Source organism: Robertkochia solimangrovi (assembly GCF_007279655.1).
Taxonomy (GTDB): Bacteria; Bacteroidota; Bacteroidia; order Flavobacteriales; family Flavobacteriaceae; genus Robertkochia; species Robertkochia solimangrovi.
In genome coordinates this window covers 461,372-576,714 of record NZ_QKWN01000002.1, presented here as the reverse complement: position 1 = coordinate 576,714, position 115,343 = coordinate 461,372, and the positions used below count along the sequence as shown (strand labels likewise).

The following is a 115,343-nucleotide window of genomic DNA, read 5'->3' as shown; positions in this document are numbered from 1 at the left end:
TCACGGTATCGATTTCCTGAACACCGGCTACTCCATTGTAGAGTGTTTCAACGGCTTCGTTGATCATCGGCATTAAAATTCGGTTGGCAACAAAACCGGGATAATCATTAACCGCTACAGGAATCTTATCAAGGGACTTTGATAGTTCCATCACTGTAGCCATAACTTCGTCTGATGTGTTATATCCTCTGATAACCTCAACCAGTTTCATGATCGGTACCGGGTTCATGAAATGCATTCCGATGACCTTATCCTGTCTTTTCACTGCGGTAGCGATCTTAGTGATAGATATTGAGGAAGTATTGGTCGCCAGTATGGAGTCCGGATCGCAATATTCATCCAGTTGCTGAAATATCTTTAATTTAAGCGATTCATTTTCTGTTGCGGCCTCTACCACGAGTTCAGCACCAGAAACACCGGAACGTAGCTCTGTAAAGGTTTTAATGTTGCTTAATACGGTTTGTTTTTCCGCTTCATCGATACTTCCTTTTTTGATCATCCTGTCCAGATTGATCTGTATGGTTTGAATACCTTTTTCCAGCGATGTCTCAGAAATATCAATCAGGCGTACCGAGAAACCAAACTGAGCGAAAGTATGTGCTATACCGTTACCCATAGTTCCCGCACCGATAACTGCGATATTTTTCATGTGATTATTTTTTTTCTACCTGTTCGACGATCATAAGGGCCACCCGTAAGGCTTCGGTTCCTTGTTCAAGTGAAACGGCAGGTGTTGTATTGTTTTCGATTGCTGCGGCAAAACTCTCCAGTTCATCAAGAATGGCATTGTTCTGTACTACTTTTGGATTTTCGAAATAGATCTGTTTTTTAATTCCTTCAGCATTTTGAAGAATCAGCGCATACTCGTCCGGTTTTTTGGGAGCATCCTTCATCTTGACCACTTCTACCATTTTCTCCAGGAAATCGACTGAAATATAGGCGTCCTTTTGAAAGAACCTGGATTTACGCATATTCTTTAACGATATTCGGCTTGCGGTAAGGTTGGCTACACATCCGTTCTCGAATTCGATCCTTGCGTTCGCGATGTCGGGTGAATTACTGATCACAGCCACCCCGCTTGCATTGACACTTTTAACTTTTGAAGGAACAACACTAAGGATGATATCGATATCATGGATCATCAGGTCGAGAATGACCGGCACATCGGTACCGCGTGGGTTGAATTCAGCCAAACGGTGGGTTTCGATGAACATTGGATTCTCCACTTTCTCACGAATCGACATAAAGGCAGGATTAAAGCGTTCTACGTGTCCTACCTGTCCTTTGATTCCTTTTTCAGTGGCAGATCGAATAATCGCTTCTGCTTCTTCTACCGTATTGGTAATCGGTTTTTCCAGAAAGATATGCTTCCCTTTTTGGATCGCAGCCATGGCGCAATCATAATGCGAAAGAGTAGGAGTTACGATATCGACGACATCAACAGCATCGATCAATTCTTCAATGGTTTGAAAATATTTATAACCGAATTCCTTGGCTACTTTTTTGGCATTCTTCTCATCGGGATCAAAGAATCCGACGAGTTCATATTTATCAGATTGATTGAGTAGTCTCAAATGGATCTTGCCGAGATGGCCTGCACCCAAAACTCCTGCTTTTAGCATAAAATAAGTGTTTTTAACAAAAATAGGTTTATAATGCCATTCTTTCAACTGATAGCGGATAGTTTTTTTCCGGAGTCACTATTCTGCACGATTTAGTGGAAGTTATTTGTTATATTTTTTAATTTTACACCTCCTAAATGACCACCAGTTGAAAGATAGTTTTAAACATCAGGGCATGCGAAACAAGCTCGCAGAGACCGTTGCCGCTAAAGGTATAGCAGACAAGGGTGTTCTGGATGCCATCCGAAAGATTCCGCGCCATTTATTCATGGATAGTAGTTTTGAAGACCATGCCTATCAGGACAAAGCGTTTCCGATTGCTGCCGGACAGACCATTTCACAACCGTATACCGTAGCATTTCAAACCGAACTTTTAGAAGTTAAAAAGGGAGATAAAATACTGGAAATCGGTACTGGAAGCGGTTATCAGACTGCGATGTTGATCGAAAAGGGAGCTTTGGTATATAGCATTGAACGCCAAAAGGAATTGTTCAAAAGAACCAACCTTTTTCTTCCGAAACTAGGTTATAAACCTAAAAAGATGATCTTTGGTGATGGGTATAAAGGGTTGCCTGAGGAAGCTCCATTTGATGGTATTATCGTAACTGCCGGCGCTCCTTTCGTACCTAAACCATTACTGGCGCAGCTGAAAATAGGAGGAAAGCTGGTTATTCCGGTCGGAGACGATGTACAGGTTATGACCCTTTTTACCAGAACTTCAGGGAAATCCTTTGAAAGAAAGGAATTCGGTGATTTCAGATTTGTTCCGTTACTGGAAGATAAGAACTAAGAAGTCTGTTAGTTATTAAAGGCTTTTTTTACCCGATCCAGGTCACGTTTATTGTCGCGATCCTTTAGGGTATCCCGTTTGTCATAGAGCTTTTTACCTTTGGCCAGTGCAACCTCCATTTTCGCGAGACCCCGATCATTGATGAATAAACGTAGGGGTACGATTGTGTTTCCTGAATTTTTAACCGCTTTATGCCACTTTCTTAACTCCTGTTTGTTTAACAGCAATTTTCGTTCACTCTTAGGTCTGTGGTTAAAGTGAGATGCATGTGTATATTCCTCGATGGTCATGTTGATAACGAACAATTCTCCTTTTTCATTAAACTCACAAAAGCTCTCAGCAATAGAGGCTTTGCTGTTTCGTAAGGATTTTATTTCGGTACCGGCTAATACAATTCCAGCGATATATGTATCGAGGATCTCATATTCAAAGCGGGCACGTTTGTTTTTTATGTTAACATTGTTCTTCATAAGGAGCACAAAATTAATAACATTTATTGAATTGCAATTATATCTTTGTATTTCCCGAAATGGAATTTTAAAATGAATATATAGTATTGGTCCTAAGAATCTATGAAAAAATTTATTAAATACCCCGGATTTAGCAGTTTACTTTTTCTTCTTGTAATCTTTACATCTTGTGAACAAAATGCAGCTGAAATACTTGAAAACAGTATTGTAGCTACTGGAAGTAATGAACTTAATGGTAAAACGATAACTTTTGATTTTAGGGATAAATCGTATACTGCGACCAGAAAGGACGGGTTGTATACCCTGGAGCGATTTCAAACCGACACCTCAGGAACTGTTATAAGGGATGTATTATATAATGACGGATTTTTCAGAGAGATCGATGGGAAAAAGGTTGTTTTGCCGGATTCGATGGTAGTGAAGTATAGCAATTCGGTGAATTCAGTTCATTATTTTGCTGTATTGCCCTATGGTCTCCAGGATAAAGCTGTAAATAAAAGCCTGATCGGTGAGGTTACTATTGCAGAAATTCCTTATTATAAAATTAAGGTTTGGTTTGATCAGGATGGCGGTGGAAAGGATTTTGAAGATACTTTCGTTTATTGGGTGAACAAGAATAATAATAAGATAGATTATCTTGCTTACGGTTATAATACCGACGGGGGTGGACTGCGATTCCGTGAGGCTTACAACCGAAGAAATGTAGGTGGTGTTGATTTTGTTGACTATCTGAACTACAAAACAGATGATCTTTCCATTCCGGTCAGCAGTCTGGACAGCCTGTATGAAAAACAGGAATTAAAGCTTTTGTCTAAGATTGAGCTTCAGGACGTACAAGTGTCCCCTTGCAGTGGGTGTTAATCGATTGATAGCACGGTAACAGCAGATTTACCATCTAGTATTGTTACGATATACAACCTCGAATTATCATGATCAGGTATTTCCGGGAAATTTGAATTTCCGATAAGTTGATTTACCATTTCAGGAGTCGTATTGCTGTGTCCTACGACCAAAACGTTTAACCCTTTGTTTTCTTCAAGAAAGTTTTCCTTGCTCCAGTTTGACGGATCTATTTTTTTAATGTCCAACCCTTTGGCCATTGCAGTAGGAGACGCGGTAGCCTGCGTTCTCTTGTATTCGGTACTGAACACCTTATCCAAGGCTATGTGTTCGAACACATCTTTCCATTTCTGAGCGCGTAATTTTCCTTCTTCGGTAAGTTCCGGATCACGGTTATCGGAATCGGAACGATCCTTTTCGGCATGACGGATCATATATATAATAGTGGTGTTCTCAGAATTTGTTTTTTCAGAGGTAGCATTTCTTTCCGAACAGGAAAGTAAAATGGTAAAGAGGAGTAAAGTACCGAGGGTGATGATGTTTTTCATAATCTCAAATCTAACGATTTCGTGAAATTGTTGTACTACAAGTTTACAATTATTGTTGTAGGAAGTGTATATGCTTGAAATTTAGCTATTACCAGTATTTTTATAAGTTATTTCTGATGGTTAATAGTAAAAATACAAATATTTTAAGTGTATTTCGTCGAAAAAATAAGGATTTAAACGATATGTTAAAATTCATTCGCTATATTCGATATCGACTAAATGCCCTAAATAACCGATAAAAGGTAATTTTAAAAAAGATTAAAATCAACTAAGTGCCACCAAATCTGCATCCTATGAAATCACTAAAAATTAATACGACCGTGTTGTTTTTATTGCTGACAAGCCTGACTTTCGGACAGCAAATAGGAAAACCTCAACTTGCCTACACTTATGCATGTGTTAATGATGGCTTTAATAGTTTTAAAGCTGAATTCAGTTTTACAGAGAAGCCATTCAATTCTGATAATGAATTTTATATAGAGTTATCGGATAAGAACGGAAGTTTTGATAATGCAGTGCGTTTAAAAACGATCACCAACGAAAACTATTCGTTTACATTTACCAGTCAATTCAGTATGCCTGAGGACATCTCGGGAGATAATTACAGTATACGACTTCGGTCAACTTCACCGGCAATGACCAGTGAAGCATCCACAAGCTTTGCAGGTTATTTTGTTCCGAATGTTGAAATGGTACTCAATAACTATGAGAATTATACCCTTTGTTCCAATGCAGAAACCCTGATCAGTTTAGATATGGATGTTTCGGATTCCTATATCTGGTATAAGAATGGTGTGGAGTTCACTACCACACAGGAACCTGAATTAACAGTGTCTGAAGGGGGGGAATACTACGCAGAAGCCTATCTTGGTGCTTGTACCGGTGCGGTTTACTCGAATATTGTAGAAGTGGAGACTTCAGGTTCTTTTGAAATAGGTATATTGGGAGAAAACAGTATTTCTGCCTGTGCCGATACAACGGTTATACTGGAAGCGTCAGAGGATGATGCAACTTATAAATATCAATGGTATAAAAATGGTACCTTAATAGCTGGATTAGCAGATTATACACCTGCTTTGGAACTGAATGCAAAGACAGGTACCTACGGAGAATTTTATGTGAAAGTTACCAATGTTGGAGGTTGTTCCACTAAATCAGAAACGGTTACGGTATCTCAGAATAAAACGGTGGCTGTACAAACCACAACAGCTCTGAATACTGTCATTCTGGGTGAAAATACCGCTACTTTGGGAATCAGTGTTGACGATCAGAATGCTGAGGTGCTTTGGTATAAAAATGATCAGCCGATCTCAAATACCAATACCCGGTCGCTGGAAGTAGCAGAAAGTGGTTCTTATTATGCTGAGGTTTATACATCCGATGCATGTTCCGGAACCCTGAAGTCTCAAGTATTTAATGTTTACGAGCCGGTAAGCTTTGAAGTGGCTGTAAATTCTAATAGTAGCTATACTGACTGTGAAACAACCTCAACCGAATTGGTGACGAAGTATCTCAAAGCTACCTTGTCTAATGGAGATAAGATTAATGTTGAAAAAGAACTTTTTCATAATTTCACCTTCAACTGGTACAAGGATGCCGCCTCATTAGGAACACATACATCTTCCCTGAATCTTCAGGATTATAAGGCTAATGGACTTTACTGGCTGGAAGTAGTGTACAAGGAAAACACCTACGATTCCAATTCTGTTGATGTAATGCTCGGACTACCGATGGTATCTTTGGAGATTACCAGTGAGCTGTCATGTCAGCAAAGCGCGGTGTTAACAGCAACTCCAATTGAAAATGCTATATATAACTGGTATGCAGATGGAGAATTGTTAGAATCTTCTCTTGAAAATACACTGCTTACTTCCGTTGAAGGGAATTATGAAGTGGTTGCTGAATTAGTTGGGTGTCAAAGATCCTCAGAACCAGTAGCACTGGAACCTGCATCTAATGATCTGATTAGCATCTATCCCGGTAATTTTATCACCTTCGCAGAAGGTAGTGTCATTGAAGCAAGGGCTTCCGGCGGAGATTCATATGAATGGACCGATGCAGAAGGAAATGTTTTGAGTACTTCCGAGATCCTGATGATCGATACTGAAGGGGTTTATACCTTAACCGCAGGAGTAGGAGAGTGTAAGGTGGTGAAAACGGTGGAAGCTCAATTGAATAATGTAACGAGCATTCCGAACATAATCAGTCCGAATAACGATTCAATCAATGATAAATGGAAATTACCTCAGAAATTTCTTAACGATCCTGAGCTGGAAGTTGTGATCTGTGATGCATATGGTTCAACTGTTTTGAAGACAAATAGTTATGATAACACATGGCCTTCCCAATCGATGGGAACCCAGGGTAATTCACCGATTTTCTATTATTTTATCAATAAAGGCGGTAAGAATATTAAAAAAGGTTCTATAACTTTGATCAATTGAAACCTGAACTAAACTATTCTTTATGGCTAAGAACTACCTACTGGCTATACTATTCGTGTGGCTTGCCCAAATCGTTGCCGCACAGGTTGAAAACACCGGTCCGATTGTCGATTGGCGTCAGCATAACCTGACCAGATATAATAAGTTTCTGGTGAATCCGGCTTACAGTTATGTAAGGGAGGATTCGAAATCAGTGAGTTTCTGGAGCCGTGTGCAATGGACAGGAGTGGATAATTCCCCCCAGACCTTCCTGTTGAATTATTCAGGTAAAGTAAGTGAAAACTCTGGAGCAGGACTTGGTCTTTATCAACAGAATTTAGGTTTGCTCGTAGATTCCGGGTTGATCCTTAACTATGCATATAGCGTTCAGTTAGGACTTGATTCCAGGCTGACATTTGGATTGAATACGACACTTTTCCGCAGAGGGATTGACAAAAATGCGATCAATCCTACTGAACCAGATCCCTTGATTCTGGAAAATCAGGATGATTTCCTTTTCCTTTTAATGCCGGGTATGAATCTTACTTTGGGGAGTTTTGATCTGGGAGTTTATGCGGAAAACCTTATCGATTACAATTTTAATGATGGGAATAAGGTCACCGATTTTTCCGACAAGATCTATTCCTCACAACTGGCCTATACCAAACCTTTTAAATGGGCAGGCGGTATGCTTGAAGATGGATACTGGAGAACGCTGACTTATGTGAAGTCTTTACCTGAACAGGATATGCAGTATGGGATCAATTCCATGGTGGATATGCCTTATTATGGATGGATCATGGCTGGTTATAATAATGTTTATGGTATCAGTGGAGGTATTGGCGTAAAACTTGGTGATGGTATCAGTATCGGAATCAATTATGAGAACGGAAGCTCTCAAACAAATAAAGCCTTTGGGTCTACCTGGGAAGCGATTGCTACCATCGATCTCGGACCTCGTAAAATGAGAAAGAATGCTATTCCGACCAATGGTAAGGTCGTTAAGGCTAAAAATAAAGAAGAGGAAGTAAATAATGCCGTTGCAGAGAACGATACAGATGACAGTGCAGATATGGCTGATACCTCAAATGATTCCTATTCGATTGTCGGAGGATCGGAAAAGACGAGTACAACCAGTTATACTGTAGCTGGCGGAGGCGGCAATAGCTCAGATTCTAAGAGTCAGACTGCTGTGAACAACGATGGAACTGCAGCAAATACGAATAATACCACTACAGTTGTGGTTGATGCGGCAAATGAGGGAGTATCAGGAGCTAAAGAAAAGCAAGCTACAGACGATAAACATGCTATGGCATCTTCAGAAGAAACAGGGGTGACAACGACTACTACAGGCACGACGATTACACCTGAGCAAAAACAAGTGCTCACAGAAGAGGAAGCCGCCGCAGCCTTTGTTAAGGAAACGGATTCTATAATAAAGTCATTGAGTGGAAAAACAGGAGATAAGAATTCAGTAACTCTTGAAGTCTTCGGAGAAGACAGTAGTTATAAGACCATTCCTGCTGCGGAAGGCATCGAAAAAGGTTTTTATCTCATCGTTAATGTTTTTTCTCAGGAAAGCTATTTCACAGAATTCATGACGGATCTTGATCACCGGGGCTTTACTCCGGAATATTTCATAAATCCGGCAAATGATTATTATTACGTATACCTTCGCAAATCTACCAGCTACGTAGCGATCAAAAATGAACAGCGCTCAAACCTGAGTGGAAGTTATACGGCCGATAAATGGGTATTGTGGGTTAAATAGACAAGCCCACTAAGGAAGTTGATCTATCGAGATTAACATTTTTTCAGCAAGAAAAAGGCCGACATTATGTCGGCCTTTTTTTTACTTGTATCGGTTTAGATCTTCTTTCCGGCTATATATACATCTTCTATATTGAGGTTACCAAAATCATAGGGAAGGTACCCATAGGAAGGAATTTCTTTGGTGATGATGAAACTGGCGGATTTACCTTTGGTGATACTTCCGTGCGTTCTGGAGATCCCCATGGCATAAGCGGCGTTGATAGTAGCTGCATTTATCGCTTCCTCCGGAGTCATTTTCATTTTTATACAGGCGGTGGCTACCACCAGATTCATGTTTCCACTGGGAGCGGTTCCAGGATTGAAATCTGTTGCCAGTGCCAGTGGTAGACCAGCTTCAATGATCTTTCGCGCTGGCGTATAAGGAATCGAGATGAAGAATGAGCATAGTGGTAATGCAACCGGCATGGTTTCCGATTCTGATAAAGCGCTGATATCTGCATCATCGAGAACTTCAAGGTGATCAACACTTAAAGCTTTGTGTGTTACAGCTGAGGAAATGGCACCTATAATATTGAATTGGTTGACATGAACCTTTCCCTGTAAACCGAATTCGGATGCGGCTGAGAGCAATTTTTCCATATTCTCCACAGTGAAATATCCTTTTTCACAAAAAATATCGACGTAATCGGCCAGCTTTTCATCAGCGATGGCAGGTAGCATTTCCCGGATGATATGATCGATATATCCTTCCCGGTTATTTTTAAACGCATCTGGTACTGCATGAGCTCCGAGAAAGGTTGCTTTAACCGTTACAGGAAATTCTTCTTTCAGGCGTTTTATGACCCTTAGTATTTTCAACTCAGCTTCCAGGGTGAGACCGTACCCGCTTTTTATCTCTATAGCTCCGGTTCCCATTTTCATCACATTTGTCAATCGCAGGCGAGCCTGTTCATATAAGTCGTATTCAGAGGTTTCCTGGAGCTTTCTCGCTGAATTAAGGATTCCACCACCTTTACTGGCTATTTCTTCGTAGGAGAGTCCGTTGATGCGATCTACAAATTCCTGTTCCCGGTTGCCGGCATATACCAGGTGTGTGTGGCTGTCACACCAAGTGGGTAATACGGTTCGTCCACTTAGGTCGATCACGGTATCGGCAACTGAAAGATCCGCATAGCGCATTTCTCCGAAATCGATGATCATTTCATCCTCGGTAAGCAGAAATGCATTTTCAAGTACAGGCAGGATAGACATCTCGTCACCCTTTAATTTAACGGTTCCCGGTTCTCGTATTTGAAGCAGTTCTTTTATGTTGACGAATATGGTTTTCATGTGGTAAATTTTGAGGATAAAGTTATCAAAACATTTAGGATTACTCTTGTTTTATCGGTAAATTTGAGGGAACAGAACTCCCACATATTACATTATGAATAAAGGTATATATCTCTCAACCCTGGAGGCCGATAGCGGTAAATCTTTGGTTACTCTGGGACTCATGCGAGCATTATTAGGTAAGACTACAAAAGTTGGATTTTTCAGGCCTGTTATTGAAGATATTCCACAAGGTCAACAAGACAATCACATCAAGACCATCACCACTTATTTCGATCTGGACATCCCTTATGAGGACTGTTATGTTTTCACGCGATCGGAATTGATGCATATGAGCAATAAGGGGCTCACGGGTGAGGCACTTGACGAGATCATTAAAAAATATAAGGCACTGGAAGAAAGATGTGACCTCGTACTGGTGGAGGGAACCGACTTTTCCGGGGAAGGAGCTATCTTCGAATTCGAAACAAATGTACTTATCGCCAGAAATCTCGGGATTCCGGTGATCATTATTGGTAACGGAGGTGATAAGACCCGCGAAGAGTTGATGAGCAGTATGGAAATGGCATACAATACGTTCACCAATAAGGACGTGGAAGTCATGGCATTGATCGCTAACAAGATCAATCAGAGCAACCTGAAAATAGCGACTGATGGAATGCGGGAATTCCTTCCGGAAGATGTGCAGGTTTTTGCCATTCCCGTTGTGGAGACCCTATCGAATCCAACCATTAAAGAGATTACAGAAGCACTGGACGGGCAAGTATTGTTCGGGAAGGATTTTCTGGATAATCAGACCGGAAGTTTTGGAGTAGGGGCAATGCAGCTTCGAAATTACCTGACTCACTTAAAGGATGATAGTTTGGTGATCACTCCCGGAGACAGGGCTGATATTATACTCGGAGCCCTTCAGGCCAATATTTCAAGTAATTATCCCAGGATTTCCGGTATTTTTCTGACCGGTGGACTCTTACCGGAAGAACCCATACTTAAACTTATCGATGGTTTGTCTCAGGTGGTCCCGATCATATCCGTACAGGATGGTACTTTCAGCGTCACCAATAAAATCGGAAGTATTAAGTCTAATATTTATCCGGATAGTGTGCAGAAGATCGAGACTTCGATGGATACCTTCGAGAAATACGTTTCTTTCGATGCGGTAAACGACAGGCTGATCAATTTAAAGGCCAGGGGAATGACACCTAGAATGTTCCAGTATGGCCTCATTAAACGCGCACAGAAATCTAAAAAACGTATCGTCCTACCGGAAGGTACCGATGATCGCATATTGATGGCAGCTTCACGATTATTTGTGATGGACATCGTTGATATTACCTTATTGGGTAATGAGGATAAGATTCGTGAGAAGATTAGTAGTCTGGGTCTGACCATCGATCCCGCTAAAATAGATATTATCAATCCGCAAACCTCTGAGAAGTTTGATGATTATGCCAAAACTTTCTATGAATTAAGAAAGCATAAGAACGTAAATATGGATATTGCCCGCGATAGTATGTCTGATGTGTCCTATTATGGTACGATGATGATTTACAAGGGTGATGCTGATGGTATGGTTTCAGGGGCAGTTCATACCACGCAACATACCATCAGACCGGCCTTGCAGTTCATCAAGACCAAACCAGGGGTTTCTGTCGTCTCTTCTGTATTCTTTATGTGTCTTGAAGACAGAGTTTCTGTTTTCGGGGACTGTGCTATTAATCCAAACCCTACAGCAGAAGAACTGGCAGAGATCGCGATCTCTTCAGCAGAAAGCAGTTTGGCCTTCGGAATTGAACCGAAGATCGCCATGCTGTCCTACTCATCCGGAAGTTCGGGTAAAGGAGAGGATGTAGATCGGGTCAGAGAAGCTACTGCCATAGTAAAAGCAAAACGTCCGGATCTGAAGATCGAAGGGCCTATTCAATATGATGCCGCGGTTGATATCACTGTGGGTAAAAGTAAAATGCCGGATTCGGAAGTGGCCGGGAATGCAAGCGTACTTATTTTTCCTGATCTCAACACGGGTAATAATACCTATAAAGCCGTTCAGCGGGAAACCGGTGCTCTGGCAATAGGGCCTATGCTACAGGGACTCAACAAACCTGTGAACGATCTGAGCAGAGGGTGTACTGTTGACGATGTGTTCAACACCGTAATAATTACAGCCATTCAGGCACAGGGACTTTAAGTCGCTGTTAATTTTAAATTATAACTATTCTATGAGAAAGATCCTGGTAATCAACTCCGGAAGTTCTTCCATTAAACTCAAGTTATTCTTAATGCCTTCGGAAAATGTGGAGGCAAGTGCATTAATCGAGCGAATCGGTCAGGAAATGGGTAAGATAACTTTCAAGACCGACAAGCATGAAATTGAAAAGGAAATTCCGATACCGGACCACGAGACCGGTTTAAAAGCAGTGGCAGAAATGTTGCTGGACAAAAAGAAGGGAGTAATCTCCCATGAAGATGAAATTTTAGCTGTAGGACACAGAGTGGTACACGGTGGAAGCCGCTATTCCGGATCACTGGAGATCGATGAAGGGGTTAAGAAAAAGATCAAAGACCTTTTTGATCTTGCTCCTTTACACAATCCTCCCAGCTACAAAGGTATCGTCGTTTCGGAAATGATCTTTCCGAAAGCGAAGCAGATCGCTGTATTTGATACCGCTTTTCATCAATCGATTCCAACGAAAGCTCATAAATATGCCATTCCTAACAAGCTTTTGGAAAAAGACAACATACAGGTCTATGGTTTTCACGGGATCAGTCATAAATATGTAGCCGATCGCGCCATCGAATTCCTGAAAAAACAATCGTCTAAAATCATTACGATTCACTTAGGAAATGGTTGTAGTATGACGGCGGTTCAGGATGGAAGAAGCTATGATACTTCAATGGGTTTCAGTCCTGCTTCCGGGCTTATCATGGGAACTCGTAGTGGTGACCTGGATTATGCGGTGATCTTCCATATGATCGAAAATATAGGATATACCCCTGCCGAAGTGAATGAGATTCTTCAAAAACAAAGTGGAATGCTGGGTCTTACCGGTTACAGCGACCTTAGGGACATCGAAAAGGAAGCGATGAATGGAAATCATGAATGCAAGCTGGCTCTTGAGATGAATGCTTACCGTATCAAGAAGTATATAGGAGCTTATATAGCGGCCATGAATGGTGTTGATGCCATTGTATTTACCGCAGGGATTGGTGAGAATAGTGATCTGTTACGAGAGATGGTTTGTAGTAATATGAGCTATTTAGGTATACAGCTCGAACCTTATAAGAATAAAGTTAGATCGAACCAATTACGTGTGATCAGTAAAGAGGATTCACGCGTGACGGTTTTAGTAATTCCGACGAATGAAGAGTTGGAAATCGCCAACCAGGCTTTTGATCTGTTATAAGCTACGTTTTACTCATATGTATTTAAAAAGGCTTTCAGTTTTCTGAAAGCCTTTTTAATGGTGTTATTTTTGAAGTTGGATCGTTTAATCTTATTTTAAACTTCCTACCATATCTTCGGGTTTCACCCATTCATCGAATTCTTCTGCAGTAAGATAACCAAGATCCAAAGCAGCGGTTTTCAGGGTGGTACCTTCAACGTGTGCTTTGTTAGCGATTTCAGCAGCTTTATAATAACCGATCTTCGTATTTAATGCGGTTACCAGCATCAGGGAATTGTTTACCAGTTCTTCAATTCTTGCGGTATTTGGTTCGATACCCTGAGCGCAGTGCTCATCAAAACTAACACATGCATCTCCGATCAGTCGGGCAGACTCTAGAACATTGGCAGCCATAATAGGTTTAAACACATTCAGCTCATAATGGCCCTGGGTTCCTCCAACGCTTACAGCAACATCGTTTCCGATTACCTGAGCGCAAACCATGGTCATTGCCTCACACTGCGTTGGATTTACTTTTCCAGGCATGATAGAGCTTCCCGGTTCATTCGCAGGAATAATGAGTTCACCGATTCCACTACGTGGTCCGGAGGCCATCATTCGTATATCATTCGCTATTTTATTCAGTGAAACGGCAAGTTGTTTCAACGCTCCGTGAGTTTCGACTAAGGCGTCATGTGCTGCCAGAGCCTCGAATTTATTTTCGGCAGTCTTAAACGGAAGACCGGTAAATTTAGCGATGAATTCAGCAACGCGTTTAGCGTAACCTTTCGGGGTATTGATTCCCGTACCTACGGCAGTTCCACCAAGAGCCAGTTCTGAAAGATGGTCAAGAGTGTTGTTTAAGGCTTTAAGTCCGTGGTCAAGTTGAGAAACATAACCCGAAAACTCTTGCCCGAGTGTAAGGGGAGTAGCGTCCATAAGGTGCGTACGTCCGATCTTTACTACGTTTCGGTAGGTTTCAGATTTCTTCTTTAATGTATTTCTTAATTGTGTTACTCCCGGGATGGTGTTTTCTACTACCATTTTATAGATAGCGATATGCATTCCGGTAGGGAAGGTGTCGTTGGATGACTGAGATTTATTTACGTCATCGTTTGGTTGTAAGGTCTTTTCACCTTCTCCGATAACTTTTCCGGCGATCTGATGAGCTCGGTTTGCAACCACTTCGTTCACATTCATATTGCTCTGTGTCCCGGACCCGGTCTGCCAGATGACCAGAGGAAACTGATCGTCATGTTTACCTTCTAAAATCTCATCACATACCTGTGCGATAAGGTCTCTTTTTTCAATGGTTAAGGCGCCTAATTCGCAGTTGGTGTATGCAGCTGCTTTCTTTAAATAGGCAAATCCATAAATGATCTCCAGCGGCATGGAAGCCGAAGGGCCAATTTTAAAATTATTTCTGGAACGTTCTGTCTGTGCACCCCATAGTTTATCTGAAGGAACCTGCACTTCCCCCATGGTGTCTTTTTCTATTCTGTATTCCATAATGAATTGAAGTATATTAGAGTCTTGCAAATTTACAATTTTAACGACAGATTGCGCGATATTAGCCACGTGTTTTCATGATATTTTTAAGAGTTTTTGTGATGAATCTGTAATAATGATTTTCTTGTATAAACGTTCACAGAATACAGCTGATCCTGAACTGGTAAGCTTTCCGGGCGGAATAAAAGATTAAAAAAAAATCGAAATCTCTCAAATAGTCCGGAAATGTGGTTATCTTTGGAACGAATTCAGAAAATTTCCGGAAACTATGTTTGAATTTGACCAATATCTTGGTTTTTTAGCGTTCCTCACCATATTATCCATCGGATTCTGGTTGATGATCTTTTTATTAACTTTCGTAATTCCTTACTGGGTAGGCGGTTCACTGATCGAATTGATCAAAGAAAAAAGAGAAGCTAAAAAAGCTAAAAGAGAAGAAGTTTAAAAAAAAGCTGTCAAGAGTGACAGCTTTTTTTTGTGATATACTTTTCAAACGGACAAAAAAAAATGGCAGTATTCACTGCCATTTTTTATAGGTATATATTTTTCAGGTCTTATCCTTTTCCAAATCCACCTTCTTCTTCAAAGTCGTCATTGTTCGGTCTGCCATTGCGGTTTCTGTCACGTTTTGACTGGTTGAAGCGATATACGAAAGAAAGGTTCACCTGACGAACTCTCCACTGGAACTCGCTGTCAGATGACGAATTAGGATTCTGTGTAAATGATTGACGCTTTCTGCTGTTGAAAAGGTCACTTACATTAAGGGTAATGGTGGCATTATCCTTTAAGATATCCTTTGCAAAAGCCATGTCCACACTGAACATCCCTTCTGTTTTGGTTTGAGAGTTTTCCTGAGGACCCATATAGAAAGAGTTTACCTGCCACTCGATCTTTGCTGGTAAAGTAAGTTTTGAACTGAATCTGGAAAACCACGAGGTGTTCTCAGCCCCGAAATCTCTTCCTTCGTATTCTCCATCTTTGATGAACTTAAAGAAGTTGAAACTTCCGTTCAGCCTCCACCATTTAAACGGATTGTACATTAAACCAACTTCAGCTCCATATCGTTGATTGGTGGCCAGGTTGATCGGCATGGACTCAAAAATTATCAATCCATCATCTGTGGGCTTAGGTGATTCCTGTTGGATCCACTCAAAAGAATTAGTTTCTCGTTGGTAATACACAGAACTGGTGAGGGTAAGTTTCTCCCATCTTTTCAGATATCCCAGATCGAAGGCGTCCGCATAGGCAGGAGCAAGGGCAGGATTCCCCTGACGTATATTGGTACGGCTGTCTCTGGAAGGGAAAGGGTTGAGGAACCAGCTACGAGGCCTGTTGATCCTTCGGTTATATCCTAAGGAGATATTTTCTCTTTCATTAAGTTCGTAAGTAACATTGACGGTAGGGAATAATCCGATATAATCATTATCAAATTCTTCAATAAGTGTTTCATCATCTTCAGAAGGCTCGAATTGTGAATCCAATTCCCCTTTAATATTTGTGGTTTCTAAACGTAAACCCAGTAAAGCTGAGAATTTACCAAATTTGTTCCCGTATTGGGTGTAGAATGCATTGACATTTTGAGTATACTTAAAAATATTAGTCACACCTCTATCGGTATCAAATTCACCTGTGTCATAGTTCAGTGTGTCTAGCTGGTAATCAGTCGGTTCACTCTGATAGTTACCTCGGTATCCGGCTTCAAATTGCGCTTCTCCCATGGGAAGTACATAATCGACCTGAAACAACCACTCGCGTTGTTTTTCCTTGGAATAAATATGGTCCGTTGGAACTATAGCGCTTTCCGGGAAAATCGAGTTTTCGGTAATTTCAGAATATTCATCCTGATTATCTCTGGAATATTGAATATCTGCCGTCAATTTTTGTCCATCCTCATCCAGATTATTGACATAGTTCAACGCAAATTGATAATTATGTTGCGTTTCATCCTGAATCTCTCTTCTCAGGGATTGAATCACCAGATCAGTACCGTTGTAGCGACTGTTCAGGTTGTCGGTTTGATCTTTACCATCTCCAAGTCGGGTAAAGAAACTACCGGTGATGGAAGATTTGTCCGTCAGAAAATATTCAATACCGATGTTTCCGTTGAAGTTGTTATTTCTGCGGTTAATATCCCGGTCTTCTATGATGCGGGTGTAATCACCGATGTTGTAGTTGTTATCAAAATAACCGGATCCCGGACCCTCTCTGTAGGTGTAACCCAGGGTAGTGAAGATATTGAATTTCTTGGTTCTGAAGTTCAGGTTGGTAGAAACCTGTGCGCGATCCGGATTACCGATGGTCGTATTTACCGAACCGTTAAATCCAAGTGCTTTATCTTTTTTCAGAACAATATTAAGGATACCGGCAGTACCTTCAGCATCATAACGTGCAGAAGGACTGGTGATCACTTCTACTTTTTCGATGGCATCTGCAGGGAGCTGCATTAGTGCGTCGGTAGAACCAAAACCGGCAAGGGCAGATGGCTTTCCATTGATAAGGATACGAACGTTCTCATTTCCTCTCAGGGAAACGGCACCTTCCACATCCACCGAAACAGAAGGAACATTGGCCAACGCATCAGTTACGGTAGCTCCACTGGTGGTAAGGTCTTTTCCGATGTTGTAGATTTTCTTGTCTAATCGTACTTCTACAGTCGTTTTTTCACCGGTAACTTCCACTGCGTCAAGCTGTGCAACATCAAGGGAAAGTTTAATGGTACCAAAATTACGGTCATTAGACAGATCCTGGCTTTTTAATTCGAAAGATTTATAGGAGATGTATTCAACCTTAACATTATAATTACCTGCGGGAGCATCTACTTCGAACTTTCCATCTGCATCGGTAATTCCTCCGGTTACTACGGAAGGGTTGTCGGTACTCTCTAATACCAGGGTTGCAAATTCAAGGGGAAAGTTCTCATCGGCATCTACAACAGTACCTTTTAGTGTTACCGTTCGCTGTCCGCCTCCTTCAACACTCTGTGCTCCAACCTGCAGCACAGTAAAAAAAATTGCCATAAGGCAAATAAATTTAGATCTCATTTTGATTTTTGATTTATGTCTTGTTACTCGTGTAACTTCGACGCCAAAAATATCAGAAGGTTTAACCGGATTCGGTTAAAGGTTTGTTAAATAAAAAACCGCTGTCACTGACAACGGTTAAGGAAATCATAAAATTGAATTTATATTCTCTGGTGGCCGACCGATGACCGCCTTGTTGTTTTTAACAACGATGGGTCTTTCGATCAGTACCGGATCTGCGAGCATTGCTTTGACGACCTCACCATCGGTCATGTCTTTGCCTTTATCATACTTCTCTTTCCAAACCTTTTCATTTTTTCGTACAAGATGAATAGGTTTAATATCCAGGCAATCGATCACGGTTCTTAATTCCTTTTCACTGGGTATATCCTCAAGATATTTGATAACTTCGAATTGTTCTCCGGACTCTTCCAGAATCTGGAGGCCTTCTCGGGATTTTCTACATCTCGGATTATGATAGATCTTAATCATTGCACTGTTGATTTTAGATTATTATTCTTCGACTTTTTGTCCCATCATCATCAGATAGGCTTTTAGGAATTCGTCAAGGTTACCGTCCATGACTGAGTCGACATTCCCTGTCTCATGAGTTGTTCTGACATCTTTGATAAGTTTGTAAGGATGCATTACATAGTTTCTTATCTGAGAACCCCATTCGATCTTCATCTTACCGGCTTCTATCTCATCCTTAGCGGCTTGTCTTTTCTTCAATTCGATCTCGTATAGCTGAGATTTCAGCATTTGCATAGCCTTTTCCCGGTTTTCTAACTGAGAACGGGTCTCAGAGTTATGAATTACGATTCCTGTAGGGTGGTGGGTTAATATCGCCTTTGTCTCTACCTTGTTAACGTTCTGTCCACCGGCACCGCTTGAACGAGCAAAGTCCCACGAAATATCTGCCGGATTGATCTCTATCTGGATAGAATCATCCGCAAGAGGATAGACATAGACAGAAGCAAAAGAAGTATGTCTTTTGGCATTACTATCGAAAGGAGAGATACGCACCAGTCGATGTACCCCATTTTCTCCTTTCAACCAGCCGAATGCAAAATCTCCTTCAAATTCCAGTGTTACGGTCTTGATCCCGGCTACATCACCTTCCTGATGGTTGAGTTCCTTGATTTTATAACCATGCTTTTCTCCCCACATCAGGTACATACGCATGAGCATGGAAGCCCAGTCACAACTTTCTGTTCCTCCTGCACCTGCCGTGATCTGTAGTACCGCACTCATATCATCTCCTTCATCAGAAAGCATATTTCTGAACTCGAGACTTTCGATTTGTTCTTTGGCTTTTTGGTATTGGTTCACAACTTCTTCCTCCGAAGCGTCACCTTCCTTATGGAATTCCAGCAAGACCTCGAGGTCACCGGTCAGGGTTTTGGCAGTATTATAATCTTCAACCCATTTCTTTTCTGTTCGCAAAGCTTTCATGATCTCTTCAGCTTGTTTAGCATTGTCCCAGAAATCAGGTGCGAATGTCTTTTCTTCCTCATTTTGAATTTCAATGAGCTTAGCCTCGATATCCAGATATTTCTTCAAGGCTTCAACTCTTTGAACAAGTCCTTTTACCTGTTCGGTGGTAACCATAATAACTCAATTTTTGTCAAAAGTAAAATACTTTTTTCAATTCGATGTAGAATGTGACAGCTATTATTGTTGCGTAATGACCTGAACGTTGTAGGATGTGGAGTTTGTTCCGGAAGTATAGACCACGCCTTTAATAGGAGCGCAATCTCTGTAATCACGGCCATGGCAAACCTTTACATGATGATGATTGGTAAGGATGTTATTGGTGGGGTCAAATCCGATCCATCCCGTACCTGGAATCAGAGCTTCGGCCCATGCATGCATTTGGAGTTCGCCGGTAAAACCAACTCCCTGATGCAAATATCCGGAGACATATCGGCAAGGGATGGCATTACCTCTGGCCAGGGCACAGAACAAATGTGTGAAATCCTGGCATACACCTTTCTTCTGATGTAAAATCATATCCAGTGTGGTATTGACATCGGTTACCATGGTTTGGAATTCCAACAGATCATGTACGTGTTTATTCAGTGCGATAAGGTTATCCAGGATGTTAGCTGCACGATCAAATTTGAAACCGAGTTCCTGATGTGACGGATAATGCGTTAAAGAGGTACTTCGTATGTAGGAGAGATGATCGACTTTAAATTCATGCGAATTGATGATCTGATATTGTGAATCGGTATCCTTCATCGGAAGATCGAACGGATTGAGTTCTTCCTTTAAAATGTCAAAAGTGCAACGAAGGGAAAATTCAGTAAAACTATGCCGACTGCTCACCATTAATGTTTCAAAACCAAAAGCATTGATGCCGGTATAGATAACACAAGGCACTGAGGTTACCGTTGTGTTCTTCAAAAGTTGTTGCTCCGGTAAATGCTGCGGAACCAAAAGGAATTGCCATTTAGCACCTTCCGCTTCGTTTTCATAAATATTCGTCGTGGAATATTCTATCTGATATCGCAAAGACATAATTCGAAAATAAGTAATTGCTCTTTAATAATTTCTAATAATTAAAATATTCTTCCTCAATTTTTTGACTGATGATCGTAAGCTTGTTCAACAGGTCATCAATATTTTCCTGAATATCATCTTCGATCTCTGTAGCTATTTTAAATTCATACTCCGATCGTATCTTTCCGATATAGAATTTTACCGTACTCTTATCGTTGATCAGGCTGGAATCTAAAACCAGGATGTGGTTATAGACCTGATTAAGACAGTTCATTACCGATTTAGGGTTCTGAGCATTTAACAACATAAAATTCAGGGTGCTAATGCTATTCGGGGCTTTTTTGTTCAATCTTCTGTGCATGTCATAAGATTCCCCACATTTCAATAGAGTTGTCCACTCATAACTATTTCGAAAGGCATCACCATAACTGCCTTTGGCGAGTTTAGCATCATTGTATTTGGCGTTGATGATGCGAACGATCTGTGTGGCTCTTTCCAGATTGATGCCCAGCATAATAATCGCATAGATCTCATCATGAAGAATGGTTCCTCTTATTTTTCCCCGTAGTACTGCAGTCATCTCAGTGACATAGACCGTAAAGTCATAGAGTCCCTTTTTCTTGAAGAATTCTACCGGATAGTTTTGTACGGCATGGTAGAATTTATTGATACTTTCGTACAGTTCCGTAGACATCTGATCTCTGGAACTGTTCGCATTATCTCTGGCATAATTGACGTTGTTGATCAGAGAGAACGGATTTTCCTCATTAAAGGTAATATCAAAGAAAACTTCTTCTTCATCCAGTTCCAGATCAGGATCGCTCACAGGTTGTCCCATCATAAAAAGCATAGATCTTAAAACGAATTGTCGTGATTGGGAAAGGGGGTGAGGTGCATCCAGAGATGAGAAATAATTTACATTCAGGTATCTTGCTATATATTCAGAACGTTCGATATAACGTCCCATCCAAAAAAGATTATTGGCTACTCTTGCTAACATAGGGAGGAAATTATTTTTTTAGAACCCAGGTATCTTTTGATCCACCACCCTGGGAGGAATTTACAATCAGGTTTCCTTTTTGTAAGGCTACACGGGTCAGGCCGCCTTTTAAAACGAATTCTTTGTCTTTACCCAATAGCGTGAAAGTGCGAAGATCGATATGACGCTGTTCAAACGAATGAGAATCTTCAATGTAGGTGGCATGTACCGATAGCGACATGATCGGTTGTGCAATGTATTTTCGGGGATTGGCTTTGATTTGATCTTTGACTTCCTGTATCTGTTGTTTGGTCAGGCGATTTCCTATTGAAATACCATAACCTCCGGCTTCATCCACGGGTTTTACAACAAGATCAGGTATGTTTTCAAGAACGTATTGTAATTGATCGGGTTTACTGCAATGATAGGTCTGAACATTATTCAATATGGGCTCTTCTCCCAAATAATACTTGATGATCTCCGGCATAAAGGTGTAGATCGCTTTATCATCAGCGGCTCCGGTGCCAGGAGCATTCACAATGCAAACATTTCCTTGTCTGTATACCGAAAAGAGACCGGGGACACCCAATGAAGAATCCGGCATGAATTCAAACGGATCCAGAAAATGATCATCGATACGCCTGTAAATAACATCCACTCTTTCCGGACCTTTAATAGTTTTCATGTATACAAAATTGTTTTCCACATACAGATCCCGTCCTTCTACCAGTTCCACACCCATTGATTTAGCCAAATAGGAATGTTCATAATATGCCGAATTATACATTCCGGGTGTAAGTACCACACAGGTTGGCTGATCGACTCCATGAGGTTTTACACTTTCGAGGATATCCAGTAAATTCTCTGCATAATCGGTTACGGAATGTGTTCGGTAATGGTTAAATACGCCGAAAAGAGCTCTTTTTAATGCTGTGCGATTACTGATGACATAACTTACTCCAGACGGACAGCGGATATTATCTTCCAGTACATAATACTTACCATCTGAATGTTTGATAAGATCAGTTCCAGATACATGATTGTAAATACCTCCCGGAGGATCGAGGTCCATCATCTGATCCAGGTAATTTACCGAGGAGCTGAGCAGGCTTACCGGCACGATGCCTTGTTTCAGGATCTTTTTGTCATGATAGATGTCCCACAGGAAAAGATTGAGTGCTTTACTTCGTTGAATAGCTCCTTTTTCGATCGTTTGCCATTCATCAGGAGCAATTATTCTCGGAAACAGATCAAAGGGAAAGATCTTTTCTTTCTGTTTAGCCTCTGAATATACCTGGAAGGTGATTCCCTGATTGAAGAAGGAAGCTTTTGCCTTATCGTTGAGATTGACAAAATCCTCCACCGAAAGCCCGCCATAAAGTTCGAACAGTTTGGTGTAGATCTGCTTTACTTCACCGTTCTTATTAAAAATTTCATCAAAGAGCTTAGGATTTTTCTTATAAGCTGAAAAAATGGGATGTGAAGTGTTCAATTTCATAAAACCGATTTATGAAAAAATAACCATTATTTTGATGAATTTGAATGATAAATCATTAATAATTAAAAGATTAAATGTTGAAAGTCAAAAAAAACACAGGGATTTATAGGAATTTGATACCTGAAATGGCGGGGTTTTATAGTTAAAAGGCTACATTTTTTATATAAATTTATCGACACTTTAAAATTTCTAAGAATATCCGTGATTTGAATATTTTACCAACTAAATACCAACTTCATAAATGAAACAATTAGTACAAATCTTGATCATTCTGTTTTCAGGTACTGCAGTATTCGGTCAGTTTCTGGAAAAGAAAAAAAACCTGGATAAGCGAGAAGGCTATTTTAACTTCTATTATAATGAGGATGAAGGAGAAATTTACCTTGAAGTCAAAGAGACTGAAAAGGAATTTCTATACGTGAGTTCGCTTAGCAGCGGCGTTGGAAGTAATGATATAGGTCTTGATCGCGGACAGCTTGGAGGTGAACGGGTCGTTTATTTTAAGCGTTCAGGAGATAAGTTATTGCTTATTCAGCCCAACCTTGAATATCGGGCAAATTCCGATAATAAACTGGAAAGAAATGCAGTAGAGCAGGCTTTTGCCAAATCCGTATTATATGGTTTTGATATTAAAGAGAAAAAGGACGATGGGACTTTTATCATCGATCTTACACCCTTTATTATGCAGGATGCACATGGTGTGGCTCAAAAGTTAAAATCGACAGATCAGGGGACTTATAAGCTGGATAAGTCTAAAAGTGCCTTATGGATGGATCGTACCAAAGCATTCCCTAAGAATGTAGAATTTGAAGCACTTCTAACCTTTGAAGGTGAGCCAAAAGGACGTTATATCCGTTCTGTGACTCCTGATGCCTCTTTGGTTTCGGTAGTCGAACATCATTCCTTTATCGAATTGCCGGATGATATATTTGAAATGCGGAAGTATGACCCGAGGAGTGGTCTTTTCCAGTTTTCGTTCATGGATTATGCAACCCCTGTAAATGAGCAGATCGTCAAGCGTTTTATCAGCAGACATCGCCTCGAGAAAAAAGATCCTGATGCAGCTGTCAGTGAAGCGGTAGCGCCTATCATTTATTATCTGGATAACGGTACCCCGGAGCCGATTCGTTCTGCGCTTCTGGATGGAGCAAGATGGTGGAATCAGGCTTTTGAGGCGATCGGGTATAAGGATGCATTTCAGGTTAAAATGTTGCCGGATGATGCGGATCCGATGGATGTGCGCTATAATGTGATTCAATGGGTGCACCGTTCAACCCGTGGCTGGAGCTATGGTTCGAGTGTAGCAGATCCACGAACCGGGGAGATTATCAAAGGTCATGTGTCTTTAGGTAGTCTTAGAATCAGACAGGATTATCTGATCGCACAGGCTTTAATGAACCGGCCGTTTAATGAAAAGAACCAGGAAAATGATCCGATGCTTGAGATCGCTCTTGCCAGAATTCGACAGTTGGCGGCTCATGAAGTAGGGCATACCCTTGGTTTCTCACATAATTTTGCAGCCAGTACCAATAACAGGGCCTCTGTGATGGATTATCCGCATCCTTTATATACATTATCGGGAAATTCGATTGATTTTTCAGAAGTTTATGACACCAAGATCGGTGAGTGGGATAAATTTATCGTAGCCTATGCCTATGGTGATATGAAAACAGGGCAGGATGAAGATACCTACCTGAATGAAGTTTTAGAAAATGCCGCCAAGAAGGGACTTAGATTTATTTCCGACCGTGATGCCAGGGCTGCCGGAGGAGCACATCCTTATGCACATCTATGGGATAATGGTTCGAATGCAGCGGATGAACTTGAAGATGTTTTGGAAGTCAGGGCTAAAGCCATTATAAACTTTTCAGAAGATAATATAAAAGATGGTGAGCCATATTCTGTTTTGGAAGATGTATTTGTACCGTTGTATTATTATCATCGTTACCAGACGGAAGCGACCATAAAAGTGGTTGGAGGACTCGATTACTCCTATGCGGTTAAAGGAGGAACTTCAGTGGTACCGAACCCGGTTTCGCCAAAAGAACAAAAAAGAGCATTGGAAGTGGTTTTGAAGACCTTAGATCCGGAAGTGCTCGCAATTCCTAAAGAAAAATTAGCTCTTTTTCCACCGAGAGCACTGGGGTACAACCGAAGCAGGGAATCATTTCAAAGCAAGCTCGATGTAGCCTTCGATCCTTTAAGTGCTGCGGAGACTGCGGCAGATCTAACGCTTTCTTTTCTATTTAATCCTTCCAGAGCTTCCAGAATGGTTTCGCAACAAAGTCTGGATAATAAGCAAATGGGATTTGATGGTATGATCGATGCAGTGATCGGGCAAACTTTCAAGAATATACCAAAAGACAGCTACGATAATGAGATCCAGCAATTGGTAAATTACAGAGTGCTTTTTCATTTGATGAATCTTAGTAAGAGTACAGAAGTTTACCCAACGGTAAACGCAATTGCAAATGAAAAACTGGACGAGATCAAGGCCTGGCTAAGAGGTAAGGGGGCGTCTGTAGCACATAGCAATGAATACATTCGAAAGATCGATCAGTTCCGGGAAAAACCTGAGAACTTCAAAGTTGTTCCGGTTTCTAAGATTGCGGATGGTTCACCGATCGGTACTGATTGCAGTATATTGAATTAATTAAATAAAAAACTTTCTATGACCATTAATCTCATCAGTGATACGGTTACCAAACCGGATGAAGGAATGCTGCAGGCGATGATGCAGGCAGAAGTAGGGGATGATGTTTTTAAAGGAGACCCTACCATGAATGCGCTTGAGGAGCGTGTTGCTAAAATGTTTGGGAAAGAGGCGGCTCTGTTCTTTCCTAGTGGTACTATGGCAAATCAGACCGCGATAAAGATACATACCCAGCCGGGAGAACAATTGATCGCTGATAAATATGCCCATATCTTCAATTATGAAGGAGGTGGGGTAAGTTTCAACAGTGGTGTGTCCTGCCGTTTACTCGATGGAGATCGCGGTATGATCACTGCTACACAGGTTGAAGCAGCGATCAATCCGCCCGATTTCTATCATAGTCCGCTTACCACCCTGGTTTGTTTGGAGAATACAACGAATAAGGGGGGTGGGGCCTGTTATGATTTCGAAGAGATCATTAAGATCCGAGAAGTTTGTGACAGACACGGACTTGGTTTTCATCTCGATGGGGCGCGATTGTGGAATGCTATGGTTAAAACCGGGTATTCTCCGGAGCAATATGGTAAGGTTTTCGATACCATTTCGGTATGTTTCAGTAAAGGATTGGGATGCCCGGTAGGTTCTATGCTGGTTGGTAGTAAGGAAATGATGGATAAGGCCTTGCGAATCAGAAAGATATTCGGAGGGGGTATGCGTCAGGTAGGATATCTGGCGGCTGCCGTTCACTATGCGCTGGATCATAACCGTCAGCGACTTGCAGAGGATCATCGAAGAGCCGCTGAAATTGCCGAAGTTTTAAAGGATTGTGATTTTGTAAAGTCAATCGCACCCTTTGAAACAAACATATTGATCTTTAGTGTAAAAGATCATATCGACGAAGCACTGTTCATGAGTTCTTTAAAGGAGGCTGATATTCATATCAGTAGTCTGGGGAAAGGAAGTCTTCGAATTGTAACCCATAAGGATTACACCGAGGAGATGCATCGTTTGTTGTTGCAGAAACTAAAACAGGTAGCTATATAAAAAAAAAGCGGTCATACGACCGCTTTTTTTATTCCGTTCTTTTGCGATTAAACGGTTGAGTCTTTAATATCGGCTTCGGGAGCATGTTTTTTAACAGATTCGATTCCGTTTTCCATACCTGCTTCTGAAGCATACATTTGACTTGTGCCGACGATCTGACCATTTCCGGACTTTAAGTTGAAATGAAATTTTCCGTTCGAAGCGGTTTTTCTTTCAAATTTTCCGTCCTCTGCACAATTTTCTTTCACAGAGTTGATACCATTACTGGCACCTGCCTTACTTTCGTAGGCCTGGCTCGCTAAGATCACCTGACCATTGTTCGCTTTTAGATTAAAGTAGAACTTGTCGTTTTTATCGCTTTTAAATAACTCAAACATGAATAAGTATTTTTTATTAATACTTAAAAATAGGTATAATCTATTTAATTTCAATTACTTGCTTATGCTAAACGATAAAAAACATTTTAATCCCTCTTATTTAAAGAGATCAAGTCCTGGAATATCAGGCATGCCTTCCTTCGCCACAGCCCCTAATTCGGCTTCATTCACCTGGGTGGCTTTCTCGATAAGTTTATTGAGATTTAATATGAGATAGTCCTCCAATTGTTCTTTATCTTCCAGTAATGAATCATCGATTTCAACTGTCTTAAGCGTTCTGTTGGCTGTCATGGTCAACTTCAGTAAACCGTCGGAACTTTCCTGATTTACTTCAATATGATCCAGTCTCTTTTTTGTTTCCTCTATTTTTTTCTGGGTTTCTTTGATTTTCCCCATCATTCCCATCAGGTCTCCAAACATTCTTTTAGATTTTAATGAAATTTTCACCAAAATTACTAAATTGAGCATTTTAATCAACGAATTAAATGAAATTTAAACCCGGCATTTTTCTCTTATACCTTACTTTTGCAGCAGCTTGTAATACTGACCCCGAAGTAAGAAATATGGAAAACATAATACCTCCTAAGGTAGAGAAAAAGCCCGTTACTCTTGAAAAGCATGGTGATATACGTACAGACGAATTTTACTGGCTTAATGAAAGAGAGAATCCTGAGGTAATCGATTATCTGGAAAGAGAGAACGAATACTACAATAAAATGACCGCTCATACAGACGGCCTTAAAAATTCTTTATTTGAAGAGATGAAGGCACGTATCAAAGAAGATGATGAGTCGGTTCCCTATAAATTCAATGGATATTGGTACTATACCCGATATGAGAAAGGAAAGGATTACCCTATCTATCTTCGTAAGATCGATTCGGTAAATGCCGAAGAAGAGGTGATGTTCAATTGTAACGAACTTGCTGAATCCTATTCTTATTTTAATCTGAGAGGTATCAACATCAGCCCGGATAATAAATTTGCGGCATATGCCATCGATACACTTGGGCGCAGAAAATATGAAATTCGTATTAAGAACCTTGAAACCGGAGCGGAATTTCCGGAGGTAATCGATAATACGACCGGTAGCAGTACCTGGGCTAATGATAATAAAACGCTTTTTTACACGAGAAAGGATGAGCAGACACTAAGGTCTGCGATGATCTATCGTCATAAGCTGGAGACCGATGTTTCTGAGGATAGCCTGGTGTATCATGAAGAGGATGAAACCTTCAATGCTTTTGTGTATAAATCCAAATCTCAGCAATATATCATTTTTGGTTCCGGAAGTACTTTAACTTCAGAATATAGTATTCTGGATGCTGATGATCCTGAAGGAACACCAAAGGTTTTTCAGCCGAGAATCCGAGGGCTCGAATATGGAATTGCACATTTTGAGGATAACTTTTATGTAATCACCAATGCCGATAATGCGGTGAATTTCAAATTGATGAAAACACCGGTTAAGGAAACCACCAAAGAGCATTGGACAGAGGTGATTCCCCATCGCAAGGATGTTCTACTGGAAGATATAGATATCTTTAAAAAATACCTGGTAGTAAGTGAACGGGAAAATGGTCTGAATAAAATAAAGGTGATCAACTGGAAGGATGAATCAGAATATTTTATTCCTTTTGATGATGAAACTTATACTGCCTTTACATCGACCAATCTTGATTTTGATACAGTTACCTTAAGGTATGTTTACAATTCGCTAACCACGCCTGCCAGTACTATCGATTATAATATGGATACCCATGACCGATTGGTCATGAAAGAACAGGAGGTGCTCGGAGGTAAATTCCAAAAAGGAAATTATACTTCTGAGCGTGTGTGGGCAACAGCTGAAGATGGCACGAAGATTCCGATCTCTCTGGTCTATCGAAAAGGGATGGTTAAAAAGAACGGAAAATCTCCGTTGTTGCTTTATGGTTATGGTTCCTACGGTTCGACCATAGATCCTTATTTTTCTACGGTTCGATTATCACTTCTTGACAGAGGTTTTATCTATGCGATCGCTCACATAAGAGGAGGGGAGTATCTTGGAAGAGAATGGTATGAAGATGGGAAATTACTGCATAAGAAGAATACCTTTACTGATTTTATCGATTGTGGTAAATATTTGATTTCGGAAAAATATACTTCTTCCAAACATCTGTATGGAATGGGAGGTTCAGCCGGAGGATTGCTCATCGGAACAGTTGTGAACCTGGCACCAGAGTTATTTAACGGAGTTGTAACGCAAGTTCCTTTCGTAGATGTGGTTACTACCATGCTTGATGAAAGTATTCCGTTAACGACCGGAGAATATGATGAATGGGGAAATCCAAACAAGAGAAAATATTACGATTATATGAAATCTTATTCGCCGTATGATAATGTGTCGGATTTGAATTATCCGAATATGTTGATCACTACGGGATTACATGATTCACAGGTTCAGTATTGGGAGCCGGCTAAATGGGTAGCGCGTTTAAGAGACCGAAAAAAAGGTTATGGAATTATTTTATTTCAAACGAACATGGATGCGGGTCACAGTGGCGCCTCGGGCCGATTTGAGGCCTTAAAGGAGGTCGCGATGGAGTATGCTTTTCTGCTGGATCTTGAAGGGATAAGGAAGTAATTAAAAAAAATAATTAAATTTGCATGGTTTTGAATAATTCAAAACCTTTTTGTACCTAACTACAAATTTATGGAACAAAAGATAAAAGCCTACAACAATGTCTTGGAACTGATCGGTAATACCCCACTGATCAAACTGAGCAAAATTACCAAATCGCTTGCCGGTAACTTTTATGCAAAAGTGGAAGCCTTTAATCCTGGACACTCAACCAAAGACAGAATTGCTCTGTATATTATTGAGGAAGCCGAAAAGAAAGGTATTCTTAAACCAGGGGATACTATTATAGAGACTACTTCCGGGAACACCGGATTCAGTATTGCCATGGTGAGCATCATCAAAGGATACGAATGTATTCTGGCGGTGAGTTCAAAATCATCAAAAGATAAAATCGATATGTTGCGTTCCATGGGAGCTAAGGTCTATGTTTGTCCTGCTCATGTTAGCGCTGATGACCCAAGGTCTTATTACAGTGTTGCAAAGCGTATGCACGAAGAGATCAAAGGATCGGTTTATATCAATCAGTATTTCAATGAACTGAACGTAGAAGCGCATTATCAGTCTACCGGTCCTGAAATTTGGGAACAAACAGGTGGGCAGATCACGCATTTTATCGCATGTAGCGGAACCGGAGGTACTATTTCAGGGACATCCCGTTTTCTTAAGGAACAGAATCCTAATATTCGTGTGATCGGTGTGGATGCTTATGGATCCGTTTTGAAAAAATATCATGAAACCAGAGAATTTGATACGAATGAGATCTACCCGTATCGTATTGAAGGACTTGGTAAAAATTTGATTCCAACAGCGACAGATTTCGATATAATTGATAAATTCGTAAAAGTAACAGACGAAGACAGTGCTCATACCGCTCGTGAGATCTCAAAAACCGAAGGGTGTTTTGTGGGATATACCAGTGGAGCTGTTATGCAGGCTGTCAAACAACTGGCCGAGGAAGGGGAATTTGATGAGAATAGTAATATCGTCATGATCTTCCCGGATCACGGTTCCAGATATATGAGTAAGATTTACAGTGACGAATGGATGAGTGAACAAGGGTTCTTCGATGCTGTGAATAATAAGGAAGTTCAGAAGATAGAATACATTAAATAAAGAATTCGGAAACTTAATGAATGTTCGCCTTGTTGATAAAGTTTCAAATATCAGCAAAAGGGAATTTCATGAAAAGTATCTTTCAGCCAACAGACCGGTTATTCTAAAAGATCTGGCAAAAGATTGGAAGGCGACGAATAAATGGACATTCGATTTTTTTAGAAAAACCTACGGTCACTGGGAAATTCCCATGTATGATAAGTCCTATCATAACCCGGGTAACGGGTATATGAAACCCGTTACCTATAAGAAATTTTCGGACTATCTGGACATTATTGAAAACGAGCCCTGCAAGCTGAGGTTTCATAACTTTCAGATTATGAAAAGGGCTCCGGAGTTATCCCAGGATTATTCTACTCCGGAAATAATGGATGGATTCTTTAAATTCGCTCTTATGTTTTTTGGCGGTAAAGGTTCCGCTCTCAATCTTCACTATGATATAGATTGTTCCAATGTCTTCCTGACACATTTTCAGACGATCAAGGAAGTCTATTTGTTTCCGCCGGAAGAGGCGAAATATCTTTACCAATTACCCTTCACTAATCATGCACATGTAGATGTGTTAAAACCCGACTGGGAGGAATTTCCTGCGTTTAAATACACTCATTGCTATAAAGCCGAAATTCATCATGGGGAAACTCTGTTTATACCTCGTCTTTGGTGGCATTACGTTTATTACTCAGAAGGCGGGTTTTCACTGGCTCTCAGAGCAAATGAGTCTTTGAGTAGCAGAGCCAGGGGGTTATGGAACATCGTCCGGTTATTCACAGTGGATACCGGAATGAACTTTTTGGCAGGGCATCGCTGGAAGGATTATAAAGATAATAAGGCACGTGCGAATGCAGTGCTGGCAATGCAAAAGATAAAAAGCGTTTGATGAAATCAGTTTTAATTACCGGAGTCTCTTCGGGAATTGGATTTGCTTCCGCGCGATACTTCCTGGAGCAAGGTTATCAGGTTTTTGGAAGTGTTCGGAAATCCAAGGATGCAATTCGACTCGAGAATGAATTTAAGGATCGTTTTACTACGATAGTATTTGATATCACGGATCGTGAATCTGTAGAAAAAGCATTTTCTCAGATCGCTGCCCATCTTAATGGGAAAGGACTGGATGTACTTGTAAATAATGCAGGGATATCGGGTAGTGCTCCTATGGCCTATATCGATATCAAGGATTTTGAGAAACAACTCAATGTAAATGTTTTGGGTGTTCTCAATGTAATTCAGGTGTTTTTACCACTGCTCGGATTCGCAAATAAAAAAGCGAAAGGACAAATTATTAACATTAGTTCCGGAGCAGGGAGAGTGACCAGACCTTTTATGGGATCCTATTCTGCAAGTAAGCATGCATTGGAAGCGATGTCGGATGCATTGAGAAGAGAGCTCATCAGTGAAAGGATCAGAGTTACTGTGGTGGAGCCAGGTCCGATAAAATCAGAAATATGGAGTAAAGCGCGTAATGGGGGTGACCCTGAAAAGTACGTGAATACGCCGTATGAGAACATTTATAAAAAAATGGATAAGGTGATTGATAGTATGGAATCCAATGCTTTGGCTGCTGAGGAAGTGGCGAAAGTTATCTACCAGGTCGCTGAAGGTAAAAGAAGAAATACCCGGTATCTGGTGGCTCCGAAAAAATGGATGTTCTGGCTTGCTATCCATTTATTCCCTGATAAATTACTGGACCGACTCTTTGAAAAACAATTTGTCAGACTCGTGCGAGGTTAATAAATAATTTATGATAAGAGATTTAAATTAATTATTTTTGCCTGCTGTAAAATCAAGAAATTTAAAAACTCCATATAGATGAGAGATTTATTTGACAGGATAATTGAAAATAAGGGACCCCTTGGTAAATGGGCCTCACAAGCTGAAGGGTATTTTGTATTTCCAAAACTGGAGGGTCAGATATCCAACCGAATGAAATTTAATGGCAAGGAAGTTATTACATGGAGTATTAATGATTATCTCGGATTAGCCAACCACCCCGAAGTTCGTAAAGTTGATGCGGAAGCTGCTGCTGATCATGGAGCTGCTTACCCTATGGGTGCCCGAATGATGAGTGGTCATACCGATCTTCATGAACAACTTCAGAACGAACTGGCATCTTTCGTTAAGAAGGAGGCTGCTTATCTTTTAAATTTCGGATATCAAGGGATCATGTCTGCTATAGACGCCCTGGTAACCAAAGATGATATTATCGTTTACGATGTGGATTCACATGCATGTATCATTGACGGTGTACGTCTCCATATGGGGAAACGTTTCACCTATCAGCATAATGATATGGATAGCCTCGAGAAAAACCTGGAACGCGCTACTAAAATGGCTGAACAGACCGGGGGGGGAATCCTGGTGATCTCTGAAGGTGTTTTCGGAATGAGAGGAGAGCAAGGACGATTGAAAGAGATCGTTGAACTCAAAAAGAAATTTAAATTCAGACTGCTTGTTGATGATGCTCATGGATTTGGTACTTTGGGTAAAACCGGTGCCGGAGCAGGTGAGGAACAGGGAGTTCAGGAAGATATCGATGTGTACTTTGCTACTTTTGCTAAATCTATGGCGAGTATCGGAGCATTCCTTGCGGGTGATAAAGAGGTGATCGATTATCTGAAATATAACCTGAGATCTCAGATGTTCGCAAAGTCGCTTCCGATGATTTTTGTAAAAGGAGCGCTGAAAAGACTGGATATGCTTCGCACTATGCCAGAGCTTAAAAATAAGCTTTGGGAAAATGTAAATGCACTTCAGAACGGTCTTAAAGAACGTGGTTTTGATATCGGAACCACTCAAAGCTGTGTGACTCCGGTATATCTTAACGGAAGTATTCCTGAAGCTATGGCTTTGGTGAAGGATCTTCGTGAAAACTATGGTATCTTCTGTTCGATCGTTGTATATCCGGTAATTCCTAAAGGACTTATATTATTGCGTATGATCCCGACTGCAACGCATACGTTGGAAGATATTCAGGTGACACTGGAAGCCTTCTCAGCGATAAGAAGTCGACTTGAAAATGGTACGTATAAAAGATTGTCCCAGGCAGTTGCTGTCGCTATGGGTGAATAATCTATTCAACAATACATAAAAAAAGCTGTCCATTCGGACAGCTTTTTTTATAGCATAGATGTAAAGTAAATCTTTATATAGTTTTTCTGAAGGTTCTCCATTTCTTGATCAATTGCGGATCATAATCCTTCCATAAGGCTTGTACCTGAGTATTCGTTTCAAGTTCTGGATTGGTTTCCACATAAGTGATTTCACGACGGGTAAAAAGGTCGTAAACCTCCTTAAAAATGATAGCGGTAAGTCCTTTTCTCAAGTATTCCGGATCAATACCGATCAATAACATCGTCGCTTTGTCATTCTTTCGTTGGGCTTGTAATAAATGATAAAAACCGAAAGGGAATAATTTGCCATTTGCCTTCTGTAAAGCAAGTGAAAAGGAGGGGATGATCACTGAAAAGGCAACGATCTTATTATTCTCGTCTGCGATAAGGTTGATGAAATCCGGATGAATGAATTTCAGAAATTTATTTTTATAGTGTTCTACCTGATAGGGTTTAATGGGCGTGAAGGATTCCAGACTGCTGTAACTTCTGTTCATAAGATCAAAGATCTGATCTGCATATGGAAGCAGTTCTTTGTTCGATTTGAATCTTAAAACCTTAAGATTGAACTTTTGTAAGAGTAAAGCAGAGAATTTATGAATTTTATCCGGAATCACTTTTGGAACGTTGATCCCATATTCCTTCCAGTCAACTTCCTTTTCAAATCCTGCGAGTTCCATCAGCTTCGGATAGTATGCATAATTGTAATTCGTTGGCATACTGCCGATGCGATCAAACCCTTCTATCAGCATTCCAGCCTTATCCATGTTGCTGAAACCGGCAGGACCTTCGATATATTCCAGATTATGAGTCTTACCTACTTCCGCTACTTTGTCGAGAAGAGCCCTGGCAACTGCTTCGTCATCAATACAATCAAACCATCCGAAACGCATCTTAGGCTTACCGAGATCCTTGACTTCACTCCAATTGATGATCGCTGCTACTCTTCCGGCTATCTTTCCGTTTTTGGTTGCCAGATAAAACCAGGCTTCAGCTTCTTTGTATGCAGGGTTCTTCTCCCGGTCAAAATTTTCAAGTTCCTCTTTGATAATAGGAGGTACCCATTGTTTTGAATTCTTGTATAGTTGAAAAGGAAACTTAACAAACTCCAGCATTTCGTTCTTAGACTGAACTTCCCTGATACTAATTGACTGCATATTTATTCTTTAGTTTTCGTCGATCTCAAAAATACCCTTTTTGTTCTTTCTGTTACGTTTTTTAATGGCTCTTTTCTCCTGGTTAGAGATATTGTCAACGTCTACGGCCTTATCCTTATGTTTGTCCCATCTCCAGGATAGGCCTATCGAACCGAAATACCGTTTAGGGGTGTCTTTTATGTTCGTCCCTAAAGCAGCGTCTACTTGCAGGTCGGTTCCGATTAAACGTGCTGCTCCCACACGAAACACTCCATCACCATAAAGATCACTCTTATAACCCTGATGTTCCGCAAATACCGTGTATCTTCTGTCATTGAGCGCATGGGTAAGGGTGATGATGTAGTTAAAAAGCGGATCGTCTCCGGTGAATTTATCATAGATCAGGTTGGTGACCAACACCCATTTTGGTGTAAGGTGATGCTGAGTGGCTAACATAACCTTCGGACTTACCGTAGGATCTTCCGGGTGAAACGGGTTATCTCCGAAATTGAAATTTGCACCCGCATATACCGCTATTGCAGGGATAAGGTTTTTCCATTGGAAAGTATTATTAGCCTTCCAGCTGTAAAGGTTGGGAGTATTATTCTTTTTGAAGGGATCATAGATCAGATATTTTGCTCCGATCGTGTTGCTTTGAAAATCACTTTGATTATAGGAATACTCGGGTAGTGTCGAATGATCCTTTACTTTTTCGTAAGCATAAGAACCATCCAGAATAATCTCCAGCTGTTCGAAAAATAATCCGTATCGAACCACATAATTTAAACCGAATTGGTTTGCGGTAGTGTTAAGTCCGCTGTGATCCCGGTGATCATAGAATAGCCCGCCTTCAACCTGAAGTACATTCGTGCCTACGGCATAGGCACTATAAGAACTTCCGGGGCGATTAGAGTTTATAACGTCGGTATATTGCGCATAACCGGTAGAAGCGATCAGGAATATCGCCAGACCAAGAAATAAGCTAGGTTTCATAATTGATTTGGGTTTATGATTGGACGAAAATAGGATTTTTTGCATCAATTTTTTGGTATTAGTTCAATTTAATGATGGTTTTACTTACTAATTAACAGATTATCAATTAACGAAATAAACAGTAAAACCACTATTTTATTATTTTTTTAAGTGAGTAAATCTGCGATTCCCATGAATCTATCGTATTTTTGACTATTCATAAATATACAAATGATGCAGATTTTAATAACGATTTTAATCATTTTACTGATCTATTACGGGGTTAAAATACTCGCCAGACTCTTCGGTCCGATGCTTTTGAAATATGCTTCGAAGAAGATGGAAACTAAAGTAAGGCAGAAATTCGAACAATATCAGCAATATCAACAACAGTCCGCCAGCGGGGCACAGCAGGGGGAGACCGTTATAGACCATGCTCCACAAAATGACAGCCGTAAAAATTCTTCAGGAAAAGTTGGAGAATATATCGAATTTGAAGAAATTGACTAACTAAACCGAACAATACTTTTTTAATGACTGACCAACTTAAAAAGGCAGTACCCCATCTATTGGTGTTACTGTTATTTACCGTTATATCCTTACTTTATTTTTCCCCGGTACTTCAGGGGAAACAGATTCTTCAAAGTGATATAGTTCAATATATCGGAATGTCGAAGGAAAGGAATGACCTAAAGGAAAGTACAGGGCATGAGTCATACTGGACTAATAGTGCTTTTGCCGGTATGCCAACCTATCAGCTGGGGGCGAATTACCCTAATAATTATATCAAGAAGCTCGATAAGTCCATACGGTTTTTGCCAAGACCGGCAGATTATCTTTTTCTTTACTTCGTTGGTTTTTATTTGCTTATGCTCGTGCTCAAAGTAGATTGGAAATTATCTCTAATCGGGGCGCTGGCTTTTGGATTTTCATCATATCTGATAATTATTCTTGGCGTAGGGCATAATGCTAAGGCACATGCCGTCGGGTACTTTGCATGGGTACTTGCCGGGATCATTTTATGTTACCGTAAACGTTATCTCGCCGGATTCCTGCTCACTGCATTTGCCATGGCACTCGAGATCAATGCGAATCACTTTCAAATGACCTATTACCTCTTACTGTTAGTACTGGTATTGGGGGTAGCCTATCTTGTAGATGCTTATAGAAAGAAAGAATTATCGCATTTTTTCAAGGCTACCGGAATACTCGCGGCAGCTGTAGTTATTTCAATAGGAACAAATGCGACCAATATCATGGCGACCCGCGAATATGCCGATTGGAGTACGAGGGGTCAAAGTGATCTTACACTAAATCCCGATGGCAGCTTAAAGGAATCGACCAGCGGTCTTGATAAAGATTATATCACTACCTATAGCTACGGAATTACCGAATCTCTGAACTTGTTTATTCCAAGGCTTTTTGGAGGAAGTGATCAGGAAAATCTGGGTAAAGGATCCAAAACCTATACCTTTCTTACGAATCGGGGAGTAGATCCGGCTCAGGCCCTTGATTTTAGTAAATCATTACCGATGTACTGGGGTGATCAGCCAGGAGTGGCAGGTCCGGCCTATGTGGGGGTGGTTATATTCTTTTTGTTTCTTACCGGACTTTTCCTAGTTAAAGGACGATTGAAATGGTGGCTCCTGGGTGGAAGTGTATTATCCTTATTATTGTCGTGGGGACATAATTTCAGCATCCTTACTGATCTGATGATCGACTATTTTCCTATGTATAACAAATTCAGAGCGATAACTTCGATTCAGGTGATTTTGGAATTGTGTTTTCCGGTACTCGCTATCGTGACGTTATCAAAATTAATGGATACCAATATCGATAAAGCACTTAAGATGCAAAGTCTTTTATACGGAGGAGGAATTCTTGGAGGTTGTATTGTATTGTTATTCCTCTTAAAAGGAAGCTTTGGTTTCAATGGTCCGCATGATGCGATATATGCACAGAACTATGGCCAGGAATTCATCGATGTGATCCGAAGTGATCGAAAAGCCATTTATAATGAAGACCTCTTCCGAAGCTTACTATTACTGGCAATTGCTTTTGGTACTCTCTGGTTTTATTTAAAAGATAAACTGAAGGTAAATCTGGTACTACTATGTATCGGAGTGCTGATCGTGTACGATCTGGCAGGAGTAGACCGTCGTTATGTCAACGGAGATGACTTTGTGAGTTCAAGAGTTTATCAGAAGCCATTTCAGGAAGATTTTGCAGATAAAGAGATCACAAAGGATACAGGGTACTTCAGAGTATTTGATCCTCAGGAAGGCCTGAACGGAGCCAGAACCTCTTATTTTCATAATTCGATCGGAGGTTATCATGCTGCAAAACCTAAGCGTTTACAAGAGCTTTTTGAATATCAGGTAGCTAATAATAATATGGCTGTTCTGAATATGTTGAATGTACGATACATCAAAACCAAGAACGATAAAGGTCAGGTTTATCCGGCGCGCAATCCTTATGCGTTTGGAAATGCCTGGTTTGTCGATCGATTGATTAAAGCGCCTAATGCCGATGCAGGAATGCAGTTAATGGATAGTGTTGATCTAAGTTCCTCAGCAATACTGAATACCGCTGCCTTTCCTGATCTTGCTGGTTTAAAGGATTCTTATAATGTTGATTCAACGGCGACAATATCACTTAAAACCTATGAACCGGATAAATTGGTATATACTTCAAAAAATTCAAATACAGGACTTGCAGTCTTTTCGGAAATGTATTATCCGCATGGGTGGAAAGTAACCATCGATGGGGAGGAAGCTACCGAGTTTCGTGTAAATCATGCACTTCGCGCCCTGGAAATTCCTGCAGGTTCGCATGAGATTACCTTTACCTTCGATCCTGATGTGGTTACATCCGGTAGTAGAATCGCTTTAGGTAGTACGGTTGTCTTGTTTCTATTGCTGATCTTTGGAATTTACCGGGGAATAGGTAAAAAGGAGGATGCGACCGTTTAACCCTTATGAAGAAGGTACTGATCATAACATATTATTGGCCACCTGCTGGAGGGCCAGGAGTACAACGATGGCTTAAATTCGTTAAATATCTTCCGGAATTTCAAATACATCCGGTAGTTTATATTCCTGAGAACCCAACCTATCCGATCCTTGATGAAACTTTTATAAAGGAGGTGCCTACGAAGGATATTACAATGATCAGTCAGCCGATCAGGGAGCCTTATAGATTGGCTTCTTTTTTTTCAAATAAAAAGACGCGTTCCATAAGTAAAGGCATGATCAGTCAAAAGAAACAATCACTGCCTGAGAAATTTTTGTTGTGGGTACGCGGAAATATTTTTATACCCGATGCAAGGGTGTTATGGGTGAAGCCTTCGGTACATTTTCTAAAAGATTATATCGAAAAGGAAGGGATTGATACGATCATAACCACAGGTCCGCCCCATAGCCTCCATTTGATCGGATTACGGTTAAAGTCTCTAATGGAATTGCGTTGGATCGCTGATTTTCGGGATCCCTGGACCAATATCGGATATCATGATAAGCTCAGGTTAGGTGGAAGAGCTGCTGCCAGGCATGAAAGGCTGGAAAAGGAAGTTTTAACCAAGGCAGACAAAGTGATAACGACTTCAAATACCACTGCAAGGGAGTTCAATGAAATTGCCCCTGCAGATATCACTGTGATCACTAATGGTTTTGAGCCATTGAATAATTTGAAGAAGCCCGCATTAAAATTCCAAATAGGTCATATTGGATCCTTACTTACAGGAAGAGATCCACAGCTCTTGTGGAATGCCCTCAGTTTGCTGATATCGGAAGACCCTGAATTCGCAAATGCATTTAATTTGGTTTTAGCGGGAGCGGTTAGTGATGACGTAAGATCTTCAATCGGCAAAGCCGGATTAGAGGGGTATACTACTTATATGGGATATGTTTCTCATGAAAAGGCATTGGAACTTCAGCAAACGTCTCGCGTATTATTGCTGCTTGAGATCGATTCGCCGCAAACTAAAGGTATCATTCCTGGTAAGGTTTTCGAATATATGTCTGCCAGGAGGCCTGTATTGGCTATTGGTCCTGATGGGTGGGAAGTAAAGCAACTTATTCAGGAATCAGGTATAGGAGCTTGTTTTACGTATACTGATGAAGCATCTATATTAAAATTTATTAAAACGAACTTTGAGCGTTATAAAAGTGGACTTAATGCAGAAATTTCCGGAGATATCGAAGGTTATACACGCAGATCGTTAACCTCGAAATTAGCTGAATTAATAAAAGGCTCATGGGAATAGTAATTAAACAATCTTTAAAGAATTTGATCATCACCTATGCAGGTTTTGTGGTGGGCGCTGTGAATACTCTGTTTCTGTATACGCATTTCTTAAGTGATGAATATTACGGTCTTGTTGGTTACCTTTTCTCTGCAGCAAACATTATGATGCCTTTGATGGCTTTTGGTGTACATAATACCATGGTAAAGTTCTTTTCTTATTATAAGAATGAGGAGGAACGACAGAAGTTTGTAACTACTGTCGTCTTCCTGCCATTGCTGGTAATAATTCCTATTGGACTTATCGGACTTTTTGGTTACCAAATGATCACGGAATTGCTGTCGGAGAAAAATCCTATTGTGGATGGGTATGTATGGACCATTTTCGTAATTGCTTTTACCTTGGCGTATTTCGAGATATTTTATTCCTGGACCCGTGTACATATGAAGACGGTTTATGGAAATTTTCTTAAGGAAGTATATCCACGAGTGATCGCTTCCATCCTGCTAATTCTTGTATATTTTAAAATACTGGATTTCGATGGTTTCGTGGTAGCTTTTACACTCTCCTATGTGCTGCGATTGTTCCTGATGATGATAAGTGCAGTACTCATTAAAAGACCTCGATTTAACCTGGGATTACCTTCCAATTTCAATAGTGTTTTTCGTTATGGGATCGTAATGATATTGGCTGGATCGGTTTCTGTGATACTGTTGGATATCGATAAGGTGATGATCGGAAATTATAAGGAGATAGAGAATGTAGCCTACTATTCGGTAGCGGTTTATATCGCGATCGTGATTGCGGTTCCTTCCAGAGCTTTACTTCAGATAACCACACCTATGACCTCCGAATTGATGAACAATCGGAATTACAAGGAACTGTTGGATCTCTATCGAAAAAGTTCCCTGAATCTTTTTATCGTGGGAGGATTGATTTTTTTATTGATCATGCTGAATATTCATGAACTTTATGAGATGATCCCGGAATCTTACAAGGGAGGATTGCTGGTAGTCTTCTTAATTGCAGTCGCTAAACTGTCTGATAACCTAACCGGTATTAATAATGCGATACTGTTCAATTCAGATTTTTACAGAATGGTACTCATGTTTGGGATTTTCCTTGCAGTGATCACCGTGGTACTGAATATGATCTTTATTCCGATATGGGGAATTTATGGAGCGGCTTTCGCAACGATGCTTTCGTTTTTAAGTTATAATGCTTTAAAATTATGGTATGTTCATTTTAAAATGAAGATGCAACCTTTTACCAGAGCGACCTTATGGATAGGTTTACTGATATGCGGCATGTTCCCCTTATTCTATTTTTGGGATTTTCCATGGCACCCCTTGTTGAATATCATTCTGAAGTCAGCACTGATTTCCCTAATATATATATTCGTTGTCTACTATTTTGGAATATCAGAGGAGTTAAAAGGACTCGCTGACAGGTATCTTCAAAAAAAAGGTCCGCGATAGCATCGCGGACCCGATATAAATCAAATTCTGAACAGTAATTGGGAATTATCCTCTTCCACCTCCTCTTCTGGAGGAAGTGCTTCCCGAACTGTTTCTTGAAGCGGAAGCTTCTCTTGCTCCTGAGGAACGTTTTGTCGTTTCTCTTCTTGAAGGCGTAGAAACAGATTTTCTTTGTGGTGTTACCGTTTTTGATTTTTTTACCGTAGTGGTAGTAGTACGTGTAACAACTCGGTTGTTTTGGGGTGCTTTTGCACGTACATTACCTGAATTTCTGTTATTGTTACTTCTTACGGTTTGAGAATTTCTGTTGGTTACGTGGTTGTTGTTTGAACTCGTTGAAACAGATCTTCTGGAATCATTTCTGGTAATAACCGTTCTGTTATTGTTACGGTTGTCTGCTTTACCAACAGTATTGCTGCTTCGTCTTCTGGTGTCATAGGCACTTTCCTTACGGAAGCTGGCATCTCTTCGGTTCACCACACGCTTGTCATTTACATAAATAGGTCTTCTTGTGTTATTCGTTTTGTATTTGTAGGTTTTACCTACATGAGCATAACTATTTCTGTGGTTATTCATGTATGGTCTGTAATACGTATATCGAACCGGACGATAATATCTTCTGTAGGGGCTGTAATTCACCATACACAGGTTAACAGCTGGTCTGCAGAAATAGTTATAATAGGGTCTGTAATTAAATCCACGGTTATAAACATTGATGTATCCGTTGAATCTGGCAAATCCACCATAAGCGTTATAATAGATATTCAGACCCCCAACTCTGTAAAGTCGGTTATTTCTGTAATTGATCGCAACAGATCCGATTCGTGCTACTCTTCCGTAGTAATCATAATAGATCGGAGTATTCTCGACCTGGATAACTGCTCCATAGTCATCGTACTGCACATAAGCATTATAATTATAACCGGAATTAAAGCTGATATTTACGTTACCGGTTGAGAAGGAGGCTCCAACATAAGCGGGATTGTCGATAAAAAAATCGAATTCTCCATCCGGATACACTGAAAAGGTAACACCAGCTTCCGTAAAGATGATAGAATTGTTATAGCCGTAGGTAAGCATTTCTGCTGTATGGGAATTTGTATTTGCCATACCGGTACTTCCGGTAAGTAATACGGTTATCAGAGTGATGATTATTTGTTTCATAGTTGCGGGCTTTTAAATGTTCTACAATCTAAAGATCGATCTGTCAACTAAGAATCAAACAGCGTGCCAAAATATAAAATGTCACATAAATGATTGATTATCAATTATTTAAAATAACATATTTTAAAAAAGGAGTCAGAAGTGTAGGAATGAATGCAGGATCGGTAAATTAATTTCATAAAAAAAGTGCTGTGAATTTAGCAATCCACAGCACTTTCAAACTAACTAACCAACCAAAATAATCAACTAATATTTTTTAGATCTTGCGTATACTTTAACGGGTTTCAAAACTCGTTTTGGTTTATTGATAAATATTCCAGTCACCAATAAAAATAAAATTGTCGGGATCAGTATTTCCATAATGCTTTGTTATTTTATTAAGTTCATAATCTATTTTTCGGGGACCTATCTGAACAGGTGCTCCTGTGATCTGATCGTAATATACTTTTAAAATTCCAATTCTCTTTACTTTTCCGTCAGGTTGATACTCAATTCCGATATTATTTATCCGGGTAATTCTTCCGGTGGTGTCGTATTCGAGTTCATTTCCTGTTCTACCGATGTATTTCCAATTGAAGTAATGCAGCTGGGCATTAAAGGGTAGGGCATAATTGATTTGGCCATCCTGATTCAATTGAAACTCAATTTCATCTATGGTAAAAATAATAGGTAATCCCTTAAAAAAATGGTAATCACGGGTTAATGTTTTCCCAAAAGGTTCGGTAGTTGATGTTTCGGCTGAAATCGGCTGAAATAAAGCGATACAGAAGAGACAGCATAAGAATTTAATTGGCATATTCAATGTATGATTTGTCGGATTATTCTCAACAAATAATATGCCATTTATTCCTCAAAAATGAATTTAATCAGGATTAATATCTTAATTTTTCGATTAAATAGTGTCCGGTAAAACTATCTTTATGGTTGGCTACTTCTTCAGGAGTGCCCTGAGCGATTAATCTACCTCCTTTTTCACCTCCTTCAGGTCCCAGATCGATAATGTGATCAGCACATTTAATTAGATCTATGTTATGTTCGATTACTATGATTGAATGCCCTTTTTCGATCAAAGCTTCAAAGGATTTCAATAATTTTTTGATATCATGAAAATGAAGTCCTGTGGTAGGTTCATCAAAGATAAAGAGCGCTTTTTCGCTGGTATTTCCCTTGACGAGGAAAGAAGCCAGTTTAATCCGCTGAGCTTCACCTCCGGAAAGAGTAGAGGAGGACTGTCCTAAAGTGACATAGCCAAGGCCGACATCCTGCAACGGTTTAAGTTTTTTCATGATTTTCTTTTCACTGTTCGCGGTAAAGAAATCCACAGCATCATCGATCGTTAGTTCGAGGATATCAAAGATGTTCTTATCGTTGAATTTAACTTCCAGAATATCCTTTTTGAATCGTTTTCCGTTACAGGTTTCACAAGGAAGGTGAACATCTGCCATGAACTGCATTTCGATCGTCACTTCACCTTCACCTTTACAGGTTTCACACCTTCCGCCTTCGACATTGAATGAGAAGTGTTTCGGCTGGTAACCTCTTAATTTGGCTAGTTTTTGAGAAGCGAAAAGCGATCGAATTTCATCATAAGCTTTGATGTAAGTTACAGGATTCGACCTTGATGATCGTCCGATGGGATTTTGATCAACGAATTCCACCAGCTTCAGCTCTTTATAGCTTCCTGAGATCGCAGTAAATTGTCCTGCCTTTTCACCATATCCGCCGATTTCCTTGAGAATAGCCGGATAAAGGATCTTTTTTACCAGTGTACTTTTACCACTTCCTGAAACTCCTGTGACCACTGTAAGACAGTTCAGGGGAAAATCAACATCAATATTGTCCAGATTGTTCTGACGGGCACCTTCGATCAAAATATGATTTTTGGATTCTCTTCTGCGAGTAGGTATTTCGATTTGATCTTTCCCGTTCAAATATCGTGCTGTCAGGGTATCCATTTTAAGGATCTCCTCGTAAGTTCCGGCTGCGACAACCTCTCCGCCTAATGTTCCGGCTTCAGGACCGATATCGATGATCTCATCAGCAGCTTTCATGATCTCCTCGTCATGTTCGACTACGATAACCGTATTTCCAAGATCTCTTAAGGATTTAAGTACCTTTATCAGTTTGGTAGTATCCTTTGGGTGGAGGCCGATACTGGGTTCGTCTAAAATATACATGGAGCCAACCAGGCTGCTTCCCAGTGAAGTGGCGAGATTGATACGTTGCGATTCACCACCGGACAGGGTATTGGATTTTCTGTTCAGTGTAAGATATTCCAATCCGACGTCCATCAGGAATCCTATACGGTTTCTGATCTCTTTTAAAAGTCGCTTGGCGACATGTTCTTCATATTCATTGAGTTGGAGCTCGGTAAAGAATTTTTCGAGGTGATGGAGTGGGAGTTCTACCAATTTTGTGATCGTTTCACCGCCAACCTTTACGTAAGAAGCTTCCTCACGTAGACGACTACCGTTACAAAGATCACATTTTGTTTTTCCCCGGTATCTCGAGAGCATTACCCGATTCTGTATCTTATAACTTTTTTCTTCTAACTCTTTAAAAAAGTCATTCAGCCCGGTGAAATATTTATTTCCTTTCCAGACTAGGGCCCTTTGAGCATCGGTAAGCTGATACCAGGGCTTGTGAATGGGAAAATCAAATTTATAGGCATTGTTCACCAATTGATCACGGTACCAGCTCATACTTTCACCACGCCAGGCAAAGATCGCATTCTCATATATCGAGAGTCCTGTGTTAGGGATTACAAGATCTTCATCTAATCCGATCACATCTCCATAACCCTCACATTTTGGACAGGCACCATAAGGATTATTGAAGCTGAACAGGTGGACATTGGGTTCCAGAAATTGTAGGCCATCGCGTTCAAACTTATTGCTGAAATGGTGTTTCTTTCCACCGTCAACTTCCTCGATGATACATTCACCTTTTCCTTCGAAAAATGCAGTACCTATGGAATCAGCAATACGATTATGGTAATCTTCATCATCCTTGAGTACGATACGGTCGATCACGAGCAGGAAATCGTTATCCAGTTCTCCTTCGATTTCATCGATACGGATTACCTTGTCATTATGTTTGATCCGTGCATACCCTTGTTGGGCCAGTATTCCCAGTGTTTTCGCTACATCCCGGTCTTTTGGAATATGAACCGGAGCCATCAGTAAAAGACGAGTAGCCTCCGGAAAACCTTTGATAAAGTTTAAAACATCCGTAACTGAATGTTTCTTAACTTCTTTACCTGATACGGGAGAATAGGTTCTTCCGATACGTGCAAATAACAGTTTCAGATAATCATAGATCTCAGTACTTGTACCAACGGTAGATCGTGGATTGGTAGAATTCACCTTCTGTTCAATCGCGATTGCTGGAGCTATACCATGGATATAGTCAACCTTGGGTTTATTGAGTCTGCCAAGGAATTGACGTGCATAGGAGGAGAGACTTTCCACATATCTGCGCTGGCCTTCTGCATAGAGTGTGTCAAATGCCAGACTCGATTTTCCGCTTCCGGAAAGACCGGTAATTACTACCAGTTTATTTCGCGGGATGGCAACATCGATATTTTTAAGGTTGTGTAAACGGGCACCCTTTATCAATATGTTCTCTTTCGGATTTAATGTGGAAATCGAGGTCATAAGCAATTAACAAAACACAAAGATAGCAATCTAATACATCTGATTTCATTAGGATTGTAAAAGAAGTATTATAAAAAAATCCTAAAAAAATTTTGCGAATGTCTGAAGAATAATGTTATATTTGGTTGACCAAAACTTAAAATTAAGAACGCCTATACCGTAAAATTACTTTTAAACATTTAAAGAAAACCAACCTGCTTACTCAAAGTATGCAGCCTTTATTAAAAGTAATTTTATGGATCAAAATCTTCAAGACTCGGCCCTTGTGACGCTTTATCTTAAAGGCGAAGAAAAAGCATTAGAACTCCTTATCGACAGACATTCACAAAGAATATATAGTTTTATCTATTCCAAAGTTTACGACAAAGATGTCGCGGAGGATATTTTTCAGGACACCTTTATTAAAGTGATTCGTACGCTCAAACGCGGTGCGTATAACGAGGAAGGTAAATTTTTACCATGGGTGATGCGAATATCACATAATCTGATCATTGACTATTTCCGAAGGAATTCCAGGATGCCGAAATTTCAAGGCAGTGATGATTTCAATATCTTTTCGGTGTTAGGAGATCCTTCTCCGAATGCGGAACGACAGCTGATCAAGGATCAGGTGGAATTGGACGTGCAAAAGCTTATCGAAGTTTTACCGGAGGAGCAACGGGAAGTTCTTATCATGCGAATGTATAAGGATATGAGTTTTAAGGAAATCGCCGACAAGACAGGTGTGAGTATTAATACAGCCTTAGGCAGGATGCGTTATGCGATCATCAATCTCAGAAAATTAGTAGAAAAAAATAATATTATTTTAACTAATTAGCACAATATCAGGGGGGATATCACGTTATGCTTTTAATTAATACTAATCACAAAAGCATGGCACATTATTACACTGAGAATTTTTCTAAAGAAACATCGTTAAAACCAAAAAAAGAAACAATTGATTTCTTGCTTAATTATTCTAAAGCCTTAAGTGTTATTAACTACAAGAAGTTGCAGTTTGAATCTATCAACAACTAATCTTGTCATAAGGTCCCGGTAAAATTTTATCGGGACTTTTTGCTTTTATAATATTCGCTGATTACACTTTTACGGCCGATCGTTTTGGTGATGATGTCTTTCTCGAGATCCCATCCTCTTGCAGGAGAATATTCTCTTCCGTAAAAAATGATCTGTAAATGTAATTTATTCCACTTGTCTTCCGGAAATAATCTTTTAGCATCTCTTTCGGTCTGGACCACGTTCTTTCCATTTGAAAGATTCCAACGATACATCAGTCGGTGTATATGAGTGTCTACCGGGAAAGCCGGAATGCCGAAAGCCTGAGCCATCACGACACTAGCCGTTTTATGACCGACACCTGGTAATGCCTCCAAAGCTTCCATGTCTACCGGTACTTCACCGTTATATTTATCGATGAGAATATGTGATAGTTCATAGATACCTTTTGATTTCATCGGCGATAAACCAACAGGCTTGATGATGTCCCGGATTTCATCTACTGAAAGTTTTGCCATTTGCCAGGGATTTGAAGCTCTGTCGAATAACATTGGAGTGATCTGATTCACTTTAACATCGGTACTTTGTGCAGACATAAGCACTGCAATAAGCAACGTGTATGGGTCGGTATGGTCTAAAGGGATGGGAACTTCAGGATATAGTCTTTCGAGTGTATCTATTGTGAACTGAACCTTTTCTGCTTTGGTCATTAATGATTACTTTTAGACAAAAATAGCATAATAATCAAAAAAGAAACAGTATATGAGCCTATTAAAAGCAGGAGATAAGGTACCCGATTTTAGTGTGAATGATCAGGATGGTAACCGGATCTCTTTAAAGGATTACAGAGGAAAAAAACTGATCGTATTTTTCTATCCCAAGGCGAGTACACCCGGATGTACTGCGGAAGCCTGTAATCTTAGAGATAACTATACGGAACTCACCGAAGCCGGTTATTCTTTGCTCGGAGTAAGTGCAGATTCTGAAAAGAGACAAGCTAATTTTAAGTCTAAATATGAATTTCCATTTCCTTTGCTGGCGGATGAAGATAAGGAGGTGATCAATGCTTTTGGTGTCTGGGGACCCAAAAAATTCATGGGTAAGACCTATGACGGGATACATCGTACAACTTTTGTGATCGATGAGAATGGAGTAGTGGAAAGGGTTATTGAAAAGGTGAAGACCAAAGATCATGCAGCGCAATTGCTGGAGCAGGATTGAAATAAATCATAAAAAAAGCCGGATTTGATTCCGGCTTTTTTTTTATTTTTTCTCTGCTAATTTCTTAGGCTTATAGTCGAACAGATTCTTTTGTTTGATCAGATCGGCGATACCTTTAGGGAGCATTTCTTCCCATCCGTCTTCTCCATTGGCGATCAATTTCAGCACTTCTCTTGAGAAGATACTCAGGATATCCTGTTCAAAGTCGAAGATATCCACGACCTTACCATTATACTTGAAGAATTTATACAATTCCTTCATTCTGGGGTGAACTTTCAGGTTGTTGCTTGTGATAACAAGTCCGGTGTCCGGATCGATCATCGGATACAGGTAAACTTTAAGGTCTTTATAGAACAGTTTACCGAACGCTTCCAGAATACCGCCACTAAGGTGTCGGTAATATTTTTCATCAAAGATGTCGATCAGGTTGTTTACCCCCATTGTTAACGCCATGCGCTCTTTGGTGTAATTGGAGAAATACTCAACCAGTTTGTAATACTCCTGGAAATTTGAGATCATTACGGTTTGTCCGAGCGAACAAAGCAGTCGTGCACGATCCATGAAATCCTCTTCGTCGATCTCACCCTCAGCCCGGAGGTTGGATAAAGTGATTTCAAAGACTACCACGGTTTTATCGACTTCCACCTTATTCTCTCTTATAAAGATCTCATAAGACTTCTTATACATGTCCATATTTACCTTGGTAACTGGTCTGAAGCTACCGCGTAAGGCGAGAATGTTCTTTTTATAAAGGATGGCTGCCGGCAGTATATTGTTACCGTCAGGGCCGAACATAACCGCTTCGGTCATATTGTTCTTCACCAGCTGCAAACTCATAAGACGGTTATCTACATCTTTGAATCGGGGCCCGGAGAAATTGATCGTATCGATCTCGATCGTATCAATATCGATATGATCATAGAGATACTTCAATAACTTCTTAGGTTTGTGATTCTTGTAGAAGGCACCGTAAATAAGGTTAACACCGACGATCCCCAGGGTTTCCTGTTGAAGACGTGCTTCGGTTTGTTTGAAACGTATATGAAGAATGATCTCATTATAATCTTCTTCAGGATCCAATTGAAATTTAATACCTACCCAACCGTGACCTTTAAACTTTTTTGCAAAGTCAATGGTAGCTACCGTATTGGCATAGGAGAAAAATATCTTATTGGGATTTTCTTTACGTGAAATTCGCTGTTCCATGAGTTTCATCTCATGGGTAAGCATTTTTTTGAGGCGCATTTCGGTCACATACCGACCATCTTCTTCCGCACCGTAGATCGCATCACTGAACGATTTGTCATAAGCACTCATGGCTTTGGCTATGGTACCCGAAGCACCACCGGCCCTGAAAAAGTGACGCACGGTTTCCTGACCGGCTCCAATTTCAGCAAAAGTACCATAAATAGTTTCATTCAGATTGATCCTTAAAGCTTTGGCTTTGAGAGAAGGGATGTTTTCAAAGTTTTTATCTCCTTTTAAAACTATCGGCATAGCAACTTTTATTTACGGCAAAGTTAAAAAAGTTTCATGAAGCTATTCTGATAATAAATAATAAATTTGGGAAAAATATCATTTTGAAGATTACTTTCTTAGGTACAGGAACATCACAGGGTATACCGGTTATCGGTAGTGATCATCCGGTTTGCAAGAGTAATGATCCCAAAGACAAACGTTTACGGGTTTCGGTGATGGTGGAGTGGGAGAAGTATTGTTATGTGATCGATTGCGGCCCGGATTTCAGGCAACAAATGCTGGCCAATGATGTAAAAAGAATCGACGGTATTCTGTTCACTCATGAGCATGCCGATCATATTATGGGACTTGACGATATTCGACCTTTCTTTTTCAGACAAGGAGATATTCCCATTTACGGACATAAAAGAGTTATCGATTCTCTTCGGATCAAGTTTGATTATATCTTTGCCTCCAAAGATCGTTACCCCGGCGCACCGGCTGTAAGTGAAAATGAGGTGGTTAATAATGTACCGGTTAATCTTCATGGTCTTGAAGTGATCCCGGTGAACGTATTACACAATCGCCTGCAGGTTTTCGGGTACAGGTTTGGTGATTTTGCCTATCTTACAGATGTTAAATCGGTGGCTGATGAAGAAACGGCGAAATTGAAAGGTGTAAAGGTGCTCGTTGTGAATGCACTCAGAAAAGAGGCGCACCATTCGCATTTTAACCTGGAGGAAGCTATAGCGTTTGCCAGAGAAGTCAATGCAGACCGTACCTATTTTACACATATCAGTGCCCTTTTGGGATTCCATGAACAAGTGGAAAGGGAATTACCTGAAGGAATGCATCTGGCCTATGACAATCTTATCATCAATATTTAATCCTAATTGAACTATGAAACAAAAGATCTTCATGTATCTGTTTTTCTTCGCCTTGCTTTTCATCATTTATCAGTATGTGAGTTCCAGCAGGTATTTTGAAAATGAACAACATAAAATGGAAGTACTCTCTGAACGGAATACCAAACTCGAAGATAGTATTCAACAACTTATTCTGAAGAATATAAGTCAGCAGTATTTTTCACTAGATAACAATGACGATGCACTAGCTTATTATGACGGCAGGAATATTGAAAATCCTTCGAGATATATAGCAGATAAATTATTGGAGACGAATGAAACAAAAGGGAATAACCCATTGGTTCCTTATGACGGAATGAGTGGATCTCCGATGAAGATCAATAAGATCAAATTGCTAAACCACAAATGGATTATTTGTGATTTTTCGGATGGGAAATATTGGGGGGAGTTACTGATCGAGTATCAGTTACAGGATAATATGGATGTAACTTTTACACCTCTAGCACATCTTTTATATTCAAGAAGTTAAATGATAGTTTGGTCGGCCTTCATAGTACTTATCATCGTCTTTCTGGCGTTGGATCTGGGTGTCTTCAACAGCAAGGCTCACGAGATCACCAATAAGGAGGCTACTATATGGACTATCGTCTGGGTGTCGGTAGCGATGTTGTTTTCCCTGGCCGTCTATGCCATTTATAAAAATGACTGGTTGCCACACCCCACATCTTTGACACCGAATCAGGCTCTTATAAAATATATTACCGGTTATCTGGTGGAATTATCACTCAGTGTTGATAATATATTTGTGATCGCGGTTATATTTACGTCTTTTCGTGTACCTAAGATCTATCAGCATAGAGTGCTTTTCTGGGGTATTCTGGGAGCAGTTATCTTCCGTTCTATAATGATCTTTTTCGGTGTGTTTCTGATAAGGAAATTCAGTTGGGCTACTTACGTATTCGGTGCCTTTCTTATCATTACCGCCATAAGAATGTTATTTCAACATCAGGAGGAGACCAAGAACTTTAAAAATTCCAACATGTATAAGTTTATCAGGAACTTCATTCCGATAACCAAAGATATGTATGGACAGAAATTTATTATAAAACGGAAAGGAGTAGTGGCAGCTACACCTTTGTTCGCCGCACTGCTGATCATCGAATTTACCGATATTCTTTTTGCAGTAGACAGTATTCCTGCGATTCTGGCGATCACTCCGGAACCATTCATCGTATTCACTTCAAATATTATGGCGGTTCTGGGATTAAGATCTATGTACTTCTTTTTAGCGAATATGCTGGGTAAATTCCATTACCTTAAATACAGTCTGGTAGTGATACTCGCTTTTGTAGGTATTAAAATGATCATATCCCATAAAGTGGAAATTGGAGAGATCATTTCTCTCGGTGTTATCATCGCATCACTAGCCGGAGGGATTCTTTTCTCCAAATGGAAGCAGCATTAATACCTAAGAATCTCTTTCCTCATTTGATTTTATTGATCGGCTTCTTTTTAATCATTCCTCCTTCAGTATCCTTCACAGTGGTAGTCACCATAAAAGCATTCCGATCGACCTTGTCGATCTCCGTCTTAAAGTTGGAATATTCCAATCGTGTAATTACGGTATAAACGATATTAGTATCCCTGAGCGGCATCCCATTCGGGGCATATCCATTCTGACCTTTAAAGATGGTACAGCCTCTCCCCATTTTTTCGATGATGACCTTTCGGATCTCATCACTCTTTTCCGAGATGATGGTAATACCCATAAATTCTTCCACCCCGTCGATTACGAAATCTACGGTTTTTGAAGCAGAGAAATAAGTAAGGATCGCATAAAGGGCAGTTTCAGTAGATAGAAAGTATGCTGCGCTTAAAAAGATAAAGAGGTTAAAGATCAAAATTACACTCCCAACAGATAAAACAGATTTTCTACTAATGTAGATCGCCAAAACTTCTGTTCCATCGATGATCGCACCTCCACGAATCGCCATACCGATGCCCAGGCCTAAAAACAATCCGCCAAAGGCAGCGATGAGAATCTTGTCTTCAGTGATGGGGGGGAAGGGTATAAAATGAACGGCAAGAGAAAGCAGGAGGATGCCCAGAATGCTTTTTATGGCAAAACGTTTGCTGATCGCAAAATAGGCAAGACCAATGAATGGGAGATTGAACAGGAAGATCAGTAATGATAAGGAAGCGTTGCTGAGAGCGCTTACAATAAGTGAAATCCCTGTGACGCCTCCATCGATAAAATTACTAGGCAATAAAAATCCCTTCAGCCCGAATGAAGCTGCCGTTACCCCGATAAAAATATAGAGGAAATCAGTTAACTCATGACTTACTTCTATAAATCTGTCATCGACTTGTTTTCGTAAAGAACGCTGATCCTTTTTACCCGTTTCCTGCTGTTTCTTATAATTCTTGATAACACGGTCAACAATAAATTGCTTAAAGAATGGATTCATATAATTCCTTTGATTTCTATAAAGATATTAATTATCAGAAAGGGGAGATGAGGATGGATGGTAAAGGACATACAAATTAAACGGCAATGACCGCAAAAAAGTAAGAGTTAAGAATTGAAAGTTGAGAATTGAATAAATTAATCCTTAATCCTTAATCCCTCATATTTACGAATACTTCTTATTCAGGCTAACTATTATTTTTGCCTAACCCACAACAAATGGTCATGATCCAAAGTATTTAGTATTACTGTGCAGTGAAGTGAGCATTAAAAAAGCCTGTTTGCCTTTTGGCAAACAGGCCCCAACCTAACTAATAAACCGGAAATAAACCAACTAAATAATTTCCGAGAATTACCTACTGACTTAAATTAATTATTGTTAAATAATTTGTGATTGATTTTCAATCTGAATGTTCAAGCTTTTGGTTTACTCAAATATACTGCTAGCATTTTAGATGAATGTTGAACGATACTCTTAATTTATTGAACAATTCTACTATGTGATCGATAAAAACTATAAACTTGTTGCATTTAATCGTAAATGATTATATTTCAGTTATTTAAATTGATTCCTGATACCGATATAACGAAATGAACTATATTTAAGTGATATAAAAGCCAGGCATGAAATTACCCACGAACTATCTTCGATTCAGAAAAGTTACCGATATGATAGATAATAAGACTTCATTTAATATGGATGAAGCGTCTTTACATATTTTTGAAACTTTTGAAGAAGCCGATAATTTTCATTTTCAATTTGATGAGATGGTTATCGGAACTATGGTGACCGGACAGAAGGTGATCAATATGGATTCGGGTAGTTCCTTCGAATTTAATCCGGGAGAATCGGTTATTATACCTGCCGGTCATGAATTGTTGATTGATTTTCCTATGGCCAGTATGGAAAATCCAACGCAATGTCTGGCCTATGCAATATCAAAGGAAAAGATAGATAAGGTCGTGGAAAAAATGAATTATTTCCTACCTAAGGAAGGGTATAAGGAATGGAAATTTGTTGAGCAAACCTTTCATTTCACCAATGATATTGCTGTCAATGATATCCTGCACCGATTGATGTACCTGTTTATGGAGGAGCATCCGCATAAGGATATTTTTATAGATAATATGCTTAGTGAGCTTATCATGCGTATACTTCAAAATAATAACCGTCATGAGATGCTTTCAAACGGTAATTTTAGCAATAATCGTATGGCATATTGCATAAATCATATCCGGCAGAATCTTCATCGTGGAATTAAAGTTGAAGAACTCAGTAATATAGCCTGTATGAGTGAATCCAATTTTCACCGCGTTTTCAAGAATGAGTTTGGTATTTCCCCTGTCGATTTTATTATAAATGAACGTATAAAACTGGCATCCCGATTATTGAGGGACCCTGAAATTAGTATCAAAGAAGTTTACCTTCGTTGTGGTTTTGAAAACAGATCTTATTTTAATCGAGTCTTTAAGCGTATTCAGAATCTGTCTCCTTCAGAATTCCAAAACCGATACTTCATGGACCGATAAATTAAATGCAAAAGTAGATCAGTTGCTTTCGAATAAGATACAAACCGGACTTGAGAGCTCTATAGCGCTTATATAAGATAAAGTGCCATCTTCTGAATCTCGCTTGAAGCTACAAATGTTTCCTGAATATTGATTGGCTACTACCAGAAAGGCTTCGTCAGGCGTAAGGCTGAAATTTCTTGGCCAATTCCCTTTTACATCTTCATATCCAACGGTAGTGAGTTGTCCGTTTTCAGGGTTCACAGCAAAAATTGTGATGCTGTTGTGTCCACGATTACTGGCATACAAAAATTTACCATCTTTAGTAATATGAAGATCTGCGCAGTAGCTTTCTTCTTCAAATTCCTCCGGTAAGGTGCTAATATTTTGCAGCATATCCCAGGTTTCCATGGAAAAGAGGTTTACTGTAGAATTCAATTCATTGATAACATACAGCCATTTTCCGTTGGGATGAAAGCTCAGATGGCGTGGTCCTGCTCCATCCATAAGTAATACCTTGCGTTCAGATACGAGAACGGGCTTTCCTTCTTTTTCTTCCAAAGTTGAGATCCAAAGTTCATTGGTGCCCAGGTCTGTGGCTATTACGGTTCTGGTTCCTTTGACAAATCGTGCCGTGTGTGCATGTGGTCCCTCTTGTCTCGCTGTTGTACCCTGTCCGGTATGTTGTTGGATATCGGTTAGGTCAGATAGATAACCTTTATCATCTAGTTGATGTACTCCCAAATTCCCACCTGTATAATTTGCGGTAAGTACAACACCTTCCTCATTTATAGCGATATAACAGGGGTGCGCCCCGCCGGAAGGTTTGGTGTTGTTGAATTTCAGGGAATCGCCCTGAATGGTGAAGGCAGTGACCGATCCCATATGATCTTCTCCATCCGTTTCATTAACGGCTAGTAAATAGTTCTGGTCTTTACTGAATGTGATAAAGGATGGGTTTTCAGTAACGCCCTTAAGTACGGGATTGGTAAATGTACCATCGTGTCTTAAGGTGGCATGATAAATACCTTCGCTTTCCTGATCGGTATATGTTCCTATATAAAATGGCATTTCTCCGTTTAAATTTTCAGAAGTTTCCTTAGGCTGCTTTTGTTCATTACAGGATAAGGTAATCAGAATAGTTATAAGAAATAATGGATGGTATCTCATATTTTAAAATTTATGTGACTAGTCCTCTTTTAAGCGGTTCCTGAGCCATTTATTGAACGAATAGAAATTCTGGGGTGCCACACCATGACCCACCGGAAATTCTTCATAGATATAATCGATATTCAAATCCTTAAGGATTTCCGGGGTTTTTCGGGCCCATTCAACCGGAATGACTTGATCTGCACTTCCATGAGAAGCATAAATATGGAGATTTTGGAAATTTCCCTGTTTAAGATTTTCAGACTTAATCAAGTTAAGGTTCATATACCCACTTAGCGCAATGACATTACGAATCTTACCCGGGTAGCTTAAGGCGACTGCATAACTGAGTATGCTTCCCTGACTGAATCCCAGCAAACTGATCTTTTCTTTATCGAGTTGATAAGCTTCACAGGCTTCATCGATAAAAGAAACGATGCTGTCTCTTGAGACGATTGCTTGTTTCTCATCACTCCATTTTCCGTCTGTTGCATCAAAATGAATTGCATACCAGGCGTAACCATAAGGCATCAGATCATAGGGAGCCTGAACAGAGATAATGAATAATTCCTCGGGAAGTTCACCAGCAAAGGAAAACAGATCTTCTTCATTACTACCATATCCATGAAACAAAAACAGTACCGGTGGATTTTCAATCTCGATTTCCGGTTCTCTGATCAAATGGGTAAGGCTTAGTGACTGGGTCTTCAAGGATATATTATTTAGATTATTGAATGAATTGAAACCATCGTTGGAAATATGGGCCTAAAACTGGGATCTCGGTCATTTTATTCTGAACGGCCCCTGTGAAGGCGTATACCCATAAAACAAAAAAACAGGTGAAAAATGCCCAGAAGATCATGATATTTTGAAAATATCCAACAAAATATCCGAAGAAAAGATAAAGTACATTTATACCAAATGCTTGTCTGATGTGAAATCTGGCAAATGGATTCTTAGGGTCCAGATTCATGAAAATAGCGATCAGTGTCCCTACAATTGAAAAATAACTAACCAGGGCTGTGGTTTTACCTTCTCTGATCGTGTGTTGATCCATGAGACTAATCGTTTAAAAGTATTTTTCCTTCATTGAAAACTCCGTAAGCTTTCCCTTCAAGTTCAGAGCCCAGGAATGCGCTATTCGCAGATGTCGAATGAATATCCGATTTATTGAACGTATACGTATGCGAGGGGTTGAATAAGGTCAGGTCTGCTGCTTCACCGGTTTTAATATCGGCTTCAGAAACATCAAATCTTGATTTCCCTGAGGTTAGTATTTCAATGACCTTTTCAAGACTGAACATTTTTAACAGAGCACCGAAAGCACTTTCAAGGCCTATAGTACCATACATTGCATGATCAAATTCTACTTTCTTATGTTCGATATCGATCGGGTTATGGTCGCTGGTTATAAAATCAATGGTCCCGTCTTCAAGTCCGGCTTTTAGCGCAACGATATCCTCCTGTGTGCGTAACGGGGGGAGTACTTTAAAACGCGTGTCAAATTCGTTCAGGGCTCCGCTGTCGAACATCAGATTATGGATGGCTACACTACAGGTAACGTCCAGAGATTTTTCTTTTGCAGCTCGCACTAATGCAACTGATCTTGAGGTACTGATGGTAGGAATATGCAGCTTACCGCCGGTGTATTCTAGTATATAAAGATCACGGGCGATCTGTAATTCTTCAGCAAGGGCGGGAATTCCTTTTAATCCTAGTTTAATGGTCGATTCATCTTCATTAACAACCCCTTTTCCGGCAATCTTATCCTCCTGTGGAAATGACATTACGAGTCCGTTGAAACTCTGACAATACTGAAGTGCCAGTTTCATGAGGTTTGGGTTGCTCACGGAATGCTGATAATCTCCGAAGGCAACCGCTCCGGCAGATCTCATATCATAAAGTTCCGCAAGATCCACTCCTTCACTATTGACAGTAAGACTTCCAACCGGATAAATATTTACCGGATGTCCGTTGGCTTTATTTTTTAAGAAATTGATATTGGAATGTCCGTCGGTAACGGGATTGGTATTCGGATTTAAAACCACACCGGTATATCCGCTTTTACCGGCTGTATTAAGACCATTTGCGATGGTTTCACGCTCTTCATATCCGGGTTCTCCAAAACAAATACTGGTATCGAACCAGCCTCGTGAGACATGAAGGTTTTCTTTTTCGATCACCGTGATCTCCGGATCGGATCCGATGGAATCTTCTATGGCGGTGATAATACCATCGGTGATCAGAATGTCCTTTTGCTGGTTGTGATATTGACCCCTGGGATCAATTATTGTAGCGGATTTAATGAGAAATTTCATTTAACGTATTTTAAAATGAGCATTTCGGCAAAGAGGCATGCCAATGCAAAAATAACAAACCATTTCCAAAGCTCATTCACCATGTTTTTACTTTTTAATTCCAACAAAGCAGCTTTTACCTGATCAGATATCTGAACTCCCTCAATCTGTGATAAATCGCGGTAGAAGAGATTGCTTTCTTTTCTGGAATAATTATAGCTTACTGCACCGATCTCAGAGCTCTTTTGCATTAAATCATAATGTCCGGCTGTTTCCGGCATGTCAGTAGTCATAAGTGTCACCCGGTCATTAAATCGTTGTTGTAGCGGGATAAAATGTTCATTGTTTCCTGAAATTTCTATAATCTCATCCTGACCGATCGAAATAGCAAGATCAAAGATATTTTCCTGTCCAATCGTATAGTAGGGGCGTGAAGGGCGTAAACTTTGAATAGCCATATTATAGATCACCGGTACGATGAGGGGAGAATTCTGGAAGTTACTGTTATCCGTGTCGATAGCTGCGGTGAAAAAATAATTTCCTTTATTGCCTGCCAGAAACAGATCATTTCCTGCAAAACGGATAATTCCTTCTCCGCCTGAACCTGTTTTAAAGAACTTTTTGGTTCGTGGGTATTCAAAGTTCTCAACAGCACGTTCAAAAACGCCTTTAAATAAGGGATGTTCAAAGTTTATCGTAGTTATCAAGCCTTCCTGATCTGAAATCGAAGAAGCCTCCGGGAAATTAAAGGGTAGCGCTATCGAATTATAGTCAGCAAGAATCCAGTTTGAATCCGGTATGACCAGTAACTTACTTCCTTTACTTACCGCCTCCTGTAATGCTGAAATTAAAGTGACAGGTATGTCTCCGGGTTCGTTAAGAATTATGAAATTTTGTACTCCCAAAGTATTGTAATCAGTTCTTTCGGGAGATTCTGAACTCACGATAAAATCATTTTCTTTGAAGATACGTTGAAGAAATCTGTCATCAGCATTTCCAATGATCCGGACTTTTACGGGTTGTTTATTCTGAATATTAAAGTATAATCTATTATCAAAGCGTAAGCCATTGTCTTCAACTTCCACACTTCCTGACATTCCGGGTTTGTAAGGGATACTGATTTCAATGTTGTTTACGGAGTTGCCGGATTCAAAATTAAGATTTGATCGGGATAATAAGGTACCGTCACCATATACCGATACCGGTACATTATCTGCGATAGTTCCGCTTTTGCTGAAATAGATCTGTAAAATCAGTTCAGTTTGGTTTTCAGATCTGAAATTCAAACTATCGACTGAGATATTTTGGACCTGAGTAGGCTTCAAGGTAATGAATTCAGTATTGAGGTTTTCCGGGATGATGATAGGATCCTCATTCGGGAATTCCTGAAAATCTGAGATGACCACTAAATTTGCCTTTTCTCCGCTCAGCTTTTGTTGGGCTTTCAATAGTACCTCGCTTAAAGGCGTTTGGATGGAAGAGTAACCTTCTGAAAGCAATTCGTTCTGTATACTGCTAACCGTACCAGGGCCAAAGGTGTTTGTATTGGTAAATAAGGTGAAATTGGTATTTCTGTCAAAATTACCAATCAGTTCATTGACTGCCCTTTTGTAGAGTTCTCCATCAGGTCCTTTAAGTTGCATACTGAATGAATTGTCCAGGTAAACCAATGTTTCCGATGGTTTTTCATCAATTTCCTTATTTGCGGTATACGGTTGTGTAAAAGCTATGATAATCGCAGCTAAAGCCAGTAATCTGGTGCAAAGAACGAGCCATTTCTTCAGCCTTGAGCTTTTGCGGGTTTCCCTGATGACCGTCTGTAGGAATCGTACATTGGTGAAATATTCCTTTCTGAATTTGCGCAACCTGAACAGGTGGACAAAAACGGGGATAAGCAGCAGGAAAAGTGCCCAGAGAATTTCAGGATGTTTTAAATGCATTCCGGTTAAACTGTATATTCAAATATAGAATTTTATTAGCTGCCTGCTAAATAATTATTCACTTTTAAAGAAGTTGCCTAGCTTTGACCAGAGATTCTGTTTTTCAAAGAGGTCTATCTCTAAAGCTGCGGTATAATTATAGCCGATCTGATAAAGTTCATCAGCTCTGGATGAATCCAGGATTGGGAAATTAGCAAGTCCTTCCGGTTCGATGTAGAGATCACAGCTGTCACGGGCTAGAAGGTTCGAGGCATTTACGCTTAATTGGAAGGTGCGCGCAGCAATATCACGGATATTTCCCGGTGTTTCAATACTGTCGAGAGGACTGATATTGATCACAATGATTTTTTCACAAAGACCCAACAACGGGGCGATAGGTGTATTGCTAAAGACTCCCCCGTCAACATAGTAAGAATCTTCCAATTTAACCGGAGAGAATAACACCGGGATTGAGGCCGAAGCCTGGATTATATCAGCCAGATTCCCTTTTTTGAAGTAACGAACCTTTCCCTTCAAAAGGTCGGTTGTTGTGACTATAAAGGGTATTGGGGTATCTTCCAGGTTCATATCTCCAAGATGCTTCCTGAGGTGTGCACTAAGCTTATCGAAATTGAGAAGTCCTGTCTTGGGTAGCTGAAATGTGGTAAAATCAAAAAGGCGATGTGACTTCATGATGTTCAGGGTATCTTCGGGTGAAATGCCATTAGCAATAAAAGCGCCGGCAATTGCGCCGGCGCTTACTCCTGAAATGATATCAGGTTTTATTCCTTTTTCTTCAAGGGCCTTTAATACCCCTAAATGAGCAAATCCCCTGGTGCCGCCTCCTCCGAGGACGATCCCACAGCGATATGGTTTATCTTCAGCCATTTAGTATTTCGCAGATTCACCTTTGGTAAGGGTGCTGTTTATAAAGTTTCTCAGATCATCGTTAGCAGTTTGCAGGTCTTCATTACGAAGATACATCATATGTCCGCTACGATATCCTTTAAAACTCATGCGATCTTGTAAAGTGCCAGACGGATCCAATTGCCACATCGTCATTTTAGCGCTGAAATACGTGGTGGCTCCATCGAAGTACCCGGATTGGAACATCACATTCAGGTATGGGTTCTGTGCCATGGCCTGACGAAGATCTTCACGGGTATTTTCGTTATCCATATCCCATGGATGTACGGGGCCGAACATGAAATATTTAAGATCGGTCTTGAATTTTAGTTCCTCCTGCAGATAATAGTTGATCGCAGGGGTGAAAGAATGTAACCAGGAGGTAAGTTCAGCATTATAATCTGGTCTTGTTCCTGCATTCTGGCGATCGATTCCCAGATAACGGGAATCAAGTCTGCCTATGGTTTTACCTTCTTGTCTCAATAATTCTTTCCAGAAGAATGAGGTGGGTACTGAAAGATTATGGTCCAGAATGGATTTTTCACTGATCCCTGAGTAATAGGCCATTTTAGAAGCCACCTGATTTCGTTCCTGATCACTGATGTTGCCTCCTTTGGTTAAGGCAGGTACTAGCGAATTTACAGCAAAGCTTTCAGCCTCCGGCAATATGTCAGTAAGATCCCGGGCCTGTAATTCGGGAGAAAGTTTTTTATGGTACCAGGCAGCTGCGGTGAAATATGGCAGATTCGATGCATCACCTACAGGGCCGGCACTGTTATAAACGGTATAATCTGCAGGTGAAACCATGATCACTCCGTTCAAATACATCCATTGTCTTTCCTGAAGCGCCAAAGCAAGTCCGGCAACACGTGTACCACCATAGCTTTCACCGATAATATATTTAGGCGAACGCCAACGGTTATTTCTGGTTACGAAAGTAGTGATCCAGTCAGCGAGATAACTGATGTCCTGACGGATTCCAAAGAATTGCTTTCTATCAGGCATCTTTCCATCTTTACCGGCTAACATTCTGGAATACCCGGTGTTGACTGGATTTACATAAACGATATCTGCAATGTCCAGAATCGAATTAGGGTTGTCTTTAACACCGTAGGGCTGAACTGGATATCCTTCATCGTCGATATTAAGAACCTTCGGACCAGTATACGCGATATGCATCCATACCGAAGCAGATCCAGGTCCGCCATTAAAAGAGATGAGTAGAGGTCTGTCGACATTATTAGATACATCTGTACGATAATAATACGTGTGATAGAGTGCAGCGATTGGATTACCATCTTTGTCCCATACAGGAATAGTTCCCGTGTCTGTATTATAGGATACTTTTTTTCCTTTTATCACGACCTGATGAGCGGTAGTAACAATTGAATCGGCAGGTAAGACGACCTGTTTCTGTGCAGATACCAAACAGGTAACAGACAGGCACATCATTACAAACAAGGTAGAGAGTTTTGTCATTGGTTAGTTTTTTTTTAAATGTAGGTATTTAATGGAATTTGTCAAAAATACATTCCGGGTCGAATATTACGCACAAAAGAAGAAAGAATTGGTGCGTAAAGTCTTAAAATTTAATTAAAAAAAACGGTAATGCAAATCGATGGTTTCGAATTAACAGTTACTTAATATAATAACATTCAGTTGTTTATTTGATAATGATCACTTGAAAAACGGATAACTTTTATCAAAGGGTGCAGCGATAAATTAGCGTTAAATCTTAAAACTAAATTAAATGACAACCTTAAAGAAAACTTTCATGTACCTTTTTCTGTTCCTGAATCTGGGAATTGTATTCGTTTCCTGTGATCCGGAAGACGGTGTAGACGGAATCGACGGAGTGGATGGTAAAGACGGTGTTGATGGTGAAGATGGTGAAGATGGAGCTGATTATCAACCCGAACAAACGATCTTCGAAAATAAATCAACGGTGGCACCATTGGTTGCTTTGGATCCTCAATTTAACTTTGTAAATGCCTATTCGCTGATCAGCTCTCCTGATCAATTGGAGAACGGGTTCCAGTTAGCAGGTTCTGCTGATGGTGCAGGTTTTCTGAAGGATGGAGACGGATATATGTATATCGTGAATTGTGAAGATAGCTATGCAGTCGCACGTATTCATCTTGATGCATATCTGAATCCTGTTTCCGGTGATTATCTTTTGAATTCCGGGGTTTCGGATTATGCCAGACAATGTTCCGGAACTATGTGGGAAGCTGCTATTCATGGAGGAGCATCTGATTTGTTTCTTTCAGCTTCTGAAAGTATCAATTATGATGTAAAAGGAATCGATCCATGGGTGGAAACACCGACTCCCGATGCAGATTTCGGTCTGGATGCTCTTGGAGAATTTTCATGGGAAAATGCTGTGCCACTCCCAAAGAATGCATATTCCGGTAAGACGGTTGTTATCGGAGGAGATGATGATTCCAGTGGGTCTGAGGGACAAGTGATCCTGTATTATTCAGAAAACGGAGATGATGATCTTCAAAATGGTGAAGTTTACGTACTGCGCTTCAAACAGGTTTCCGATGGAGCCGGAGGGGTAGCCGAAGTGACTGCAAATACAACTTACAATGAGGGAGATCTCGATTTTAAAAAGACTTATGATGTAGAGTTCGTTAAGATTGAAGGAGGTAAAGACTTAACCAAAAATGAAATGGAAGCTGCATGTGAAAGCGTTTTTGCTTCTCATTTCATGCGTGTAGAAGATGTGGATTATCAAAAAGGTACCGATGAAAAGGGGCGCAATGTTTTCTTTGCGGTCACAGGACGCGGACCAGGAGCTGGTACTTACAATGATTGGGGTACGATCTATAAACTGGAACTCGATGAAAATTCACCATTGACTGGTAAATTAACTCAGGTGATCAGTGGAAATACAGATACTAATAATATGGATGGAAATCTTTCAACGCTTCAGAGTCCTGATAATATCTGTGTAACCGATAATTTCATCTATTTTCAGGAAGATCCGAACTCTTTTGACAGAGGACATGCTTCTTATATCTATCAATCGGATATCAATGGAAATAATTCCAGAAAAGTTTTAGAATTGGTAGTACGTCAGGATCTTTCGGAAAACTTCAGTACAGGATTTTCAGGAGAGTTCGGTTCTTTGATCGATGTGTCTGACAAAGTTGGGGTAGAAGGAACTTTTATTCTGGCTTTACAGCCTCACTATTGGAAGAATGAAGCATTCAAAAGTCTGGATGGTCATGATCATTCCGCTGTTTTTGAAGATAGCCAGGCTTCTCAGATCGTAGTTCTTCAAGGATTACCGAGATAAAATTATTAGAAAACAATTACGTAAAGGCGATCTCCGTTTTACAACGGAGATCCTTTTAGTTTATAAAATATTCTAAAGATGTTCCGTATAATAACGCTACTCTTCATCCTGTTAATAATGAATTCCTGCTCCGGTCCTAAGATCATGGATGGGGTTGACTGGAACGTGGCAGGTAATTACTATTTATCTTCGCTGGATACAGCAATAGAAGGTCTTGAATCCCTTAAAAACACTGCTAAAAGCAACGACAGCTTAAAGTATAACTTTAAGTTAATTCGTCAGTATTTTAAAAAGGCGGAACCGTATGCCAGTTACCTTAATCCACCGGTCGGACATCAGGTGAATGGTCCGGCTTTGCCGGTTTTTCTGGAAGATAACTCCAGGATCATGCCTCCAATTGGTTTACAGAAGATCGAAGAAAGCATCTTTGAAGGAGATTGGAGTGAGAATGACTTTTATCGTGAGATCGATGTGACTATTGGTCTTATGAAGAATCTGCGCAAAAATCTGCAGAAAAGGGAATTGAATGCGAATCGATTTTTTATAGCGACTCATCAACAATTATTCAGGATCGTAAGTTTTGGGATTTCGGGGTTTGATACTCCTGTAAGTCATTTTGGGATAGAAGAATCGGCCGTGTCACTTGAATCGCTTTATGAGGTATATTCGTTGAGTTTGCAGCCACTTATCAGAAAACAAAATAAACCTTTGGATGAACAATTCCATAAAAGAATAATCAGTGCGGTGACTTTCCTTAGGAGTTCCGTTCCCTTTGAGGAGTTTGATCGCTTTATCTTTTTAAGAGATTATATGAATCCGATAACCCGTACCTGGGTTTCGATAAGAAAGGAGAGTAAGATGTGTGATCAGATCGATGGAACCCCGTTTAACTTCGATGCACCTACTTTCTTTGAAAGGAATAGCTTTAATACAGCATTTTTCACGCCTGCAGTGAACCGAAATGCAGGTCCCGAAATGATAGCGTTAGGGAAGCGACTTTTTAATGAGCCCAAACTCTCTTCAAAAGAAAATTTGGCCTGTATCTCCTGTCATAAACCTGAAATGGCTTATGCTGATGGATTACAGCAAAGCCAGGATAATAAGGGAGGATTGCTCATGAGAAATACACCTACACTGATCAACAGTGTCTTTCAGCAAAAATTCTTTTGGGATGGACGCTCGCAGGATCTTATCGAGCAGATCAGTGCAGTTTTTACAAATGAGGATGAATTCAACACCCAGGTTCATCAGTTGTCTGATGCGATCCTGGAGGATCCAGACTATAAAGAAGAACTACAGTCTATATTTGGATCTAATCCAAAGAATTCGGATATGGTAAAGGCCATCGCATCATATATCACTGAATTGAATGGATTCAATTCTAAATTTGACCGTAATATTAGAGGAGAGGAAGATAATTTTACGGATGCAGAGCGTTTGGGATTTAATGTCTTTATGGGTAAAGGCTTATGCGCAACCTGTCATTTCATACCGTTGACGAACGGAACCGTACCTCCATTTTTCCAGGAATCCGAAAAGGAAGTGATCGGTGTTCCTGAATCCGCTGAAAATTTGAAGATTGATGACGACAATGGTTTTTATCATATGTATCGAAGTGAGTTGCATAAAGGAATGTTTAAGACTCCAACCGTAAGAAATAGTAGCCTGACCGCTCCATACATGCATAATGGAGTATATCAGACGCTTGAAGAGGTAATCGAATTTTATGATCTTGGCGGGGGAGGCGGACTGGGTTTCGATCTTGAATATCTAACCCTGCCTTTTGATAAGCTGGAACTCAGTGAGGAAGAGAAGTCAGCGCTTGTCGCATTTCTGAAAACCCTTGAGGATACTGCGGTAGACAAGGGAAATTATAGTTTAACGGTGAATAATTCAGAACTTCTCAAAAACTCCGAGTCCAAATAAGGCAAAATCATATTTTACCGGATCGGAGGGGTCCAGGGCTCTGAGAGAATCATCGAGTTCTTTCAGGGCTTTGGCATCATTTTGCTTTCTTTTCAAAATGCCGAGTTTTCTGGCCACACCTCCGGAATGAACATCCAGTGGGCAGGAAAGGTGAGCCGGATCTATAGTTTTCCAAATACCCAGGTCTACTCCTTTATTATCTTTACGGGCCATCCATCTTAAAAACATATTTATCCGCTTCGCGGCAGACCCTTTTGCAGGATCTGATATATGTTTTTTGCTTCTTTCCAAATGTTCGGTTTCAAAGAATAGCTCTTTAAACTTTGAGATTTGTTCCTGCATGGAAGCGGTATCTTCATCGAAAACGAATACCATTTCCAGCCCTCCGTGATACTTGTAGATATGTTGCAGGCTTTTGGTGAACTGAATCAGGTCATGACCATTAAAGGTTCGGTGGACAAAGGGTAGGAGCCTTTCGAGATGCTCTTCTTTATGATTCATGATGAAATCATAAGGACTATCTCCCATCAGTTCCATCATTTTTTCGGCGTTATTGATGATGCTTTTGCGGTTACCCCAGGCGATAGTCGCCGCCAGAAAACCTGAGATCTCAATATCTTCCTTTAATCGGAATTTGTGTGGGATCTGTATCGGGTCGGAAGTTATAAAATCCGGATTGTTATAAAAATCAGCTTTTTCATCCAGAAACTCCTTTAACTCAGCAGCGGGAATCTTTTGCATTACAGGTTTTTCACAGGTTTCTCCTCCCTGACAATAGTGCCATCCACCATCACCAGTTTTCGATCGGCCATTTCTGCAAGTTCTTTATTGTGGGTCACGATGACAAAGGTTTGCCCAAATTTTTCCCTTAATTCAAAAAAGAGTCGGTGTAAATTATCAGCACTTTCAGAATCCAGATTACCACTGGGTTCATCTGCAAATACAATATCCGGATTATTCATAAGGGCTCTTGCTACGGCTACACGTTGTTGTTCTCCTCCGGAAAGTTCGGCAGGTTTATGGTCTTTACGATGCTGAAGATTGAGGAAACTTAAAAGTTCAAGCGCTCTTGCTTCAGCTTCAGTTCTGCCTTTACCAGCAATGTATGCTGGAATACATATATTTTCCAGGCTTGTAAATTCAGGGAGTAGCTGATGGAATTGAAAGATGAAACCGATATGGTCATTTCTGAACTTTGCCAGGTTGCGGTCATTCAGTCTGCTGACATCGGTACCATTAATCATTACCGAAGTTCCCTGATTCTTATCAGGATTATCAAGTGTGCCCAGTATTTGTAAAAGCGTGGTTTTTCCAGCTCCTGACGCACCTACGATAGATACGATCTCGCCTTTTTCAATATGGATATCAACTCCCTTCAATACCTCAAGGCCGTCGTAAGATTTATGTACATTGTTTGCTGTGATCATGGAAAGCGGTAATAGCTGGTGAAATTAAGGATTCGCTTAACAAACACCAAAATTATATTTTTTCTATGGTACTTGTTGTTGGATTGAGCATGGGAAGCTCATAATTTCTCGTTAATTGTGAGGTCGTCCCTTACACATTTCTTAATTTTAATGGTTAGGAATTAGTAATAAATCAATACAAAAGGATTCGACAGCAACCAAATACTTGAAGTTTGCAGTAGGTTTGAATCCTGTTGAAAATCTGAAATCTTATAATTTGATGGATCAAGAAAACACAACAAAAGAGGCAATTTTTGCCGGAGGATGTTTTTGGTGTACTGAGGCTGTTTTTGAAAGAGTAAAAGGAGTGCGTGCTGTGGTATCCGGATATACCGGAGGATCGATAAAGAATCCTGCCTACCGGGAAGTTTGTACCGGTCGTACTGGGCATGCGGAAGCGATCAAAATCACGTATGATGAAAATGAAATAAGTTACCATGACCTGTTGGAGATCTTCTTCTCAACACATGATCCTACTACTTTAAACAGGCAGGGGAATGATTCAGGTACACAATATCGATCGGCAATATTTTATACCGATGAAAAACAGCATGAAGCAGCGGTGTCCTTTATTGAAATACTTGAAAAAGAAAAGGTTTTTCCCGATCCGGTAGTCACGACGGTGGAGCCTGAGAAACCCTTTTATGTTGCTGAAGAAAATCATCAGGATTATTATAATAATAACACTGAGCAGCCATACTGTCAGGTGATTATTAGTCCGAAAATTAAAAAACTGAACAGATTCTTTAACGATAAACTTAAATCGACTTATGGTATATAAATCATATGAAGAATTCAACCTGGAAGTAACCGATGAAGTAAAAAGTTGTTTCCGTAAGATCATTGAGGGACTGGGGGAAGATTCATTAAGAGAAGGGCTTCAGAAAACGCCGGAGCGAGCTGCTAAAGCGATGATGTTTCTTACTCAGGGATATAGTCAGGATGCCGCTTCGATCATTAAAAGTGCCATTTTTAAGGAAGACTACAATGAAATGGTAATCGTGAAGGATATTGAGCTTTATTCGCTTTGTGAACACCATATGCTGCCTTTTTTCGGGAAAGCTCATATCGCATATATACCGGACGGACAGATCGTCGGACTGAGTAAATTGCCCAGAGTAGTGGATGTATTTGCAAGAAGGCTTCAGGTTCAGGAAAGACTCACTCATGATATACTCGAATGTATTAATGAAAATCTTAAACCCAGGGGTGTGGCTGTAGTGATCGAAGCTTCTCATATGTGTATGATGATGCGTGGCGTTCAAAAGCAGAATTCAGTCACGACTACCTCTGGATTCAGGGGTGCTTTTAAAAATATCGAAACCAGAAATGAGTTCCTGAAACTTATAAGTTCTGATCTGGGATAATATTTTGGTACTTTTTTTGTTATAGAATTATCTAAAACAATGATAATATGCCATATAGAAAATTATTAGCCGGACTTTTACTGGATGCCGTGGGAATGGCCTCATATTTAATTCCGGGTATAGGAGAAGGGTTCGATATAGTTTGGGCTCCCATATCAGGATTTTTAATGACGCGAATGTATAAGGGAAGCCTGGGAAAAAAAGCAGGTGTATTTGCCTTTGTAGAAGAATTGATCCCGGGACTCGATATTATCCCTTCGTTTACCATTATGTGGTTTTATACCTATGTGTTCAGTCGTGAAAAGGTTTCCTCAGTACGGATAGAAAGTTGATCGCAACCTATTCAGTAGGTTTATAGTGCAAATAAAAACGGCCGGTGTTTCATGCTGAACACCGGCCGTAGTTTTTGTTTTTTGTGGCAACTATAGCATCATGCTGAGTCCGACGTTTATATTTCTACCGATATTATAAATTCCATCAGGTTTTAATCTTGACAGATGAGATACATATTCAGTGTCAAAAATATTATTTGCGGCGATCTTGAGTCCGATCTCGTGTCCCCATGCATTGATCTGTGTATTGAGGCCTGCATTGAATAAATTATATCCATCGGTTGCAGTTTCAAATTCACTGATATTATTCTGATCGAAAACTGATTGTAAGGTAACAAATACCGTGGCAGATTTAAAAGTCTTTGAAGGATTTACAAATTCTGCCCTAAGGGTATTCTTTAGTTTGTTTGCAGGGATCAGGGGTAAATATTCACCACTGTTCAGTTTTCCGGTTACGGTTTCAAAACTACTTTCCAGATGCAGCCAGTCCAAAGGATGAGGGTGAATGTGTATACCAAATTCACCTCCATATAGTTTACTGTCATTTTGAACATAATTATATACCGGATCATTATCTATGAGATCTCCACTGGGCAGGAGATAGATATAATCTTTAATCATGTTGTAGTATACATTCGCAAAAAACTCATAGTGGTCTGAGCCGTATTCAAGAGACAGGTCGATCTGAAAGTTCTGTTCGTTCGAAAGATCCGGATTTCCTATCTCATAGCGATTGGTTCCTTCATGGCTTCCATTAGAACTTAATTCAGACAGGTTTGGAGCACGAAATCCAGTAGCAAGGTTGACCCGTCCGATCAGGTATTTCATCAGATCCGTTCTAAAACCGGCCGAAGCATTAAAACTCTGGAATGATTTAGAAAACTCCGGGAAATAGGTTTCACCGTTCTCTTCTCCTGTTTCGTTGATGTCCAGCTGACGATTGTCAAAGCGAATTCCGAATTGAAAATCACTGGTATTTAAGTGATAATGCGTAGTGGCCATCACTCCGATATCATTAACATTAGCATCAGGAATCAGTAATTCCTCACCGTAGTTCTTATTTTTTTGCAACATACCCTGAACACCCAATATGGATTCAAAATTCCCCATAACCGGTAATTTGTAATGCACATTATAATTGAAAGTCTTCAGTTTCATTCGTAAAGCAGGAAGTTCATCTTCATGATCTTCTTCTTCTAAATGATCAGCTTCTTCTTCATGGTCCTCATCATGTTCTTCTTCAGCTTCACCATGATGATGGTCTTCATATTCCCTGCGATCGTTCTGAGTAAAACCTAAGGTAAATTCCAAACTGCTTTTAGGAAAGAAAATAGCCGATTTATTGCTTAGAATATGATTGTCTACCTCCTGATATGGTTCTATGAGTCCGCGTTCACGATTCTGAACTCCGATCGACTCAGGTAATCCAAGGTTAGATCTGTTATAATTGTATCGAATTTCTGATTTAAACGTATTTTCCTGATAAGCGATACCGGTTTTAAGATCGGTCTCATTGAATCTTGAGTTTGTAACATTGACTCCATTTCCTTGCTGGTAATCCGCATGAGAATTTCGCGAACCTCGAACGAGGAATTTGAAATGTTCGCCTGAAGTCTGGGCGCCTGCGTTGATCGCATATCCATCGGTATTTGAATAGTAATCCCCGTTAACGTCTGCATGTGTTTCACCGGCATTTGCAAATTTCTCGGGGTTCAGATAGAGAACGCCACCTAATGCATCTGATCCGTAAAGTAGCGATGCCGGACCTTTGATCACTTCGATACTCTCGATACCAGCATCATTGATCCCGAGTCCGTGTTCATCCCCGAACTGTTGGTTTTCCAGTCGAATTCCCTGGGTGTATACCAATACCCGATTAGCACTTAATCCTCGTATTACGGGTTTTCCGATTCCAACTCCGGTTGAAACGCTTTCGACTCCGGCGATATTGGTCATCCCGTCGGCTAGTGTAAGCGCTCCATTATTCTTCAGTGTAGCCAAGTCTTCCCGTTCTACTTTCATCACGTTTTCTTTCTGAAGTTTGTGAAACGGGGTGCTGACGATAACCTCGCTGATTTCAATAGCGCTTGGTGTTAAAGCAATATCTTTAACTGTATCCGCTTCGATCGAAATAGACATAGAAACGGTGTTATATCCAAGGGCGGAGATCACCAGATTGTATTTGCCTTTTGGGATTTTTTGTATTTCAAATTTCCCGTTTTCGTCCGCATTACTTCCTTTGTCCAGTGTGGGGATATAGATGCTCGCAAATGGAATTACCTCACCATTCTTTGCATCGGAAATGGTACCCGAAATTTTATGTTGTGCATGAGCACTGAAAATGAAGCTCATCAATACCATGAGCATTTTGATATATTTCATAAGTTGAATTTAAATAATAAAAATGATTGATCTATCGATTAGATGTACTTATGAAAAAAAAGGGGGGGGCTCGTAAATTGAAATGAAGCTGCTGGTATTCGCTTTGGAAGTAGTAAAAATTCATATCCTCCGCTTTATGCTCCTCAGGAGCAACCAGGCTATAAGTGAATGTAGTTAGTGTAAGTGGAGTAGTGGTCTTACAATGAAGTAGTTTACAGTCGAGATGAAGGCTGTGTAAGTGAATGGTGTCATGATCGGTACAGATCTCGTGCTCATGGCTGCCACTAAAGTGTTCAAATTTCACCAGATCCGGCAGGAATATTGCTAAAGTGAGCAATATTGCCAATAGGGCGCTGATATTTAAACCTTTGGTTTGTTTCATTAAAGACGAATTCCCATTCTGGATAACATTTTCTTTTCAAAATTCCAGAAAAATTGGAATTGGCCAAATAGCCACCCGAAAACTACGAGTAGTACCTGGTAGATCGGGAAGATCGAAAAAATTCGAACAGGCCAGTAGACCCAGCCGGAACTGGTTTCACGATCCACTCCAATAAACTCGGTTACCGGACTCCCCAGCTTGGCAGCACAGGACCCCGTAATTGCAAATACGAATAAAATAACCAGAAATTGAAAATTGGACGTTATGCCCCAACGCTGTTTTAATTTGTTCATACAACCGAATTACGCTGCAAATATAGGCTAATTTATTCTTGGAATAAAAGGGCCAAGCCGCTGATTGTACTTTCTTTGAAAATATAGGAAGTAATTGTAAAGCTGATAATTCACCTCATACCCATAATCGGTACCAGCATCATAATCAATGCGCATCTGATAAAGATCGCCATAGCGTCCTGGGTTCATCACCCTTTGATTCCAGTTGATCACATAGATGTTATTTCGATTCTCCAGATAATTCTGACTGTAATAGCCTCTGGGTTGTGCGATGGAATTAAGCCAGGAATAAAATCCATTGTCGATTATTATGATTTCATATTCCACAGAATCATTCGCAATTCTTACCGTATCAGGTTTTTTTTCCTCGAATATTGCCTTTTCTTCAGCGGAGATATCCGCAGTTCCACTTTCATTCTGACTGAGTTGTTTGTTTCCACTACAGGCAACCAGGAATACGAAGAGAATCAATATGGATGTTAAGGTTCTCATGGAAATTGAACATTTATAGATAATGAAGTTACAAAAATAATGCCGAACCACTATGGATTCGGCATGAATGTTATCTGCAGGTGCTGCTTTAGGAATTTCCTCCCATCAGACTGTCGAGCATACCGCCCAGGCCACCTCGCTTTTTAGTGTTTCCTACCACCATATTAGCCACATCGTCCATAAAACTTCCATCTCCGTCTGCATCCAGCAATGAGGTTAACATATCCTGATTATGGGAAGGTTGTCCTCCCAGCATACTTCCCAGGAGTCCGTTAAGATCTCCTGCCTGCTGCACGTTATTCTGTCTTTTTTGTTTTGCTAAATAAGCCAGTACGAGCGGTGCGGCTACTTTGAGTATCTTTGAAATGGTATCCATATTTAACCCTGATTTGTTACTGAGGGCATTTTCGACTTCCGGTTGTTTGCTACCGAACAAATGTCCAAGGATTCCTGCACCATCCTGCATAGCGTTGTTATCTACTCCTCCGCCGAAAAACCCTCCAAGGTTATCCAGAAGACTTCCATCGTGATTTCCGGCTTCTAACGCATTCATCAAACTCGCAGCGCCGTCTGGTTGCTGCACATTCTTTTTCATGGCCCCGACCAGCAACGGAAGTGCCATATCGAGGGTTTCTGCTGTTTTCGTTTCCGGGGTGCCGGTTTCATTGCTTATTCCTCCAATGATCTCCTTACCCAGGTCGCTGTTTAATAAACTTAATAATCCTGACATTTTATATGATTTAAGTGGTTCTTAATCAGGACTTAAGATACAAAAAAAAGCCTTTCCATACTTGGAAAGGCCTCTTCGTAAACGTTAATTAACTCTTATTTTAATAAGGCTGCGATCTGATCTGCAAGTTCGACACCGATCCTGTCCTGAGCCTCACTGGTCGCTGCTCCGATATGCGGAGTTAGCGAAACTTTAGGGTGCATAAGGATCTTGATAGCAGGTGTTGGTTCGTTCTCAAATACATCCAGTCCGGCAAATCCTACTTTATTATCGTCTAATGCTGCAACGAGGGCAACTTCATCAATAACTCCACCACGAGCGGCATTTACGATACCAACTCCCGGCTTAACGAGTTCTAGTTCTTTTTTACCGATCACATATTCTTTCTGAGCAGGTACATGCACGGTAATGAAGTCAGCTTGTTTGAGTACTTCTTCTTTACCAATTGTCTTGATCTTGAAATCTGCTGATTGCCCGTCAAAAAAGTTAAGGGTAATGCTAACTTCTTCAATAAACGGGTCATAGGCAACAACATTCATACCTACACCGATCGCAATCTTGGCAGTTTCCTGACCGATTCTTCCGATACCGATAATTCCCAGCGTTTTTCCACGAAGTTCACTACCTCCTCCATATGCCTTTTTCAACTGGCCGAATTTGCTTTCTCCTTCGAGCGGCATATTTCTATTTGCATCAAAAAGGAAACGTACACCTCCGTATAAATGGGCAAAAACAAGTTCGGCAACCGATGCTGATGAAGCAGCCGGCGTGTTGATCACATGCAGACCTTTGTCTTTCGCATATTGAACATCGATGTTATCCATACCAACACCACCACGTCCAATAACTTTCAGAGAAGGGCAATTGTCAATAATATCCTTTCGAACTTTTGTAGCACTTCTCACCAGTAATACGGCAACATCATTTTCATTGATGTAGTTCACCAACTGTTCCTGTGCAACTTTAGTGGTGATCACTTCGAAACCTGCATTTTGCAAGGCATCGATACCACTTTGAGAAATTCCGTCGTTTGCTAAAACTTTCATTTTTGGTTTTATGTTGTGAGTGTTTTTACTTAAGCTTCTTTTTCTAATTGCTGCATGGTATCAACGAGCGCCTGTACACTTTCGAGAGGGAGTGCGTTATACATAGAAGCTCTGTAGCCTCCGACACTGCGGTGTCCGTTGATTCCACTTAATCCTGCTTCCTTGGCCATAGCGTCGAATTTACCTTTAAGGGCTTCATCGGTAAGGTTGAAGGTCGCATTCATCACAGAGCGGTCTTCGATGGCAGCGAAACCTTTAAATAATGGGTTTCGGTCGATCTCTTTATAGATCAATGCTGCTTTTTCTTCATTGCGCTTCTCGATCGCGGCGATACCTCCTAAATCCTTTAGCCATTGAAGGGTTAACATGGAAACATATACCGGAAATACCGGTGGTGTGTTGAACATGCTCTCCTTTTCGATGTGGATTTTGTAATCAAGCATAGAAGGGATGGCTCTTTGTGTTTTTCCAAGAATATCCTCTTTGATCACAACCAGGACGGTTCCTGCCGGACCCATATTCTTCTGAGCTCCTGCATAGATGAGCCCGAATTTAGAGAAGTCAAGCTGGCGCGAGAAGATATCAGAACTCATATCAGCAACAACCGGCACTTCAGTTTCAGGGAAATCCTTGATCTGGGTTCCGAAAATGGTATTGTTAGAGGTGAGGTGGAAATAATCCGCATCGCCCGGTATCGTATAATCCTTGGGGATATAATTAAAGTTCGCGTCTTTTGAGGAAGCAACTTCGACGATATCTCCGAATAATTTTGCTTCCTTGATCGCTTTGGATGACCAGGTACCTGTATTCAGATATGCTGCTTTCGTATTTAACAGATTGTATGCTACATTCAGGAATTGTGTGCTGGCACCTCCCTGAAGGAACAATGCCTTATATCCTTTACCTTCCAGTCCTAAAAGCTCAAGTGCTAATGACTGTGCTTTCTCCATAACGGCGATAAATTCCTTGCTTCTGTGTGAGATCTCGATCAGAGAGAGTCCCATTCCTTCAAAATCGATTACTGCTTCAGAAGCTTTCTTCATAACTTCCTGAGGGAGAATGCAGGGTCCTGCACTAAAATTGTGTTTTTTCATAAATTTATCCGTTGTGTTAGATAGCTACAAATTTGGTGAATATAGATTTAAATCCATTGTAAATTATCGGAAAAATATGTTATAAATTCAACACAAACCGAACTGTATCTATGCCATCGGCATAATCTGAGAGACCGGGACGCTGTGATTGACCAAAATCAACGGCTCCTTCGATCCCGGATCCTGTAACGATACATTGTATGGATTCTCGATCGGAATCCAAACGGTTTTTAAGTGTGTTCAGGTTGTCGTATTTTTCATAGAAAACCGTGGCGATAGGTGAGGCATAGGAGGTGTCTTCCTTCAACATCAAAAAGCCGTTTTCTAAAATATTGAAAAGACTCATCAGGTATACTGCTTTATTGTAGTCATAGTTATTTGCATATTTGTCTTCATTGATGATGTCTTTGTAATGAAAGATGCCATTGAAGAATTTATCGAAATCATAATCATCCGGCAGAAATAATTTAGAGACGTTTCTGCAGCCGAGACCGTAATAACGGAAAATATCATCAGCAAGTGCTTTCATTTCTTCTTCCGTTTCTTTTCCGGTCAGCACTGCGACAGAGTTTCGGTTTTTTCGGATGATATTTGGTTTGGATCCGAAATAATATTCGAAATATCGTGCCGTGTTATTACTGCCGGTTGCGATCACCGCCTCATATCCCTCTAATTTTTCTTCCGTGAAATGAATAGCCTCCTTGAATTCCGGGGCTATAGCCTGCAAGTATTCCATAAGGTAAGGCAACAGGAATTTATCATTGGATGAAAGTTTGGCGATCACCTTATTTCCGGTGATCAATACCGAAATAAGGTCATGAAATCCTACCATAGGTATATTCCCCGCCATAATGATCGCTATGGTCTTTGGCTCCTTATCTTCTAACAGGTATTGCGACATCCACATCTTCAGGTTGTACGCTGTCAGTAGTTCGCTCCAACCTTCCAGGGCATACCTGATGTTTTCACGGGTAAACCAGGTATTATTTACTGTGGTTTGCTGTATTTTTTGCTCAAATCCTTCAAAAAAAGTTTCATTTTCCGGAATTTCAGGATCATATACGGGCGCAGTCGTACTGAATTGTTTTATGAACGTACCGAGTTTTGAGAAGGCTTCGATTCTGCTGTGGATGTCACTCATTTTTATAGAATGTAATTTCTTGATCGTATTACTAAAGAGCTGCAAATTTACGTATTTGTATGCAACGATTCGGTACAATATACCGCAATTTTGAAAGGGCTGCGCTATTTGGAACTATCGGTGTGGATCTGCTTGTAAAACGATTTGGGCTGCTATGCTTGTAATGATTTTTGGCATGAAGTTTAAAATTAATTCTTTAAATCTAATTAATATATCGATTTAATAGACTTTTAGTGATTTCTTTTGCGTATTTTGCGGGAAATAAAATAATGCTTATTACATTTGTGGTCAGAAATATGCTGAAAGCATAGGATCTGAATCGGAGTGGTGAAATTTGTGCATTGGACACAGAAGCAGTACTTCGACAAGAATATTTTTTAAAAACAGTTCAAAAAAGACAGAACATGGCTATTATTATAACCGATGAATGTATTAATTGCGGCGCTTGTGAACCTGAATGCCCAAATACTGCGATCTACGAAGGTGCAGATGACTGGCGATATAGCGATGGTACGAGTTTATCAGGTGATGTGGTTCTGCCTGACGGAAAACAGGTGAATGCCGAGGATGCTCAAACGCCTATCAGCGATGAGATCTATTATATTGTTCCTGACAAATGTACCGAATGTAAAGGGTTTCATGAAGAGCCTCAGTGTGCTGCGGTTTGCCCGGTGGATTGTTGTGTTCCGGATGATGATCATGTGGAATCTGACGAGACATTGCTGGCAAAACAGCGATTTATGCATGATGAATAAATAAAATATTCATAAATACATGGAAATCCCGGGCTTTGGCTTGGGATTTTTTTATGAATTAATATTACTTTTGCGCCTCTAAAAACAATTACAATTATATGAAAGCCGGTATCGTAGGACTCCCAAATGTTGGTAAATCTACCTTGTTCAACTGTTTGTCGAATGCAAAGGCACAGAGTGCCAATTTCCCTTTCTGTACCATTGAACCCAATCTGGGAGTGGTTAACGTACCTGATGCGCGTCTGGAAAAACTGGAATCTTTGGTGAATCCTGAGCGTGTAATGCCGGCAACCGTAGAGATCGTGGATATCGCCGGGCTCGTAAAAGGAGCCAGTAAAGGAGAGGGGTTGGGAAACCAGTTTCTGGGAAATATTCGCGAATGTCATGCGATTATCCATGTTTTAAGATGTTTCAGTAATGACAATATCGTTCACGTGGATGGGAGTGTTAACCCTGTGAGGGATAAGGAAACTATCGATATCGAACTTCAGCTAAAAGATCTGGAGACCGTTGAAAAGCGTCTTGAGAAAGTAAACAGAGCTGCAAAGACCGGAGATAAGGATGCGATTAAGGAGCAAGCCTTGTTGATGCGCTTTAAAAAAGCTTTGGAAAGCGGTATTTCTGCAAGAGCAGTTGAAACCGATGAGGACGAGGAGGAATTCATGAAAAGTTTCCAGCTATTGACCTCAAAACCGATATTGTATGTTTGTAATGTTGATGAGAATTCAGCAAAAGATGGTAATGCGTTCGTAGATCAGGTGAAGGAAGCGGTGAAGGATGAAAATGCCGAAATCATCGTACTTGCTGTTGCGACGGAGGCAGATATCGCGGAATTGGAAGATTATGAGGAACGTAAAATGTTCCTGGAAGATATAGGTCTGGATGAGCCAGGAGCCTCTAAAATGATCAGAGCCGCTTATAAGTTGCTCGATTTGCAGACATATTTCACTGCAGGTGTTAAAGAGGTGAGGGCGTGGACCATTCCTGTTGGAGCAAGTGCTCCGCAGGCAGCAGGTGTAATACACACCGATTTTGAGAAAGGATTCATCAGGGCGGAGGTCATCGCATATGATGACTATGTGTCCTATGGTAGTGAAAACAAGGTTAAAGAAGCCGGAAAAATGAGGGTGGAAGGAAAAGAGTATGTAGTAAAAGACGGCGATATTATGCATTTCCGATTCAACGTATAACAGCGTTTCTTATTACAGGAGAAATTCCTGTATCCGACATACATTATTCCGAAAAATTCGGCCTTGAACCTGATTGTTTGTGAGCTTTGCAAAAATTGCAAAAATCAACTTTCAAATAATCAGGTTCTTAACAATTGACCGGATTCCCTTGTTAATTACTTTAAGGTTCACGTATTTCATTTTAGACCGTGAAACATTATATTAGCATCAAATCCCATTCTAATCAGTATGTCGCAAACTACTCAGTATACCGAAGATAATATTCGTTCACTTGACTGGAAGGAGCATATCCGCATGCGTCCCGGTATGTATATCGGAAAGTTAGGGGATGGTTCTTCTGCCGATGATGGTATCTATATTCTTATCAAAGAAGTACTTGATAACTGTATCGATGAATTCGTTATGGGGGCCGGAAAAACCATCGATGTCTCTATTCAGGGTGAAAAGGTCATAATTCGTGATTACGGTAGAGGTATACCTTTGGGTAAGGTGGTCGATGTGGTTTCCAAGATGAATACCGGGGGTAAATATGATACCCGAGCCTTTAAGAAATCGGTCGGACTGAACGGGGTTGGTACCAAAGCGGTGAACGCGCTTTCCGCCTTTTTTAGAGTTGAGTCCAACAGAGACGGGAAATCTAAATCTGCTGAATTTGAGAAAGGGGAGTTGGTCAATGAAGAGGAACTGGAGGAGACTTCTAGAAGACGAGGAACGAAAGTCACATTCGTGCCTGATGAAAGTATCTTCAGACACTATAAGTTCAGGAATGAATATATAGAGCGGATGATCCGTAACTATGTATACCTGAATCCTGGGCTTACCATTGTTTTTAACGGAGAAAAATTCTATTCTGAAAACGGATTAAAGGATCTGTTGGAGGATACCACTAATAAAGAGGATATGCTATATCCGATCATCCATTTGAAAGGGGATGATATCGAATTGGCGATCACGCATAGTAAAACTCAGTACAGTGAAGAATATCATTCCTTTGTAAACGGACAAAATACAACCCAGGGAGGTACGCATCTGGCGGCCTTCAGGGAAGCGGTCGTAAAAACGATCAGGGATTTCTATAATAAGAGCTATGATGCTTCCGATATACGTAAATCTATCATTGCTGCCGTATCTATTAAGGTTATGGAGCCGGTCTTCGAAAGTCAGACCAAAACCAAACTCGGATCCACGGAGATGGGAGGTGAATTGCCGACCGTACGTACATATGTCAATGATTTTGTAGGAACCCAACTAGATAATTTCCTGCATAAAAACCCGGAAGTATCAGAGAAGATCCAGCGTAAGATCCTTCAGGCTGAAAGAGAACGGAAGGAACTTTCAGGAATTCGTAAACTCGCCAGAGACAGAGCGAAAAAAGCAAGTCTGCATAATAAGAAACTTCGCGATTGCAGAATTCATCTGGGAGATATGAAAATGGATCGCAGACTCGAGAGTACACTGTTTATTACGGAGGGAGATTCTGCATCGGGTTCGATTACGAAATCCCGTGATGTAAATACTCAGGCTGTATTCAGTTTGCGTGGTAAGCCACTCAATTCCTATGGGATGAGTAAAAAGATCGTATATGAGAACGAAGAATTCAATCTGCTTCAGGCTGCGTTGAACATCGAAGAATCGATGGAAGACCTGAGATATAATAATATCGTGATCGCTACTGATGCCGATGTGGATGGTATGCACATTCGCTTATTGTTGATCACTTTCTTTCTGCAGTTTTTTCCTGAATTGATCAAGGAAGGACACCTTTATATCTTGCAAACCCCGTTATTCCGTGTTCGTAATAAGAAAGAAACGATCTATTGCTACAGTGAAGAAGAACGTCGCAATGCGATCGATAAATTGAAAGGAAAGCCGGAAATAACACGATTTAAAGGGCTTGGTGAGATTTCTCCTGATGAGTTCAAGCATTTTATCGGAGATGATATTCGTCTCGACCCGGTAATGCTGGATAAGGCCATGTCTATTGAAAGTCTTCTTGAGTTCTACATGGGAAAAAACACGCCGGACCGGCAGAAGTTTATCATCGAGAATCTGAAAGTAGAGCTGGATGTGGTAGAAGAGAAAGAGTAATGTGTACTGCTCTCAATGAATAACCAGTCCGATCAACATAGAATCTGAAAAACATCAAAATATAAAATCAGTTAATTAAATCCGGTTTAATGTCTGAAGAAAATCAAAATTTGCCCGAAGATCTTGGTGATAACCAGCAAGATACAATCACCCGAGTGGGTGGTATGTATAAAGACTGGTTTCTCGATTATGCCTCTTATGTAATTCTGGAAAGAGCGGTACCTGCTATTGAAGATGGTTTTAAGCCTGTACAGCGCAGGATCATGCATTCGATGAAGGACCTGGATGACGGAAGATACAACAAGGTGGCGAATATCGTAGGTCATACGATGCAGTATCACCCGCATGGTGATGCGAGTATAGCAGATGCTATGGTACAGATCGGGCAAAAAGATCTTCTTATCGATACTCAGGGGAACTGGGGGAATATTCTCACCGGTGACGGTGCGGCAGCCTCCCGATATATCGAGGCCCGACTTTCTAAATTTGCACTGGAAGTAATTTTTAGTCCTAAGATCACTGATTGGCAGCTGAGTTATGACGGACGAAAAAGAGAGCCGATCAATTTACCGGTAAAATTCCCATTATTACTGGCCCAGGGAGCGGAAGGGATTGCGGTAGGACTTTCAACGAAGCTGCTTCCGCATAATTTTAATGAATTGCTGGATGCTTCCATCAAACACCTGAAAGGTAAACGTTTTACCATACTCCCTGATTTTCCTACCGGGGGGATCATGGATGCAGGAAATTATAATGATGGGAACCGCGGTGGAAAAGTACGCGTAAGGGCCAGGATTTCCCAATTGGATAAAAACACGCTGGTCATCAATGAAATACCTTTCGGGACAAATACGTCATCTTTGATCGATTCTATTCTGAAGGCTAATGATAAAGGCAAAATAAAGATCAAAAAGATCGAGGATAATACCGCGGCAGACGTGGAGATCCTGGTGCATCTGCCTGCTGGCATATCGCCTGACAAAACGATCGATGCCTTATATGCGTTTACCGCGTGTGAATCATCTATTTCACCGCTGGCATGTGTGATCGAAGATAATAAACCCTTGTTTATAGGGGTTTCTGAGATTTTGAGAAGGTCTACCGATAATACGGTGGAATTGCTTCGTCAGGAGTTAGAGATCGAATTAAGTGAACTTGAAGAGCAATGGCATTTCTCTTCCCTGGAACGAATTTTTATCGAGAACAGGATCTATCGTGAGATCGAGGAAGAAGAAACCTGGGAGGGAGTTATCAATGCGATAGATAACGGACTAAAGCCTTTTATCGGTCATTTGAAAAGGGCGGTTACCGAAGATGATATCGTAAGGCTTACTGAGATTCGAATCAAACGAATTTCTAAGTTCGATATCGATAAGGCACAACAAAAGATCGACGCGCTTGAAGGTGAAATAGCCAGAGTAAAAGATCATTTGGCGCACCTTATCGAGTTTGCTATCAATTACTTCACTCAGTTAAAGAAGAACTACGGGCAAGGTAGGGAACGAAAAACAGAAATACGGGTATTTGATGATATTGAAGCTTCAAAGGTGGTGATCAGAAATACCAAGCTTTACGTAAACCGTGAAGAAGGATTTGTCGGTACATCGTTGAAGAGAGACGAATATGTTTGCGATTGCAGTGATATCGATGATATCATCGTATTCACCCGTCAGGGGAAGATGATGATTACCAAAGTGGATACCAAGACTTTTGTAGGTAAAGATATCATTCATGTGGCCGTATTCAAGAAAAAGGATAAACGAACGATTTATAATCTGATATACCGCGACGGAAAAGCCGGTGCGACCTATGTTAAAAGATTCTTTGTTTCCAGTACTACCAGGGATCGGGAGTATGATCTGACTAACGGAGTTGCAGGTTCGGTAGTACAATATTTTACCGCTAACCCTAATGGTGAGGCGGAGATCGTAACTATTCTACTTCGCCAGAAAGGAAGCATTAAAAAGCTGAAGTGGGATATGGATTTTGCAGATATCCTTATCAAAGGCAGGAATTCCAAAGGGAATATCGTCACCAAATATCCTATTAAACGCATTGAGTTGAAGGAAAAAGGGGTGTCAACCCTTAAACCTCGTAAGATCTGGTTCGACGAAACCGTCAGAAGGCTGAATGTCGATGGTAGGGGTGAATTGCTCGGAGCCTTCAAAGGCGATGACCGTTTGCTTATAGTGCATTCAAATGGATCTGTAAAGACGATATTACCGGAATTGACAACCCACTTTGATGACCACATGGTGGTACTTGAAAAATGGAATCCTAAAAAACCGATATCTGCGATCTACTGGGATGGTGAAAAGGAGCGTTATTATGTGAAACGATTCCTGATTGAAAATGAAAATAAGGAGGAGACCTTCATTACAGATCATCCGAAATCTCAGCTGGAGATCGTTTCAACAGATTGGCGACCTGTTGCTGATATTGAATTTGCTAAACCCAGAGGAAAAGAGGCGAAACCGAATTTGGAGGTAAACCTGGAAGAATTTATCGCTATAAAAGGCATAAAAGCATTGGGTAATCAGTTGACCACAGAGAAAATAAAGATCGTAAATCTATTAGCGTCACTGCCTTACGAAGAAGAGGAGCCGTTACCTGCGGAGGAAATGGATGTTGTAGATGAAGAAGATATCACCGATGATCATCCTGACGAGAATGATGGTCAGATCTCCATGGAGCTCGATTGACGGCAGAATCAGAGTTTATTTACTACCTCCGGTTTTCGATTTTAGCATCGACAAATCCAAAGACAATATTGATCACGATTACACATATTGCGAAAATGATCAGTTCTGAATACATAGCCGTGGCCGCGAGACATCCGGCCCCGGCACTACACCAGATTGTGGCCGCTGTAGTTAATCCTTTTATTTTGTTTTGTTGTTGAAGAATCACTCCGGCACCAAGAAAACCTACCCCGGTCACAACTTGACTCAATACCCTCGTAACATCTGCATATTGTTCTCCTTGAAATTTTAGTGAAACGATTACAAATACACAAGCGCCAAGGGAAACCAGTGCGTTGGTCTTCAATCCTGCACTTTTTCCTTTGATCTCCCTTTCGAGTCCGATCAGTAAACCTGAGATCGAAGCAAAGAATATCTTTAAACAAAAAACCAACATTTCACCGCTGAAGAAATTATCGAATCCCATGATGTTGAAATCTTATATTTCTAAGATACTATTTTTATTTTAGTGTTGAAATGAAAGCCTAAATTCGAAAAAAACCATGATTTCCAACATTAAACAAAATGCATAACTAGCTTATAATAAATTAGTTAACATGATTTTGATGAAGTGATAGTTTAATGCTCTTAGGGCGTAATCGTTGTCGGGTGCCAGCTATGATATCATGAAGTCCTCTCTTGTCTTTACGGAGTAAAGCAGGGATCACCAGTATCAAAAAATACAGGGCAGGTATGAAAAGAAGGTTGATCAGAGACCTGAGTTCGAACGGGTCTATTTCCCAATGTTTTCTCAGTGAATCGGTTCCGAAAATCGGTATTATATACAAAATGAAATTCCGGATCAGGAGTTGTGCCCAGCTAGCAGGCTCACCATATTTATCGACGAGTTGAAATCCAAACAGCCGTTTCCCGGGAGTGGATCCTGTAAATAATAACGGAATCACCGTGAAATAAAGAATAAGGATCAAAAGGTCAACAAAATCCTGCCATGGGAATCTTGTAGACATAAAAGCGAAAATGGTAATCAGTACCAGGTCGACAGCAAATGACAGGAATCGTCTTGTATAATTGATTCGGTAGCGATTTCTGGTCGGTATGGGTTTCATGGAAGGCAGGAAGGTGAGTTGTCTTGCGGTTTCACCTCCGATAAAACCTCCCAGTGTATTGAACATAAGGTCATCAGCTTCGAATAAGCGATAAGGACAAGGATAGAGTCCGAACAAGGCGGTTACTTGGCTCACTTCAAAAAATAAAGAAGCGCAAAAGCTTAATAATATGATCGTTATGGTACTTCTATTAAATAGATACCTTAAGAAAAATCCGAATGGGAAAAGCAATAATATATTCAGTGCGTTCACCAATAAGGTGAAGCTGTGCCAAAGGTGTGAAACGCTGTATTGTCCCTGTAATTCATCTTTCAGGTTATTGATGAAATTGAAAGGCACGAAAATGGGTTGGAATTTATCGCGATAGGTCAGACAGAAATCCGGGGTGATTTTTGGCAATGGAAGAATGGTCAGGAAATAGGCGCAAATACAATAGAACAGAAAGGAATATATTACCACTGCCCGCTGGTTGTGCAGGTATCCATATTTTTTATAATGATACCACACTACGGGTGTGGTGGCCAGAAGCGCGATAAACGGAAAAACGAATACCGCTGCCCTGATGTCATACATCCATACATCCATTACGGCTGTGTCTTTAGAAGGTGCTTCCCTTCAGATTTGAAATTAACTATTCATTCTCATTATCATCATTGGTAACTTCGATCTTTTTCCTCAGCTTCATGTTTAGGAATTCAACGAGTAAGGAAAATGCAATAGCGAAATAAAGATAACCTTTAGGTATTGCACCGATCGATTGATCGAATATAGTAGTATGGGATAGGTGTGCCGCTTCCGTGATCAACATAAAGCCGATCAAGATCAGAAAAGCTAAAGCCAGAAGTTGCATCGAGGGGTGTTTATGTATAAATTCTCTAATGGGATTAGCAAAAAGCATCATGATCAGAATAGAGATTACGACTGCGATGATCATAATTACAAGAGAATGATTAGGGTTTGATCCCACGCCGTTGGTCATCCCAACAGCGGTTAGTATGGAATCGATACTGAAAATAAAATCGATGATCACGATCTGAATGATCGCTTTTGACAGGGTGGACAGGTTCTTTGATTTTAGTTCGTTGACATCGTGATCGGGGATCTCTACTTTTTCATGGATCTCTGAGGTGCTTTTGTAGAGCAGGAAAATTCCACCTACGAAAAGAATGACGGCCTGCCAGCTGATGCCAGCAGAAAACCAGCTGTTGTCGATATAAGCAAAGGGTTTATTGAGTCCGACCAGGTAGCTTACAGCCATCAAAAGAATAATACGCTGAACCATGGCGAGCAGTAATCCGATATTGGTGGCTTTCTTTTTCTGGTGCTCAGGGAGTTTATTTGCGGCAATAGAAATAAACACGATATTATCGATGCCTAAAACGATCTCCAGAAAGGTAAGCGTCAACAAAGCTACCCATGCATCTGCGCTGGAAAACACTTCAAACATACTGATCAGTTAATTTTATGAGCAACTCCTTTTTGTTTGTTCTTTGTATCACCGACAAGTGAATACTCAAAAGTATAAGAATTTTTTGATGTGGTCAAGATTTTAATATGGATAGCCTTGCCTTCTGAAATTGTTTGGGGATTGATTTTCTTCACAATAAATTCACAATCGTTGATCCATCGCACCGTATTGGTATCTGTTTTTCCATCGATGATATCATATTCCATGCTATCGTTTCTGATAAAAGTTGTTTCGACTTCACGACCGTCGAGTGTATAATTAAATTGAAATTCACCAGTTTTAAAATTCTTGCAGTCACTTTGAGCATTGTAACATGAAACTGTAGTGATCGCGATGCATATTCCCAGAAGATATCGAAGCATTCTTAAGATGGTTTTTTGAATTCTTCAAAGGTACCATTCGTATAGAAAATAACAATACGGGCGATCTCCTTTTCTTTTTGGGATGTCACGATTTCCTGCGTAAGTGCAGTCACCGTTTTTTCCTGTGGTTTGGTTTCAGGTTCTTCAAATTCAAGTTTCAGGTTCGGGGTAGTGACCGCAGCTGTGGAATTCCGTTTTAAGGGGAAATTGCCTTTTCCGTTCAGGAGCCAATATAATTCCACATCGGGAAAATGCTGAAGGATCTTCATGACAAAGTCCAGGCTCGGTTTGTTTCTTCCTGAAAGAATGTGTGAGATAGAAGATCGTTGTACACCGATGGTGTCGGCAAAAGCTGAAGCGGTTAGTTCGTAATAATCCAGAACCTGCTCCAAACGTTTACTAAAGTCAACTGAATTTATCATGTTACAAATGTAAACAAAATATTTTACCTCAATGTATTTACAAATGTAAACACTATTCACAATCCTAACCGACTTCAGAGCTCTAAATACAGCAATTTGTTTAATAATTCACATTAAATGACATAACATAATTAACTAATATACAGTATAATAATAGCTATTTGATTTTATTTAAACATACAATCTTTAAAACAAGGGCAAATCTGCGGAAACAATAGCTTGTTTAGCGGTGTAAACATACTGCTATTTAATTGAATTTTACATTTGTAAACTATTTAAATGTTACATTTGTGAACAAATAAACAGCTATGAGTTTTACACTTGAATTCACAGAAAACTACACTGAATATTATAAGCCTGGCCATGAAGGGCGGTATTTACGGTTTCAGGATATAGAAAAGGAGCTTGATACCTATTCTGGATGGCTGACCAAAGAATTCCGTGGAGAATCTGTTGAAGGCAGACCTATATATATTTATCGATGTGGTACAGGCAATTTGAAATTATTGATGTGGTCACAGATGCATGGAAATGAATCTACCACAACGCGTGCGTTGATGGATCTGCTGCATTTTATGGCCTCTAATGATTCTTTCAGGGAGTTCGTTCTTAAGAATCTTACGCTAGAGATCATTCCGGTACTGAATCCTGACGGGGCGACGGCCTATACGCGGGTAAATCATAATAAAGTAGACCTGAATCGCGATGCGCAGGATCTATCTCAGCCCGAAAGTCGTGTTCTTAGTGAAGTATTTGCTGCATTTGAACCCGATTTCTGTTTTAATCTTCATGATCAGCGTACTATTTTCAGCGCTGGTAAATATCAGCACCCCGCCACTGTATCTTTTTTGTCTCCTGCAAAAGATGAGGAACGGTCTGTCAATGTCGTACGTATGGCAAGTATGCAACTTATCGTTGCGATGAATGAAGTGCTACAGCCACTTATTCCCGGACAGGTAGGTCGCTATGATGATTCCTTTAATATAAACTGTGTGGGCGATACTTTTCAGTCTGCAGGTGTTCCAACCGTATTGTTTGAATCAGGACATTATCCGCATGATTATAAACGTCTTAAAACCCGAATGTATATTGCGATAGCACTTGTGCGTGCTTTGGAGGTGTTAGCGAATGAAGAGCTGGAGCGTTTCGATTATGAAGAATACTTCATGATTCCGGAAAATGATAAATTGTTCCTGGATGTTATTGTAAGAAATACCACCATTTCAGAAGGGGAGAAGGAGCTTGCTGCTGATCTTGGTATACTATATAAGGAGACACTCGTAAATGGCGATATCGATTTTGTACCGGCATTAGAAGATTATGGTGACCTGTCTGCTAAGTTTGGTCATATAGAATTAAATGCTCAGGGAGCGGTAGTCGATATCACGAAAATAGATCAAAACGAGAGTTTGGAAATAAGAGATTTACTACAACGTTTTAGTTAGAATTTTCATTCAGTTGATAAAAAAATGCAACAAAAATTAGGATGTATTAAGATTTTTTTATTTTTTTTGCATATTCCTTAGAATAAATGAAATAACTATGGCTAAATTTAAATTAGACGAGGTAGATCATCAAATACTTGATATGCTGATAGATAACACTCGTACTCCCTTCACAGACATTGCGAAAAAATTATTGATCTCTGCTGGAACGGTACATGTAAGAGTGAAGAAAATGGAAGATGCGGGAATTATTAAGGGTTCATCCTTAACTCTTGATTATGTCAAACTGGGCTATTCGTTCATCGCATACGTCGGAATTTTCCTTGAACGTACCCATCAGACCAAATTCGTACTGGAACGACTGAATCAGATACCTTATATTACTGTGGCTCACATTACCACCGGTAAGTTCAATATCTTTTGCAAGATCCGTGCACGCGACACTAAACACGCGAAGGACGTTATCTTTAAAATCGACGATATTGATGGTGTAAGTCGTACAGAAACAATGATTTCTCTTGAAGAAAGCATCAATGACAAGAAACGTCTTATGCATACGATCTTCAATGATCTATAGTTTCTGAAAGATCTTATAACTCATTGATCCTTTGGGATCAGAAACCTTTATATGTTGCCTGAGTAAAGCGACATATAAAGGTTTTTTTTATTTCTTTTCTATCGTAAACCCGGTATGAGACACCATTCGGGAGCATATGCCGTGCTTGTTTTTGCTATATGTTCATCAAGTTGCTGTTGTTTAGGTTATTAGGTTTAAGGCGGGGATTTTACCCAGGATTCTAACATTCTGTGAAATTTTGTTGAAATTGCATTAAGAGTGCTTGAACCTTTACTTAAAAGGGGGCTTTTTTGTATCTTCACGTAAAATTGAACTATATGTTGAGAAAACCAAGAATTGAACGATTTAACGAAAGTGTTTTATCGCGATATCAGACTTACAACAGCATTTTTATTACCTTACCTTTTGACGAGATCACAAATACCGGAGTCATGCTTCCTTTATTTAAGGAGACGTGTGAGAAAGGGTATGATGAAAATAAGAATCCTGAGCAGATCGTTGATACTTTTTTTGAAAAGTATATGGATAAGCCGTCCGATGAAGAACGCATGAGTCTTTTGTTCCGGTTCATTCAATATATCGAGCGCCAGGTTGTGCTTTTCGACGCTATCGAAGACGCGGCATTCCCTATCGTGAATAATATGAACGGTAGAGGTACCCTCAGGAATGTTAAGGAAGAAGCGGAAGAAAGAAGTAAAACGGAAGAACTCAAGGCATTTCTGGATCATTTCAAAGTTCGTACGGTATTGACTGCACACCCTACGCAGTTCTATCCGGGGTCTGTTTTGGGAATTATAACCGATCTTGCTGAGGCGATCAGTAAAAATGATCTGGTACTCATCAAAAAGTTACTGGCCCAGTTAGGGAAAACTCCGTTCTTTAAAAAAGAAAAACCAACACCTTTCGATGAGGCTGTCAGTTTGATCTGGTATCTTGAAAATGTATTTTACGATACGATTAGCCGTATCTATGATTATATTCAGGCTAACATCTATGATGGTAAGTCTATGAATAATCAAATTCTCAATCTTGGATTCTGGCCTGGTGGTGACCGTGACGGAAATCCTTTCGTAACCACTGAGATTACCCTGAAGGTAGCTGATCGTTTGAGAAGTACCATTCTAAAGAATTATTACCGGGATGTGCGTAAATTGAGAAGACGGATCACTTTTAAGATCGTTGATAAACTGATCACGGATTTAGAAGGTAAGCTTTATGAGAATATTTTTCTGGAAAGCGGTCGTACCACGATAACTGCAGAAGAATCGCTGAGTACACTTGTTCAGATCCGTGAGATCCTGGAAACCAAACACCAATCATTGTTCGTTGAAGAAGTGAATGATCTGATCAATAAGATCCATTTATTCGGATTCTATTTTGCATCGCTCGATATTCGTCAGGATTCCAGAGTCCATTCGAATGTGTTGGAGAATATAGTTAAGGAATCTCATGAGATGGGTCTGGATATGTTTCCGAAAGACTATGAGAAATTATCGGAGAAGGAGCAGATCAGTGTCCTGGGTAAAGTTACAGGAAAAGTTAATCCCGGACTCTTTAAGCATGAAATGGCCAGAGTTACTCTGGAGTCCATTTATGCGATCAAAACTATTCAGAAGAATAATGGAGAGCAGGGATGTAACCGTTATATAATCAGTAATAATGGTAGTGTTCTGAATGTCATGGAAGCCTTTGCGATGATCAGGATGTGTGATTGGGAACAACCAGATCTGGATGTGATCCCATTGTTCGAAACCGTTGATGATCTTCAGGTAGCTCATAAGGTCATGGAAACCCTATATACCAATGAGTCGTATGCAACCCACCTGGCGAGAAGAGGGAATAAACAAACCATCATGCTCGGTTTCTCAGATGGAACGAAAGATGGTGGCTATCTGATGGCGAACTGGAGTATCTTCAAGGCTAAAGAGGAACTAACCAAGATCTCCAGAAAATATGGAGTTAAAGTAATATTTTTCGATGGTCGTGGAGGGCCACCGGCAAGAGGTGGTGGAAAAACGCACCAGTTCTATGCTTCACTAGGGCCTACCATCGAACATGAAGAGATACAGTTGACCATTCAGGGACAGACCATCAGTTCTAACTTTGGAACCCAGGATTCCTGTCAATATAATTTGGAACAATTGCTTTCTTCCGGAGTGGTGAACGGCATTTATGCGAATAAGTCACTCGCACTGAACAAGGAAGATCGCGAAACGATGAATAAGCTGGCGGAGATCAGTTATGATGCCTATGTTGATTTTAAGAATCATCCGAAGTTTCTTCCCTATCTGGAGAAAATGAGTACCTTGAAATACTATGCAAAAACCAACATCGGAAGCCGGCCTTCTAAGCGTGGTAAATCGGATAAGCTTGTTTTTTCTGATTTGAGAGCAATTCCTTTTGTGGGAAGCTGGAGCCAGTTGAAACAAAACGTTCCCGGTTTCTTCGGGGTAGGTCTGGCGATTGAGGAGTTCAAAAAGAATGGTGAGATCGATAAGGTTAAATCGTTGTATAAGAATTCCACTTTCTTTAAGACCCTTCTTGAAAACAGTATGATGAGTCTTACTAAGTCTTTCTTTAAGCTAACTGCTTATATGCAGGATGATAAGGAATTCGGGGAATTCTGGAAATTGATCCATACGGAATATGAGCGTAGTAAAGATATGATCCTGGAAGTGACCGGTTATAGTCAATTGATGGAAGATACCCGTTCGATGCGGGCTTCGATTCAGGTAAGGGAAAATATTGTATTGCCTTTACTTACCATACAACAATATGCTTTACTGGAGATTCAGAAGATGGAACTTTCTAAAAAGATCGATCCGGAACGCAAGGAAATACTTGAAAATATGGTGACACGTTCCTTGTTTGGTAATATTAATGCCAGCAGGAACTCAGCATAATTTTAACATCGCAATATTAAAAAAGCCGGATTATTTCCGGCTTTTTTTAGTTTATAAGGATCGGAATCTTAGAAATTCGGACTCAAATTATAAGTGTTGTAGAAGGAGTTGAGTACCTCGATAACCTCATCTTCTGTATCGACAAGGCTGATCAGGTCCAGATCTCCAGGACTGATGTTCTTGTGTTCATCCTGTAATGTCTTTCGTATCCAGTCGATCAATCCTCCCCAGAATTCTGTTCCTACGAGGATGATCGGAAATTTCCCAATCTTATGTGTCTGGATCAGGGTTATCGCTTCGAATAATTCGTCAAGGGTACCAAATCCTCCGGGCATGACCACAAAACCCTGGCTGTATTTTACGAACATAACTTTGCGCACAAAGAAATAATCGAAGTCAAGATTCTTATCACTATCGATATAAGGGTTGTCATGTTGTTCAAAAGGAAGGTCGATGTTCAAACCTACAGACGTTCCACCGGCCAGATGAGCTCCTTTATTTCCGGCCTCCATAATTCCCGGGCCTCCTCCGGTTATGATCCCATAGCCTGATTCAACGATCTTGGAAGCGATACGTTCCGCAAGTTTATAATATTCATGCTCTGGTTTGGTTCGGGCTGATCCGAAAATGGATACGCAGGGACCGATCTCACTCAGTTTCTCATATCCTTTTACAAATTCCCCCATGATCTTAAAAATTGCCCATGAGTCGTTCGTCTTTATTTCATTCCACCCTTTATAGTGTTTTTCGTTACGCATTATATTTTAATTTAATAATTCTTTTTTGAGGTATTTGGCTGTATAGCTCTTTTTATTGTTGATCAATTCTTCCGGGGAACCGGCAGCAACGACTTTGCCACCCCCTTTACCTCCTTCGTATCCGATGTCGATGATATGATCCATTATCTTTATAACATCGAGGTTGTGCTCGATAATTAGCACTGTGTTTCCTTTATCCGTTAACGTATTGAGTACGTTCATCAATACCCGAATATCTTCAAAATGCAAACCTGTCGTGGGTTCGTCGAGAATGTAGAAGGTATTGCCTGTATCTTTTTTGGAGAGTTCAGTTGCCAGTTTGACCCGTTGTGCTTCCCCACCCGAAAGTGTAGTGGATTGCTGACCCAGGGTGATATATCCTAAACCTACCTGCTTGATGGTTTCGAGTTTCCTGTGAATCTTCGGGATATTCTCAAAGAAATCAACCGCGTCATTGATGGTCATATCCAGAACGTCAGCGATCGATTTTCCTTTATATCGGATCTCCAGAGTTTCACGATTAAATCTTTTACCCTGACAGGTTTCGCATTCAACGGTGACATCTGGCAGGAAATTCATCTCGATGACCCGTACACCACCTCCCTGGCAGGTTTCACACCGACCGCCTTTAACGTTGAAACTAAATCTGCCGGGTTTATAACCACGGATCATAGCTTCCGGAGTTTTGGTGAAAAGTTGACGTATCTCACTGAATACTCCTGTGTAGGTAGCAGGATTGGATCGGGGAGTCCTGCCTATCGGTGATTGATTGATATCGATCACCTTGTCAATATTTTCAATGCCTTTAATGCTTTTATAAGGCATTGGTTTCTTTACTGCATTGAAAAAATGTGCATTCAGAATAGGGTAGAGGGTTTCATTGATCAGGGTGGATTTGCCACTTCCTGAAACGCCTGTAACCCCGATCATCATTCCAAGTGGAAAGGTTACATTGACATTTTTAAGATTATTTCCTGTGCATCCTTTTAATTCTATACTGGATCCGTTCCCTTTTCGGCGCTCTTCAGGGACTTTAATCTCCAGGGTGCCATTCAGGTAATCTGCGGTAAGTGTATGGGTTTTGAGTATCATTTCCGGAGTTCCTTCTGAAATGATCTTGCCTCCATGTCTTCCGGCACGCGGACCAATATCGATTACATGGTCAGCCTTCAGGATCATATCCTTATCATGTTCAACTACGATAACCGAATTCCCGATATCCCGAAGCGATTCTAAAGCATGGATCAGGCGATCATTATCCCGTTGATGAAGTCCGATACTGGGTTCATCAAGAATATATAATACCCCTACCAGTTGAGATCCGATCTGTGTTGCTAGTCTGATACGCTGTGCTTCTCCACCGGATAAAGACTTGGAGCTTCGATTCAAAGACAGGTAATCGAGGCCCACATCCAGTAGAAAACTAATTCTTGCGTTTATTTCCTTTAAAACTTCCTCAGCGATCCTTAGTTGTTTATCGCTTAATTTTTCCGGAAGTGTTTTAAAGAAGTTTTTAAGGTCGGTAATATCCAATTGTGATAATTCAGCGATATTTTTCTCGCCGATCTTAAAGTAAAGAGATTCCTGACGGAGTCGTGTGCCATGACATTCAGGGCATTCGATCTTGTCCATGTATTCTTTGGCCCATCTTCTTATGGAAGTTGAGTTGCTTTCATCAAACTGATTTTTGATGAAATTGGTAATTCCTTCAAATTCAATTTTATAATCCCTGGTAATACCAAGGGTCTTGGATTCGATAGAGAATTTTTCATTTCCGCCATTGAAGATCATTCCAATAGCTTCCTCAGAAATATTCTTAATTGGATCGGTAAGTTCAAAGTCGTAACGTTGACCGATGACTTCCAATTGTCTGAATATCCATGACTTTTTATATTCTCCGATCGGAACGATTCCACCACCTTTAATACTCAGCGTATTATCCGGAATGATCTTATTTCTGTTCACTTCATATACCACTCCAAGTCCGTTACAATGCGGACACATACCTTTTGGTGAATTGAATGAAAATGTGTTGGGTTCGGGGTCAGGGTAGGAGATCCCGGTAGACGGACACATCAGATTGCGACTGAAATACCGGGCTTCGCCGGTGTCATGGTCCATCACCATCAATACATCATCACCATGATACATGGCGGTATTGATAGATTCCATCAATCGCTTTCGGGTATCTTCGGTATCTTCAGCTTTTAAACGATCGATCACAATTTCGATATCATGGGTCTTATAGCGATCTGCCTTCATACCCTTCTCAAGGTCGCGAACTTCCCCGTCAACTCGAACTTTGACAAATCCTTGTTTTGAAATTTGTTCGAATAGTTCCCGGTAATGTCCTTTACGACTCTTCACCACCGGAGCCAGAATATTGATTCGTTTCTGATCGAATTCACTAAGGATAAGATCTCTGATTTGTTCGTCGCTGTAGCTCACCATTTTTTCTCCAGTGTTATAACTGTAGGCATCGGCCGCCCGGGCATAGAGAAGTCGTAGAAAATCGTAAATCTCGGTGATGGTTCCGACTGTGGAGCGAGGAGACTTAGAGGTGGTCTTTTGTTCGATGGCGATTACCGGAGAAAGTCCGTCAATCTTATCAACATCAGGGCGTTCCAGTCCACCCAAAAATTGTCTGGCGTATGCAGAAAAAGTTTCGATATATCGACGTTGTCCCTCAGCATAAATAGTGTCAAATGCCAGAGAGGATTTTCCGCTTCCGGAAAGCCCGGTGATCACCACCAGCTTCTCCCGCGGAATATTGACATCTATATTTTTAAGGTTGTGAACACGAGCTCCCTGAACCTCTATATTTTCTTCGTGATTTGACATAGCAAAATTGCGAAGTTACAATAATAAGAGCTAAATAGGAAGCTGTCAGGGTATTGTATTTTTAAAAATAAGGAGGGTGAAATCCGGTTAGATTCACCCTTAAATTCTAGTTAGTATCGATGTTGCTGATCGAAAAATCAAAGAAGCTCAATTTGTGTTTTTGAGGCAGGTAGATTCCGGATTCTGTAAATTTCCAATCCTCCCAGGTTGCATTGACTCCGCCGAGGGGAATAATGCTTACCCACATTTTGAAATTGGTGGGGAACCCATCTTCATTCAGGAACCACAGATACGAATCGCCAGGGGTTGAACCACCAGTGGTATAGGTTACAAGTAAGCCTTTTTTACCATCATCTGTGTTTACAATACCACGAATCGTACCCGGATCGTATATTTTAAAAGGAGCGACCAGCCAGAAAGAATCATTGTTATAATATTCCACTGCCGTCTTTATGAGTTCTTCTCTGGGTTCCGTATGTTTTTTGATGCCATCCACAAAGACAACACTTTCTGAATAGTTTGTCAGATCTAAAATCACTTCATTATCCTTCCATTTGACACTTGCTTTGTTATCAGCTTTGTTCCAGGAATAATGATGTTCGAAAACCTGCCATTCTATAGTTTTGGTTTTTTGAAAGTTGGTGTTGTTGAGGGTTCTCAGCATTTTTTGAGCCATGGCCTCAGCTTCCGGACCTGGTGTTCCGTCCGGTAAGGGTTCGTTATAAATAAGGAACAGAATGCCGGACAGGACTACTAAGCCTAGTAGTATGAAGGCTGATATTTTTAAGAATCTTTTCATGATCTCGTTGATTTAGAACCATTAAAATCCTGAAGCAGCATCATCTCCCCGTGGATCTGCTCCACCTTCGAGCTTACCATTTTCAAGGATTAGAATTGCATCTACACGGCCGATTGAGCGGGTTTCTTTGATGGTATATCCTATTTCTTTAAGTCCGGAGATGGTTTCGTTGTCAAAGCCGTCCTTTTCTATAGTGATCAGGTCCGGCAACCATTGGTGATGAAATCTTGGAGCATTAACCGCTTCCTGCATCCCCATGTTGAAAATATCCACATTGAGAATTGTTTGTAGAACTGAAGTGATTATAGTGGCTCCGCCGGGAGTACCGACTACCATAAAGAGTTTTCCGTCTTTTTCTGCGATCGAAGGGGTCATACTGCTGAGCATGCGTTTACCGGGAGCTATGCTGTTCGCTTCATTTCCGGTTAATCCAAACATATTGGGTACGCCTGGTTTGACACTGAAATCATCCATTTCGTTGTTGAGGAAAAAGCCGAGTTCGTCGCAGTATAATTTTGAACCGAAGGAACCGTTGAGGGTTGTCGTTACTGAAACCGCGTTCCCTTCCGCGTCGACAATCGAATAATGCGTGGTTTCCATACTTTCAGCATAGACTGCATTTCCGTGTGCGATCTCAGAAGAAGGGGTGGGTTTTTCAAAGGAAAAACTTGCCATCCGATCTTTCAGATAGGTCATATCCAATAAGGTTTCCTTAGGGATATTTACAAAGTCAGGATCTCCCAGGAAATAATTTCTATCTGCATAAGCTCGTCTCTCTGCTTCGGTTATCAATTGCATATAAGGTTGTTGGTTATGTCCTAATGATTCCAGATCATAACCGGTAACCATACCGAGTATTTGTCCCATGGTAATCCCGCCACTACTGGGGGGTGCCATGGAATAGATAGTCAGGTCGTTGAAGTTTATTCTGGAAACAGGTCGCCATACTGCCTGATAGGCAGCAAGGTCTTCAACGGTCACAAAACCTCCGTTCTTTTGAATAAATCCGGCTAGTTTTTCAGCATTGGATCCTGTATAGAATCCATCTCTTCCATGATCACGGATAGCTTCCAGTGTCTGGGCAAGATTTTCATATATGATAAGATCTTTTTGAGCATAATCATTTGAAAACAGGGAAGAATCACCGTTCACTTCAATAAAAAGATCATGATATCCGTTAAGTGCTCTGGCTTGTTTTTCCGTTACCACAACACCTTTTCGCGCAAGTTCAATCGCAGGGTTGATGAGATCTTTCAAGGGGAGCGAGCAAAATTTCTCATAGATCTCCAGTACTCCTGCTACCGAACCAGGTACACCGACTGCGGGTGCTCCGAGGCGGCTCATATTTTCAATTACATCACCTACAGAATCCAGGTACATATCCCGGTGTGCAGTTAGCGGTGCTTTTTCTCTAAAGTCGAGGCTGCCGGTTTCTCCGTTTGCAGTTCTGTACACCATAAATCCACCGCCGCCAATATTTCCTGCAGAAGGATGTGCGACTGCCAGGGCCAGGTGAGTAGCTACCATAGCATCAAAAGCATTTCCTCCTTGTTTCATGATCGCTGCACCGATAGAAGAAGCTTCTTCACGGGCAGATACAACCATGGCTTTTTCGGTGATCAATCCTTTTTCTGGTTTGTCACAAGCTATAAAGAGCAGGCAGGAGAGGAGTAAGGTGTAAATTCTTTTCATAAAGGTGGATTGGTTAAAGTTCTTTTAATTTAAGGCTACAAAATACATTAATATCTTGAAAAAAAGTTCTGAATTCATGTTCAAATTCCTGATAGAATTGCTGTAATTCAACCGTTGCATTGTTCATGCCGGAACGATTATGCGTTCTACGGTTTAGTCCTTCCAGGACACGGCCTATACCTTCGATGGTCCGATAATTATATAACCAGTTGTCTGCGATCATATAAGGCATCATTTTCTTTATATTTAGGGGAAGTACAGCATAATATTCGCCGAGGAGGTCGTAGAAATCTTCCGTGAAACTTTCAAGTGGAATTTTTGAATACTCGCTCCAGTTCTTTGCGAGAAAGTGATCATAGAATATATCAACGATGACGCCACTATAGTGGCTATAGGTATTGTGTAATTTTTTTGTGCTTTGTCGTACAACCGGGTGCGCATCAGTAAATGTATCGATAGCTCTGTGCAGTAATATGCCTTTTCTGAAATCTCCCTGATAATTCATGTATTTCTTACCGCGAATACTGTCTGCCATAAAGTTACCGATCTTGATTCGGGGGTTATCACCTGAGAGATAAATATGTGCAAGATAATTCATCGACTAAATTTACAAATTCATAAATAACAAAGCCCGAATGGAATCGTATATTTGTTTTGATTAAACAAACTGGAATTCAAATATGACATTAATTAAATCGATTTCAGGTATCAGAGGTACTATTGGAGGTCGTCCCGGCGATAATCTGACTCCGCTTGATGCCGTTAAATTCGCAGCAGCCTATGGAACCTGGCTGAAAAAACAATCGGAGAACAACCGTTTAAAAGTAGTGATCGGTAGAGATGCCCGGTTGTCAGGTAAGATGATCCAGGATCTGGTTAGTGCTACGCTTAGCGGACTTGGTATCGATGTGGTCGATCTCGGTCTTTCTACTACACCTACCGTGGAGATCGCTGTTCCGATGGAAAAAGCGGATGGAGGAATAATTCTGACCGCCAGCCATAATCCTAAACAATGGAATGCATTGAAATTGTTGAATGCAAAGGGAGAATTTCTAAGTGGAGCAGATGGTAAAGAGATATTAGAGATCGCGGAAAGTGATGATTATAACTTCGCTGAAGTTGATAAATTAGGAACCGTATTGGTACATGATGCCTATATAGATATACATATCGATGAAGTCCTGAACCTCGATCTGGTTGAAAAAGAGAAGATCAAGGAAGCTGGATTTACCGTAGTGGTTGACGGAGTGAATTCTTCGGGAGGACTTGCGGTACCTGCATTATTGAAGGAGTTAGGTGTGCGTGTGATCGAATTATATTGCGAGCCTAATGGTGAGTTTCCACATAATCCGGAACCTTTGAAAGAGCATCTTACGGATATTATGGAAAAGGTAAAGGAGGAAGAGGCTGATTTTGGGATCGTCGTTGATCCTGATGTTGATCGACTTGCCTTTATCAGTGAGAACGGTGAAATGTTCGGAGAGGAATATACCTTGGTAGCCTGTGCTGATTATATTCTTAGCAAACAAAAAGGGAATACAGTCTCTAATCTTAGCTCCTCACGTGCGCTACGTGATGTTACAGTAAAGCACGGCGGTGAATATTTTGCAGCAGCCGTCGGAGAAGTAAATGTGGTTACCTCCATGAAGGCGAATAATGCTGTGATCGGAGGTGAAGGAAACGGTGGTATTATCTATCCTGAAAGCCATTACGGTCGTGATGCTCTGGTCGGTATAGCACTTTTCCTCAGTTTGTTGGCAGAAAGAAAGGTAAGTGTCAGTGAATTACGAGCTTCTTATCCGGCTTATTTTATGAGTAAGAAGAAGATCGAATTAACTCCGGATCTTGATGTTGATGCAATTCTGGCAGGAATTGAGAAACATTATACTGATGAAGAAGTTACTACCATCGATGGAGTTAAGATCGATTTTTCAGATAGCTGGGTGCATCTTCGTAAATCGAATACGGAACCGATCATCAGAATCTATACTGAAGCAGGTGCTCAGTTAGCCGCTGATGCTTTAGCAGATCGTTTTATCGAGGAATTAAGTGCGCTTGCACAAAAATAACTCACCAAAATATAATTGCTCTGACGCTGATCAGAGGTAAAATTTCAAAGTGTCAGTCCTGAAATTCGGCTGGCACTTTGTCTTTATGCTTGAATCGGTTGTGTGTCCATAGATAGTATTCCGGTTTATTTCGGATCTGATCTTCAAGGATCTCTGTGAATTCGTCAGTAATCTGGTAATTAGGCAGAGCATTGGGAGTATCCGTGATCAGTCGGAATGTCGTTTCATAATATCCTCTTTTTACTTTTTGAATATCGAGAAACATGACCACCAGATCCATTTCTTTGGATAGTTTTTCAGCCATGGTAAAAACCGGAACTTTAACTCCCATAAAGTTACGCCAATAGTGTGCTTTATGTGGTTGTGGCGATTGATCGTTTGCAAAACCATACATCGCGTTCACCTTATTCGTAAGGTGTTCTTTCATAACGGCCAGGGTTTTATAGCGGGAGACCAGGGTGATATTGTGTTTTAACCGGATTCGCTGTACGAGCCGATCAAAATATTTATTGGAGAGGGGGGCATAGACCACGACTCCTTCACTATCGATATAGTGCCCTAAGCAGACCACCCATTCGTAACTTGCGTAATGTCCTGCCACCATCATGACACTCCGACCCTCTTTTTCATATTTCTTAAGAAGTTCTATGTTTGTGAACTTCATCCGTTTTTTGATCTCCTTTTCCGACATATCCAGAGACTTGATCATTTCCAGAAAAAGGTCGATAAGGTGACTATAGAACCTCTTTTCGATCCCTAATATTTCGGACTCGGATTTATCGGGAAAAGAAAGTCTTAAATTCTTTTGAACTACTTTTCTGCGATATCCGAAAACACGATACACCAAAAAACAAATCGCATCTGATACCTTGTAAAACACTGGAAAAGGAAGTTTGGAAATAAGCCAGAGGAAAGGGTAGACAAGGATATAAATTAGTAGTTGCATTCAAAATAATTTTGGCAAATATAGCTATATTTGATACAACGATTAAAAGGTTTTAATTTTGAGTATAGCTACTATTGTCATTATTGCCGCCAATGTGATCGCCTCGATCAAGGGTTTTAATGATTTTACTTTTTTCGAAAAATATAAATTTAACATAGGCGCCATAAAAAGGGGCGAACAGATACGTAATATTACTTCGGGTTTTTTGCACGTTGATTTTACACATCTGATCTTTAATATGATCACGCTGTATTTTTTTGCGCCAATCGTGGTTGGATTTTTCGGAGACCCTAAATTTCTTATCATTTATTTTGTCAGCCTTCTGTTTGGCAGCCTTTTATCTTTAGGTATCCATAAGGATGAATACCACTATAGTGCAGTAGGTGCCAGCGGTGCCGTGACCGGTATTTTATATTCCGCAATACTGTTGAATCCTGATATGCGTCTTGCATTTTTCTTTGTACCCATCCCAATTCCTGCATTTATCTTCGGAATTGGTTATTTGCTGTATTCCATCTACGGAATGAAGAACCGAATCGGGAATATCGGACATACTGCCCATTTCGGTGGCGCTATCGGTGGCTATGTGATGACATTATTTCTTCGTCCGTCATTAATTTCTCAGGAACCTTTAATGGTGGTACTACTTGCTATTCCGATAGTTATATTATTTGCGATGGAAAAATTCGGGAAGATCTGATTTTTGGCATTTAATTTGTTCTAAGTTCAACAAATTAAAAAGTCAAATGATGAAAAAACTTGTATTATTACTTACGATGGTGACGGCGGTTCCAGCCTTAGCCCAGAAAATCGAACAACCATTTATTTCAGTTACCGGGGAAGGTGTGGTTTCCGTAACTCCGGATTATGTAGTGCTTAAGCTTCGTGTCGAAAATGAAGGTAACGATCTGAAGGAGGTGAAATCCGCTAACGATAAGACTATTGATGGTCTCATAAAATATGCCCGTAAAAATAGCATAGAAGCTAAGGATGTGCATACTGAGTATCTTAACTTAAACAAAAACTTCAACTACCAGACCAAGCAATACAGCTATGTGGCTAATCAGTCTGTTTCTGTGGTGATCAGGGATATGAGTCGCTACTCAGCGTTGGTACAGGGTTTTTTGGAAACCGGGGTAAACAGGATCGACGGGATCAATTTTAAGTCTTCAAAAATGGAGGAGATTACTCGTGAGGCACGATTGAAAGCGGTGTCTGATGCAAAGGCAAAAGCTGAACTTTACGCAGAAGCATTGGGGCAGAAGATTGGACGCGCGATTCAGATTACGGAACCCTTAGATGGCTCTTCCCCAATACTTAGAAGTAAGGCGGTAGCATTTGATGCTGAAGGGTCAGCTATGGAAACTATTGCAGTAGGAGAGATGCAGATGGATAAAAAGATTACAGTGGTGTTTGAGCTTTTGTAACAGGAAATAAAAGACAAAAAAAAGGCGATCTAATTGATCGCCTTTTTTATTACATAATGTTGAAATTATTGGATGCTTTCTTCAGCACTTCCCAGAATTTCAGCTATTTTTTGTTGTAGTTCTTCACCGCGAAGGTTTTTGGCGATGATCACACCATTTTCATCCAGCACATAAGTTTGAGGAATCGCTCTTACATTGTAGAGTTGAGCGATCGGATCCTGCCAGAATTTAAGGTTTGATACATGTTGCCATGGTAATTCATCTTCAGCGATGGCTTTGTTCCAGTCATCTGCAGTTCTGTCCAGAGAAACTCCAAGAACATTGAGTCCTTTATCATGATACTTTTTGTAAAGTGCAACCATGTTAGGATTCTCAGCACGACAAGGTTTACACCAGGCTGCCCAGAAATCAAGAATAGTGACTTTCCCTAAGGCATCACTTAAAGCTAATGTACTTCCTTCAGGAGTTGGTCCTGAAAATTCCGGAGCTTTAGCACCAATAGAAAGTTTAGTAGCTTTTTCCAGAACTTCTCCAAGTTGTTTACCGATTTCGGTCTCTTTGAGTTCCGGTTTCATTTTACTATAGATCTCATTGATCTCTTCAGGAGTTTTAGAACGGGAATTCAGCATTTGCTGAAGTACCATAAGGGAAACGAAAGAATTAGGGTGTTCGTCAACGAAAGAAGCTTCGTAATCCTGCCCCTCTTTTTGAACTTCTGTAAAGGTTTCCTTTAGTACATTAAGGGTAACGGTATCGCCTTTTCGTTGCGCGTCCATTGCCTGGGTTTGCAGATCCTGCATTTTCTTTCTCAATTGTCGTGTACCTACCATATACGAGGTAAAGTCATCATTGGAAGGGGTTCCTTCGAGGAGAGAATAGTTTAAACTGTCTTTATAAGCAGTTACATCGATATCTCCTTCTTCAAGAACGAACGGGATAACTCCTTTCAATCCGTCGATATATATAAGGTGTACCGCCGGAGTGGTAACATTACCTGCGAATTCGAGAGATCCTTGTTTGATCTCCGCGGTATCGATGGCTTCCGGTTGCCCCATTGGTGAAGGTTTCTGCAGATAAGCTTTCGTACCATCTTCAATATCATTGATATTTACAGTTACATGATACTGATCTTTTGCTGCCTTATTACAAGAGAAAAGTAAAAGCGATAAGGCAAAAACACTTGCGAGTTTTTTCATTAAATATTGTATTTACTGTTATTGTATTTCGTACAAAGTTAAAATTTCGACTTTAACACAAAAGAGAATTAACAAAAAAGCCTCTGTTTTTGTGAAACAGAGGCTTTATCTATTGTTTTGTGAGGTTTAGAACTGATAACGGATACCTAATGCGATATCGAAATCAAGATCATCATTAAAATCACCAAATCCTAGTTCCGGACGAAAATCCAAAGACAACAATAAAGGAATATTGAAATTGTACTCAATTCCGATATCACCCGCAGCAACTACAAACGTACCGCTGTCATCGACACCTAATTGATTGTAATCATTGTCGTAATCATAACTTCCAATACCACCACCGGCACCAACATACCAGTTGAAGTTTCCATCTAATGGAAACAACCATTGGTAAAGACCGGTTAATTTAAAGGCATCATAGTGATTACTGTCTCTCCAACCAAGATCAAATTCTAGTCTGTTGTTTGATGAGATTCCACGTTGGTAAGAGATCTCTGCTCCAAATCCATCACTATCTCCAAGACGTAGTCCAAGCGCATTTTTAGAGATGGTTTGAGCAAATCCTGCTGCTGTGAAACCTAATAGAATAACACTAAATAAGATCAGTTTTTTCATTAAATTTAAATTTAGTTTTAAGTTATTTGTAACACTAAAGTACTGGTTAAATCTTAGAATTCCTGTTAAATGATTACTAAAGTAAACCTGAATCGTCTGAAAAATTCTTTGGATGGCTCATTATTAACTGATAAGCTTCATCAGATTTTGTATGCTACGGATGCTTCGGTTTACAGACAATTACCGCTGGGAGTCGCTTACCCAAAAAACATCGGGGATCTTAAGAAAATAATTTCCTATTGTAATCTTCATGAAATTCCAATCATCCCAAGAGCAGCAGGAACTTCCCTGGCCGGGCAATGTGTGGGGGAAGGACTGATTATCGATATTTCTAAATATTTCACGAATGTGTTGAGCCTCGATACTCAGGCAAAGACGGTGAAGGTCGAACCGGGTATTATCAGGGACGAACTCAATATGTACCTCAAGCCATACGGTTTGTTCTTCGGACCGAACACCTCGACCTCGAACCGCTGCATGATAGGAGGTATGGTTGGAAATAATTCCTCCGGTTCAACTTCAATTAAATATGGAGTGACCCGGGATAAGGTGATTGCTCTGGATCTGGTTCTTGCCGATGGTTCCCTGATCACTCTGAAGGATCTTTCTCCTGTGGAGTACAAGGCTAAATTGAGTTTGGACTCTCTGGAAGGGGAGGTTTATCGATTTATCGATTCAGAATTATCTAAAGAAGAAACCCGAAAAGAAATCCGTTCCGGATACCCTGATCCAAAGATCCATCGGCGTAATACGGGATATGCCATCGATGCTTTATTGGATATGGATCCTTTCAGTGGAAATGGAACTCCATATAATCTGAGTAAGTTACTTGCCGGTAGTGAGGGTACTCTCGGGTTTATAGCAGGAATAACCCTTGAGCTCGATGCGCTACCTCCGGTAAATGATCTGGTTATTGCGGCTCATTTCAATAGTGTGGCAGATTGTTGCAGTGCTGTATATGAAGTGATGCAACATGATCTCTATGCCTGTGAAATGATGGATAAGGTGATCCTGGATTGCACAAAGAGCAATAAAGGTCAATTGCCGAACAGATTCTTTATAGAAGGTGATCCTCAGGCGATCTTATTGCTGGAACTTCGTAATGAAGACCTGAATGTTTTGGAGACCCAAAAAGCATCATTGCTAAAATTACTGGAAGAACAAAGGTTGGCCTATGCGTATCCTGTGCTTTATGGAGAGGACACTGAAAAGGCTTTTGAATTGCGTAAAGCCGGACTGGGACTCCTGGGAAATTTGGTCGGAGATAGAAAGGCAGTTGCTTGTATAGAAGATACTGCTGTAAATATCAAAGATTTGAGTGATTATATTCGGGAATTTTCCGGAATCATGGACAATTATGGGCAGAATGCTGTGTATTATGCACATGCCGGAGCAGGAGAGTTGCATTTACGTCCGATTCTCGATCTCAAGATTTCCTCCGATGTAAAAATGTTTCGTCAGATTACTACGGATGTAGCAAACCTTGTCAAGAAATATGGTGGAGTTATGTCGGGAGAGCATGGTGAAGGGCGTGTTCGTTCAGAATTCATCGAATTGATGATTGGATCGAAAAATCTTGAATTGTTAAAACGACTAAAATCGGTCTTTGATCCTAAAGGTATATTTAACCCCGGAAAAATCGTTCATGCAGTTAAAATGGATGCCGACCTCAGGTATGAAACCGACCGGGACGAACCTGAAATAGAAACATTTCTGGATTTTTCAGATTCTGAGGGGGTTCTCAGAGCTGCCGAACGCTGTAATGGTAGTGGGGATTGCAGAAAATCACATCTGTCGAACGGAGCCATGTGTCCGAGTTATCATGCTACCAGGGATGAAAAGGATACGACCAGAGCCAGGGCTAATACGCTTCGAGAAATACTGACGACCAATACACATACCAATAGATTTAATGATGAATCTCTAAAGCAGGTGTTCGACCTGTGTTTGAGTTGTAAAGCTTGTGCAAGTGAATGTCCCAGTGGCGTGGATGCAGCGGCATTTAAATCGGAATTACTCTATCAGTATCATAAGGAAAACGGTGCAAGTATTCGGGACAGGGCCTTTGCTTATAATACACAATTGAATAAGATTAGCTTAATTGCACCAGCATTGGTTCAAAACAAATTAGGCAGCTATTTATTGAAACGATTTTTAGGGGTAGCAGAGCAACGAAATCTGCCGAAAACATACCGATTTGATTTTGATAAATACCTGGAAAGCAGAAGTGTGGGTGCATATGTGAAAAAGGAGATCATATTGTACATCGATGAATTCACGAGGTATATGGATGTGCGTTTGGGAAAGGATGCAATCGATCTCTTTACCGGTTTAGGATATTCCATCACCTTATTCTATGGAGAGAGCGGGCGTAGTTTTATTTCAAAAGGATTTCTGGAGCAGGCAAAAAAATGTGCGGATGAGAATATTCTTAATTTAAAGAAACTCATAAAGAATGAGATTCCGGTCATCGGACTGGAACCTTCTGCGATTCTGACCTTTCGTGACGAATATCTTAGAATGGCGGAAGATTTGACCTTTGCCAAAAATCTGGCGAAGAACAGTTTCCTTGCAGAGGAGTTTTTGGCGGCAGAGAAAAAAGCTGGTGTAATCGACACCGCTGTTTTTACCGACAACAGTAAGGAAATTAAATATCATGTTCACTGCCATCAGAAATCGCTTTCTGATATCAAATGTACATTTGATATTTTGTCATTGCCGGCAAATTATAAAGTTACGATGATCAATGCCGGATGTTGCGGTATGGCGGGATCTTTTGGCTATGAATCGGAACATTATGAAGTAAGCATGAAGATCGGTGAACAAAGATTGTTTCCTGCCGTTCGTAAAGCACCTGTTGAAACGATTATAGCAGCGAATGGTACCAGTTGCCGTCATCAGATCAAAGATGGAACCTCTCGGGATGCGAAGCATCCGATACAAATTCTGAAGGAAGCACTTGTTTAATCAGGAGCAACCATGTAACCGATCAAAGTTTGTGAGCTAGTTTCCGAATAGCTAGAAGAAAGATTGGGGTCTACGAGTTCGGTATTTACCAATTCCCAGGAAATATCTGCGTCTGAGCGAATCATTCCTACCTCAGGGGCAAAGAACAGACTGACATCGGCTATTTCCTGTTCGGTCATTACCGGGAGAGTTACCGGAACACCGTTTACTATGGTTACAACTGCGGCTTTTGCGGTAAGTGTCATCCTGCTTTGCATCACATCGGCATAAGCTACATTGTTAACCGTGTATGAACTATAGATATTTTCCAGTACCGTGGTGACCTTATATTCCATTTCGATCGTATTTCCATCATATTCCCCGCTTGTGGTTCCTTCAGATTCGTACATAACATCACCGATCTCCATTTCCATGTCATATAATACCACATTATCCAGCATGATGCTCGATTCTTCCACATAGGGGATGATCCCTTTAAGTTCTCCATAGAGATATGCTTTGTCATCTTCCGTTCTCACAAAATTCGTATTCAAAACCCTGGTGAAGTATCCGTAATCCGGATCCCGGGCTTCAAATTTTGCATATGACAGGTTATTTATGGTACTGTCCTTGGAAATATACAGACTATCTATACCTGGTTCGTTTGCTTCTACATCATAGGTCCAGTAATTATTTACGGACAGAGGAAAATAATCTCCTTTGGGTTCCGGAGTTTCGGGTGTGCTACCATCATCACTATCTGAACAGGCGAAGAGCGTAAGGGAGATCACGATAACGAAAAATCTAACACTTTGGTTCATAAGTAATTATTTTTCGTTAAGGTAATAAAAAAACGGCTTATTTCTTACCGGTTATAGTTATTGCTGCAAGCAATTCCTTGTAATTCATTCCTTTCAGATCTTCATCGCTGTAAAAGGGAGTCAGTTTATCTTCATGAAAATGATAGAGTTCCCATCTCTTGTTCTGATATTCAAGAGCGGTAAGATTTTCTATCCAGTCACCGGAATTCATATATAAGCAGGTGCCCTGTTTGTTGACCTTCCGAACCATCTGTGGCTGATGAATATGACCGCAGATCACAAACTTATAACCATTATCAATGGCGAGGTCTGCAGCTACCTTTTCGAAGTCTGCCACGTATTTCACAGCCTTTTTAACGCTGTTCTTTATCTTTTTAGAAAGGGAATACTTTTCTCTTCCCATCCGAACTAGCACCCAATTGATCATTCTGTTCAACAGGATCAGCATATCATAGCCCCATCCGCCAAGCTTAGCGATCCATTTGGTATGTTGTATGGAAGCATCGAATACGTCACCGTGAAAGATCCAGGCCTTGCTGCCATTCATTTTAAGGATGAGTTTATCGACGATATGGATATTTCCCATAGATACATCACTGAATTTTCTCAGCATCTCATCATGATTACCGGTGATATAATATACTTCCGTGCCTTTTGTGGAAAGGTCGATGATCTTTTTGATGACCTGCAGGTGTGTTTTCGGGAAGAAGCGTTTACGAAATTGCCAGATGTCGATGATATCACCGTTCAATACCAGTTTTTCCGGGTTTATACTGTTTAAATAGGAGAGTAGTTCACCGGCATGACAACCATAGGTACCGAGGTGTACATCCGAAATTACTACGACTTCAACTTTTCGTTTTCTCAATGTCTAAGAATCTTTTAGCTAAAGAAAGGAACCTTTGTTAGGAGAGTATTACCTGTGAATTAAATATAGATGAGAAGAACGTTAAAAAAACTTAACGAGATCAACTTTCATATTAAGTGATCTTTAGCTGAAATTAATTTTTGTTTATAGGCATTAAAATATATTTTTGTTCAAAATCATATTTCATGGCAGGAAATTCCTTCGGAACCCTATTTACGCTTACAACTTTCGGAGAGTCGCATGGTGAGGCACTTGGTGGAGTAATAGACGGTTGTCCGGCCGGTGTGGAACTGGACCTTAGCTTAATTCAAAAAGATCTGGACCGAAGAAAACCGGGGCAGTCTGCGATCGTGACTCAAAGAAAAGAACCGGATGAAGTGAGAGTACTTTCCGGTGTATTCGAAGGGAAGACGACAGGAACTCCTATTGGATTTGTTATTGAAAATACAAATCAAAAATCCCATGATTATTCACATATTAAAGATAGCTACCGTCCTTCTCATGCGGATTATGTCTATGATCAGAAATATGGTTTCCGCGATTATCGCGGGGGAGGGAGAAGTTCTGCCAGAGAAACTGCCAGCAGGGTGGTCGCAGGGGCTATTGCCAAGCAGGTGCTAAAAGGTGTAACTGTAGAGGCCTTTGTTTCTTCCGTAGGAGATTTAGAACTTACAACCCCGTATCAGGAGTTGACGATTTCAGAAGCAGAAAATAATATCGTTCGTTGTCCTGATCCTGAGATGGCGAATAAAATGGAAAAATATATCAAAGAGATCCGTAAACAGGGAGATACCGTTGGAGGGGTCGTGACCTGTGTGATCAGGAACCTGGAAGTCGGACTCGGAGAACCGGCCTTTGATAAGTTGCATGCCGATCTGGGAAAGGCAATGTTGTCGATCAATGCCGTGAAGGGCTTTGAATATGGAAGTGGTTTCGCCGGATCCAAAATGAAAGGTAGTGAACATAATGACCGTTACAACCCGGATGGTAGTACCCAAACCAATTATTCCGGGGGTATTCAGGGTGGGATCAGTAACGGTATGGACATCTATTTCCGTGTTGCTTTCAAGCCAGTAGCTACAATCATGCAAACACAGCCTACTATCGATAATCAGGGTAATGAGGTGGAGATGACCGGAAAAGGAAGACATGACCCTTGCGTTGTGCCCAGAGCTGTTCCTATTGTGGAAGCAATGGCAGCATTGGTACTCGCAGATCACTTGCTGATCAAACGAACCAATAAATTATAAAGTATTTAACCTGACTAAACCTGAACTACATGAAATTAAAGATCGCTTTACACTGGCAAATTATCATCGGACTCGCTTTGGGTATTATCTGGGCAGTTATATCCAGTCTTTTTGGCTGGAGCGAATTCACTGTGAACTGGATAGCACCTTTCGGGACGATCTTCATCAACCTGTTAAAGCTGATCGCAGTACCACTGGTATTGTTCTCTATTATCAACGGGGTTGCGAATATTGGAGACCCATCAAGTCTCGGAAGAATGGGAGGTAAGACCTTACTGGCCTATCTTCTGACTACAATCTTTGCTGTAGGACTCGGATTGTTACTGGTAAATGTGATCAAACCGGGTAAACTGATCGATGAACAAAGCCGTATCGATAACCGCATTAGCTATGAACTCTGGGCAGCTTCCCAAAATCTGGAAATTAAAGATGGTATCAACTACCTAAAGGATCCTGCATTTATGGAAAGGGCTCAGGAAATCTCCGATCTTTCCAGAGCGGAACTGCATAATGCCACGGTAAGCGAGAAGATGGAAACCGCCAGCGAAACCAAAGATGCGGGACCTTTACAGCCTTTGGTGGATATAGTTCCGGTAAACATTTTCACTTCCCTGGCAGACAACGGACTCATGCTTCAAGTGATATTCTTTGCCTTGTTCTTTGGCATTAGCCTGTTGTTCATACCCGCAGAAAAAGCAGCGCCTGTAAATGCCTTTATCGAAGGAGTTATGGAGATCTTCCTCAAAATGGTTGATATCGTTATGCGAGCCGCACCATTTTTTGTATTCGCCTTACTTGCAGGTGTAGTTAGTAAGATGGCGGGGGATGATCTGGGGAAAGTCGTAGAGATCTTTAAAGGTTTGAGCTGGTATTCACTTACGGTTTTCTTAGGGTTGGTACTGATGATCTTCATCGTTTATCCTTTGATTTTTAAAATTTTCGTCAGAGCGGTTTCGTATACCGGTTTTTTCAAGGCAATAAGTCCGGCACAGGCATTGGCGTTCTCTACTTCTAGCAGTGCGGCAACCCTTCCGGTTACGATGGAATGTGTAGAAGATAATCTCGGTGTTGATAATAAGATCACAAGTTTTGTGCTTCCTATAGGGGCAACAGTTAATATGGATGGTACCTGTTTATATCAGGCGGTAGCGGTTGTGTTCCTTGCACAATTACATATGATCGACCTTACCCTGGCACAACAGCTAACGATCGTTCTTACAGCTACCCTGGCTTCGATCGGGTCTGCAGCGGTACCGAGTGCCGGACTGGTAATGCTCATTATTGTGCTGCAATCGGTTGGACTAAATCCGGGATGGATCGCGATTATTCTTCCGGTAGACCGAATCCTGGATATGTGCCGTACGGTTGTAAACGTTACGGGAGATGCAACGGTTTCTTCAGTGATCGCAAAGAGTGAAGGAATGTTTAAGTATCCCGGAAAACCAGAGAAGGTGAAGAATCCTGCTTAAAAAATCATATTTAGCTGATAATCAGCTTGCAATAAATCTTAAAAGCGATGAAGGCCTTATCTTTCATCGCTTTATTTTATTAATACGATTTTACTAATGTAGGTTTTTTGAAAACTGGTTCGCTTCTATTCTTCAATCCGAACTGTTTTGACATACAAAAATGAGGTGTACACAACAAAATATTTTTCATCCCGTTTTAACCCTATATTTTTAGTCTAACAAAATGAAACTACACAGCGATGTGGAGTTTTTTAACCCCAACTAAATGAACCTACAAATCTTACCTGAATCCTACTTAGAGAAAGCTTCCGGGCTAAAATCCGGAAGTTTTTTTATGATGTAACCGGAAGATTGAACAACGTTCCTTTAGTGCCTGTCTTATAGTTTAACGCAACCGACCCCAAACGGTTACCAATAAAAACGATATAAGTGAGTACGAGATCGAAGGTTTTAAGCGCTAATATTTCCAGACTCCGCGATGATTGTCTTGGAGATCTGGAACATATTGAAAAGCTGATAAAAATATTCAACGAGAGTGTTGAAGAGTACCTTGCTTCAGTAGCGATGTATATCAAGGCAAAAGACCGGTTTTCGATTGTAAGAGCCGGTGGTAAACTGAAGACTGGTCTGTTGATGATCGAAGCGAACAGCTTACTCGATTATCTGGATATGATCGATTACGAATGTCAGCAACTCGACGCATTGATCTATGTTGAAACATTGATATCAGATTTTAAAGGAGAATACCTGCATGTGCGGGATGAATTAAAAAAACAAGTGGAAAAACTACATGGCTAAAAAAATTATCTTACTGGCGGATGAAGACCGAATGCAAGCTACCCTGTTGGCTTTTAGACTTAAAAACTCCGGGTACAAAGTGGTCACCGCCGGAAATGGAAAACAAGCTATGGAATATTTAAAGGAGATCAGCCCCGATCTTATTTTACTGAGTAACCGCTTACCCTACATGACCCCAGATCGGTTTGCTGAAAGGGCAGGGAATATCCCTGTGATTCTTATCAGAGACAGCCGGGAACAACCTGTGAATTTTATCCTTTCAGAAGAGAAGGTTTCAGGTGTTCTTTGGAAGCCTGTTGAACCGAATGTTTGTTTGGAAATGATTGAAACTGTAGCATTTGAATTTCACATACAGAATTCGTGAATACACAACAATTAATTTTTCGAACTAAAAAATAGACCTAATTTTAGGATAGAAATAAAGTGAGTGAATCCCCAAATCCACTCACTACTTAACCTAAATAATAAATTAAATGAGCCTGCAAATCTTACCTGAACCTACCTTTAAAACAAAGCTTCCGGATATGAGTATCGTTCTGGAAGATTGCTATGGTGAAATCGAATACCTGAACGAGATCATCACATTGTTCAAAGAGAGTATCGCTGAATATGTCGAACAAACGGCATTTTTCATTTCCTCTTATGACTTTACCGGTATTTATATGACATCCCACAAGGTTAAGGTCGGACTCGAGTTAATGCGTGCCTTTGGCCTCCTGGAGCTGGTGCTTCAAATGGAGCAATTAAGCTACTACAAGGAGAACATGGGCAACATTATCAAGCTGTTCAACCTGTTCGTTTCTGAATACCCACTGGTGATCCGGTCAATAGAAATGCAGCAAAGCAGGCTGCAGCACAATCCGGTTGCCTGTTAGGCATCGGGAGAGTAACTTTTGAGATTAGTTTTTGGAATTAACCCCGCTGAAGGTATGTCAGCGGGGTTTTTTTATTGTCAGTAAAGTACTTAATTTATTGAAAATTTTGTATCTTTTCTATACAATTTTTAACTGATTAATAATTATGAATTCGCTGGCGTCACTTACTAAACAAACGATGATCTCATGTTTGTTATGTTTTACTATGCTGTTTCCAATGTTCGTATTTCCTCAGGATACCGATGTGGATACTTTAAAGTTCAAGGAGTTCAAAGGAAAGATCGTCGATAGTGCGACTGGCACGGAATTGGTCTTTGCTACACTTACCGTTATGAACACCAATATCAGTACGATTACCAATACCGAGGGGGAGTTCTCGCTTAAAGTTCCGGTAGATATGTCGGAAGGTAATGTACTGATCAATTTTCTCGGCTATCAGTCCAAGACGCTAAGTCTGAATAAATTCCAAAGGAACGGAAATCTTATCGAGTTGGAACCCTCTACCATCGAGTTGGAGGAGGTGAGTCTCTCAACCCCAAAAGATGCTATAGGACTTGTCCGAAAGATGCTGAAGAATAAAGGCAGTAACTATCTCGATGTACCTGTGAAAATGACCGCTTTTTACCGGGAAACTATCAAGAAAAGAAGGAGGGATGCTTCATTATCGGAAGCAGTAGCGTATATCTACAAGCAGCCATATACTTCGGCCCGTAGAGATATCATACAACTCTTTAAATCCAGAAAGAGCACCAATTACAGTCGTTTGGATACCGTTGCGTTAAAATTACAGGGAGGACCTTTTACACCATTGTATATCGACGTGATGAAATATACCGATTATATTTTTACCGATGAGCTTATCGATAATTACACTTTTAGTTTTGATCAATCCACGCTTATCAATGATAAACCCGTTTATGTGGTTAATTTTAGGCAGCGGGAAAATATCATCGATCCGCTTTTCTATGGCAAACTTTATATCGATGCAGAGTCTACCGCTCTTACCAGTGCAGTTTTCAATCTGAATCTGGAGAATCGACAACTCGCCAGTGAATTACTGGTTGCCAGAAAACCGCCGAGAACAGATGTTTATCCAACGGAAGCAGCTTATCGTGTCGATTATAGAATAAAGGATGGTAAATGGTACTTCGGATACGCAAATGTACAACTGGCATTTGTTGTGGATAAAAAAGGCAAGCTTTTCAATTCGAAATATTATGTGAGTAGTGAAATGGCGGTCACAGACTGGGAGGTCGATGGCACCGGAAGGGAAGTGAAACCCAGAGATCGTCTGAGTCCTACTGTCATTATATCCGATGAGGCAGCAGGCTTCTCTGATCCGGAATTCTGGGGTGCGTATAATGTGATTGAGCCTGAAAAGTCAATAGAGTCGGCCATCAATAAAATTCAACGTCAACTCAAAAGAGAGGAAGGGTAACTAGTGTATTCTTCCTTTTTTTGTAGCTTTAGAGCGATTTTAACAAACCTTAATGGTTTTGGCATAATTATGGTGCGTATTTTTATGAACCACCAGTAAGTACTGAACATACAAACAATGAAAAAAATATTTTCCATCATCGTATTATTATCTGCCACTTTTATGTGGGGACAGGTTGAAATGCCTAAAACTCCCATAAAGATTGAAGGAGGAAGTAATAGTACCGGAACCGAAAAAAGTATGTTCAATACTGACCTGCTCAGTAGAAATAACAATTCCAATGCAACTTCTTTATTTTCCATGGATGATGCCGATGAATTTATGAAAGTAGAAGAATTTCTGGATGCAAATCGTAAATTCAAAAAAAGAGGTAATACCGGTAATCCTGAAGAGGAAAAGAAAATGGGTGCCACGACCACTCAGTTCCTGGGTGATTTTAGAAATAATGGTAAGTTCGTCAAAATAGTTTGTCGTGATCACCAGTATGTCGATGGTGACCGGGTCCGTATCATTGTCAA

100 protein-coding genes (2 of these 100 running past the window's edge) are annotated in these 115,343 nt (G+C 40.5%); 47 read left to right on the top strand and 53 right to left on the bottom strand.

Annotated features, from left to right (window positions below; genetic code table 11):
* Nucleotides 1-649, bottom strand: partial view of a 3-hydroxyacyl-CoA dehydrogenase family protein gene (locus DMZ48_RS06440; RefSeq protein WP_143954290.1) — the 5' portion only. 239 nt of this gene lie to the left of the window's left edge; the window shows 649 of its 888 coding nt (coding positions 1-649); it begins with the start codon at nt 647-649; its stop codon lies beyond the left edge, outside the window.
* Nucleotides 650-653: 4 nt separating this feature from the next.
* Nucleotides 654-1,622 carry a Gfo/Idh/MocA family protein gene (locus tag DMZ48_RS06435; RefSeq protein ID WP_143954289.1) on the bottom strand — a complete coding sequence of 323 codons (969 nt, stop codon included), beginning with the start codon at nt 1,620-1,622 and terminating at the stop codon, nt 654-656.
* Between the two features lie 148 nt (nt 1,623-1,770).
* On the opposite strand from DMZ48_RS06435, the gene DMZ48_RS06430 reads away from it, so the two are divergent.
* A complete protein-coding gene (locus tag DMZ48_RS06430) occupies nt 1,771-2,412 on the top strand; it encodes a protein-L-isoaspartate(D-aspartate) O-methyltransferase (RefSeq protein ID WP_143954288.1) in 642 nt (213 codons plus the stop codon).
* A gap of 8 nt (nt 2,413-2,420) precedes the next feature.
* Here the strand turns inward: DMZ48_RS06430 and smpB are convergent, their stop codons facing one another.
* Entirely contained in the window at nt 2,421-2,882 is a 462-nt protein-coding gene (gene smpB, locus DMZ48_RS06425; protein WP_143954287.1) for an SsrA-binding protein SmpB, read from the bottom strand.
* 102 nt (nt 2,883-2,984) lie between these two features.
* Here smpB and DMZ48_RS06420 point away from each other — a divergent pair, with 102 nt between their 5' ends.
* Nucleotides 2,985-3,743, top strand: coding sequence for a DUF6503 family protein (locus DMZ48_RS06420; protein WP_143954286.1), 759 nt, complete (start codon nt 2,985-2,987; stop codon nt 3,741-3,743).
* Here the strand turns inward: DMZ48_RS06420 and DMZ48_RS06415 are convergent.
* The gene (locus tag DMZ48_RS06415; RefSeq protein ID WP_143954285.1) at nt 3,740-4,270 is read right to left on the bottom strand and encodes a SixA phosphatase family protein; all 531 of its coding nucleotides are present in this window, start codon (nt 4,268-4,270) and stop codon (nt 3,740-3,742) included. The genes DMZ48_RS06420 and DMZ48_RS06415 overlap by 4 nt on opposite strands.
* A gap of 293 nt (nt 4,271-4,563) precedes the next feature.
* Here DMZ48_RS06415 and DMZ48_RS06410 point away from each other — a divergent pair, with 293 nt between their 5' ends.
* Both DMZ48_RS06410 and DMZ48_RS06405 read left to right on the top strand, forming a co-directional pair.
* A complete protein-coding gene (locus tag DMZ48_RS06410) occupies nt 4,564-6,714 on the top strand; it encodes an Ig-like domain-containing protein (RefSeq protein WP_143954284.1) in 2,151 nt (716 codons plus the stop codon).
* A 22-nt stretch (nt 6,715-6,736) separates the two neighbouring features.
* Nucleotides 6,737-8,464 (top strand): PorP/SprF family type IX secretion system membrane protein, encoded by a 1,728-nt coding sequence (locus DMZ48_RS06405; RefSeq protein ID WP_143954283.1) that lies wholly within the window; start codon nt 6,737-6,739, stop codon nt 8,462-8,464.
* Between the two features lie 95 nt (nt 8,465-8,559).
* Here DMZ48_RS06405 and hutI read toward each other — a convergent pair whose 3' ends face one another.
* Complete coding sequence (hutI, locus tag DMZ48_RS06400) at nt 8,560-9,795, bottom strand: imidazolonepropionase (protein ID WP_143954282.1); 1,236 nt, start codon at nt 9,793-9,795, stop codon at nt 8,560-8,562.
* A gap of 94 nt (nt 9,796-9,889) precedes the next feature.
* Between hutI and pta the strand changes: the two genes are divergently transcribed.
* Together pta and DMZ48_RS06390 are read left to right on the top strand one after the other, a co-directional pair.
* Entirely contained in the window at nt 9,890-11,983 is a 2,094-nt protein-coding gene (gene pta / locus DMZ48_RS06395) for a phosphate acetyltransferase (RefSeq protein WP_143954281.1), read from the top strand.
* A gap of 31 nt (nt 11,984-12,014) precedes the next feature.
* Nucleotides 12,015-13,199 carry an acetate/propionate family kinase gene (locus DMZ48_RS06390; protein ID WP_143954280.1) on the top strand — a complete coding sequence of 395 codons (1,185 nt, stop codon included), beginning with the start codon at nt 12,015-12,017 and terminating at the stop codon, nt 13,197-13,199.
* A 90-nt stretch (nt 13,200-13,289) separates the two neighbouring features.
* On the opposite strand, the gene fumC is transcribed toward DMZ48_RS06390, so the two are convergent.
* On the bottom strand, nt 13,290-14,687 hold the full coding sequence (gene fumC / locus DMZ48_RS06385; RefSeq protein WP_143954279.1) for a class II fumarate hydratase: 1,398 nt from the start codon (nt 14,685-14,687) through the stop codon (nt 13,290-13,292).
* 268 nt (nt 14,688-14,955) lie between these two features.
* On the opposite strand from fumC, the gene DMZ48_RS18670 reads away from it, so the two are divergent.
* A complete protein-coding gene (locus tag DMZ48_RS18670) occupies nt 14,956-15,132 on the top strand; it encodes a hypothetical protein (RefSeq protein WP_199287942.1) in 177 nt (58 codons plus the stop codon).
* Nucleotides 15,133-15,241: 109 nt separating this feature from the next.
* On the opposite strand, the gene DMZ48_RS06380 is transcribed toward DMZ48_RS18670, so the two are convergent.
* From DMZ48_RS06380 to DMZ48_RS06355, 6 genes are all read right to left on the bottom strand, one after another.
* Nucleotides 15,242-17,704, bottom strand: a complete 2,463-nt coding sequence (locus DMZ48_RS06380; protein WP_242009140.1) for a TonB-dependent receptor — start codon at nt 17,702-17,704, stop codon at nt 15,242-15,244.
* A 150-nt stretch (nt 17,705-17,854) separates the two neighbouring features.
* Nucleotides 17,855-18,199: an arsenate reductase (glutaredoxin) gene (gene arsC, locus DMZ48_RS06375; RefSeq protein ID WP_143954277.1), complete on the bottom strand. Its 345-nt coding sequence runs from the start codon at nt 18,197-18,199 to the stop codon at nt 17,855-17,857.
* Nucleotides 18,200-18,220: 21 nt separating this feature from the next.
* Complete coding sequence (prfB, locus tag DMZ48_RS06370) at nt 18,221-19,318, bottom strand: peptide chain release factor 2 (protein ID WP_143954276.1); 1,098 nt, start codon at nt 19,316-19,318, stop codon at nt 18,221-18,223.
* Nucleotides 19,319-19,381: 63 nt separating this feature from the next.
* Nucleotides 19,382-20,230 carry a transglutaminase-like domain-containing protein gene (locus tag DMZ48_RS06365; RefSeq protein WP_143954275.1) on the bottom strand — a complete coding sequence of 283 codons (849 nt, stop codon included), beginning with the start codon at nt 20,228-20,230 and terminating at the stop codon, nt 19,382-19,384.
* Nucleotides 20,231-20,264: 34 nt separating this feature from the next.
* Nucleotides 20,265-21,212 (bottom strand): alpha-E domain-containing protein, encoded by a 948-nt coding sequence (locus DMZ48_RS06360; protein WP_143954274.1) that lies wholly within the window; start codon nt 21,210-21,212, stop codon nt 20,265-20,267.
* Between the two features lie 10 nt (nt 21,213-21,222).
* On the bottom strand, nt 21,223-22,689 hold the full coding sequence (locus DMZ48_RS06355) for a circularly permuted type 2 ATP-grasp protein (RefSeq protein ID WP_143954273.1): 1,467 nt from the start codon (nt 22,687-22,689) through the stop codon (nt 21,223-21,225).
* A 241-nt stretch (nt 22,690-22,930) separates the two neighbouring features.
* Here DMZ48_RS06355 and DMZ48_RS06350 point away from each other — a divergent pair, with 241 nt between their 5' ends.
* Together DMZ48_RS06350 and DMZ48_RS06345 are read left to right on the top strand one after the other, a co-directional pair.
* Nucleotides 22,931-25,342 (top strand): zinc-dependent metalloprotease, encoded by a 2,412-nt coding sequence (locus tag DMZ48_RS06350; protein ID WP_143954272.1) that lies wholly within the window; start codon nt 22,931-22,933, stop codon nt 25,340-25,342.
* An 18-nt stretch (nt 25,343-25,360) separates the two neighbouring features.
* A complete protein-coding gene (locus DMZ48_RS06345) occupies nt 25,361-26,386 on the top strand; it encodes a threonine aldolase family protein (RefSeq protein WP_143954271.1) in 1,026 nt (341 codons plus the stop codon).
* Nucleotides 26,387-26,433: 47 nt separating this feature from the next.
* Here the strand turns inward: DMZ48_RS06345 and DMZ48_RS06340 are convergent, their stop codons facing one another.
* Together DMZ48_RS06340 and DMZ48_RS06335 are read right to left on the bottom strand one after the other, a co-directional pair.
* The gene (locus DMZ48_RS06340) at nt 26,434-26,763 is read right to left on the bottom strand and encodes a YegP family protein (RefSeq protein WP_143954270.1); all 330 of its coding nucleotides are present in this window, start codon (nt 26,761-26,763) and stop codon (nt 26,434-26,436) included.
* Between the two features lie 96 nt (nt 26,764-26,859).
* Nucleotides 26,860-27,183 carry a YbaB/EbfC family nucleoid-associated protein gene (locus DMZ48_RS06335; RefSeq protein ID WP_143954269.1) on the bottom strand — a complete coding sequence of 108 codons (324 nt, stop codon included), beginning with the start codon at nt 27,181-27,183 and terminating at the stop codon, nt 26,860-26,862.
* 65 nt (nt 27,184-27,248) lie between these two features.
* Here DMZ48_RS06335 and DMZ48_RS06330 point away from each other — a divergent pair, with 65 nt between their 5' ends.
* From DMZ48_RS06330 to capB, 5 genes are all read left to right on the top strand, one after another.
* The gene (locus DMZ48_RS06330) at nt 27,249-29,387 is read left to right on the top strand and encodes a S9 family peptidase (protein ID WP_143954268.1); all 2,139 of its coding nucleotides are present in this window, start codon (nt 27,249-27,251) and stop codon (nt 29,385-29,387) included.
* Nucleotides 29,388-29,456: 69 nt separating this feature from the next.
* On the top strand, nt 29,457-30,497 hold the full coding sequence (gene capA, locus DMZ48_RS06325; protein WP_143954267.1) for a cysteate synthase: 1,041 nt from the start codon (nt 29,457-29,459) through the stop codon (nt 30,495-30,497).
* A 16-nt stretch (nt 30,498-30,513) separates the two neighbouring features.
* Nucleotides 30,514-31,374 carry a cupin-like domain-containing protein gene (locus DMZ48_RS06320; RefSeq protein ID WP_143954266.1) on the top strand — a complete coding sequence of 287 codons (861 nt, stop codon included), beginning with the start codon at nt 30,514-30,516 and terminating at the stop codon, nt 31,372-31,374.
* The gene (locus DMZ48_RS06315) at nt 31,374-32,225 is read left to right on the top strand and encodes an SDR family oxidoreductase (RefSeq protein WP_143954265.1); all 852 of its coding nucleotides are present in this window, start codon (nt 31,374-31,376) and stop codon (nt 32,223-32,225) included. The genes DMZ48_RS06320 and DMZ48_RS06315 overlap by 1 nt, the downstream gene beginning before the upstream one ends.
* 78 nt (nt 32,226-32,303) lie before the next feature.
* On the top strand, nt 32,304-33,563 hold the full coding sequence (capB, locus tag DMZ48_RS06310) for a cysteate-C-fatty acyltransferase (RefSeq protein ID WP_143954264.1): 1,260 nt from the start codon (nt 32,304-32,306) through the stop codon (nt 33,561-33,563).
* A 73-nt stretch (nt 33,564-33,636) separates the two neighbouring features.
* Here capB and DMZ48_RS06305 read toward each other — a convergent pair whose 3' ends face one another.
* Both DMZ48_RS06305 and DMZ48_RS06300 read right to left on the bottom strand, forming a co-directional pair.
* Complete coding sequence (locus DMZ48_RS06305) at nt 33,637-34,761, bottom strand: GTP cyclohydrolase (protein ID WP_143954263.1); 1,125 nt, start codon at nt 34,759-34,761, stop codon at nt 33,637-33,639.
* A gap of 9 nt (nt 34,762-34,770) precedes the next feature.
* Nucleotides 34,771-35,733 (bottom strand): transporter, encoded by a 963-nt coding sequence (locus tag DMZ48_RS06300; protein ID WP_143954262.1) that lies wholly within the window; start codon nt 35,731-35,733, stop codon nt 34,771-34,773.
* Nucleotides 35,734-35,943: 210 nt separating this feature from the next.
* On the opposite strand from DMZ48_RS06300, the gene DMZ48_RS06295 reads away from it, so the two are divergent.
* From DMZ48_RS06295 to DMZ48_RS06280, 4 genes are read left to right on the top strand one after another with little or no spacing between them, the layout of a single operon-like run.
* Nucleotides 35,944-36,222: a DUF4834 family protein gene (locus DMZ48_RS06295; protein WP_338420296.1), complete on the top strand. Its 279-nt coding sequence runs from the start codon at nt 35,944-35,946 to the stop codon at nt 36,220-36,222.
* Between the two features lie 23 nt (nt 36,223-36,245).
* Nucleotides 36,246-38,684 carry a YfhO family protein gene (locus DMZ48_RS06290; RefSeq protein ID WP_143954261.1) on the top strand — a complete coding sequence of 813 codons (2,439 nt, stop codon included), beginning with the start codon at nt 36,246-36,248 and terminating at the stop codon, nt 38,682-38,684.
* A 5-nt stretch (nt 38,685-38,689) separates the two neighbouring features.
* Entirely contained in the window at nt 38,690-39,976 is a 1,287-nt protein-coding gene (locus DMZ48_RS06285; protein ID WP_143954260.1) for a glycosyltransferase, read from the top strand.
* Entirely contained in the window at nt 39,967-41,433 is a 1,467-nt protein-coding gene (locus DMZ48_RS06280; RefSeq protein ID WP_143954259.1) for an oligosaccharide flippase family protein, read from the top strand. The genes DMZ48_RS06285 and DMZ48_RS06280 overlap by 10 nt, the downstream gene beginning before the upstream one ends.
* A 45-nt stretch (nt 41,434-41,478) precedes the next feature.
* Here the strand turns inward: DMZ48_RS06280 and DMZ48_RS06275 are convergent, their stop codons facing one another.
* The 3 genes from DMZ48_RS06275 to uvrA (DMZ48_RS06265) form a co-directional block, all read right to left on the bottom strand.
* A complete protein-coding gene (locus tag DMZ48_RS06275; RefSeq protein WP_143954258.1) occupies nt 41,479-42,597 on the bottom strand; it encodes a hypothetical protein in 1,119 nt (372 codons plus the stop codon).
* Between the two features lie 301 nt (nt 42,598-42,898).
* Nucleotides 42,899-43,393 carry a hypothetical protein gene (locus tag DMZ48_RS06270; protein ID WP_143954257.1) on the bottom strand — a complete coding sequence of 165 codons (495 nt, stop codon included), beginning with the start codon at nt 43,391-43,393 and terminating at the stop codon, nt 42,899-42,901.
* A gap of 76 nt (nt 43,394-43,469) precedes the next feature.
* A complete protein-coding gene (uvrA, locus tag DMZ48_RS06265; RefSeq protein ID WP_143954256.1) occupies nt 43,470-46,253 on the bottom strand; it encodes an excinuclease ABC subunit UvrA in 2,784 nt (927 codons plus the stop codon).
* Nucleotides 46,254-46,488: 235 nt separating this feature from the next.
* Between uvrA (DMZ48_RS06265) and DMZ48_RS06260 the strand changes: the two genes are divergently transcribed.
* Nucleotides 46,489-47,070, top strand: coding sequence for an RNA polymerase sigma factor (locus tag DMZ48_RS06260; RefSeq protein ID WP_143954255.1), 582 nt, complete (start codon nt 46,489-46,491; stop codon nt 47,068-47,070).
* 226 nt (nt 47,071-47,296) lie between these two features.
* On the opposite strand, the gene DMZ48_RS06255 is transcribed toward DMZ48_RS06260, so the two are convergent.
* On the bottom strand, nt 47,297-47,959 hold the full coding sequence (locus tag DMZ48_RS06255) for an endonuclease III domain-containing protein (protein ID WP_143954254.1): 663 nt from the start codon (nt 47,957-47,959) through the stop codon (nt 47,297-47,299).
* Between the two features lie 52 nt (nt 47,960-48,011).
* On the opposite strand from DMZ48_RS06255, the gene bcp reads away from it, so the two are divergent.
* Nucleotides 48,012-48,470, top strand: a complete 459-nt coding sequence (gene bcp / locus DMZ48_RS06250; RefSeq protein ID WP_143954253.1) for a thioredoxin-dependent thiol peroxidase — start codon at nt 48,012-48,014, stop codon at nt 48,468-48,470.
* Between the two features lie 42 nt (nt 48,471-48,512).
* On the opposite strand, the gene DMZ48_RS06245 is transcribed toward bcp, so the two are convergent.
* Nucleotides 48,513-49,967, bottom strand: coding sequence for a nucleotidyl transferase family protein (locus tag DMZ48_RS06245; RefSeq protein ID WP_143954252.1), 1,455 nt, complete (start codon nt 49,965-49,967; stop codon nt 48,513-48,515).
* A gap of 83 nt (nt 49,968-50,050) precedes the next feature.
* On the opposite strand from DMZ48_RS06245, the gene DMZ48_RS06240 reads away from it, so the two are divergent.
* From DMZ48_RS06240 to DMZ48_RS06230, 3 genes are read left to right on the top strand one after another with little or no spacing between them, the layout of a single operon-like run.
* Entirely contained in the window at nt 50,051-50,815 is a 765-nt protein-coding gene (locus tag DMZ48_RS06240; protein WP_143954251.1) for an MBL fold metallo-hydrolase, read from the top strand.
* 13 nt (nt 50,816-50,828) lie between these two features.
* A complete protein-coding gene (locus DMZ48_RS06235) occupies nt 50,829-51,323 on the top strand; it encodes a hydrolase (RefSeq protein WP_143954250.1) in 495 nt (164 codons plus the stop codon).
* Complete coding sequence (locus tag DMZ48_RS06230) at nt 51,324-52,259, top strand: TerC family protein (RefSeq protein WP_143954249.1); 936 nt, start codon at nt 51,324-51,326, stop codon at nt 52,257-52,259.
* A 19-nt stretch (nt 52,260-52,278) separates the two neighbouring features.
* Here DMZ48_RS06230 and DMZ48_RS06225 read toward each other — a convergent pair whose 3' ends face one another.
* Entirely contained in the window at nt 52,279-53,262 is a 984-nt protein-coding gene (locus DMZ48_RS06225) for a YitT family protein (protein WP_143954248.1), read from the bottom strand.
* Between the two features lie 623 nt (nt 53,263-53,885).
* On the opposite strand from DMZ48_RS06225, the gene DMZ48_RS06220 reads away from it, so the two are divergent.
* A complete protein-coding gene (locus tag DMZ48_RS06220; protein WP_143954247.1) occupies nt 53,886-54,791 on the top strand; it encodes a helix-turn-helix domain-containing protein in 906 nt (301 codons plus the stop codon).
* 18 nt (nt 54,792-54,809) lie between these two features.
* On the opposite strand, the gene DMZ48_RS06215 is transcribed toward DMZ48_RS06220, so the two are convergent.
* From DMZ48_RS06215 to DMZ48_RS06185, 7 genes are read right to left on the bottom strand one after another with little or no spacing between them, the layout of a single operon-like run.
* Complete coding sequence (locus DMZ48_RS06215) at nt 54,810-55,940, bottom strand: lactonase family protein (protein ID WP_143954246.1); 1,131 nt, start codon at nt 55,938-55,940, stop codon at nt 54,810-54,812.
* An 18-nt stretch (nt 55,941-55,958) separates the two neighbouring features.
* Complete coding sequence (locus DMZ48_RS06210) at nt 55,959-56,630, bottom strand: alpha/beta hydrolase (protein WP_143954245.1); 672 nt, start codon at nt 56,628-56,630, stop codon at nt 55,959-55,961.
* Between the two features lie 16 nt (nt 56,631-56,646).
* Nucleotides 56,647-56,976, bottom strand: coding sequence for a hypothetical protein (locus tag DMZ48_RS06205; protein ID WP_143954244.1), 330 nt, complete (start codon nt 56,974-56,976; stop codon nt 56,647-56,649).
* 4 nt (nt 56,977-56,980) lie between these two features.
* Entirely contained in the window at nt 56,981-58,237 is a 1,257-nt protein-coding gene (locus DMZ48_RS06200) for a dihydroorotase (RefSeq protein ID WP_143954243.1), read from the bottom strand.
* Nucleotides 58,234-60,156: a vWA domain-containing protein gene (locus tag DMZ48_RS06195; protein ID WP_143954242.1), complete on the bottom strand. Its 1,923-nt coding sequence runs from the start codon at nt 60,154-60,156 to the stop codon at nt 58,234-58,236. The genes DMZ48_RS06200 and DMZ48_RS06195 overlap by 4 nt, the downstream gene beginning before the upstream one ends.
* Before the next feature lie 54 nt (nt 60,157-60,210).
* Nucleotides 60,211-61,023 (bottom strand): patatin-like phospholipase family protein, encoded by an 813-nt coding sequence (locus tag DMZ48_RS06190; protein ID WP_143954241.1) that lies wholly within the window; start codon nt 61,021-61,023, stop codon nt 60,211-60,213.
* Entirely contained in the window at nt 61,024-62,520 is a 1,497-nt protein-coding gene (locus DMZ48_RS06185; protein ID WP_143954240.1) for a S10 family peptidase, read from the bottom strand.
* A gap of 271 nt (nt 62,521-62,791) precedes the next feature.
* On the opposite strand from DMZ48_RS06185, the gene DMZ48_RS06175 reads away from it, so the two are divergent.
* Nucleotides 62,792-64,345 (top strand): phage tail sheath protein, encoded by a 1,554-nt coding sequence (locus DMZ48_RS06175; RefSeq protein ID WP_242009139.1) that lies wholly within the window; start codon nt 62,792-62,794, stop codon nt 64,343-64,345.
* 117 nt (nt 64,346-64,462) lie between these two features.
* A complete protein-coding gene (locus tag DMZ48_RS06170) occupies nt 64,463-66,271 on the top strand; it encodes a cytochrome-c peroxidase (RefSeq protein WP_242009138.1) in 1,809 nt (602 codons plus the stop codon).
* On the opposite strand, the gene DMZ48_RS06165 is transcribed toward DMZ48_RS06170, so the two are convergent.
* Nucleotides 66,239-67,003: a TIGR02757 family protein gene (locus tag DMZ48_RS06165; protein WP_143954343.1), complete on the bottom strand. Its 765-nt coding sequence runs from the start codon at nt 67,001-67,003 to the stop codon at nt 66,239-66,241. The two genes, DMZ48_RS06170 and DMZ48_RS06165, sit on opposite strands and share 33 nt — an antisense overlap.
* Before the next feature lie 8 nt (nt 67,004-67,011).
* Nucleotides 67,012-67,698: an ABC transporter ATP-binding protein gene (locus tag DMZ48_RS06160; protein WP_143954238.1), complete on the bottom strand. Its 687-nt coding sequence runs from the start codon at nt 67,696-67,698 to the stop codon at nt 67,012-67,014.
* A gap of 259 nt (nt 67,699-67,957) precedes the next feature.
* Between DMZ48_RS06160 and msrA the strand changes: the two genes are divergently transcribed.
* The 3 genes from msrA to DMZ48_RS06145 are packed head-to-tail and all read left to right on the top strand — an operon-like array spanning nt 67,958 to nt 69,436.
* A complete protein-coding gene (gene msrA, locus DMZ48_RS06155; RefSeq protein ID WP_143954237.1) occupies nt 67,958-68,518 on the top strand; it encodes a peptide-methionine (S)-S-oxide reductase MsrA in 561 nt (186 codons plus the stop codon).
* Nucleotides 68,508-69,104, top strand: a complete 597-nt coding sequence (folE, locus tag DMZ48_RS06150; RefSeq protein ID WP_143954236.1) for a GTP cyclohydrolase I FolE — start codon at nt 68,508-68,510, stop codon at nt 69,102-69,104. The genes msrA and folE overlap by 11 nt, the downstream gene beginning before the upstream one ends.
* A 47-nt stretch (nt 69,105-69,151) precedes the next feature.
* Nucleotides 69,152-69,436, top strand: a complete 285-nt coding sequence (locus tag DMZ48_RS06145) for a hypothetical protein (protein WP_143954235.1) — start codon at nt 69,152-69,154, stop codon at nt 69,434-69,436.
* Between the two features lie 90 nt (nt 69,437-69,526).
* On the opposite strand, the gene DMZ48_RS06140 is transcribed toward DMZ48_RS06145, so the two are convergent.
* The 7 genes from DMZ48_RS06140 to DMZ48_RS06110 form a co-directional block, all read right to left on the bottom strand.
* Nucleotides 69,527-71,818, bottom strand: a complete 2,292-nt coding sequence (locus DMZ48_RS06140; RefSeq protein WP_143954234.1) for a TonB-dependent receptor — start codon at nt 71,816-71,818, stop codon at nt 69,527-69,529.
* 381 nt (nt 71,819-72,199) lie between these two features.
* Nucleotides 72,200-72,493, bottom strand: coding sequence for a DUF6787 family protein (locus tag DMZ48_RS06135; RefSeq protein WP_143954233.1), 294 nt, complete (start codon nt 72,491-72,493; stop codon nt 72,200-72,202).
* A 27-nt stretch (nt 72,494-72,520) separates the two neighbouring features.
* Nucleotides 72,521-72,985, bottom strand: a complete 465-nt coding sequence (locus DMZ48_RS06130; RefSeq protein WP_143954232.1) for a DUF6146 family protein — start codon at nt 72,983-72,985, stop codon at nt 72,521-72,523.
* Between the two features lie 88 nt (nt 72,986-73,073).
* A complete protein-coding gene (locus DMZ48_RS06125) occupies nt 73,074-73,715 on the bottom strand; it encodes a DUF937 domain-containing protein (RefSeq protein ID WP_143954231.1) in 642 nt (213 codons plus the stop codon).
* A gap of 95 nt (nt 73,716-73,810) precedes the next feature.
* Complete coding sequence (locus DMZ48_RS06120; RefSeq protein WP_143954230.1) at nt 73,811-74,761, bottom strand: D-2-hydroxyacid dehydrogenase; 951 nt, start codon at nt 74,759-74,761, stop codon at nt 73,811-73,813.
* A gap of 29 nt (nt 74,762-74,790) precedes the next feature.
* Nucleotides 74,791-75,855 carry a 3-phosphoserine/phosphohydroxythreonine transaminase gene (gene serC / locus DMZ48_RS06115; RefSeq protein ID WP_143954229.1) on the bottom strand — a complete coding sequence of 355 codons (1,065 nt, stop codon included), beginning with the start codon at nt 75,853-75,855 and terminating at the stop codon, nt 74,791-74,793.
* Between the two features lie 79 nt (nt 75,856-75,934).
* The gene (locus DMZ48_RS06110; RefSeq protein WP_143954228.1) at nt 75,935-76,996 is read right to left on the bottom strand and encodes an acyl-CoA reductase; all 1,062 of its coding nucleotides are present in this window, start codon (nt 76,994-76,996) and stop codon (nt 75,935-75,937) included.
* A 404-nt stretch (nt 76,997-77,400) separates the two neighbouring features.
* Between DMZ48_RS06110 and DMZ48_RS06105 the strand changes: the two genes are divergently transcribed.
* The 4 genes from DMZ48_RS06105 to DMZ48_RS06090 all read left to right on the top strand — a co-directional run bounded on the left by DMZ48_RS06105 (nt 77,401) and on the right by DMZ48_RS06090 (nt 83,731).
* Nucleotides 77,401-77,751 (top strand): 4Fe-4S dicluster domain-containing protein, encoded by a 351-nt coding sequence (locus DMZ48_RS06105; RefSeq protein WP_143954227.1) that lies wholly within the window; start codon nt 77,401-77,403, stop codon nt 77,749-77,751.
* A gap of 98 nt (nt 77,752-77,849) precedes the next feature.
* Nucleotides 77,850-78,941 (top strand): redox-regulated ATPase YchF, encoded by a 1,092-nt coding sequence (ychF, locus tag DMZ48_RS06100; protein WP_143954226.1) that lies wholly within the window; start codon nt 77,850-77,852, stop codon nt 78,939-78,941.
* A gap of 228 nt (nt 78,942-79,169) precedes the next feature.
* On the top strand, nt 79,170-81,029 hold the full coding sequence (locus tag DMZ48_RS06095) for a DNA topoisomerase IV subunit B (RefSeq protein ID WP_143954225.1): 1,860 nt from the start codon (nt 79,170-79,172) through the stop codon (nt 81,027-81,029).
* 89 nt (nt 81,030-81,118) lie between these two features.
* The gene (locus tag DMZ48_RS06090; protein ID WP_143954224.1) at nt 81,119-83,731 is read left to right on the top strand and encodes a DNA gyrase/topoisomerase IV subunit A; all 2,613 of its coding nucleotides are present in this window, start codon (nt 81,119-81,121) and stop codon (nt 83,729-83,731) included.
* Between the two features lie 22 nt (nt 83,732-83,753).
* On the opposite strand, the gene DMZ48_RS06085 is transcribed toward DMZ48_RS06090, so the two are convergent.
* The 5 genes from DMZ48_RS06085 to DMZ48_RS06065 all read right to left on the bottom strand — a co-directional run bounded on the left by DMZ48_RS06085 (nt 83,754) and on the right by DMZ48_RS06065 (nt 87,089).
* Nucleotides 83,754-84,197 carry an MgtC/SapB family protein gene (locus DMZ48_RS06085; RefSeq protein ID WP_143954223.1) on the bottom strand — a complete coding sequence of 148 codons (444 nt, stop codon included), beginning with the start codon at nt 84,195-84,197 and terminating at the stop codon, nt 83,754-83,756.
* A gap of 121 nt (nt 84,198-84,318) precedes the next feature.
* A complete protein-coding gene (locus tag DMZ48_RS06080; protein WP_143954222.1) occupies nt 84,319-85,422 on the bottom strand; it encodes a VanZ family protein in 1,104 nt (367 codons plus the stop codon).
* Nucleotides 85,423-85,468: 46 nt separating this feature from the next.
* Nucleotides 85,469-86,284, bottom strand: coding sequence for a TerC family protein (locus tag DMZ48_RS06075; protein ID WP_143954221.1), 816 nt, complete (start codon nt 86,282-86,284; stop codon nt 85,469-85,471).
* A 5-nt stretch (nt 86,285-86,289) separates the two neighbouring features.
* Nucleotides 86,290-86,667, bottom strand: a complete 378-nt coding sequence (locus DMZ48_RS06070; RefSeq protein ID WP_143954220.1) for a hypothetical protein — start codon at nt 86,665-86,667, stop codon at nt 86,290-86,292.
* A gap of 2 nt (nt 86,668-86,669) precedes the next feature.
* Nucleotides 86,670-87,089, bottom strand: coding sequence for a helix-turn-helix transcriptional regulator (locus DMZ48_RS06065; RefSeq protein ID WP_143954219.1), 420 nt, complete (start codon nt 87,087-87,089; stop codon nt 86,670-86,672).
* A gap of 308 nt (nt 87,090-87,397) precedes the next feature.
* Here DMZ48_RS06065 and DMZ48_RS06060 point away from each other — a divergent pair, with 308 nt between their 5' ends.
* The 3 genes from DMZ48_RS06060 to DMZ48_RS06050 all read left to right on the top strand — a co-directional run bounded on the left by DMZ48_RS06060 (nt 87,398) and on the right by DMZ48_RS06050 (nt 92,014).
* A complete protein-coding gene (locus DMZ48_RS06060) occupies nt 87,398-88,534 on the top strand; it encodes a M14 family metallopeptidase (RefSeq protein ID WP_143954218.1) in 1,137 nt (378 codons plus the stop codon).
* 97 nt (nt 88,535-88,631) lie between these two features.
* On the top strand, nt 88,632-89,111 hold the full coding sequence (locus DMZ48_RS06055) for an Lrp/AsnC family transcriptional regulator (RefSeq protein ID WP_143954217.1): 480 nt from the start codon (nt 88,632-88,634) through the stop codon (nt 89,109-89,111).
* A 317-nt stretch (nt 89,112-89,428) separates the two neighbouring features.
* Nucleotides 89,429-92,014 (top strand): phosphoenolpyruvate carboxylase, encoded by a 2,586-nt coding sequence (locus DMZ48_RS06050; RefSeq protein WP_143954216.1) that lies wholly within the window; start codon nt 89,429-89,431, stop codon nt 92,012-92,014.
* 68 nt (nt 92,015-92,082) lie between these two features.
* Here DMZ48_RS06050 and DMZ48_RS06045 read toward each other — a convergent pair whose 3' ends face one another.
* The 5 genes from DMZ48_RS06045 to DMZ48_RS06025 form a co-directional block, all read right to left on the bottom strand.
* A complete protein-coding gene (locus DMZ48_RS06045) occupies nt 92,083-92,772 on the bottom strand; it encodes an LOG family protein (RefSeq protein ID WP_143954215.1) in 690 nt (229 codons plus the stop codon).
* A 6-nt stretch (nt 92,773-92,778) separates the two neighbouring features.
* Nucleotides 92,779-95,613, bottom strand: a complete 2,835-nt coding sequence (gene uvrA, locus DMZ48_RS06040) for an excinuclease ABC subunit UvrA (protein WP_143954214.1) — start codon at nt 95,611-95,613, stop codon at nt 92,779-92,781.
* Between the two features lie 106 nt (nt 95,614-95,719).
* Nucleotides 95,720-96,412 (bottom strand): hypothetical protein, encoded by a 693-nt coding sequence (locus DMZ48_RS06035; RefSeq protein ID WP_143954213.1) that lies wholly within the window; start codon nt 96,410-96,412, stop codon nt 95,720-95,722.
* Between the two features lie 21 nt (nt 96,413-96,433).
* A complete protein-coding gene (ggt, locus tag DMZ48_RS06030; RefSeq protein WP_143954212.1) occupies nt 96,434-98,104 on the bottom strand; it encodes a gamma-glutamyltransferase in 1,671 nt (556 codons plus the stop codon).
* Nucleotides 98,105-98,117: 13 nt separating this feature from the next.
* Nucleotides 98,118-98,702 carry an acyl carrier protein phosphodiesterase gene (locus tag DMZ48_RS06025; RefSeq protein WP_143954211.1) on the bottom strand — a complete coding sequence of 195 codons (585 nt, stop codon included), beginning with the start codon at nt 98,700-98,702 and terminating at the stop codon, nt 98,118-98,120.
* Between the two features lie 82 nt (nt 98,703-98,784).
* Between DMZ48_RS06025 and glmM the strand changes: the two genes are divergently transcribed.
* Entirely contained in the window at nt 98,785-100,173 is a 1,389-nt protein-coding gene (gene glmM, locus DMZ48_RS06020; protein WP_143954210.1) for a phosphoglucosamine mutase, read from the top strand.
* A 52-nt stretch (nt 100,174-100,225) separates the two neighbouring features.
* On the opposite strand, the gene DMZ48_RS06015 is transcribed toward glmM, so the two are convergent.
* Nucleotides 100,226-101,119 carry a lysophospholipid acyltransferase family protein gene (locus tag DMZ48_RS06015; protein ID WP_143954209.1) on the bottom strand — a complete coding sequence of 298 codons (894 nt, stop codon included), beginning with the start codon at nt 101,117-101,119 and terminating at the stop codon, nt 100,226-100,228.
* A 58-nt stretch (nt 101,120-101,177) separates the two neighbouring features.
* On the opposite strand from DMZ48_RS06015, the gene DMZ48_RS06010 reads away from it, so the two are divergent.
* Together DMZ48_RS06010 and DMZ48_RS06005 are read left to right on the top strand one after the other, a co-directional pair.
* A complete protein-coding gene (locus DMZ48_RS06010) occupies nt 101,178-101,819 on the top strand; it encodes a rhomboid family intramembrane serine protease (protein WP_242009137.1) in 642 nt (213 codons plus the stop codon).
* Between the two features lie 46 nt (nt 101,820-101,865).
* A complete protein-coding gene (locus DMZ48_RS06005) occupies nt 101,866-102,546 on the top strand; it encodes an SIMPL domain-containing protein (protein WP_143954207.1) in 681 nt (226 codons plus the stop codon).
* 65 nt (nt 102,547-102,611) lie between these two features.
* Here the strand turns inward: DMZ48_RS06005 and DMZ48_RS06000 are convergent, their stop codons facing one another.
* Nucleotides 102,612-103,742 carry a redoxin domain-containing protein gene (locus DMZ48_RS06000; protein WP_143954206.1) on the bottom strand — a complete coding sequence of 377 codons (1,131 nt, stop codon included), beginning with the start codon at nt 103,740-103,742 and terminating at the stop codon, nt 102,612-102,614.
* A gap of 126 nt (nt 103,743-103,868) precedes the next feature.
* A complete protein-coding gene (locus DMZ48_RS05995; RefSeq protein ID WP_143954205.1) occupies nt 103,869-104,360 on the bottom strand; it encodes a hypothetical protein in 492 nt (163 codons plus the stop codon).
* 69 nt (nt 104,361-104,429) lie between these two features.
* Between DMZ48_RS05995 and DMZ48_RS05990 the strand changes: the two genes are divergently transcribed.
* Nucleotides 104,430-107,327, top strand: coding sequence for an FAD-binding and (Fe-S)-binding domain-containing protein (locus tag DMZ48_RS05990; RefSeq protein WP_143954204.1), 2,898 nt, complete (start codon nt 104,430-104,432; stop codon nt 107,325-107,327).
* Here DMZ48_RS05990 and DMZ48_RS05985 read toward each other — a convergent pair.
* Complete coding sequence (locus DMZ48_RS05985) at nt 107,324-108,127, bottom strand: hypothetical protein (protein ID WP_143954203.1); 804 nt, start codon at nt 108,125-108,127, stop codon at nt 107,324-107,326. The genes DMZ48_RS05990 and DMZ48_RS05985 overlap by 4 nt on opposite strands.
* A 37-nt stretch (nt 108,128-108,164) precedes the next feature.
* Entirely contained in the window at nt 108,165-108,995 is an 831-nt protein-coding gene (locus tag DMZ48_RS05980) for a UDP-2,3-diacylglucosamine diphosphatase (protein WP_143954202.1), read from the bottom strand.
* Between the two features lie 185 nt (nt 108,996-109,180).
* Here DMZ48_RS05980 and aroC point away from each other — a divergent pair, with 185 nt between their 5' ends.
* The 7 genes from aroC to DMZ48_RS05945 form a co-directional block, all read left to right on the top strand.
* Nucleotides 109,181-110,245 (top strand): chorismate synthase, encoded by a 1,065-nt coding sequence (gene aroC / locus DMZ48_RS05975; RefSeq protein WP_143954201.1) that lies wholly within the window; start codon nt 109,181-109,183, stop codon nt 110,243-110,245.
* 29 nt (nt 110,246-110,274) lie between these two features.
* Nucleotides 110,275-111,714, top strand: a complete 1,440-nt coding sequence (locus DMZ48_RS05970) for a dicarboxylate/amino acid:cation symporter (RefSeq protein WP_143954200.1) — start codon at nt 110,275-110,277, stop codon at nt 111,712-111,714.
* Between the two features lie 429 nt (nt 111,715-112,143).
* The gene (locus DMZ48_RS05965) at nt 112,144-112,512 is read left to right on the top strand and encodes a hypothetical protein (RefSeq protein WP_143954199.1); all 369 of its coding nucleotides are present in this window, start codon (nt 112,144-112,146) and stop codon (nt 112,510-112,512) included.
* A complete protein-coding gene (locus tag DMZ48_RS05960; RefSeq protein ID WP_143954198.1) occupies nt 112,505-112,876 on the top strand; it encodes a response regulator in 372 nt (123 codons plus the stop codon). Before DMZ48_RS05965 ends, DMZ48_RS05960 begins: the two co-directional genes overlap by 8 nt.
* Before the next feature lie 109 nt (nt 112,877-112,985).
* On the top strand, nt 112,986-113,387 hold the full coding sequence (locus DMZ48_RS05955) for a hypothetical protein (protein ID WP_143954197.1): 402 nt from the start codon (nt 112,986-112,988) through the stop codon (nt 113,385-113,387).
* A 145-nt stretch (nt 113,388-113,532) separates the two neighbouring features.
* A complete protein-coding gene (locus DMZ48_RS05950; protein ID WP_143954196.1) occupies nt 113,533-114,825 on the top strand; it encodes a carboxypeptidase-like regulatory domain-containing protein in 1,293 nt (430 codons plus the stop codon).
* Nucleotides 114,826-114,942: 117 nt separating this feature from the next.
* Nucleotides 114,943-115,343: the 5' portion of a hypothetical protein gene (locus DMZ48_RS05945; protein ID WP_242009136.1), read on the top strand. It continues 232 nt past the right edge of the window; 401 of the gene's 633 nt are visible here — the first part of the coding sequence; it begins with the start codon at nt 114,943-114,945; its stop codon lies off the right edge, out of view.

Excerpts from the sequence above, each read along its gene's own strand:
- DMZ48_RS06435 (WP_143954289.1), bottom strand. The coding sequence starts at position 1,622 with ATGCTAAAAGCAGGAGTTTTGGGTGCAGGCCATCTCGGCAAGATCCAT.
- smpB (WP_143954287.1), bottom strand. The coding sequence starts at position 2,882 with ATGAAGAACAATGTTAACATAAAAAACAAACGTGCCCGCTTTGAATAT.
- DMZ48_RS06420 (WP_143954286.1), top strand. The coding sequence starts at position 2,985 with ATGAAAAAATTTATTAAATACCCCGGATTTAGCAGTTTACTTTTTCTT.
- DMZ48_RS06415 (WP_143954285.1), bottom strand. The coding sequence starts at position 4,270 with ATGAAAAACATCATCACCCTCGGTACTTTACTCCTCTTTACCATTTTA.
- DMZ48_RS06410 (WP_143954284.1), top strand. The coding sequence starts at position 4,564 with ATGAAATCACTAAAAATTAATACGACCGTGTTGTTTTTATTGCTGACA.
- DMZ48_RS06405 (WP_143954283.1), top strand. The coding sequence starts at position 6,737 with ATGGCTAAGAACTACCTACTGGCTATACTATTCGTGTGGCTTGCCCAA.
- hutI (WP_143954282.1), bottom strand. The coding sequence starts at position 9,795 with ATGAAAACCATATTCGTCAACATAAAAGAACTGCTTCAAATACGAGAA.
- pta (WP_143954281.1), top strand. The coding sequence starts at position 9,890 with ATGAATAAAGGTATATATCTCTCAACCCTGGAGGCCGATAGCGGTAAA.
- DMZ48_RS06390 (WP_143954280.1), top strand. The coding sequence starts at position 12,015 with ATGAGAAAGATCCTGGTAATCAACTCCGGAAGTTCTTCCATTAAACTC.
- fumC (WP_143954279.1), bottom strand. The coding sequence starts at position 14,687 with ATGGAATACAGAATAGAAAAAGACACCATGGGGGAAGTGCAGGTTCCT.
- DMZ48_RS18670 (WP_199287942.1), top strand. The coding sequence starts at position 14,956 with ATGTTTGAATTTGACCAATATCTTGGTTTTTTAGCGTTCCTCACCATA.
- DMZ48_RS06380 (WP_242009140.1), bottom strand. The coding sequence starts at position 17,704 with ATGGCAATTTTTTTTACTGTGCTGCAGGTTGGAGCACAGAGTGTTGAA.
- arsC (WP_143954277.1), bottom strand. The coding sequence starts at position 18,199 with ATGATTAAGATCTATCATAATCCGAGATGTAGAAAATCCCGAGAAGGC.
- prfB (WP_143954276.1), bottom strand. The coding sequence starts at position 19,318 with ATGGTTACCACCGAACAGGTAAAAGGACTTGTTCAAAGAGTTGAAGCC.
- DMZ48_RS06365 (WP_143954275.1), bottom strand. The coding sequence starts at position 20,230 with ATGTCTTTGCGATATCAGATAGAATATTCCACGACGAATATTTATGAA.
- DMZ48_RS06360 (WP_143954274.1), bottom strand. The coding sequence starts at position 21,212 with ATGTTAGCAAGAGTAGCCAATAATCTTTTTTGGATGGGACGTTATATC.
- DMZ48_RS06355 (WP_143954273.1), bottom strand. The coding sequence starts at position 22,689 with ATGAAATTGAACACTTCACATCCCATTTTTTCAGCTTATAAGAAAAAT.
- DMZ48_RS06350 (WP_143954272.1), top strand. The coding sequence starts at position 22,931 with ATGAAACAATTAGTACAAATCTTGATCATTCTGTTTTCAGGTACTGCA.
- DMZ48_RS06345 (WP_143954271.1), top strand. The coding sequence starts at position 25,361 with ATGACCATTAATCTCATCAGTGATACGGTTACCAAACCGGATGAAGGA.
- DMZ48_RS06340 (WP_143954270.1), bottom strand. The coding sequence starts at position 26,763 with ATGTTTGAGTTATTTAAAAGCGATAAAAACGACAAGTTCTACTTTAAT.
- DMZ48_RS06335 (WP_143954269.1), bottom strand. The coding sequence starts at position 27,183 with ATGTTTGGAGACCTGATGGGAATGATGGGGAAAATCAAAGAAACCCAG.
- DMZ48_RS06330 (WP_143954268.1), top strand. The coding sequence starts at position 27,249 with ATGAAATTTAAACCCGGCATTTTTCTCTTATACCTTACTTTTGCAGCA.
- capA (WP_143954267.1), top strand. The coding sequence starts at position 29,457 with ATGGAACAAAAGATAAAAGCCTACAACAATGTCTTGGAACTGATCGGT.
- DMZ48_RS06320 (WP_143954266.1), top strand. The coding sequence starts at position 30,514 with ATGAATGTTCGCCTTGTTGATAAAGTTTCAAATATCAGCAAAAGGGAA.
- DMZ48_RS06315 (WP_143954265.1), top strand. The coding sequence starts at position 31,374 with ATGAAATCAGTTTTAATTACCGGAGTCTCTTCGGGAATTGGATTTGCT.
- capB (WP_143954264.1), top strand. The coding sequence starts at position 32,304 with ATGAGAGATTTATTTGACAGGATAATTGAAAATAAGGGACCCCTTGGT.
- DMZ48_RS06305 (WP_143954263.1), bottom strand. The coding sequence starts at position 34,761 with ATGCAGTCAATTAGTATCAGGGAAGTTCAGTCTAAGAACGAAATGCTG.
- DMZ48_RS06300 (WP_143954262.1), bottom strand. The coding sequence starts at position 35,733 with ATGAAACCTAGCTTATTTCTTGGTCTGGCGATATTCCTGATCGCTTCT.
- DMZ48_RS06295 (WP_338420296.1), top strand. The coding sequence starts at position 35,944 with ATGATGCAGATTTTAATAACGATTTTAATCATTTTACTGATCTATTAC.
- DMZ48_RS06290 (WP_143954261.1), top strand. The coding sequence starts at position 36,246 with ATGACTGACCAACTTAAAAAGGCAGTACCCCATCTATTGGTGTTACTG.
- DMZ48_RS06285 (WP_143954260.1), top strand. The coding sequence starts at position 38,690 with ATGAAGAAGGTACTGATCATAACATATTATTGGCCACCTGCTGGAGGG.
- DMZ48_RS06280 (WP_143954259.1), top strand. The coding sequence starts at position 39,967 with ATGGGAATAGTAATTAAACAATCTTTAAAGAATTTGATCATCACCTAT.
- DMZ48_RS06275 (WP_143954258.1), bottom strand. The coding sequence starts at position 42,597 with ATGAAACAAATAATCATCACTCTGATAACCGTATTACTTACCGGAAGT.
- DMZ48_RS06270 (WP_143954257.1), bottom strand. The coding sequence starts at position 43,393 with ATGCCAATTAAATTCTTATGCTGTCTCTTCTGTATCGCTTTATTTCAG.
- uvrA (WP_143954256.1), bottom strand. The coding sequence starts at position 46,253 with ATGACCTCGATTTCCACATTAAATCCGAAAGAGAACATATTGATAAAG.
- DMZ48_RS06260 (WP_143954255.1), top strand. The coding sequence starts at position 46,489 with ATGGATCAAAATCTTCAAGACTCGGCCCTTGTGACGCTTTATCTTAAA.
- DMZ48_RS06255 (WP_143954254.1), bottom strand. The coding sequence starts at position 47,959 with ATGACCAAAGCAGAAAAGGTTCAGTTCACAATAGATACACTCGAAAGA.
- bcp (WP_143954253.1), top strand. The coding sequence starts at position 48,012 with ATGAGCCTATTAAAAGCAGGAGATAAGGTACCCGATTTTAGTGTGAAT.
- DMZ48_RS06245 (WP_143954252.1), bottom strand. The coding sequence starts at position 49,967 with ATGCCGATAGTTTTAAAAGGAGATAAAAACTTTGAAAACATCCCTTCT.
- DMZ48_RS06235 (WP_143954250.1), top strand. The coding sequence starts at position 50,829 with ATGAAACAAAAGATCTTCATGTATCTGTTTTTCTTCGCCTTGCTTTTC.
- DMZ48_RS06230 (WP_143954249.1), top strand. The coding sequence starts at position 51,324 with ATGATAGTTTGGTCGGCCTTCATAGTACTTATCATCGTCTTTCTGGCG.
- DMZ48_RS06225 (WP_143954248.1), bottom strand. The coding sequence starts at position 53,262 with ATGAATCCATTCTTTAAGCAATTTATTGTTGACCGTGTTATCAAGAAT.
- DMZ48_RS06220 (WP_143954247.1), top strand. The coding sequence starts at position 53,886 with ATGAAATTACCCACGAACTATCTTCGATTCAGAAAAGTTACCGATATG.
- DMZ48_RS06215 (WP_143954246.1), bottom strand. The coding sequence starts at position 55,940 with ATGAGATACCATCCATTATTTCTTATAACTATTCTGATTACCTTATCC.
- DMZ48_RS06205 (WP_143954244.1), bottom strand. The coding sequence starts at position 56,976 with ATGGATCAACACACGATCAGAGAAGGTAAAACCACAGCCCTGGTTAGT.
- DMZ48_RS06200 (WP_143954243.1), bottom strand. The coding sequence starts at position 58,237 with ATGAAATTTCTCATTAAATCCGCTACAATAATTGATCCCAGGGGTCAA.
- DMZ48_RS06195 (WP_143954242.1), bottom strand. The coding sequence starts at position 60,156 with ATGCATTTAAAACATCCTGAAATTCTCTGGGCACTTTTCCTGCTGCTT.
- DMZ48_RS06190 (WP_143954241.1), bottom strand. The coding sequence starts at position 61,023 with ATGGCTGAAGATAAACCATATCGCTGTGGGATCGTCCTCGGAGGAGGC.
- DMZ48_RS06185 (WP_143954240.1), bottom strand. The coding sequence starts at position 62,520 with ATGACAAAACTCTCTACCTTGTTTGTAATGATGTGCCTGTCTGTTACC.
- DMZ48_RS06175 (WP_242009139.1), top strand. The coding sequence starts at position 62,792 with ATGACAACCTTAAAGAAAACTTTCATGTACCTTTTTCTGTTCCTGAAT.
- DMZ48_RS06170 (WP_242009138.1), top strand. The coding sequence starts at position 64,463 with ATGAATTCCTGCTCCGGTCCTAAGATCATGGATGGGGTTGACTGGAAC.
- DMZ48_RS06160 (WP_143954238.1), bottom strand. The coding sequence starts at position 67,698 with ATGATCACAGCAAACAATGTACATAAATCTTACGACGGCCTTGAGGTA.
- msrA (WP_143954237.1), top strand. The coding sequence starts at position 67,958 with ATGGATCAAGAAAACACAACAAAAGAGGCAATTTTTGCCGGAGGATGT.
- folE (WP_143954236.1), top strand. The coding sequence starts at position 68,508 with ATGGTATATAAATCATATGAAGAATTCAACCTGGAAGTAACCGATGAA.
- DMZ48_RS06145 (WP_143954235.1), top strand. The coding sequence starts at position 69,152 with ATGCCATATAGAAAATTATTAGCCGGACTTTTACTGGATGCCGTGGGA.
- DMZ48_RS06140 (WP_143954234.1), bottom strand. The coding sequence starts at position 71,818 with ATGAAATATATCAAAATGCTCATGGTATTGATGAGCTTCATTTTCAGT.
- DMZ48_RS06135 (WP_143954233.1), bottom strand. The coding sequence starts at position 72,493 with ATGAACAAATTAAAACAGCGTTGGGGCATAACGTCCAATTTTCAATTT.
- DMZ48_RS06130 (WP_143954232.1), bottom strand. The coding sequence starts at position 72,985 with ATGAGAACCTTAACATCCATATTGATTCTCTTCGTATTCCTGGTTGCC.
- DMZ48_RS06125 (WP_143954231.1), bottom strand. The coding sequence starts at position 73,715 with ATGTCAGGATTATTAAGTTTATTAAACAGCGACCTGGGTAAGGAGATC.
- DMZ48_RS06120 (WP_143954230.1), bottom strand. The coding sequence starts at position 74,761 with ATGAAAGTTTTAGCAAACGACGGAATTTCTCAAAGTGGTATCGATGCC.
- serC (WP_143954229.1), bottom strand. The coding sequence starts at position 75,855 with ATGAAAAAACACAATTTTAGTGCAGGACCCTGCATTCTCCCTCAGGAA.
- DMZ48_RS06110 (WP_143954228.1), bottom strand. The coding sequence starts at position 76,996 with ATGAGTGACATCCACAGCAGAATCGAAGCCTTCTCAAAACTCGGTACG.
- DMZ48_RS06105 (WP_143954227.1), top strand. The coding sequence starts at position 77,401 with ATGGCTATTATTATAACCGATGAATGTATTAATTGCGGCGCTTGTGAA.
- ychF (WP_143954226.1), top strand. The coding sequence starts at position 77,850 with ATGAAAGCCGGTATCGTAGGACTCCCAAATGTTGGTAAATCTACCTTG.
- DMZ48_RS06095 (WP_143954225.1), top strand. The coding sequence starts at position 79,170 with ATGTCGCAAACTACTCAGTATACCGAAGATAATATTCGTTCACTTGAC.
- DMZ48_RS06090 (WP_143954224.1), top strand. The coding sequence starts at position 81,119 with ATGTCTGAAGAAAATCAAAATTTGCCCGAAGATCTTGGTGATAACCAG.
- DMZ48_RS06085 (WP_143954223.1), bottom strand. The coding sequence starts at position 84,197 with ATGGGATTCGATAATTTCTTCAGCGGTGAAATGTTGGTTTTTTGTTTA.
- DMZ48_RS06080 (WP_143954222.1), bottom strand. The coding sequence starts at position 85,422 with ATGGATGTATGGATGTATGACATCAGGGCAGCGGTATTCGTTTTTCCG.
- DMZ48_RS06075 (WP_143954221.1), bottom strand. The coding sequence starts at position 86,284 with ATGTTTGAAGTGTTTTCCAGCGCAGATGCATGGGTAGCTTTGTTGACG.
- DMZ48_RS06070 (WP_143954220.1), bottom strand. The coding sequence starts at position 86,667 with ATGCTTCGATATCTTCTGGGAATATGCATCGCGATCACTACAGTTTCA.
- DMZ48_RS06065 (WP_143954219.1), bottom strand. The coding sequence starts at position 87,089 with ATGATAAATTCAGTTGACTTTAGTAAACGTTTGGAGCAGGTTCTGGAT.
- DMZ48_RS06060 (WP_143954218.1), top strand. The coding sequence starts at position 87,398 with ATGAGTTTTACACTTGAATTCACAGAAAACTACACTGAATATTATAAG.
- DMZ48_RS06055 (WP_143954217.1), top strand. The coding sequence starts at position 88,632 with ATGGCTAAATTTAAATTAGACGAGGTAGATCATCAAATACTTGATATG.
- DMZ48_RS06050 (WP_143954216.1), top strand. The coding sequence starts at position 89,429 with ATGTTGAGAAAACCAAGAATTGAACGATTTAACGAAAGTGTTTTATCG.
- DMZ48_RS06045 (WP_143954215.1), bottom strand. The coding sequence starts at position 92,772 with ATGCGTAACGAAAAACACTATAAAGGGTGGAATGAAATAAAGACGAAC.
- uvrA (WP_143954214.1), bottom strand. The coding sequence starts at position 95,613 with ATGTCAAATCACGAAGAAAATATAGAGGTTCAGGGAGCTCGTGTTCAC.
- DMZ48_RS06035 (WP_143954213.1), bottom strand. The coding sequence starts at position 96,412 with ATGAAAAGATTCTTAAAAATATCAGCCTTCATACTACTAGGCTTAGTA.
- ggt (WP_143954212.1), bottom strand. The coding sequence starts at position 98,104 with ATGAAAAGAATTTACACCTTACTCCTCTCCTGCCTGCTCTTTATAGCT.
- DMZ48_RS06025 (WP_143954211.1), bottom strand. The coding sequence starts at position 98,702 with ATGAATTATCTTGCACATATTTATCTCTCAGGTGATAACCCCCGAATC.
- glmM (WP_143954210.1), top strand. The coding sequence starts at position 98,785 with ATGACATTAATTAAATCGATTTCAGGTATCAGAGGTACTATTGGAGGT.
- DMZ48_RS06015 (WP_143954209.1), bottom strand. The coding sequence starts at position 101,119 with ATGCAACTACTAATTTATATCCTTGTCTACCCTTTCCTCTGGCTTATT.
- DMZ48_RS06005 (WP_143954207.1), top strand. The coding sequence starts at position 101,866 with ATGATGAAAAAACTTGTATTATTACTTACGATGGTGACGGCGGTTCCA.
- DMZ48_RS06000 (WP_143954206.1), bottom strand. The coding sequence starts at position 103,742 with ATGAAAAAACTCGCAAGTGTTTTTGCCTTATCGCTTTTACTTTTCTCT.
- DMZ48_RS05995 (WP_143954205.1), bottom strand. The coding sequence starts at position 104,360 with ATGAAAAAACTGATCTTATTTAGTGTTATTCTATTAGGTTTCACAGCA.
- DMZ48_RS05990 (WP_143954204.1), top strand. The coding sequence starts at position 104,430 with ATGATTACTAAAGTAAACCTGAATCGTCTGAAAAATTCTTTGGATGGC.
- DMZ48_RS05985 (WP_143954203.1), bottom strand. The coding sequence starts at position 108,127 with ATGAACCAAAGTGTTAGATTTTTCGTTATCGTGATCTCCCTTACGCTC.
- aroC (WP_143954201.1), top strand. The coding sequence starts at position 109,181 with ATGGCAGGAAATTCCTTCGGAACCCTATTTACGCTTACAACTTTCGGA.
- DMZ48_RS05970 (WP_143954200.1), top strand. The coding sequence starts at position 110,275 with ATGAAATTAAAGATCGCTTTACACTGGCAAATTATCATCGGACTCGCT.
- DMZ48_RS05960 (WP_143954198.1), top strand. The coding sequence starts at position 112,505 with ATGGCTAAAAAAATTATCTTACTGGCGGATGAAGACCGAATGCAAGCT.
- DMZ48_RS05955 (WP_143954197.1), top strand. The coding sequence starts at position 112,986 with ATGAGCCTGCAAATCTTACCTGAACCTACCTTTAAAACAAAGCTTCCG.
- DMZ48_RS05950 (WP_143954196.1), top strand. The coding sequence starts at position 113,533 with ATGAATTCGCTGGCGTCACTTACTAAACAAACGATGATCTCATGTTTG.